This is a genomic window from Pseudomonas alcaligenes, assembly GCF_041729615.1.
Classification (GTDB): domain Bacteria; phylum Pseudomonadota; class Gammaproteobacteria; order Pseudomonadales; family Pseudomonadaceae; genus Aquipseudomonas; species Aquipseudomonas alcaligenes_B.
Genome location: NZ_CP154874.1, coordinates 3,986,475 through 4,091,487, shown reverse-complemented (window position 1 = coordinate 4,091,487; position 105,013 = coordinate 3,986,475). Strand labels below are relative to the sequence as shown.

Annotated in this window: 93 protein-coding genes, 8 tRNA genes and 1 pseudogene (1 of these 102 running past the window's edge); 36 read left to right on the top strand and 66 right to left on the bottom strand. The window is 65.4% G+C overall.

The genetic code is table 11. From position 1 onward, the window contains the following. Window positions 1–37 precede the first annotated feature (37 nt). Entirely contained in the window at window positions 38–1,438 is a 1,401-nt protein-coding gene (lpdA, locus tag AAG092_RS19835; protein ID WP_373388007.1) for a dihydrolipoyl dehydrogenase, read from the bottom strand. Between the two features lie 18 nt (window positions 1,439–1,456). After that, entirely contained in the window at window positions 1,457–2,659 is a 1,203-nt protein-coding gene (locus tag AAG092_RS19830) for an MFS transporter (protein ID WP_373388006.1), read from the bottom strand. A 112-nt stretch (window positions 2,660–2,771) separates the two neighbouring features. On the opposite strand from AAG092_RS19830, the gene AAG092_RS19825 reads away from it, so the two are divergent. From AAG092_RS19825 to AAG092_RS19815, 3 genes are all read left to right on the top strand, one after another. Beyond that, window positions 2,772–3,311 carry a PaaI family thioesterase gene (locus AAG092_RS19825; protein WP_373388005.1) on the top strand — a complete coding sequence of 180 codons (540 nt, stop codon included), beginning with the start codon at window positions 2,772–2,774 and terminating at the stop codon, window positions 3,309–3,311. 170 nt (window positions 3,312–3,481) lie between these two features. After that, window positions 3,482–4,612, top strand: a complete 1,131-nt coding sequence (locus AAG092_RS19820) for an acetyl-CoA C-acyltransferase (RefSeq protein WP_373388004.1) — start codon at window positions 3,482–3,484, stop codon at window positions 4,610–4,612. Window positions 4,613–4,782: 170 nt separating this feature from the next. Further along, window positions 4,783–5,343: a TetR/AcrR family transcriptional regulator gene (locus AAG092_RS19815; protein WP_110684050.1), complete on the top strand. Its 561-nt coding sequence runs from the start codon at window positions 4,783–4,785 to the stop codon at window positions 5,341–5,343. 72 nt (window positions 5,344–5,415) lie between these two features. Here the strand turns inward: AAG092_RS19815 and AAG092_RS19810 are convergent, their stop codons facing one another. Both AAG092_RS19810 and AAG092_RS19805 read right to left on the bottom strand, forming a co-directional pair. Beyond that, window positions 5,416–6,204, bottom strand: coding sequence for an SDR family NAD(P)-dependent oxidoreductase (locus AAG092_RS19810; RefSeq protein WP_373388003.1), 789 nt, complete (start codon window positions 6,202–6,204; stop codon window positions 5,416–5,418). A gap of 190 nt (window positions 6,205–6,394) precedes the next feature. Next, complete coding sequence (locus tag AAG092_RS19805) at window positions 6,395–7,636, bottom strand: MFS transporter (protein ID WP_373388002.1); 1,242 nt, start codon at window positions 7,634–7,636, stop codon at window positions 6,395–6,397. Window positions 7,637–7,798: 162 nt separating this feature from the next. Between AAG092_RS19805 and hsdR the strand changes: the two genes are divergently transcribed. The 7 genes from hsdR to AAG092_RS19770 all read left to right on the top strand — a co-directional run bounded on the left by hsdR (window position 7,799) and on the right by AAG092_RS19770 (window position 18,662). Further along, window positions 7,799–11,275 (top strand): type I restriction-modification system endonuclease, encoded by a 3,477-nt coding sequence (gene hsdR / locus AAG092_RS19800; RefSeq protein ID WP_373388001.1) that lies wholly within the window; start codon window positions 7,799–7,801, stop codon window positions 11,273–11,275. Window positions 11,276–11,362: 87 nt separating this feature from the next. Continuing rightward, on the top strand, window positions 11,363–12,517 hold the full coding sequence (locus AAG092_RS19795; protein ID WP_373388000.1) for a Fic family protein: 1,155 nt from the start codon (window positions 11,363–11,365) through the stop codon (window positions 12,515–12,517). A 3-nt stretch (window positions 12,518–12,520) separates the two neighbouring features. Next, the gene (locus tag AAG092_RS19790; protein WP_373387999.1) at window positions 12,521–14,068 is read left to right on the top strand and encodes an N-6 DNA methylase; all 1,548 of its coding nucleotides are present in this window, start codon (window positions 12,521–12,523) and stop codon (window positions 14,066–14,068) included. Next, the gene (locus tag AAG092_RS19785; RefSeq protein ID WP_373387998.1) at window positions 14,061–15,443 is read left to right on the top strand and encodes a restriction endonuclease subunit S; all 1,383 of its coding nucleotides are present in this window, start codon (window positions 14,061–14,063) and stop codon (window positions 15,441–15,443) included. Before AAG092_RS19790 ends, AAG092_RS19785 begins: the two co-directional genes overlap by 8 nt. 669 nt (window positions 15,444–16,112) lie before the next feature. Next, entirely contained in the window at window positions 16,113–16,850 is a 738-nt protein-coding gene (locus AAG092_RS19780) for a hypothetical protein (RefSeq protein ID WP_373387997.1), read from the top strand. Between the two features lie 87 nt (window positions 16,851–16,937). Beyond that, window positions 16,938–17,711: an NERD domain-containing protein gene (locus tag AAG092_RS19775; protein ID WP_373387996.1), complete on the top strand. Its 774-nt coding sequence runs from the start codon at window positions 16,938–16,940 to the stop codon at window positions 17,709–17,711. 27 nt (window positions 17,712–17,738) lie between these two features. Continuing rightward, window positions 17,739–18,662 carry a restriction endonuclease gene (locus AAG092_RS19770; RefSeq protein WP_373387995.1) on the top strand — a complete coding sequence of 308 codons (924 nt, stop codon included), beginning with the start codon at window positions 17,739–17,741 and terminating at the stop codon, window positions 18,660–18,662. An 84-nt stretch (window positions 18,663–18,746) separates the two neighbouring features. Here the strand turns inward: AAG092_RS19770 and AAG092_RS19765 are convergent. The 10 genes from AAG092_RS19765 to AAG092_RS19720 form a co-directional block, all read right to left on the bottom strand. Continuing rightward, window positions 18,747–18,823 (bottom strand) — tRNA-Pro (locus AAG092_RS19765). A gap of 82 nt (window positions 18,824–18,905) precedes the next feature. Continuing rightward, entirely contained in the window at window positions 18,906–19,262 is a 357-nt protein-coding gene (locus AAG092_RS19760) for a MerR family transcriptional regulator (RefSeq protein WP_043310659.1), read from the bottom strand. Beyond that, on the bottom strand, window positions 19,243–19,545 hold the full coding sequence (gene ihfA, locus AAG092_RS19755; RefSeq protein ID WP_002553164.1) for an integration host factor subunit alpha: 303 nt from the start codon (window positions 19,543–19,545) through the stop codon (window positions 19,243–19,245). The genes AAG092_RS19760 and ihfA overlap by 20 nt, the downstream gene beginning before the upstream one ends. A 3-nt stretch (window positions 19,546–19,548) precedes the next feature. Then, window positions 19,549–21,927 carry a phenylalanine--tRNA ligase subunit beta gene (pheT, locus tag AAG092_RS19750; RefSeq protein WP_373387994.1) on the bottom strand — a complete coding sequence of 793 codons (2,379 nt, stop codon included), beginning with the start codon at window positions 21,925–21,927 and terminating at the stop codon, window positions 19,549–19,551. Window positions 21,928–21,970: 43 nt separating this feature from the next. Beyond that, the gene (gene pheS / locus AAG092_RS19745) at window positions 21,971–22,987 is read right to left on the bottom strand and encodes a phenylalanine--tRNA ligase subunit alpha (RefSeq protein ID WP_110681987.1); all 1,017 of its coding nucleotides are present in this window, start codon (window positions 22,985–22,987) and stop codon (window positions 21,971–21,973) included. 95 nt (window positions 22,988–23,082) lie between these two features. After that, on the bottom strand, window positions 23,083–23,439 hold the full coding sequence (rplT, locus tag AAG092_RS19740; RefSeq protein WP_068826439.1) for a 50S ribosomal protein L20: 357 nt from the start codon (window positions 23,437–23,439) through the stop codon (window positions 23,083–23,085). A 29-nt stretch (window positions 23,440–23,468) separates the two neighbouring features. Next, window positions 23,469–23,663, bottom strand: coding sequence for a 50S ribosomal protein L35 (gene rpmI / locus AAG092_RS19735; protein ID WP_021701550.1), 195 nt, complete (start codon window positions 23,661–23,663; stop codon window positions 23,469–23,471). Between the two features lie 60 nt (window positions 23,664–23,723). Then, window positions 23,724–24,275 (bottom strand): translation initiation factor IF-3, encoded by a 552-nt coding sequence (infC, locus tag AAG092_RS19730; RefSeq protein WP_181418765.1) that lies wholly within the window; start codon window positions 24,273–24,275, stop codon window positions 23,724–23,726. Next, complete coding sequence (gene thrS, locus AAG092_RS19725) at window positions 24,275–26,197, bottom strand: threonine--tRNA ligase (RefSeq protein ID WP_373387993.1); 1,923 nt, start codon at window positions 26,195–26,197, stop codon at window positions 24,275–24,277. Before thrS ends, infC begins: the two co-directional genes overlap by 1 nt. A gap of 227 nt (window positions 26,198–26,424) precedes the next feature. Further along, window positions 26,425–26,501 (bottom strand) — tRNA-Val (locus AAG092_RS19720). Window positions 26,502–26,686: 185 nt separating this feature from the next. On the opposite strand from AAG092_RS19720, the gene AAG092_RS19715 reads away from it, so the two are divergent. Further along, a complete protein-coding gene (locus AAG092_RS19715; RefSeq protein WP_373387992.1) occupies window positions 26,687–27,970 on the top strand; it encodes an NAD(P)/FAD-dependent oxidoreductase in 1,284 nt (427 codons plus the stop codon). Between the two features lie 58 nt (window positions 27,971–28,028). On the opposite strand, the gene AAG092_RS19710 is transcribed toward AAG092_RS19715, so the two are convergent. Then, window positions 28,029–28,334 (bottom strand): DUF2388 domain-containing protein, encoded by a 306-nt coding sequence (locus AAG092_RS19710; protein WP_110681991.1) that lies wholly within the window; start codon window positions 28,332–28,334, stop codon window positions 28,029–28,031. A 110-nt stretch (window positions 28,335–28,444) separates the two neighbouring features. Between AAG092_RS19710 and dusA the strand changes: the two genes are divergently transcribed. Further along, entirely contained in the window at window positions 28,445–29,437 is a 993-nt protein-coding gene (dusA, locus tag AAG092_RS19705; RefSeq protein ID WP_373387991.1) for a tRNA dihydrouridine(20/20a) synthase DusA, read from the top strand. A gap of 135 nt (window positions 29,438–29,572) precedes the next feature. Next, window positions 29,573–30,496: a transaldolase gene (gene tal / locus AAG092_RS19700; protein ID WP_373387990.1), complete on the top strand. Its 924-nt coding sequence runs from the start codon at window positions 29,573–29,575 to the stop codon at window positions 30,494–30,496. 66 nt (window positions 30,497–30,562) lie between these two features. Here the strand turns inward: tal and rssC are convergent, their stop codons facing one another. After that, complete coding sequence (gene rssC / locus AAG092_RS19695; RefSeq protein ID WP_110681994.1) at window positions 30,563–31,057, bottom strand: anti-sigma factor antagonist RssC; 495 nt, start codon at window positions 31,055–31,057, stop codon at window positions 30,563–30,565. After that, the gene (rssB, locus tag AAG092_RS19690) at window positions 31,054–32,238 is read right to left on the bottom strand and encodes a two-component system response regulator RssB (protein WP_373387989.1); all 1,185 of its coding nucleotides are present in this window, start codon (window positions 32,236–32,238) and stop codon (window positions 31,054–31,056) included. Before rssB ends, rssC begins: the two co-directional genes overlap by 4 nt. A gap of 214 nt (window positions 32,239–32,452) precedes the next feature. On the opposite strand from rssB, the gene AAG092_RS19685 reads away from it, so the two are divergent. Beyond that, on the top strand, window positions 32,453–32,752 hold the full coding sequence (locus AAG092_RS19685; RefSeq protein WP_110681996.1) for a PilZ domain-containing protein: 300 nt from the start codon (window positions 32,453–32,455) through the stop codon (window positions 32,750–32,752). A 50-nt stretch (window positions 32,753–32,802) separates the two neighbouring features. Here the strand turns inward: AAG092_RS19685 and AAG092_RS19680 are convergent, their stop codons facing one another. Beyond that, the gene (locus AAG092_RS19680; protein ID WP_110681997.1) at window positions 32,803–33,492 is read right to left on the bottom strand and encodes a VacJ family lipoprotein; all 690 of its coding nucleotides are present in this window, start codon (window positions 33,490–33,492) and stop codon (window positions 32,803–32,805) included. A 116-nt stretch (window positions 33,493–33,608) separates the two neighbouring features. Here AAG092_RS19680 and AAG092_RS19675 point away from each other — a divergent pair, with 116 nt between their 5' ends. The 3 genes from AAG092_RS19675 (at window position 33,609) to AAG092_RS19665 (ending at window position 35,139) form a co-directional block, all read left to right on the top strand. Continuing rightward, window positions 33,609–34,016 carry an acyl-CoA thioesterase gene (locus AAG092_RS19675; protein ID WP_373387988.1) on the top strand — a complete coding sequence of 136 codons (408 nt, stop codon included), beginning with the start codon at window positions 33,609–33,611 and terminating at the stop codon, window positions 34,014–34,016. 64 nt (window positions 34,017–34,080) lie between these two features. After that, on the top strand, window positions 34,081–34,743 hold the full coding sequence (locus AAG092_RS19670; RefSeq protein WP_373387987.1) for an HAD family phosphatase: 663 nt from the start codon (window positions 34,081–34,083) through the stop codon (window positions 34,741–34,743). Window positions 34,744–34,875: 132 nt separating this feature from the next. Beyond that, window positions 34,876–35,139 carry a DUF4404 family protein gene (locus AAG092_RS19665; protein ID WP_110682000.1) on the top strand — a complete coding sequence of 88 codons (264 nt, stop codon included), beginning with the start codon at window positions 34,876–34,878 and terminating at the stop codon, window positions 35,137–35,139. Window positions 35,140–35,181: 42 nt separating this feature from the next. On the opposite strand, the gene queF is transcribed toward AAG092_RS19665, so the two are convergent. The 4 genes from queF to AAG092_RS19645 all read right to left on the bottom strand — a co-directional run bounded on the left by queF (window position 35,182) and on the right by AAG092_RS19645 (window position 39,140). Further along, window positions 35,182–36,009, bottom strand: coding sequence for an NADPH-dependent 7-cyano-7-deazaguanine reductase QueF (gene queF / locus AAG092_RS19660; protein WP_373387986.1), 828 nt, complete (start codon window positions 36,007–36,009; stop codon window positions 35,182–35,184). A gap of 197 nt (window positions 36,010–36,206) precedes the next feature. Next, window positions 36,207–36,911: a copper resistance protein B gene (locus tag AAG092_RS19655; RefSeq protein ID WP_373387985.1), complete on the bottom strand. Its 705-nt coding sequence runs from the start codon at window positions 36,909–36,911 to the stop codon at window positions 36,207–36,209. Continuing rightward, window positions 36,898–38,613 (bottom strand): copper resistance system multicopper oxidase, encoded by a 1,716-nt coding sequence (locus tag AAG092_RS19650; protein ID WP_373387984.1) that lies wholly within the window; start codon window positions 38,611–38,613, stop codon window positions 36,898–36,900. Before AAG092_RS19650 ends, AAG092_RS19655 begins: the two co-directional genes overlap by 14 nt. Then, entirely contained in the window at window positions 38,610–39,140 is a 531-nt protein-coding gene (locus tag AAG092_RS19645) for a plastocyanin/azurin family copper-binding protein (RefSeq protein ID WP_373387983.1), read from the bottom strand. The genes AAG092_RS19650 and AAG092_RS19645 overlap by 4 nt, the downstream gene beginning before the upstream one ends. A gap of 160 nt (window positions 39,141–39,300) precedes the next feature. Between AAG092_RS19645 and AAG092_RS19640 the strand changes: the two genes are divergently transcribed. Continuing rightward, window positions 39,301–39,978 (top strand): heavy metal response regulator transcription factor, encoded by a 678-nt coding sequence (locus tag AAG092_RS19640; RefSeq protein ID WP_373387982.1) that lies wholly within the window; start codon window positions 39,301–39,303, stop codon window positions 39,976–39,978. Beyond that, complete coding sequence (locus AAG092_RS19635; RefSeq protein ID WP_373387981.1) at window positions 39,978–41,309, top strand: heavy metal sensor histidine kinase; 1,332 nt, start codon at window positions 39,978–39,980, stop codon at window positions 41,307–41,309. Before AAG092_RS19640 ends, AAG092_RS19635 begins: the two co-directional genes overlap by 1 nt. Before the next feature lie 14 nt (window positions 41,310–41,323). Here AAG092_RS19635 and AAG092_RS19630 read toward each other — a convergent pair whose 3' ends face one another. From AAG092_RS19630 to AAG092_RS19610, 5 genes are all read right to left on the bottom strand, one after another. After that, window positions 41,324–42,238 (bottom strand): hypothetical protein, encoded by a 915-nt coding sequence (locus AAG092_RS19630; protein ID WP_373387980.1) that lies wholly within the window; start codon window positions 42,236–42,238, stop codon window positions 41,324–41,326. Window positions 42,239–42,323: 85 nt separating this feature from the next. After that, window positions 42,324–45,392: an efflux RND transporter permease subunit gene (locus AAG092_RS19625; RefSeq protein ID WP_373387979.1), complete on the bottom strand. Its 3,069-nt coding sequence runs from the start codon at window positions 45,390–45,392 to the stop codon at window positions 42,324–42,326. After that, complete coding sequence (locus tag AAG092_RS19620) at window positions 45,389–46,417, bottom strand: efflux RND transporter periplasmic adaptor subunit (protein WP_373387978.1); 1,029 nt, start codon at window positions 46,415–46,417, stop codon at window positions 45,389–45,391. The genes AAG092_RS19625 and AAG092_RS19620 overlap by 4 nt, the downstream gene beginning before the upstream one ends. Window positions 46,418–46,498: 81 nt before the next feature. After that, window positions 46,499–47,278, bottom strand: coding sequence for an ABC transporter permease (locus AAG092_RS19615; RefSeq protein ID WP_021701599.1), 780 nt, complete (start codon window positions 47,276–47,278; stop codon window positions 46,499–46,501). Then, window positions 47,275–48,207 carry an ABC transporter ATP-binding protein gene (locus AAG092_RS19610; protein ID WP_373387977.1) on the bottom strand — a complete coding sequence of 311 codons (933 nt, stop codon included), beginning with the start codon at window positions 48,205–48,207 and terminating at the stop codon, window positions 47,275–47,277. The genes AAG092_RS19615 and AAG092_RS19610 overlap by 4 nt, the downstream gene beginning before the upstream one ends. 211 nt (window positions 48,208–48,418) lie before the next feature. Between AAG092_RS19610 and AAG092_RS19605 the strand changes: the two genes are divergently transcribed. After that, window positions 48,419–48,829 carry a PA2817 family protein gene (locus tag AAG092_RS19605; protein ID WP_373387976.1) on the top strand — a complete coding sequence of 137 codons (411 nt, stop codon included), beginning with the start codon at window positions 48,419–48,421 and terminating at the stop codon, window positions 48,827–48,829. Between the two features lie 88 nt (window positions 48,830–48,917). Here AAG092_RS19605 and AAG092_RS19600 read toward each other — a convergent pair. From AAG092_RS19600 to AAG092_RS19585, 4 genes are all read right to left on the bottom strand, one after another. Beyond that, window positions 48,918–48,993 (bottom strand) — tRNA-Gly (locus tag AAG092_RS19600). 1 nt (window position 48,994) lies between these two features. Further along, window positions 48,995–49,070 (bottom strand) — tRNA-Glu (locus AAG092_RS19595). A 104-nt stretch (window positions 49,071–49,174) separates the two neighbouring features. Next, window positions 49,175–49,250 (bottom strand) — tRNA-Gly (locus tag AAG092_RS19590). Window position 49,251: 1 nt separating this feature from the next. Beyond that, window positions 49,252–49,327, bottom strand: a tRNA-Glu gene (locus AAG092_RS19585). A gap of 220 nt (window positions 49,328–49,547) precedes the next feature. Between AAG092_RS19585 and AAG092_RS19580 the strand changes: the two genes are divergently transcribed. Both AAG092_RS19580 and AAG092_RS19575 read left to right on the top strand, forming a co-directional pair. Next, window positions 49,548–50,315, top strand: coding sequence for a hypothetical protein (locus AAG092_RS19580; protein WP_110682012.1), 768 nt, complete (start codon window positions 49,548–49,550; stop codon window positions 50,313–50,315). A gap of 21 nt (window positions 50,316–50,336) precedes the next feature. Further along, on the top strand, window positions 50,337–50,999 hold the full coding sequence (locus tag AAG092_RS19575; protein WP_373387975.1) for a glutathione S-transferase family protein: 663 nt from the start codon (window positions 50,337–50,339) through the stop codon (window positions 50,997–50,999). Window positions 51,000–51,098: 99 nt separating this feature from the next. Here the strand turns inward: AAG092_RS19575 and AAG092_RS19570 are convergent, their stop codons facing one another. Next, on the bottom strand, window positions 51,099–51,296 hold the full coding sequence (locus AAG092_RS19570; protein WP_373387974.1) for an SPOR domain-containing protein: 198 nt from the start codon (window positions 51,294–51,296) through the stop codon (window positions 51,099–51,101). A 349-nt stretch (window positions 51,297–51,645) separates the two neighbouring features. On the opposite strand from AAG092_RS19570, the gene AAG092_RS19565 reads away from it, so the two are divergent. Together AAG092_RS19565 and AAG092_RS19560 are read left to right on the top strand one after the other, a co-directional pair. Then, window positions 51,646–51,813, top strand: coding sequence for a DUF2897 family protein (locus AAG092_RS19565; RefSeq protein WP_110682014.1), 168 nt, complete (start codon window positions 51,646–51,648; stop codon window positions 51,811–51,813). Between the two features lie 21 nt (window positions 51,814–51,834). Continuing rightward, window positions 51,835–52,596: a CPBP family intramembrane glutamic endopeptidase gene (locus AAG092_RS19560; RefSeq protein WP_110682015.1), complete on the top strand. Its 762-nt coding sequence runs from the start codon at window positions 51,835–51,837 to the stop codon at window positions 52,594–52,596. Here AAG092_RS19560 and AAG092_RS19555 read toward each other — a convergent pair. The 3 genes from AAG092_RS19555 to AAG092_RS19545 form a co-directional block, all read right to left on the bottom strand. Beyond that, complete coding sequence (locus AAG092_RS19555; RefSeq protein ID WP_110682016.1) at window positions 52,547–53,368, bottom strand: transporter substrate-binding domain-containing protein; 822 nt, start codon at window positions 53,366–53,368, stop codon at window positions 52,547–52,549. The two genes, AAG092_RS19560 and AAG092_RS19555, sit on opposite strands and share 50 nt — an antisense overlap. Window positions 53,369–53,443: 75 nt before the next feature. Further along, the gene (locus tag AAG092_RS19550; protein WP_110682355.1) at window positions 53,444–54,238 is read right to left on the bottom strand and encodes a transporter substrate-binding domain-containing protein; all 795 of its coding nucleotides are present in this window, start codon (window positions 54,236–54,238) and stop codon (window positions 53,444–53,446) included. Between the two features lie 103 nt (window positions 54,239–54,341). Continuing rightward, window positions 54,342–54,965 carry a TetR/AcrR family transcriptional regulator gene (locus tag AAG092_RS19545; protein WP_373389627.1) on the bottom strand — a complete coding sequence of 208 codons (624 nt, stop codon included), beginning with the start codon at window positions 54,963–54,965 and terminating at the stop codon, window positions 54,342–54,344. Window positions 54,966–55,129: 164 nt separating this feature from the next. Here AAG092_RS19545 and AAG092_RS19540 point away from each other — a divergent pair, with 164 nt between their 5' ends. The 7 genes from AAG092_RS19540 to AAG092_RS19510 all read left to right on the top strand — a co-directional run bounded on the left by AAG092_RS19540 (window position 55,130) and on the right by AAG092_RS19510 (window position 64,467). Beyond that, a complete protein-coding gene (locus AAG092_RS19540) occupies window positions 55,130–56,917 on the top strand; it encodes an acyclic terpene utilization AtuA family protein (RefSeq protein ID WP_373387973.1) in 1,788 nt (595 codons plus the stop codon). A gap of 14 nt (window positions 56,918–56,931) precedes the next feature. Beyond that, the gene (locus tag AAG092_RS19535; protein WP_373387972.1) at window positions 56,932–57,801 is read left to right on the top strand and encodes an SDR family oxidoreductase; all 870 of its coding nucleotides are present in this window, start codon (window positions 56,932–56,934) and stop codon (window positions 57,799–57,801) included. Between the two features lie 4 nt (window positions 57,802–57,805). Continuing rightward, window positions 57,806–59,422 (top strand): geranyl-CoA carboxylase subunit beta, encoded by a 1,617-nt coding sequence (atuC, locus tag AAG092_RS19530; RefSeq protein ID WP_373387971.1) that lies wholly within the window; start codon window positions 57,806–57,808, stop codon window positions 59,420–59,422. A 20-nt stretch (window positions 59,423–59,442) separates the two neighbouring features. Next, window positions 59,443–60,600, top strand: a complete 1,158-nt coding sequence (gene atuD / locus AAG092_RS19525; RefSeq protein WP_373387970.1) for a citronellyl-CoA dehydrogenase — start codon at window positions 59,443–59,445, stop codon at window positions 60,598–60,600. Window positions 60,601–60,610: 10 nt separating this feature from the next. Continuing rightward, the gene (locus AAG092_RS19520; protein ID WP_373387969.1) at window positions 60,611–61,408 is read left to right on the top strand and encodes an enoyl-CoA hydratase/isomerase family protein; all 798 of its coding nucleotides are present in this window, start codon (window positions 60,611–60,613) and stop codon (window positions 61,406–61,408) included. A 110-nt stretch (window positions 61,409–61,518) separates the two neighbouring features. Beyond that, window positions 61,519–63,504: an acetyl-CoA carboxylase biotin carboxylase subunit gene (locus AAG092_RS19515; protein WP_373387968.1), complete on the top strand. Its 1,986-nt coding sequence runs from the start codon at window positions 61,519–61,521 to the stop codon at window positions 63,502–63,504. A 144-nt stretch (window positions 63,505–63,648) separates the two neighbouring features. Continuing rightward, window positions 63,649–64,467: an SDR family oxidoreductase gene (locus AAG092_RS19510; RefSeq protein WP_373387967.1), complete on the top strand. Its 819-nt coding sequence runs from the start codon at window positions 63,649–63,651 to the stop codon at window positions 64,465–64,467. An 88-nt stretch (window positions 64,468–64,555) separates the two neighbouring features. On the opposite strand, the gene AAG092_RS19505 is transcribed toward AAG092_RS19510, so the two are convergent. The 9 genes from AAG092_RS19505 to AAG092_RS19465 all read right to left on the bottom strand — a co-directional run bounded on the left by AAG092_RS19505 (window position 64,556) and on the right by AAG092_RS19465 (window position 74,526). Beyond that, complete coding sequence (locus AAG092_RS19505) at window positions 64,556–65,056, bottom strand: hypothetical protein (protein ID WP_373387966.1); 501 nt, start codon at window positions 65,054–65,056, stop codon at window positions 64,556–64,558. A 69-nt stretch (window positions 65,057–65,125) separates the two neighbouring features. Beyond that, a complete protein-coding gene (locus AAG092_RS19500) occupies window positions 65,126–67,588 on the bottom strand; it encodes a hypothetical protein (RefSeq protein ID WP_373387965.1) in 2,463 nt (820 codons plus the stop codon). A 52-nt stretch (window positions 67,589–67,640) separates the two neighbouring features. Further along, a complete protein-coding gene (locus AAG092_RS19495; RefSeq protein ID WP_373387964.1) occupies window positions 67,641–68,525 on the bottom strand; it encodes a hypothetical protein in 885 nt (294 codons plus the stop codon). Beyond that, a complete protein-coding gene (locus AAG092_RS19490; protein WP_061904014.1) occupies window positions 68,522–69,106 on the bottom strand; it encodes an RNA polymerase sigma factor in 585 nt (194 codons plus the stop codon). Before AAG092_RS19490 ends, AAG092_RS19495 begins: the two co-directional genes overlap by 4 nt. After that, window positions 69,107–70,837, bottom strand: a complete 1,731-nt coding sequence (locus tag AAG092_RS19485) for a von Willebrand factor type A domain-containing protein (RefSeq protein ID WP_373387963.1) — start codon at window positions 70,835–70,837, stop codon at window positions 69,107–69,109. Between the two features lie 64 nt (window positions 70,838–70,901). After that, window positions 70,902–72,332: a PLP-dependent aminotransferase family protein gene (locus AAG092_RS19480; RefSeq protein ID WP_373387962.1), complete on the bottom strand. Its 1,431-nt coding sequence runs from the start codon at window positions 72,330–72,332 to the stop codon at window positions 70,902–70,904. Between the two features lie 198 nt (window positions 72,333–72,530). Beyond that, window positions 72,531–73,337, bottom strand: coding sequence for an OmpA family protein (locus AAG092_RS19475; protein ID WP_373387961.1), 807 nt, complete (start codon window positions 73,335–73,337; stop codon window positions 72,531–72,533). After that, a complete protein-coding gene (locus tag AAG092_RS19470) occupies window positions 73,337–73,687 on the bottom strand; it encodes a DUF4398 domain-containing protein (RefSeq protein ID WP_110682031.1) in 351 nt (116 codons plus the stop codon). The genes AAG092_RS19475 and AAG092_RS19470 overlap by 1 nt, the downstream gene beginning before the upstream one ends. Then, window positions 73,684–74,526 carry a substrate-binding periplasmic protein gene (locus AAG092_RS19465; protein ID WP_373387960.1) on the bottom strand — a complete coding sequence of 281 codons (843 nt, stop codon included), beginning with the start codon at window positions 74,524–74,526 and terminating at the stop codon, window positions 73,684–73,686. The genes AAG092_RS19470 and AAG092_RS19465 overlap by 4 nt, the downstream gene beginning before the upstream one ends. A gap of 115 nt (window positions 74,527–74,641) precedes the next feature. On the opposite strand from AAG092_RS19465, the gene AAG092_RS19460 reads away from it, so the two are divergent. Beyond that, the gene (locus AAG092_RS19460; RefSeq protein WP_373387959.1) at window positions 74,642–75,565 is read left to right on the top strand and encodes an alpha/beta fold hydrolase; all 924 of its coding nucleotides are present in this window, start codon (window positions 74,642–74,644) and stop codon (window positions 75,563–75,565) included. A gap of 64 nt (window positions 75,566–75,629) precedes the next feature. Here the strand turns inward: AAG092_RS19460 and AAG092_RS19455 are convergent, their stop codons facing one another. Together AAG092_RS19455 and AAG092_RS19450 are read right to left on the bottom strand one after the other, a co-directional pair. Beyond that, window positions 75,630–76,559, bottom strand: a complete 930-nt coding sequence (locus AAG092_RS19455; RefSeq protein WP_021699683.1) for an electron transfer flavoprotein subunit alpha/FixB family protein — start codon at window positions 76,557–76,559, stop codon at window positions 75,630–75,632. Beyond that, window positions 76,560–77,309: an electron transfer flavoprotein subunit beta/FixA family protein gene (locus AAG092_RS19450; RefSeq protein ID WP_021699684.1), complete on the bottom strand. Its 750-nt coding sequence runs from the start codon at window positions 77,307–77,309 to the stop codon at window positions 76,560–76,562. A gap of 306 nt (window positions 77,310–77,615) precedes the next feature. Between AAG092_RS19450 and AAG092_RS19445 the strand changes: the two genes are divergently transcribed. Beyond that, the gene (locus AAG092_RS19445) at window positions 77,616–79,289 is read left to right on the top strand and encodes an electron transfer flavoprotein-ubiquinone oxidoreductase (protein ID WP_110682034.1); all 1,674 of its coding nucleotides are present in this window, start codon (window positions 77,616–77,618) and stop codon (window positions 79,287–79,289) included. 39 nt (window positions 79,290–79,328) lie between these two features. Here AAG092_RS19445 and AAG092_RS19440 read toward each other — a convergent pair. From AAG092_RS19440 to AAG092_RS19390, 11 genes and pseudogenes are all read right to left on the bottom strand, one after another. Beyond that, a pseudogene (locus tag AAG092_RS19440) lies at window positions 79,329–79,688 on the bottom strand (VOC family protein); the annotation flags it as partial. 60 nt (window positions 79,689–79,748) lie between these two features. Beyond that, window positions 79,749–82,136, bottom strand: a complete 2,388-nt coding sequence (locus AAG092_RS19435; RefSeq protein WP_181418754.1) for an RND family transporter — start codon at window positions 82,134–82,136, stop codon at window positions 79,749–79,751. A gap of 18 nt (window positions 82,137–82,154) precedes the next feature. Next, on the bottom strand, window positions 82,155–83,234 hold the full coding sequence (locus AAG092_RS19430; RefSeq protein ID WP_373387958.1) for a WD40/YVTN/BNR-like repeat-containing protein: 1,080 nt from the start codon (window positions 83,232–83,234) through the stop codon (window positions 82,155–82,157). 187 nt (window positions 83,235–83,421) lie between these two features. After that, window positions 83,422–84,792: a DUF1329 domain-containing protein gene (locus tag AAG092_RS19425; protein ID WP_373387957.1), complete on the bottom strand. Its 1,371-nt coding sequence runs from the start codon at window positions 84,790–84,792 to the stop codon at window positions 83,422–83,424. Window positions 84,793–84,850: 58 nt separating this feature from the next. Continuing rightward, on the bottom strand, window positions 84,851–86,785 hold the full coding sequence (locus AAG092_RS19420) for a DUF1302 domain-containing protein (RefSeq protein WP_373387956.1): 1,935 nt from the start codon (window positions 86,783–86,785) through the stop codon (window positions 84,851–84,853). Between the two features lie 340 nt (window positions 86,786–87,125). Next, complete coding sequence (gene pepN, locus AAG092_RS19415) at window positions 87,126–89,783, bottom strand: aminopeptidase N (protein ID WP_373387955.1); 2,658 nt, start codon at window positions 89,781–89,783, stop codon at window positions 87,126–87,128. Between the two features lie 13 nt (window positions 89,784–89,796). Next, window positions 89,797–90,627, bottom strand: a complete 831-nt coding sequence (locus AAG092_RS19410) for a DUF2797 domain-containing protein (protein WP_373389626.1) — start codon at window positions 90,625–90,627, stop codon at window positions 89,797–89,799. Between the two features lie 8 nt (window positions 90,628–90,635). Then, window positions 90,636–90,899, bottom strand: coding sequence for a YeaC family protein (locus AAG092_RS19405; protein WP_373387954.1), 264 nt, complete (start codon window positions 90,897–90,899; stop codon window positions 90,636–90,638). A gap of 39 nt (window positions 90,900–90,938) precedes the next feature. Continuing rightward, window positions 90,939–91,799, bottom strand: a complete 861-nt coding sequence (locus tag AAG092_RS19400) for a rhomboid family intramembrane serine protease (RefSeq protein WP_373387953.1) — start codon at window positions 91,797–91,799, stop codon at window positions 90,939–90,941. Further along, window positions 91,796–92,767 carry a metallophosphoesterase gene (locus AAG092_RS19395; RefSeq protein ID WP_373389625.1) on the bottom strand — a complete coding sequence of 324 codons (972 nt, stop codon included), beginning with the start codon at window positions 92,765–92,767 and terminating at the stop codon, window positions 91,796–91,798. Before AAG092_RS19395 ends, AAG092_RS19400 begins: the two co-directional genes overlap by 4 nt. A 4-nt stretch (window positions 92,768–92,771) precedes the next feature. Next, window positions 92,772–93,659 carry an NAD(+) kinase gene (locus tag AAG092_RS19390; RefSeq protein WP_110682043.1) on the bottom strand — a complete coding sequence of 296 codons (888 nt, stop codon included), beginning with the start codon at window positions 93,657–93,659 and terminating at the stop codon, window positions 92,772–92,774. Window positions 93,660–93,743: 84 nt separating this feature from the next. Between AAG092_RS19390 and AAG092_RS19385 the strand changes: the two genes are divergently transcribed. Beyond that, on the top strand, window positions 93,744–94,694 hold the full coding sequence (locus AAG092_RS19385; protein ID WP_373387952.1) for a DUF1853 family protein: 951 nt from the start codon (window positions 93,744–93,746) through the stop codon (window positions 94,692–94,694). On the opposite strand, the gene AAG092_RS19380 is transcribed toward AAG092_RS19385, so the two are convergent. From AAG092_RS19380 to AAG092_RS19360, 5 genes are all read right to left on the bottom strand, one after another. Beyond that, window positions 94,691–95,800, bottom strand: a complete 1,110-nt coding sequence (locus tag AAG092_RS19380) for a cyclic nucleotide-binding domain-containing protein (protein WP_110682045.1) — start codon at window positions 95,798–95,800, stop codon at window positions 94,691–94,693. The genes AAG092_RS19385 and AAG092_RS19380 overlap by 4 nt on opposite strands. Before the next feature lie 38 nt (window positions 95,801–95,838). After that, window positions 95,839–96,783, bottom strand: a complete 945-nt coding sequence (locus AAG092_RS19375; protein ID WP_373387951.1) for a 1-aminocyclopropane-1-carboxylate deaminase/D-cysteine desulfhydrase — start codon at window positions 96,781–96,783, stop codon at window positions 95,839–95,841. After that, window positions 96,783–98,147, bottom strand: a complete 1,365-nt coding sequence (locus AAG092_RS19370) for a chromosome partitioning protein ParA (protein WP_373387950.1) — start codon at window positions 98,145–98,147, stop codon at window positions 96,783–96,785. The genes AAG092_RS19375 and AAG092_RS19370 overlap by 1 nt, the downstream gene beginning before the upstream one ends. Window positions 98,148–98,355: 208 nt before the next feature. Further along, window positions 98,356–98,787, bottom strand: a complete 432-nt coding sequence (locus AAG092_RS19365) for a nuclear transport factor 2 family protein (RefSeq protein ID WP_373387949.1) — start codon at window positions 98,785–98,787, stop codon at window positions 98,356–98,358. Between the two features lie 64 nt (window positions 98,788–98,851). Further along, entirely contained in the window at window positions 98,852–100,885 is a 2,034-nt protein-coding gene (locus AAG092_RS19360; RefSeq protein WP_373387948.1) for an FAD-dependent oxidoreductase, read from the bottom strand. A 202-nt stretch (window positions 100,886–101,087) separates the two neighbouring features. On the opposite strand from AAG092_RS19360, the gene AAG092_RS19355 reads away from it, so the two are divergent. Together AAG092_RS19355 and AAG092_RS19350 are read left to right on the top strand one after the other, a co-directional pair. After that, window positions 101,088–102,152 carry a carbon-nitrogen hydrolase family protein gene (locus AAG092_RS19355; RefSeq protein ID WP_373387947.1) on the top strand — a complete coding sequence of 355 codons (1,065 nt, stop codon included), beginning with the start codon at window positions 101,088–101,090 and terminating at the stop codon, window positions 102,150–102,152. Window position 102,153: 1 nt separating this feature from the next. Beyond that, window positions 102,154–103,194, top strand: coding sequence for an AraC family transcriptional regulator (locus AAG092_RS19350; RefSeq protein ID WP_373387946.1), 1,041 nt, complete (start codon window positions 102,154–102,156; stop codon window positions 103,192–103,194). A gap of 242 nt (window positions 103,195–103,436) precedes the next feature. Here the strand turns inward: AAG092_RS19350 and AAG092_RS19345 are convergent. The 4 genes from AAG092_RS19345 to gspL form a co-directional block, all read right to left on the bottom strand. After that, a tRNA-Asp gene (locus tag AAG092_RS19345) sits at window positions 103,437–103,513 on the bottom strand. 19 nt (window positions 103,514–103,532) lie between these two features. Beyond that, a tRNA-Val gene (locus AAG092_RS19340) sits at window positions 103,533–103,608 on the bottom strand. Window positions 103,609–103,741: 133 nt separating this feature from the next. Further along, a complete protein-coding gene (locus AAG092_RS19335) occupies window positions 103,742–104,239 on the bottom strand; it encodes a type II secretion system protein M (protein ID WP_373387945.1) in 498 nt (165 codons plus the stop codon). An 11-nt stretch (window positions 104,240–104,250) separates the two neighbouring features. Then, window positions 104,251–105,013: the 3' portion of a type II secretion system protein GspL gene (gene gspL / locus AAG092_RS19330; protein ID WP_373387944.1), read on the bottom strand. Its footprint extends 383 nt past the window's final position; 763 of the gene's 1,146 nt are visible here — the last part of the coding sequence; its start codon lies off the right edge, out of view — the gene reads right to left on this strand; it ends in the stop codon at window positions 104,251–104,253.

Sequence of the window (105,013 nt, the reverse complement as noted above, 5' to 3'; positions counted from 1 at the left end):
CTGAAATCTCCGTCTCCTACCTATATAGACGACAGCCTCAGGCCTGCATGATCCAGCCTTCGACTCCCATGGCCGCCTGGCGCAGCGCCTCGGAGCGGGTCGGGTGCGGATGACAGATCAGCGCCACGTCCTCGGAGGATGCGGCGAACTCCATAGCCACACAGTACTCGCCGATCATCTCGCTCACGCTCGGCCCCACCATGTGCACACCGAGAATCTCGTCGGTGCGCTCATCCGCCAGCACCTTCACGAAGCCCTCGGTCTCGTGGTTGATCTTGGCGCGGCTGTTGGCGGTAAAGGGAAACTTGCCGACCCGGTAGGCCCGCCCCTCCGCCTTGAGCTGCTCCTCGGTCCTGCCGACGCAGGCCACTTCGGGCCTGGTGTAGATGACATTGGGGATGACCCCATAGTTCACCTCGGCGGCCTTGCCGGCGATCTTCTCGACACAGGCGATCGCCTCGTCTTCCGCCTTGTGCGCTAGCATCAGTCCGGAGGTGACATCGCCTATCACCCAGATGCCCGGCACCGAGGTCTTGTGATGTTCGTTGGCCAACATGCCGCGCTTGTCGGTGGCGAGACCGACGCTCTCCAGCCCCAGACCCTGGGTGTAGGGGCGGCGGCCGATGGCCACCAGCACATAGTCGGCCTCAAGCACCTGGGCTGCACCACCGGCGGCCGGCTCGACGCTCAGCTCTACGCTCTCACCCTTGACCACCGCACCGGCCACCTTGCTGCCGAGCCGGAAGCTCATGCCTTGCTTGCTCAGCGCGCGCTGCAGGGTCTTGGCCGTCTCCTCATCCAGGCCGGGGCAGATACGATCCAGGTACTCGACCACCGTCACCTCACTGCCCAGGCGGCGCCAGACCGAGCCCAGCTCCAGCCCGATAACACCCGCACCGATCACCACCAGGTGCCTGGGGACCTCGGGCAACGACAGCGCCCCGGTGGAATCGAGGATGCGCCGGTTGTCGATGGTCACGCTCGGCAGCGGTGTCGGCTCGGAGCCGGTAGCGATCACTATGTCCTTGGCCTGCAGCTCGCTCAGGCTGCCATCGGCCATGGTGACCTGCACCCGCCCTGCCCCGGCCAGCTTGCCCCAGCCCTTGATCCAGTCGACCTTGTTCTTGCGGAAGAGGAACTCGATGCCCTTGGTCAGCGCGGCGACGCTCTCCTCCTTCTGCTTCATCATCTGCGCCAGGTTGAGCACGGGCTTGACCTCGATGCCGAGGCTGGCGAATTCCTTGCCGGCCGCCGCCTCATACAGCTCCGAAGCGTGCAGCAATGCCTTGGACGGCATGCAGCCGACATTCAGACAGGTGCCGCCGAGCGTCTCGCGCCCCTCCACACAGGCGACCTTGAGCCCCAGCTGCCCGGCGCGTATGGCGGCGTTGTAACCGCCGGGGCCGCCGCCGATTACCACCACATCGTATGCACTCATGAAGTACTCCTCTTCGAGTCAGCTATTGGCCGGCACGGGGGCTGCACCCGCCGCGCGGCTCAACAGGTGGAAGGCCGCGAAAGCCGCCGTGGCGAACAGGCCATGAAGAAGAACCATAGGCCAGGACGTACCGTCCTGCAGCTGGCCGAGCAGGACGCCAGCCAGGGTGGCGCCCGCCATCTGCGCGAAGCCCATGAAGCCTGCCGCTAGCCCGGCGCGGTGGGCGTTGGGGATGACCGCCCCGGCCACCGAAGCCGGCAGCACCATGCCGCCGCCCACGGTGACCAGCACCTGCGGTAGCGACAGGCCCAGTACCGAGAGGCCGAACAGGCCGTGTACCAGCAGCGTCAGCGCCGCGCCGCCGGCCACCAGGGCGACGCCGATGGCAACGATGCGCTGCGGGCCGAGCTGGAGAATCTTTCTCTGGGTGAACAGGGCGCCGGCGATCAGGCCGGAGACGATGGCGCCGAAGGTCAGGCCGTACTCCGCCGCGCTCATGCCGAGCAGCTTTATATAGGCGCTAGACGAGCCGGCGATCACACAGAACATCGCGCCATAGGTAAACGCCAGCGTCAGGGCGAAGGTGCGGACCGAGCGCCCGCGCAGCAGGTCCCGGTAATCACCGGCCAGCTTCAGCAGGCGCCCGGCCTGCGGGTCTGGATGCGCATTGCTCTCTCTATAGAGGAAGAGCACGGCCAGCAGGACCACCGCGCCGACGGACATGGCCGCCAGCACCGGCGCCTGCCAACCCCAGGCCAGGGTCAGCAGGCCGCCGAGCATGGGGGCGAGGGCGATGGAGGTGAGCATGCCGATCACGGTCAGCGCCAGGGCCGGACCGGCCTGGGCCTGCCACACGTCCCGGACCACCGCCCGCGCCAGCACCAGTGCCGAGCACGCGCCCAGCCCCTGCAGCGCGCGGGCGGCGATGAACTCGGCAAGATCACTGGCCAGCAGCATCCAGCCGGTCGCCAGCAGGTAGCCCAACAAGCCGGCGATCAACACCGGGCGGCGGCCGAGGCGGTCCGACAGCGGCCCCACCACCAGCTGCCCCAGACCGAAGGCGGCGACGAAGATCGACAGCGCGGCCAGGCTCGCTCCCGGCTTGCTTGCGAAGCCCTGCTCCAGCTCACCGAGTGCGGGAATCAACAGCTGGGTGGATATCTCGCCCAGTGCGGTCAGCGTCATGAGCATCAGCAGCAGCGTCTTGGACGGTTTCGGCATGGTCGTTCTCCGAGCTCGCGGCGCTTTCGAAGCGAAACCGCCATTTATATTTCGACCATAATATGAAATATTGAATTATGTCCATCATCAAAAGACGAGAGGAGCCCCTACCATGCAAGCCCAGACCCGCGAACAGACCCTGGCCATCAGGCAGGAGGCCGAGCGCGCCGCCCGCGCCCGGCTCGGCGAACCCGGCACCCTGTCGCTGAAGCAGGTCAGCGAACTGAGCGCCCAGGAATTCTTCGACCGCATCGGCAGCGGCGAGCTGCCTTGCCCGCCCTTCGGCCACCTGGTCGACTTCATCCCCCTGGAGTGGGAACCGGGTCGCTTCCTGTTCCAGGGCACGCCGGACGCCCGCCACTACAACCCGCTGGGCAGCGTGCACGGCGGCTACGCGGCGACCCTGCTCGACTCCTGCATGGGCTGCGCCGTGCACACCCGGCTGCAGCCGGGCCAGGGCTACACCACCATGGACCTGCGCATCAGCTATGTGCGGGCGATCACCAACAAGGTCGGCCCGCTCCGCGCCGAAGGCCGTATCGTCCACCTCGGCCGCTCCACCGCGCTGGCGGAGGGCCGCCTCTATGACGTGGACGACCGCCTGTATGCGGTCGGCTCCACCACCTGCATGATCCTCGACCTGCAAGGCTGACCGATGCGCGAGCCCGATGGCTTGCCAGCGGACTCGCTGCACCGCTCATCGCCGAACTGCCCCACAACCAATTAGATGACAACCAACATCTATACGATCGTTTGAATTACATCTATCATTTTTTGAAGGGCGGCGAATCCCGCCGCCCCAACCGATACAGGACCACAGCCATGACCTCCATCGTGATCGCCGGCTACGCCCGCTCCCCCTTCCACTTCGCCAAGAAAGGCGGCCTGATCAACCTGCGCCCTGACGACCTGGCGGCACAGGTATTGAAAGGGCTGGTCAACAAACTCGATCTCGACCCTGGCCAACTGGAGGACGTGATAATGGGCTGCGCCTACCCCGAGGCCGAACAGGGCATGAACATCGCCCGCATCGCCAGTTTCCGCGCCGGCTTCCCCGAGACCCTGGGCGGCGCCACGGTCAATCGCTTCTGTGGTTCGTCCATGACCTCGGTGCACTTCGCCGCCGGGCAGATCATGCTCGGCGCCGGCGAGGCCTTCCTCTGCGCTGGCGTGGAGTCCATGACCCGCGTCCCCATGGGCGGCTTCAACATCTCCCCCAACCCCAGCCTGATGAGCAGCTTCCCGCAGGTGTACATGGCCATGGGACATACCGCCGAGGAAGTGGCCAAGCGCTACGCCATCGGCCGCGAGGAGCAGGAAGCCATGGCCGTCGAGTCCCACGCCAAGGCCGTGCGCGCCCGCGAACTCGGCTACTTCAAGGATGAGATCCTCGCCGTGGAGACCCCGGACGGCGTGGTCAGCGAAGACGGCTGCATCCGCCCCGGCACCAACCTCGAGGCGCTGGCCCAGCTCAAGCCGGCCTTCGGCGGCAGCGTCACCGCAGCCACCTCCTCGCCACTCACCGACGGCAGCGCCGCCGTGCTGGTGTGTAGCGAAGAATTCGCCCATCGCCACCAGCTGGAGATCCTCGCCCGCATCAAGGCCGTCGCCGTCGGTGGCTGCGCCCCCGAGATCATGGGCATGGGCCCGGTGGTGGCGACCCGCAAGGTGTTGGAACGCGCCGGTCTGAGCATCGCCGATATCGATCTGGTAGAGATCAACGAGGCCTTCGCCAGCCAGTCCATCGCCTGCGTGCGCGAGCTGGGTCTGGACATGGAGCGGGTCAACCTGGACGGCGGCGCCCTCGCCCTCGGCCACCCGCTGGGCGCCACCGGCGCGCGCATCACCGGCAAGGCCGCCGCGCTGCTCAAGCGCACCGGCGGCCGCTACGCCATCGCCACCCAGTGCATCGCCGGCGGCCAGGGCGTGGCCACACTGCTCGAAGCCGTATAAGGCGCAGAGGGCGATCCGGGACGCCACGTCCCGGGTCGCTCTTTCATACGGCCACCCGCACCCGATTCGCTCCACAGCCCGACAGGCGCGCTGACATGCCACGCCCGTGCTGCGCGATCCCGATGTAAGATGAAGGTCAGCATTTCAATTCCTGCCTGGAACTGACCACCATGCGCTATTCCGAAGACCACAAAGCCAAGACCCACCAGCGCATCGTCGACGAGGCCGCCCTGCGCTTTCGCCGCGACGGCGTGCTGGCCACCGGACTGCAGCCGCTGATGAAGGCCCTGGGCCTGACCCACGGCGGCTTCTATGCCCACTTCAAGTCCAAGGACGACCTGGTCGAGCAGGCCCTGCAGCAGAGCGCCAACCAGCTCTCCGAAGGCCTCAAGGAGCTTGAGCAGGACCCGCAGCCACTGCAGGGGCTGATCAAGCGCTACCTCTCCGCCGCCCACTGCAAGTCGCCCGGCGCCGGCTGCCCGCTGCCGACCATGTCCGCCGAGCTGGGCCAACGCGGCCAGCCCAGCCCGGTCACCGACCAGATCGTACGCGACCGCCTGGCGCTGATCGCCAGCCATCTCTCTGGCGACGACGCGCAGAAGCAGAGCGCACTGATCCTCTCGGCCATGGTCGGCGCCCTGGTACTGTCGCGCAGCGTCACCGACCCCGAGCTGGCGGAACTGCTGCGCGCCGGTACCCGTGACCTGCTGCTGGAGCAGACGGCGGGCTGAGCCCGACAGCGGAGCGGTTGTACCGACGCATAAAAAAGCCCCCGAGTTCTCGGGGGCTTATTCTTTCCGGCCTCAGCGCTTGTAGCGCGGCGCCGCGTGATTGCGCGACAGGTTCGGGCCCAGCGCGCCGCGGGCGGCGACGAAAGCCTTCCAATCGGCGGCATCCGGCAGCGACGGGATAGTGACCAGCTCGCCCTGGTCGAAGCCGGCCAGCGCCGCATCGACCATCTCGCCCACCTCCATGATCATCTCCGGCGGCAACTTGCTGCCGTCCATGCCGCTGCGCTCCCAGATCTCGGTGCGGGTCACGCCTGGCAGCACGGCCTGCACCTGTACCCCCTTGCCGGCCAGTTCGCTGCCGAGGGTCTGGGTCAGGCTCAGTACGTAAGCCTTGGACGCGCTGTACACGGCGTTGAACATCTCAGGCGCCAGTGCAACCACCGAGGCGATATTGATGATGGCGCCGCGACCACGGGCGGTGAATTGGGCGGCAGCCACCGAGGCCAGACGGGTCAGCGCCACCACATTGAGCTGGATCAGACTCTCCGCCAGATCCAGATCCGCCTCGGCCAGGGTGCCATGGGTGGCGATACCGGCATTGTTCACCAGCAGGCTGATCTCGGCATCGGCGCGCAGCCTGTCCTCGACGGCCAGCACGTCGGCCTTTTGCGTCAAGTCGGCCTTGAGCACCTCGACCTTGACCCCATGCTGCTGGGCCAGACGCCCGGCCATCTCCTCCAGGCGCGCCAGATCACGTGCCACCAGCAGCAGGTCATGGCCACGCCGAGCCAGACGCTCGGCATAGGTGGCGCCGATACCCGCGGATGCGCCGGTAATCAGCGCCTTGCCTTGTTTGCTCATGGTGATTCTCCCGAAACGAGTTGGATGACGACCGACATATTATATGACACCCACAATCAAACAACCCCCTTCCTCTCTATGGCATCCATAGAGAGATGAACAAAGGGAGAGTCAATGCAGGTATAGCCGGATTCCGGCGCGCGCCAGCAACGAAAGGACCCAAGCCCGCCCAGGCTTGGGCTGAATCGATCTATGCCGCCGCGCGCTCCGCGGCCGCATCCTCGAAGCGATCGACCCGACGCAGGCTGCGGAAACCCGCCATCCAGGCGCCCACTACACCCAGCGTGCACAGGCTGCCCAGCAGCGCCGCCGGCACCGCACCGAACCAGGCGGCGCTGCTGCCGGCACGAAATTCGCCAAGCTCGTTGGAGGAGCCGATGAACAGCATGTTCACCGCGTTGACCCGGCCGCGCATGGCGTCCGGGGTAGAGAACTGGATCAGCGAGGAGCGAATGTACATGCTCACCATGTCCGCGCCGCCCGCCACCAGCAATGCGGCAAACGACAGCCAGAACAGGCTGGACAGCGAGAACACCAGGTTGGCCACGCCGAACACCGCCACCGCAACGAACATGCTCAGCCCCACATGCCGGTTGAACGGCCGCAGGCTGAGGTAGAAGCCCACCAGCACCTCGCCGATGGCCATGGCGCTACGCAGGATGCCCAGTCCGGTGGGCCCCACCTGCAGCACCTCATGGGCATAGATCGGCAACAGCGCCACCACCCCGCCGAGCAGCACGGCGAACAGATCCAGCGAAATGGTGCCGAGGATGATCGGCCGCGAACGGATAAAGCGGATGCCCGCGGTGAAGCGCTGCCAGGCCGTAGTCTCCAGCGGCCGACTGTCCTCGCGGTAGCGCACCTGCACGGCTGTCAGCATCAGCACGCCGGCGGCGAAGCACAACAGGCACACCGCATAGGTCAGCTCGCCCCCACCCAGCGCATAGAGACCGCCGCCCAGCACCGGCCCGGAAATGGTCGAGGCGCGCACTATCATACTGTTGGCCGCGATGGCTGCCGCCAGCCGCTCGCGCGGCACGATCTGCGGCAACAGACTGGACAGCGCAGGCCCGGTGAAGGCCCGCGCACAACCATAGAACACCAAGACCATATAGAAAGCACCGACCGGCCCCTGCTTCGCCGAAAGCCCGAGCAGCGCCGCCGCGCACAGCGCCTCCACGCCCCAGCTCAGCCCCAGAATCCACTTGCGGTCGAAGCGATCGATCAGATCACCGGCCGGCAACAGCAGAAACAGCATCGGCAGGAACTGCGCCAACCCCACATAAGCCAGCGACATCGGATCGCGCGTCAGCTCGTAAACCTGCCACGCCACCACCACCGCCATGATTTGCACGGCGAACATCGCCAGCACCCGCGCGGTGAGAAAAGGCAGGAAGCCCGGCTGACGATAAACAGAAAGTTCGGCGGACACGGCGCAAGTCCCGAAGCGGATAACGAGGGGCGCACTCTAGCGGAGGCAAAGCTGGCCGGGCAAACAGCTTTGCTTTCCGGCAAACTGCCAGCGATCACCTGGCCACGCTCGCCAGGCAACAGGTAGAGTTCACCTCACGACCAGGCTGTTCAGGGACGACCAATGACCGCCAGCAGTAACTTCAGCTTCCTCAAGGAACACGATCCCCTGTTCCTGCAGCTCGCCAGCACCGCCGAGCAGGTCTTCGCCGCCGACCCCAACACCACCCTGATCAAACTGCGCCAGCTTGGCGAAGCCCTGGCCCAGGATCTGGCCAGTCGCGCTGGCATCGAGTTCGACCAGCAGACCTCCCAGGCCGACCTGCTCTACAAGCTCGGTCGTGAAATCCAGCTGGACCGCAGCATCAGCAGCCTGTTCCACACCCTGCGCATCGAAGGCAACAAGGCCACCCACCAGTTCCGCACCCAGCACCGCGAAGCCCTCGACGGCCTCAAGGTCGCCCGTGCCCTCTGCGTCTGGTATCACCAGGCTCTCGGCAAGGCCGGCAGCAACTTCAAGCCCGGCCCCTTCGTGATGCCCAGCGACCCCAGCGCGCCGCTGCGCGAGCTGCAGGGCGAGATCGAACAGCTCAAGGCACAGCTGCACGAGTCCAGCCAGCAGGTGGAAAGCAATCAGCAGCTTACGGCGCTGCTCAAACGCGAGGCCGAGGAATACGCCGTGCTCGCCGAGCAAATGGATGCCGAGTCGCGCCGTTACAAAGAACAGGCCGCCGCCCATGAAGCCGCGCTCGCCCAGTTGCGCGCCGAACACGAGCGCAGCCTCAAAGCCCTGCAACAGGAGCTGGAGGCCAAACCCCAGGCCACTCAGCAGGTACTGCATAAGACGCAGCAGGCCAGCAGCCATTTCGACCTGTCGGAAGACCTCACCCGCATCATCATCGACCAGCAGCTGCTCGAAGCCGGCTGGGAGGCCGACTCCCTCGACCTCACCCACGCCAAGGGCGCGCGCCCGGAAAAGGACAAGAACAAAGCCATCGCCGAATGGCCCACCAGCAGCCCCAAGGCCTGTGCTGACTATGTACTGTTCGCCGGCCTCACGCCAATCGCCATCGTCGAAGCCAAGCGCAAGCGCATCAACATCAGCGCCTGCATCCCCCAGGCCCAGCGCTATGCCCGCGACTACCCGCTGAGCGGCGAACAGCAGCCCGCCTGGCAACTGGCCGGGCTCAGCCTGCCCTGGGCCGATGGCCAGGGCGGCCACTTCCGCGTGCCCTTCGCCTTCGCCTGCAACGGCCGCCCCTTTATCAAGCAGCTGGCCGAACAGTCCGGCACCTGGTTCCGCGACCTGCGCAGCCCGGCCAACACCGGCCGCCCGCTGCCCAGCTTCCACACCCCGGACGGCCTGCTCGACCTGCTCAAGCGCAGCCGCGAAGACGCCGAAGCCAAACTCAAAAGCGAAGGCTTCGCCTACCTCAAGCTGCGCCCCTATCAGGAAAAGGCCATTCAGGCCGTCGAACAGGCCCTGGCCAACAACCAGCGCGACTGCCTGCTGGCCATGGCCACCGGCACCGGCAAGACCCGCACCATCATCGGCCTTCTCTACCGCTTCCTGAAGGCCGAGCGCTTCAAGCGCATTCTCTTCCTGGTCGACCGCAGCGCCCTCGGCCAGCAGGCCGTGGAAGCCTTCCACGACATGACGCTGGAACAGAACCAGACCCTGGCGCAGATCTACGACATCAAGGAGCTCGGCGACATGGCCGCCGAGGCCGCCACCCGCGTGCAGGTGGCCACCGTGCAGTCCATGGTTCGCCGCGTGTTCCAGTCCGATAACCCACTGCCCATCGACGAGTTCGACTGCATCATCGTCGACGAAGCGCACCGCGGTTACACCCTCGACCAGGACATGAGCGAAGGCGAACTGGCCCTGCGCGACACCGCCCAGTACCTCTCGCAATACCGCCGCGTGCTGGACTACTTCGACGCCTGCAAGATCGGCCTCACCGCCACCCCCGCGCGGCACACCAGCGAAATCTTCGGCAAGCCGGTATTCACCTACAGCTACCGCGAGGCCGTGGCCGACGACTGGCTGATCGACCACGAACCGCCGATCCGCTACGTCACCCGCCTGGCCGCCGAGGGCATCCACTTCGCCAAGGGCGAGACGGTCAGCGTGCTCGACACCCAGACCGGCGAAGTGGAAAGCGCCGAGCTGGAAGACGAACTCGACTTCAACATCGAATCGTTCAACCGCAGCGTGATCACCGAGGCCTTCGACCAGGTGATCTGCAACGAGCTGGCCAAGGAGCTCGACCCCTTCGGCGAAGAGAAGACCATGATCTTCTGCGTCAACCAGAAGCACGCCGAACGCATCAAGCGCCTGCTCGACGACGCCTTCGCCGCCCACTACGAAGAGCAGTACAACGAAGCCGCCGTGCGCATCATCACCGGGCAGAGCGACAAGGTCGATCAGCTCATCCGCCTGTACAAGAACGAGCGCTTCCCCAACATCGCCATCACCGTCGACCTGCTCACCACCGGCATCGACGTGCCACGCATCTGCAACCTGGTATTCATGCGCCGGGTACGCTCGCGCATCCTCTACGAACAGATGAAGGGCCGCGCCACCCGCCGCTGCGACGACATCGGCAAGACCGTGTTCCGCATCTACGACCCCGTCGATCTCTATGCCGCGCTGGAAGCGGTCGACACCATGCAGCCGCTGGTGAAGAATCCCAATGTGCCGCTGGAGCAGCTGCTCAGCGAACTGGCCAACCCCGCCAGCCTGGAAGCACCCGGCAGCCGCGAGGGTGCCAGCCACGCCGACGACGTGCTCGACCAGCTCGGCCAGCGCGTCATGCGTATCCTGCGCAAGGCCCAGCACAAGGCCGAGAGCAAGCCCACGCTCAAGCAGAAACTCGACGAACTGCAGGACGCCTGGGGCGTGCCGCCGGCCGAACTGCACAAGCATCTGCACGAGCTCGGCCCGCAACAGGCCGCACACTTCGTCCGCAGCCACAGCCGCCTGCTGCAGCAGCTCGACAGCGTCAAAGCCCTGCTCGCCTCGGAAAACTACCCGGTGATCGCCACCCACAGCGACGAACTCAAGGTGCGCGAGCAGAACTACGGGCAGAACCAGAAGCCCGCCGACTACCTGGAAAGCTTCCACGACTTCATCCACAACCAGCTCAACCAGTCCGCCGCACTGGCCGTGGTGGTCAACCGCCCGCGCGACCTCACCCGCGAACAGCTGCGCGAAGTGCGCCTGCTGCTGGACAACGCCGGCTTCAGCGAAGCCAGCCTGAAAAGCGCCTGGCGCAACGCCACCAACCAGGAAATCGCCGCCAGCATCATCGGTTACATCCGCCAGGCCGCCATCGGCGAAGCGCTATTGCCCTTCGAGCAGCGCGTACAGCAGGCCATGCAGCATATCTACGGCCTGCACGGCTGGACGCCACAACAGCGCAAATGGCTCGACCGCCTGGCCAAGCAACTGGTGCACGAGGTGGTGCTCGACAGCACCCAGCTCAACAATGCCTTCCGCGAGCACGGCGGCCTGCGGCTGCTCGACAAACATCTGGATGGCAACCTCGCCAGCGTGCTGCAGGCGCTGAACGACAACCTCTGGCCACAAGTCAGCTAGCCGGTGAGCCGAATAACCCGCATAATCGGCTCACTCAATGAGCCGAATACATTCTCTATTCGGCTCACACCCCGCTGAGAACGCCCCATGCACGACACCCGCTGGATCTGGCAGCACCCTGACTGGCCGCACTTCACCTGGCAGGCCGACGCCCTCGCCGCGCCACTGCGGGCCTGCGCCCAGGCACAGGGCAAGCTGCTCGGCATGGCCGGCGCGGTCGGCGCCGAGGCCGAGGCGCAGAACAGCCTGGACGCCCTGCTGCAGAACATCCTTACCTCCTCGGCCATCGAGGGTGAGCAGCTCAACGTCGGCTCGGTACGCTCGTCCCTGGCGCGCCGCCTGGGCCTGGCCGCCGAAGGCAAACCCAGCGCCCGCAGCGAAGGACTGGCCGAACTGCTGCTCGACGCCACCGGCAACCACCAGCAGCCCCTCACCCGCGAGCGCCTGCTCTGCTGGCACCGCTGGCTGTTCCCGGCCGACGACTTCCCGCTGGCCAGCCGCATCCGTGTCGGCGCGCTGCGCGGCGAGGAACCCATGCAGGTGGTCTCCGGCCGGCTGGACAACCCCACCGTGCACTTCGAGGCTCCGCCCCGCGCGGCGCTGGAGCCGCAGCTGGACGCCTTCCTCGCCTGGTTCGAGCACAGCCGCGCGGACGCCAGCCTCGACCCGCTGCTGCGCGCCGGCATCGCCCATTTCTGGTTCGTCACCCTGCACCCCTTCGACGATGGCAACGGCCGCCTCACTCGCGCCCTCACCGACCTTGCCCTGGCGCAGAGCGAGCGCCAGGCCATCCGCTTCTACGCCATGTCGGCGAGCATCCTCGACGACCGCGCCGGCTACTACCGCATCCTCGAAACCAGCCAGCGCGGCACGCCGGACCTCACCGCCTGGCTGCAGTGGTTCCTCGCCACCCTGCTGCGCAGCCTGGAGCAGGCGCTGTCCCGTATCGACCGCCTGCTGGCCAAGGCGCGCTTCTGGCAGCAGTACCGCGCGGCGCCGCTGTCCGCCGAGCAGGTCAAGGTGCTCAACCGCCTGCTCGATGGCGGCGACAAGGGCTTCGAGGCCGGCATCAGCGCCGCCCAGTACCAGGCCGTGGCCCAGGTCTCCAAGGCCACCGCCACCCGCCACCTGAGCGATCTGCTGGAAAAAGGCTGCCTCACCCGCCTGCCCGGCGGCGGCCGCAGCACCCGTTACCAGATCAACCGGCCCGGCAGCGCCCTGCCTGGCCCCACCACCGAGTAAGCCATGACCAACACCGATATCGTCCAGAAACTCTGGAGCCTCTGCGACGTCCTGCGCGACGACGGCATCAACTACAGCGACTACGTCACCGAGCTGGTCCTGCTGCTGTTTATCAAGATGGAATACGAGCAGGTGCAGAACGGCAGCGGCTTCGAGCACAAGCTGCCCGCAGGCGCGCGCTGGCCGGACCTCACCGGCAAGTCCGGCCTCACCCTGCTCAACCACTACCGGCAGATGCTGCTGGACCTGGGCAAGAGCAGCGACCCGCTGATCGCCGCCATCTACGCCGACGCCCAGACCCGCCTCAAGGAGCCGCGCCACCTCGACCAGCTGATCCAGAGCCTGGACGGCATCGACTGGTTCAGCGCCCGCCAGGACGGCCTTGGCGACCTCTACGAAGGCCTGCTGGAAAAGAACGCCAGCGAAACCAAGTCCGGCGCCGGCCAGTACTTCACCCCGCGACCGCTGATCGACAGCATCATCCGCGTCATCCAGCCGCAACCCGGCGAAGTGATCCAGGACCCGGCCGCCGGCACCGCCGGCTTCCTCATTGCCGCCGATGCCTACATCAAGCAGCACAGCGACGATCACTACGACCTCAACGACCGCGAGCGCGCCTTCCAGCGCAACCAGGCCTTCGTCGGCATCGAGCTGGTGCCAGGCACCCGCCGCCTGGCCCTGATGAACTGCCTGCTGCACGGCATGGAAGGCGACGCCGAGGGCGTGGTGCACCTGGGCAATGCCCTCGGCCAGGCCGGCATGAACCTGCCCAAGGCCGACGTCATCCTCTCCAACCCGCCCTTCGGCACCGCCAAGGGCGGCGGCGGCCCCACCCGCGACGACCTCACCTACAAGACCAGCAACAAGCAGCTGGCCTTCCTCCAGCACATCTACCGTGGCCTCAAGCCTGGCGGCCGCGCGGCGGTCGTATTGCCGGACAACGTCCTGTTCGAGGCCGGCGTCGGCACCGACGTGCGCTGCGATCTGATGGACAAGTGCAACCTGCACACCATCCTGCGCCTGCCCACCGGCATCTTCTACGCCCAGGGCGTGAAGACCAACGTGCTGTTCTTCCAGAAAGGCTCGCCCGACGACGCCTACCAGAGCGAAGGCTGCACCCGCAGCGTGTGGATCTATGACCTGCGCACCAACATGCCCAGCTTCGGCAAGCGCACCCCCTTCGGCGCCCAGCACCTCAAAGCCTTCGAGGACGCCTACGGCACCGATGCCAACGGCACCAGCCCGCGCGCCGAGAATGTCGAAGGCATCGGCGAGCAGAGCCGCTTCCGCGTCTTTACCCGCGAACAGATCCGCGAGCGTGGCGACTCGCTGGATATCAGCTGGCTCAAGGATGCCGACAGCCTGGATGTCAGCGAGCTGCCGGCGCCCGAAGTGCTGGCCGGTGAGGCCATGGCCGAGCTGACCGAAGCGCTGCGTGAGCTGGATCAGCTGATGCAGGCGCTGGGGGCTGGGGATGAGGCGGAGCAGCAGAAAAGGATGCTGGCGGAGGTGATGGGGCTTTCGGTGGTTCAGGAGGCTGGGGATGAGTGAGCTGCCGGCTGGGTGGGCTCGCAGGCCTATAACCGATACGGCCGCGCTAATTCGCGGCGTGACTTACAACAAAACACAGAGCAGCGATACGCCACTTCCCGGCTATGTGCCGATATTAAGAGCCAACAATATCCAGGCAGGAAAATTAAATACTTCTGATCTGGTGTATGTGCCTGAGGATTGCGTAACCCCGCAGCAAATAGTTAGGTCAGGGGACATTGTTGTCGCCATGTCCAGTGGCAGCAAGAGTGTTGTAGGCAAGGCGGCAAGATCTGACTCTGACTGGACGGGAGCCTTTGGGGCCTTCTGTGGTGTCCTGCGCCCAAGCACAGAAATCGACGCGCGATATTTGCATTTCTTCACCCAAGGTGCCGAGTACAGGACGCGCGTGTCTGAGCTATCCGCCGGGGTCAACATTAACAACCTGAAGCCGGCACACTTTGAGGTAATTGATATCCCGGTTGCGCCGCTCGCCGAACAAACCCGCATCGCCCAAAAACTCGATGAGCTACTGGCCCAGGTCGACACTATCAAAGCCCGCATCGACGCCATCCCCGCCCTGCTCAAACGCTTCCGCCAATCCGTCCTCGCCGCCGCCGTTTCCGGGCGGTTGACGGAGGAGTGGCGGACCGCCAATGCATCGGCTGATAATGGCTGGGGCATGATTCGTATAGATCAAGCCACTAAAGAAGAAAGATACTCGCTAGCAATAGGCCCCTTTGGTAGCAACCTGAAAGTTTCAGACTACCGAGATGAGGGAAAGCCACTCGTCTTTGTTCGAGAAATACGTGCCGAGCGCTTTGGTGATGAAAAAACAAAATTCATCACACCGGAGAAGTTCGCAGAGCTGAGTGCACATCAAATCTCCGCCGGAGACATTCTAATAACGAAAATGGGAGACCCACCCGGCGACGTTGCTATTTACCCAGAAAGTGCGCCAGACGCTGTCATTACAGCAGACTGCATAAAGCTAAGGATCAATGAATCAATAATTTCTCGGAAATTTGCCTATTTTCAGATGAAATCAGAACTATTCAGGCAAAAGATCCAAGAGATTTCTGCCGGCGTAGCTCAGCAAAAAGTCAGCCTTGGTAATTTTAGAGAGCTAGACCTACTCGTACCTTCTCTGCAAGAGCAGGCAGAAATCGTCCGCCGCGTCGAACAACTCTTCGCCTTCGCCGATCAACTGGAAGCCAAGGTCGCCACGGCCCAGGCCCGCATCGACCGCCTGACCCAAAGCATCCTGGCCAAGGCCTTCCGTGGCGAACTGGTACCCCAAGACCCGAACGACGAGCCCGCCAGCCTGCTGCTCGAACGCATTCAGGCCCAACGCGCCGCCGCGCCGAAAGCCAAACGCGGCAGGAAAAGTGCCTGATGCTGCTGCGTGTCGACCGCCTGACTCAGCACCGTGCAGCCAAGGCCTTTGCTCGCCCCTTCCCTGGGGCTCGGCCTTCGGCCCAGCCTACGGCTGTCCAAAATCGCTCCCGGCGATTTTGTCGAGGCGAACGGATGCCCCAAGACCCGAACGACGAACCCGCCAGCCTGCTGCTCGAACGCATCCAGGCCCAACGCGCCGCAGCGCCGAAAGCCAAGCGCGGCAGAAAGACCTCCGCGTGAACCTGCCAGCCAGCAGCATGCCTCAGCCCAGGTTCCGCCCTGCTGGGCGGGTTCCTTTTGGCATTGCCCCAAAAGGAACCAAAAGGTCTAGCCCCGTCATCCGGTCCGCCTGCGGCGGGATTCCCTCGCTACATCGTTGCTCCAGGGGCCGGCTTACGAGGGGCATCCATGCCCCTTTAAGCCTCTCGCCGCATCCATGCGGCTCGCCCCCCCTCCACAACGACTCCGCTTGGCCGGACGAAAGGGGCGTTCTGCGCTGCCTGCAAGTCAGTACCCACCGCCCCAAAGGCCTTGAGCGCGCACGAAACATTGATAATTCCCACGCTCCGCGTGGGAATGCAGCCCCAGGCTGCTCCGCGCCGGGCTTAAAGAGCACCACCCATAACGAAAACACAACGCCAACCACTGGAAGCAAGAAGAAGTAACGATGGAAGCCACTATCCAAAATACCCCCGCAAAACTCCTGGCCTGGCTGACAGGTGCCCTGTCCACCCTGATCGGCCTGTGCTGGGCCGTCATCACCTATGTATTCCCCGACCCAACGGTGTTCGGCCTGGGCGTGGTGAATTGGAAGACGGTCCTGACGATCTTCGCCACCTTTATCTTCATGTCAGCCCTGATGGTTTCCATCATGACCTGGCGCCTGCCTACCGTACTGCGTCGCCTCGTCAACCTGGTATTGGCCGTCGGCCTCTGCACAGGGTTCTTCGTAATCGGCATGGAGTACGCCAAGCCCTCCTTCGAGTTCGCCCAGGAACAAGACCGCATCATCGAGAATGAAAGCCCCACCTTGCTCGGCAAGCGCATGGAGATGGTCGATAACGTACGAATCAACCTGAACGGCTGCAACTTCGTCGCACAAACCCCTTCATGCGTGTTCGAGTTCACCAGTACCAACAAGGACCGCGAGATCAACGTGCGGAGTGTGAGTGCGGTATTCGAGCAGGACGGCAACAACCTGCGCCTGGAAAAGACCCTGGTGGGTAATACGGAGCTGAAGTACGGCTCCATCGAGCTGGTGCGCAACCTCACCACCAAAGTCACCCTGATCTTCCAGCAGACCCGCAACGACCTGAGCACCATTCCCTCCGTCAAGCTTGTGCTCAACGGCTTCGGCAACTATGAACAGGTGGTTAAGTTCAACGAAGTAGCCACGGCACGATAATCAGCCCTAAACCCTGATAGCCACTGGATGGGGGGCTGCGTAGGTGGAGCGCAGCGATACCCATCACCGACTCAGCAAAGGACTGCCATGAACTATCTCGCTATCCTCCAGCCGCTGCTCGACACTCTGAAATGGCTGATCCCGGCCATGCTGCTGATCAGCCTGCTGAAAACACCCTGGTTCAAGGGCTGGTTCGGCGAGCGGCTGGTGCGGGTGCTGGCCCACTATCGGCTGGATCGCCAGGTCTACCGGCGCCTGCATGACGTGACGCTGCCCACGCCGGACGGCACCACACAGATCGACCATGTGTTCCTCTCGCCCTTCGGCATCTTCGTGCTGGAGACCAAGAACATGCGCGGCTGGATCTTCGGCAGCGAGCAGCAGGCACAGTGGACGCAGCAGATCTACAAGCAGCGCTTCAAGTTCCAGAACCCGCTGCGGCAGAACTACAAGCACCTCAAGGCACTGGAGTCGGCCTTGGGCGTGGCGCCGGAGCATCTGCATTCGGTGATCGCCTTCGTCGGCGGCGCCACCCTGAAAACGCCGATGCCGGCCAACGTCACCCAGGGCGGCGGCTTTATCCGCTACATCAAGTCATTCGACCAACCGGTATTCAGCGAGGAGCAGATCGAAGCCATGCAGGCAGCCCTGCAAAGCGGCCGCCTCGCCCCGACCCTGGCCACCCAACGCGAGCATGTGCAGCGCCTCAAGCAACGCAGCGACCCAAACGCCGAGCGCCAATGCCCTAGGTGCGGTAGCGCCCTGCTGGTACGCACCGTCAAGAGCGGCCCCAAGGCCGGCCAACGCTTCTGGGGCTGCAGCGCCTTCCCTAAATGCCGCACCATGCAACCCTTGGCCTGATTTCCACACTTACAGCAGGTAGCACGGATGTCCCTACCCACCTACGACCAGTTCATCGAACCCATCCTGCGTTTTCTCGCCAGCCGCCCGGACGGCGCTCCAGCCCGCGAGGCACATGAGGCCGCTGCCCATGCACTGCAGCTGAGCCACACCCAGCGCCAGGAAACCATTGCCAGCGGCCAGGCCACTTACAAGAACCGCGCCGGTTGGGCCCACGACCGCCTCAAGCGCTCAGGGCTCTCCAGCAGCGCCAAGCGCGGCATCTGGAAGCTCACCGAAGCAGGCCTGGCATTTGCCCAAGCGCATCCCGCCCCGCTCTCACCCGATCAGGTCGAGCATCTGGCCATAGACTTCATGGATGTGAAATTGAAAACAGCCAGCGACGCGGTAGCTTTGGACGCGGAACCAGACGCTCCGCTCGCCACCAGCGCCGCTACCGCCAGTCCCGAAGAGCGCCTGGAGCAAGCTCTGAAGGAACTGCGCGCCAGCGTCGCCGGCGACCTGCTCGACAGCCTGCTGCAGGTCAGCCCGGCGCGCTTCGAGGTCATAGTGCTGGATGTGCTGCACCGCCTCGGTTACGGCGCCAACCGCGAAGACCTGCAACAGGTCGGCGGCAGCGGCGACGGCGGTATCGATGGAGTCATTTCACTGGACGCGCTGGGCCTGGAGAAGGTCTATGTGCAAGCCAAGCGCTGGCAGAACACCGTCGGCCGCCCGGAGCTGCAAGCCTTCTACGGCGCCCTCGCCGGCCAGAAGGCCAAGCGCGGCGTGTTCATCACTACCTCCGGCTTCTCCGCCCAGGCCGTCGACTTCTCCCGCTCGGTAGAGGGCATGGTGTTGGTCGACGGCCAACGCCTGGTCAATCTGATGATGGACCACGAAGTCGGCGTGACCTCGCGCCTGCTCAAACTGCCACGCCTCGATAGTGACTACTTCGACGAAGAGCTTTGATTCAAAACGCACTTGCATGGGGTGCAAGTGCGACACAAACAAAAAGGCCAGTCATTGCTGACTGGCCTTTTTGTTAGGGTTATTTGGTCGGGACGGAGTGATTCGAACACTCGACCCCTTGCACCCCATGCAAGTGCGCTACCGGGCTGCGCTACGCCCCGACGATGCTTCCGTGTTACCGGAAGCGGGGTGGACTTTACATTAAGCTGCTGAATTGTGGAAGTTTTTTTTACTGCTACAGGCTTATTTGCGCAGTACCAGTAGAACATCCTCAAGCTCGGCAATCATCTGCCGAATCAGCTGCTTGTACTGGGTGGTGTCGTCCTTGGCCTCGTCGCCGGAGAGACGCTGGCGCGCCCCGCCGATGGTGAAACCCTGGTCGTACAGAAGGGCTCGGATCTGGCGGATCATCAGCACGTCCTGGCGCTGATAGTAGCGGCGGTTGCCCCGCCGTTTCACCGGATTGAGCTGGGGAAACTCCTGCTCCCAGTAACGCAAAACATGCGGCTTGACGGCGCAGAGGTCGCTGACTTCGCCAATGGTGAAGTAGCGTTTGCCAGGGATAGGCGGCAGCTCGTCGTTATGACTTGGTTCCAGCATATGCCTCTACTCTGGCCTTCAATTTCTGGCCCGGACGAAAGGTGACGACACGGCGAGCCGTGATCGGGATTTCTTCGCCTGTCTTGGGATTACGACCTGGGCGCTGACGCTTATCGCGCAGGTCAAAATTGCCGAAACCGGACAATTTGACCTGCTCGTTGTCTTCCAGCGCGTGGCGGATTTCCTCAAAAAACAGCTCCACCAACTCCTTGGCTTCCCGCTTATTCAGGCCAAGCTCTTCATACAGACGTTCCGCCATTTCAGCTTTCGTCAGAGCCCCCATACGCTACTTCCTTAACGTGGCGTTGAACCTTTCTTCCAGCGAGGTGATGATGTTTTGCGTAGTTGTACTCACCTCATCGTCGTTAAGAGTGCGCGATGGATGTTGCCAGGTCAAGCCGACTGCCAGGCTTTTTCTATGTGGATCAATACCTTTACCGTGATAGACGTCAAATAGCTTGAGGTCAGTCAGCCATTCGCCTGCGGCCTCGCGAATGGTGGCGAGCACGGCTTCGGCCGGCTGCTCGCGATCCACCAGCAGCGCCAGGTCACGGCGCACCTCGGGGAAGCGCGACAACTCGCTGAACGCCGGCATGCGCCCGGTGGCGACTTCGGCCAGTACCAGCTCGAAGAGGAACACCGGCTGATCCAGGCCTAGGGTCTTGGCCAGCTCCGGGTGCAGCGCCCCCATGAAGCCGACCAGGCGCCCTTCCCGCTCGATACGCGCGGTCTGGCCCGGATGCAGAGCCGGGTGCTCGCCAGGTACAAAGCTGAAGGCATCGGCGGCACCGGCATAGCCCAGCAGCGCCTCGACGTCGGCCTTGAGGTCGTAGAAGTCCACGCTCTCTCGGCCGTTGGCCCAGCCTTCCGGCAGGCGGCTGCCGCTGATCACACCCGCCAGCATGGCTTCCTGCTGCAGACCTTCGAGCTGGCCGACGAAACGCAGGCCGCTCTCGAACAGGCGCACGCGCGACTGCTGGCGATTGAGGTTGTGCTCCAGCGCCTTGACCAGGCCTGGCCACAGCGAGGAACGCATGGCGGCCATGTCGGCGGAGATCGGGTTGGCCAGCTGCAGCGGCGCCACGCCCGGGCTGAACAGCTCGAACAGCTTGGGATCGATGAAGCTGTAGGTGATGGCTTCCTGATAGCCGCGAGCAACCAGCAGGCGGCGCAGGGCCGGCAGCTCGGCACGGGCTTCAGCCTTGGCCTGCGGCGCCAGACGAGCCTGCGGGTAACGCACCGGCAGGCGGTTGTAGCCGTACAGGCGGCCCAGCTCTTCGATCAGGTCCACTTCCAGGCTGATATCGAAGCGGTGGCTCGGCACGCTGACCAGCCACTGGCCAGCGCCCTGAGCGGTCACGCCCAGGCCCAGCGCGGTGAGCAGGCGCTCGACCTCGGCACCGTCCATGTCCATGCTCAGCATCTGGCTGATGCGCTCGGCACGCAGGGTGATCGGTGCGACGTTCGGCAGGTCGGCGGCGCTGGCCACTTCGATGATCGGGCCGGCTTCGCCGCCGACTATCTCCAACAGCAGCTCGGTGGCGCGCTCCATGGCGTTGCGCGCCAGCTGCGAGTCCACACCACGCTCGAAGCGGTGCGAGGAGTCGGTATGCAGGCCATAGGAGCGAGCCTTGCCGGCCACCGAGATGGTGTCGAAGAAGGCGCTCTCGAGGAACAGGTCGCGGGTCTTGCCGCTGACACCGCTGTGCTCGCCCCCCATCACGCCGGCGATGGCCAGGGCGCGGTTGTGGTCGGCGATCACCAGGGTGTCGGCGCGCAGGCTGACTTCCTGGCCGTCCAGCAGGACCAGCTTCTCGCCCTCTTCCGCCATGCGTACGCGGATGCCGCCGTTGATCTCGGCGAGGTCGAAGGCGTGCATCGGCTGGCCGAGCTCGAGCATCACGTAGTTGGTGATGTCGACGGCGGCGTCGATACTGCGGATATCGGAACGGCGCAGGCGCTCGACCATCCACAGCGGAGTCGGCTTGGACAGGTCGACGTTGCGGATGACCCGGCCCAGGTAGCGCGGGCAGGCCTTGGGCGCCAGCACTTCGACCGGACGCACTTCGTCATGGGCGGCGGCGACCGGCGCGATGGACACCGCCGTGACCGGCGCGCCGTAGATGGCACCGACTTCGCGCGCCAGGCCGGCCAGCGACAGGCAGTCGCCGCGGTTGGGGGTCAGGCCGATCTCGATGCTGGCATCGTCCAGGCCCAGATAGGCGCGGATGTCCTGGCCCACCGGAGCGTCTGCCGCCAGCTCCATCAGGCCGCTGTTGTCGTCGCTGATCTGCAGCTCAGAGGCCGAGCAGAGCATGCCCTGGGACTCCACGCCGCGCAGCTTGGCCTGCTTGATCTTGAAGTCGCCCGGCAGCTCAGCGCCGATCATGGCGAAGGGGATCTTGATGCCGGCACGGGCGTTGGGCGCACCGCAGACCACTTGGAAGGTGGCACTGCCGTTGCTGACCTGGCACACGCGCAGCTTGTCGGCGTCCGGGTGCTGTTCGGCACTGAGGATCTCGCCCACCACCACGCCGCTGAACTGGCCGGCGACCGGGATCACGGCGTCCACTTCCAGGCCGACCATGGACAGGCGGGCCACCAGTTCGTCGCGCGAAACGGCCGGATTTACCCAGCTGCGCAGCCACTGTTCACTGAATTTCATGCTGTCTGTTCTCCATTAAGCGAATTCGATACGGGTCATGCGGCTAGCGGAATTGCGCCAGGAACCGCAGGTCGTTATCGAAGAACAGGCGCAAGTCGTTGACGCCGTAACGCAGCATGGCCAGGCGCTCGACGCCCATGCCGAAGGCGAAGCCCTGGTACTTCTCCGGATCGATGCCGGACATGCGCAGCACGTTCGGATGCACCATGCCGCAACCCATCACTTCCAGCCAGCCGGTCTGCTTGCACACGCGGCAACCCTTGCCGGAGCACATCACGCACTGCATGTCGACTTCAGCCGACGGCTCGGTGAAGGGGAAGAAGGACGGACGGAAACGCACGCCCAGCGGCTTCTCGAAGAACACCCGGAGGAATTCTTCAATGGTGCCCTTGAGGTCGGCGAAACTGATGCCCTCGTCGACCAGCAGACCTTCGACCTGGTGGAACATCGGCGAGTGGGTGATATCGGAGTCGCAGCGATAGACGCGGCCGGGGCAGACGATGCGGATCGGCGGCTGCTGCGATTCCATGGTGCGCACCTGCACCGGCGAGGTATGGGTGCGCAGCAGCATATTCGCGTTGAAATAGAAGGTGTCATGCATCGCCCGCGCCGGGTGGTGGCCGGGAATGTTAAGGGCTTCGAAGTTGTGGTAGTCGTCTTCGACTTCCGGCCCCTCGGCCACGCTGTAGCCGATGTGGGTGAAGAACTGTTCGACGCGTTCCAGGGTACGGGTGACCGGATGCAGGCCACCGGAGGCCTGGCCGCGGCCCGGCAGGGTCACGTCGATGCGCTCGGACGCCAGCTTCTCGGCGAGCAGAGCCTGCTCCAGCACGGATTTGCGGGCGTTCAGGGCGTCCTGAACCTGGTTCTTGGCGGCATTGATCAGGGCGCCGGCCTGCGGACGCTCTTCGGCGGAGAGTTTGCCGAGGGTCTGCATCAGGGCGGTGAGCTCACCCTTCTTGCCGAGATACTGCACCCGGAGCTGCTCCAGGGTGTTGACGTCTGCGGTGTTTTGCACGGCCTCAAGCGCTTGCGAGACCAATGCATCCAGGTTTTCCATGTACGGACTCCAGATACGAAATAGGGGAAGAGCTCGAAGGCTCTTCCCCTATCTTTGACGTTGCCACCGGGCAAGCCCGGTGATTGTCGGGGGACTTAAGCCAGAACGGCCTTAGCTTTCTCGACAATCGCAGCAAACGCCGCTTTTTCGTTCACTGCCAGATCGGCCAGAACCTTACGATCGATCTCGATGGTCGCTTTCTTCAGACCAGCGATCAGACGGCTGTAGGACAGACCGTTCTGACGAGCACCGGCGTTGATACGAGCGATCCACAGAGCGCGGAACTGACGCTTGCGCTGACGGCGGTCACGGTAGGCGTACTGGCCTGCCTTGATCACAGCCTGCTTGGCAACGCGGAACACGCGCGAACGCGCGCCGTAGTAGCCTTTGGCGAGTTTCAGGATTTTTTTGTGACGAGCACGAGCGATAACGCCACGCTTAACACGAGCCATGAGTATTTACCTCTAAGTATCTTGACCGATTAACGAACGCGCAGCATGCGCTCGACTTTTGCCTTGTCCGACGGATGCATCAGCTCGCTACCGCGCAGTTGACGCTTACGCTTGGTGGACATTTTGGTCAGGATGTGGCTCTTGAAAGCGTGCTTGTGCTTGTAGCCGGCCGCGGTTTTCAGGAAACGCTTGGCCGCGCCGCTTTTGGTTTTCATCTTTGGCATGTTTTGTACTCCGCATTCATTAACAACTGATAACCATCAGGCCTGCCAGTGCCCGGGAGGTTATTTACGCTTCTTGGGAGCGATGACCATCATCAGCTGGCGTCCTTCCAGCTTAGGATGCTGTTCGACGGTACCGATTTCGGCGAGGTCGTTTTCGACCCGCTTCAGCAGTTCCATCCCCAGCTCCTGGTGGGCCATCTCACGACCACGGAATCGCAAGGATACCTTGGCCTTGTCCCCTTCATTAAGGAAACGTACCAGGTTGCGTAGTTTTACCTGGTAATCCCCTTCTTCCGTCCCTGGACGAAACTTGATTTCTTTGATCTGTTGCTGGTGCTGGTTCTTCTTCGCAGCAGCAGCCTGCTTCTTCTTCTCGAACAGGTGCTTGCCGTAGTCCATGATGCGGCAAACCGGCGGAACTGCGTCAGCCGAGATCTCTACCAGATCCAGCTTGGCCTCTTCGGCCACGCGCAGTGCTTCATCGATCGAAACAATACCGATCTGCTCGCCATCCGCACCAATCAGGCGGACCTCACGAGCGGTAATGTTCTCGTTGATAGGCGCCTTGGGGGCGGCCCGCTTATCCTGTCTCATTTCACGCTTAATAATGATTACTCCGAATCTTGGCGACCACGCCGGGAAACCGCTTGCTTGAGCTGATCGGCGAATTGTTCCAGAGGCATGGAGCCCAGGTCGACACCTTCGCGGGTACGCACAGCAACGGATCGTGTCTCAACTTCCCTGTCGCCAATAACCAGGAGATAGGGAACCTTGAGCAAAGTATGCTCGCGGATTTTAAAGCCGATTTTTTCGTTTCTCAAGTCGGACTTGGCACGAAATCCGCTTTGGTTGAGGGTTTTCTCGACTTCCAGGGCAAAATCGGCCTGCTTGTCGGTGATATTCATCACCACCGCCTGGGCCGGCGCTAGCCAGGCCGGGAACTGCCCGGCGTAATGCTCGATGAGCATGCCGATGAAACGCTCGAAGGAACCCAGGATGGCGCGATGCAGCATCACCGGACGCTTGCGCCCGTTATCTTCGGCGATATAGCTGGCATCCAGGCGCTCCGGCAGGTTCGGATCGTACTGCAGGGTACCGCACTGCCAGTTGCGACCAAGGCAGTCCTTGAGTGTGAACTCGATCTTCGGACCATAGAAAGCCCCCTCGCCCGGCTGGTATTCCCAGGCCAGGCCGGATTCGTTCAGCGCATCGGCCAGGGCGGTTTCGGCGCGATCCCACAGCTCGTCGGAACCCACGCGCTTGGCCGGACGAGTGGACAGCTTCATGGTGATGTCGGAGAAGCCGAAGTCTGCGTAGACCTGCAGGGTCAGCTTGATGAAATCGGCCGCCTCCTTCTTCACCTGATCCTCGGTGCAGAAGATGTGCGCATCATCCTGGGTGAAGCCGCGCACACGCATGATGCCGTGCAGCGCTCCGGACGGCTCGTTGCGGTGACAGGCACCGAACTCGGCCAGTCGCAGCGGCAGGTCGCGGTAGGACTTCAGGCCCTGATTGAAGATCTGCACATGACACGGGCAGTTCATCGGCTTCACCGCGTAGTCGCGGTTTTCCGAGTTGGTGGTGAACATGTTCTCGGCATAGTTCGACCAGTGCCCCGAGCGCTCCCAGAGGATGCGATCGACCACCTGCGGCGTGCGCACCTCGACATAGCCGTGCTCGCGCTGCACCTGGCGCATGTACTGCTCCAGCACCTGATAGACGGTCCAGCCGTTCGGATGCCAGAACACCATGCCCGGCGCCTCTTCCTGCAGGTGGAACAGGTCCAGCTGCTTGCCGATGCGGCGATGGTCGCGCTTCTCGGCCTCCTCGATACGCTGGATATAGGCCGCCAGCTGCTTCTTGTCCGCCCAGGCGGTGCCGTAGATGCGCTGCAGCTGCTCGTTCTTCGAGTCGCCGCGCCAGTAGGCGCCGGAGATCTTGGTCAGCTTGAAGGACTTGAGGAAGCGGGTATTGGGCACGTGCGGGCCACGACACATATCCACGTACTCTTCATGGAAGTACAACCCCATGGCCTGCTCGTCCGGCATGTCGTCGATCAGGCGCAGCTTGTATTCCTCGCCACGCGCCTTGAACAGCTCGATGACCTCGGCACGCGGCGTCATCTTCTTGATGACGTCGTAGTCCTTGTCGATCAGCTCGGCCATGCGCTTCTCGATGGCCGCCATGTCTTCCGGCGTAAAAGGGCGATCGATGGCAATGTCGTAATAGAAGCCTTCTTCGATCACCGGACCGATGACCATCTTGGCGTTCGGATAGAGCTGCTTGACCGCATGACCCACCAGATGCGCACAGGAGTGGCGAATGATCTCCAGCCCTTCCTCGTCCTTCGGCGTGATGATCTGCAGGGTCGCATCGGTCTCGATCAGGTCGCAGGCATCCACCTGCTTGCCATTGACCTTGCCAGCCAGAGTGGCCTTGGCCAGACCAGCACCGATGGACTGAGCCACCTCGAGCACGGATACCGGATGATCGAACGAACGCTGACTGCCGTCGGGAAGAGTAATGGTGGGCATGGCGCCTCCTCTCCTAGTGGTGACCCCTACCAAAGGTCACATGGGTTGGGATGAGCCAGGAAGCGATCCGGCGGTATACCTGCCTGACGATGGCAGGAGCCTTGCGGGCCAACCAGAACCGAACCAGAGTCACTGGAGGTAAACAGAATCGCGGATGCTTCCAGAAAGCCTATTCTCTGGCAAGCAGCCAATAAAAAAGGGGTCGTATCAACGACCCCTTTCGGATTTGGTAGGCACAATTGGACTCGAACCAACGACCCCCACCATGTCAAGGTGGTGCTCTAACCAACTGAGCTATGTGCCTGCAATGGAGGCGCATTTTAGGGAGATTCGCCGGAGTGTCAACACCTTTTTTCGCTAAGCCTCTGAAAAAGTGGATTTTTTGCCGCACAGCGCCACGTTGAAAATTTTGCACAGAGGCTAGCCGGCGCATTTTGACTCGGGTAGCATCCGCTAATTCCGTAAAAAATAAAGAACATAGGTTCAAATATGGCGCACACCTCCTACCCCCAGTCCTACTACGCCGCTTCGGCCAATCCGGTTCCGCAGCGCCCGGCGCTGCAGGGCGAGACCGAGACCGATGTCTGCATCATCGGCGCTGGCTACACCGGCCTGTCGACCGCCCTGTTCCTGCTGGAGAACGGCTTCAAGGTCAGCATCGTCGAGGCGGCCAAGGTCGGCTTCGGCGCCTCCGGCCGCAACGGCGGCCAGATCGTCAACAGCTACAGCCGCGACATCGACGTGATCGAACGCACCGTCGGCCCCAAGCAGGCCCAACTGATGGGCCAGATGGCCTTCGAAGGCGGCCGCATCATCCGCGAGCGCATCGCCAAGTACGACATCAAGTGCGACCTGAAGGACGGTGGCGTGTTTGCCGCCTTCACGCCCAAGCAGATGAAGCACCTGGAAGCACAGAAGAAGCTGTGGGAGCGCTTCGGCCATACCCAGCTGGAGATCATGGACGCCCAGCGCATCCGCGAAGTGGTCAAGACCGAGAACTACATCGGCGGCATGCTCGACATGAGCGGTGGCCACATCCACCCACTGAACCTGGCGCTCGGTGAGGCCGCCGCCGTGGAAAGCCTGGGCGGCGTCATCTACGAACAGAGCCCGGCAGTGCGCATCGAGCGCGGCGCCAACCCGGTGGTGCATACTCCCGAAGGCCGCGTGAAGGCCAAGTTCATCGTGGTCGCCGGCAACGCCTACCTGGGCAACCTGGTGCCGGAACTGGCCGCCAAGACCATGCCCTGCGGCAGTCAGGTGATCGCCACCGAGCCGCTGAGCGAGGAAATGGCCAAGAGCCTGCTGCCGCAGGACTACTGCGTGGAAGACTGCAACTACCTGCTCGACTACTTCCGCCTGACCGGCGACCGTCGCCTGATCTACGGCGGCGGCGTGGTCTACGGCGCCAAGGACCCGGCCAACATCGAGGCGATGATCCGCCCGATGATGCTCAAGACCTTCCCGCAGCTGAAGGGCGTGAAGATCGACTACGCCTGGACCGGCAACTTCCTGCTGACCCTGTCGCGCCTGCCGCAGGTCGGTCGCATCGGCGACAACATCTACTACTCGCAGGGCTGCAGCGGCCACGGCGTGACCTACACCCACCTGGCCGGCAAGATCCTCGCCGAAGCCCTGCGTGGCCAGGCCGAGCGTTTCGACGCCTTCGGCAGCCTGCCGCACTACCCCTTCCCGGGTGGTCGTCTGTTCCGCGTGCCCTTCACCGCCATTGGCGCCTGGTACTACAGCCTGCGCGACAAGCTGGGCCTGTAACACCGACCGCAAACGAAAACGGCGCCCAAGGGCGCCGTTTTTCATTTCACCGCGCCAATCACAAGGCCAGGATGGCCTGCGCCAGCTGCATGTCATCCAGCTGCAGCTCCGGCAGCTTGCCACGGATGTGCTGGAAGGCCGCCTCCAGATGCGCACCACGGATATCACCGCGACTGGCGACGAAGCTCGCCGCGTCGTCCTTGGCCTCGCGCACCACCTTGTCGTCACCGAAGGTGGACGAGGTGACATCGGTGGTGGCATCCACCGTATTGACCATGCCGTCGGTGGTCACCACGAAGCTCGTCGCGCCCACCTGCAGGCTGCATCCCAGGGCCAGCGCCGCCAGCCAGTATCTGCTTTGCATGTTGTCATCTCCCTACGCATGAAACCTGCCAGCAGCTTAGCAGCCGAGCCATCGGCCTGTCGCCAAGTACGCTAGAATGCCCGCCGTTTTTTCCGCAGCGCACACCGATCATGCCGAACTCCATACAGCGACCAGAGCCTTCCCGCCGCTTCTCCGTGGCGCCGATGATGGATTGGACCGACCGCCACTGCCGCTTCTTTCTGCGCCAGCTGTCCAGCCGCGCCCTGCTCTACACCGAGATGGTCACCACCGGCGCACTGCTGCATGGCGATGCCCAGCGCTTCCTGCGCTATCACGACTGCGAGCACCCACTGGCCCTGCAGCTGGGCGGCAGCAATCCTGCTGATCTGGCGGCCTGCGCACGGATGGCCGAAGAGCATGGTTATGACGAGGTCAATCTCAACGTCGGCTGTCCCAGCGACCGGGTGCAGAACAACATGATCGGCGCCTGCCTGATGGGGCATCCGCAGCTGGTGGCCGACTGCGTCAGGGCCATGCGCGACGCGGTGGACATCCCGGTCACGGTCAAGCACCGCATCGGCATCAACGGCCGCGACAGTTACGCCGAGCTGTGCGACTTCGTCGGCACGGTGCGCGAGGCCGGCTGCACCAGCTTCACCGTGCATGCGCGCATCGCCATTCTCGAAGGCCTGTCGCCCAAGGAGAACCGCGAAATCCCGCCGCTGTGCTACGACGTCGCTGCGCAGCTCAAGCGCGACTTTCCCGATCTGGAAATCATCCTCAACGGCGGCATCAAGACCCTGGAAGAGTGCCAGCAGCACCTGCAGACCTTCGACGGCGTGATGCTGGGCCGCGAGGCCTACCATAATCCCTACCTGCTGGCGCAGGTCGACCAGCAGCTGTTCGGCCTGGACCGCCCGGTGATCAGCCGCGCCGAGGCGCTAACGCGCATGCGCCCCTACATCGAACGGCACCTCGCCGAGGGCGGCGCCATGCACCACGTCACCCGCCATGTGCTGGGCCTGGCCCAAGGCTTTCCAGGTGCGCGGCGCTTCCGCCAACTGCTCTCGGTGGACGTGCACAAGACCCAGGACCCGCTGGCCCTGCTCAACCAGGCCATCGAACTGCTCGCCGGCCACTGAGACGATCATTCCAGCGCGCGCGGCAGCGCTTCTCTCCCCCAGCCCGACGCCAGCAGCGGAAAAGCCCGCGCCAGACATTGAAGCGCTCCGCACGGCTCGGGTAAGGTCGGAGGCATGTAACGACAGGGCCTCGTCATGACCTCCAAGCTGGACCAACTCAAGCAGTACACCACCGTAGTCGCCGACACCGGCGACCTCGACGCCATCAGCCGGCTCAAGCCGGTGGACGCCACCACCAACCCCTCACTGCTGCTCAAGGCCGCAGCCCTGCCCCGCTATGCCGAGCTGCTGGGCAAGGCCGTGCAGGGCTGCGCCGGCGATCTGGGCCTGGCCTGCGACCGCTTCGGCGTCGCCGTCGGCCAGGAAATCCTCAAGGTGATCCCGGGGCGCATCTCCACCGAGGTGGACGCCCGCCTGTCCTTCGATACCCAGGCTACCCTGCGCCGCGCCGAGCGCCTCATCGGCCTGTACGAGCAGGCCGGCATCGGCCGCGAGCGGGTGCTGATCAAGATCGCCTCGACCTGGGAAGGCATCCGCGCCGCCGAGCAGCTGGAGAAGGCCGGCATCCAGACCAACCTGACCCTGCTGTTCTCCTTCGCCCAGGCCGTGGCCTGCGCGGACGCCGGCGTATTCCTCATCTCGCCCTTCGTCGGGCGCATCTACGACTGGTACAAGAAGGCCGAGGGCCGCGACTTCGTCGGCGCCGAGGACCCGGGCGTGAAATCCGTGTCGCGCATCTACCAGTACTACAAGGCCAACGGCTACGACACCGTGGTGATGGGCGCGAGCTTCCGCAACCTGGGCCAGATCGAGCAGCTAGCGGGCTGCGACCGCCTGACCATCAGCCCCGAGCTGCTGCAACAGCTGGCCGACGACCAGGGCCAGTTGCCGCGCCTGCTGAGCGCGGGCGCCGGTGAGCCACGCCAGGCGCTGGATGAAAGTGCCTTCCGCTGGTCGCTGAACGAGGACGCCATGGCCACCGAGAAGCTGGCCGAGGGCATCCGCCTGTTCGCCCGCGACCAGGAGAAGCTGGAGGCCCTGCTGGCCGCCCGCCACTAACCCAGGCGCAAACGAAAAGGGCGATATCCGCGGGGATATCGCCCTTTTTCATGCCCGTTTACACGGTCAGCTGCGTTCCAGGGCGCTCACCAGGTCATGGAAGGCTTCGCGGTTGGACTCGTTGAGCCCCATGAGGATGCGATGGGCTTCCAGCACCTTGGCCTTAACCACCTCTTCCGACTGATCCTGCGACGGCAGGTCGCTCAGGCACTCTGGACAGGGAATCGGCCGGTCGACGATGTTGAACACCTGATCGAAGCCCATCGATTGCAGCAGGCGGGTGATGTCCTCGTGGGTGGTGACCACGGTGGGCAACAGGCCGATCTTCTGCCGCGAGAGGATGGAGAGCTTGGCCAGCAGACCGAGAGTGGTGCTGTCGATGCTGCGGGTTTCTGTCAGATCAATGACGATCGCCGAAAAATTCAGCGCCGAGAAGATTTTTTCGATCGTTGCATCCAGCGCCGAACACAAGGTCAGGCGGATTTCACCGACGAACTTCAGGACGAAGGTACCGTCCTGCTCGGCGAACTGGATCCTACCGGGGCTATTCCCAGGATTCATGCAAGGTTCCTGCTCAACACCAGCAAGGCAATATCATCCGGCATATCGCGCAGATTGGCCAGCCCGAACACCTGGCGCAGACCATCCAGCGTGCCTCCGGCCTGGCTGACCAGTCGTGGCAGCGCGGCCTCCTTCTCTTTGAGCGTGTCGCCGGGCAAAAGGTCCAGGATGCCGTCGGACATCAGGCTCAGGCTGAAGGACTGCGGCAGCTGCATGACCTGATCCTTGTAGCTGGCTTCATCGAATAGCCCCACCGGCAGGCCGCGCCCGTCCAGATAGCGGGCCTCGCCCTCGCTGAACAGCACCGGAAGCGGCAGATGGCCGCCGATGCTGTAGGTCAGGGTGCCGTTCTGCTGGTCGATCACCCCGCCGAGCATGGTCACGTGCTTGCCCAGCTTGCAGTTGATCAAACCACGATTGATATGGCCGAGCACATCGGAGGGCTTGAACTCCGGCAACACGCCGTTGCGCTTCCACTCGTAGAGCAGGCGCGTGGTCATGAACTTGAGCAGCACGGTGACGAAGGCCGACGAGGCGCCATGGCCGGAGACATCGGCCAGGTAGAAGGCCACGCGGTGCTCGTCCACGCGGAAGTAGTCGACGAAATCGCCCGACAGGTACAGCGAGGGGATGATCTGGTGGGCGAACTGCAGGTCATCGGCCTGCCAGGGCGTGACCGGCAGCATGTTCATCTGCACCTGGCGCCCGGCGTTCTGGTCCTCCTGCAGCAGGTGCAGGCTGGCCTGCAACTCGCGATTGGCGGTCTCCAGCTTCTCGCGGTAGCGCTGGTTCTCCAGGCGCAGCTGGAAGCGATCCAGCGCGCGGCGCACCGAGTGCTCCAGCACGGCCAGATCTTCCAGGGGCTTGATCAGGTAGTCGGCGGCGCCCAGGCGCAGGGCCTCGACCGCATCGCTCATCACCCCGGCCCCGGAAACGACTATGACCGGGATCTCGCTGTTGAGCGCACTGATCCGGCGGATCAGCTCGAGGCCGTCGATCTGTGGCATGCGCAGATCGCAGATGATCAGGTCGGGTTGTTCGCGTTCGAACACTTCCAGTCCCTGCAGCCCGTTTCCGGCCTGCAGGACCTGGAAACCACTGTCCTCTAGATAGGCGGCGAGGCTCGCTCGCACCACCTCGTCATCATCGATTATCAGCAGCTTGGCGCTGGGTTTGTGCATGGGCCATCCAGGCAAACGACGCCGGAGAGAGATTGGATTTGCCGACCGGCGGGGACAGCAACACCTGCGCTCGGACGATTCACGGCGCAGACGGTACTCCCATCCGCCAGGCGATTCAAGCCGCTGCCGATTGTCGCCCGGCGCCTTTACACCTCAAATCGGCGGGGGTTATAAGACCGTCGGGGAGCACCCGAAAAACAAGAGGACAGGGTCCATGAGCCAGAACGATCGTGCCTACAGCGAGAAACGTGACTTCATCCGCATGCGACTGGAAGCACCGGTCATCCTTCACCACGCCGGCAAGGAATTCCAGGCCCAGTGCCTCGACCTGTCCAGCACCGGCATGCAGGTGGAGGCCGACTGTCAGGTCGCCATGGGTGACCGGGTGAAAGTGCACATCCCCTCCGACCACAGCGAACTCAAGGGGCTCGATGCCCAGGCGGAAGTGGTGCGGGTGACGCCACTGGACGATGGCCGAACCTCCATAGGCCTGGCCATCCTGTCGATGAGCTGAAAACGAGAAAGGCGGCCCAGGCCGCCTTTCTGCTTTCTTGTCCGGACCAATCAGAAGTCGTCCACCACCTCGCCGTCCTTCACGCGGAACTCGCGGTTCTGCAGGTAGGCGTTGCGGATGAAGATGTACTTGTCGCCGCTGACCATCTTCTCCGCCGACAGCAGGCTGGCGCGGGTGTCGACCACGTTGACCGCGCGGGTGACATTGCGCGTCGGCACATGGTCGATGTAGGGATAGGGCGTCAGATAGCTGTCCGGAATCTTGGCCGGAGCATCGCGCAGGCTGCTCGGACCGAGGAACGGGATCACCAGGTAGGGACCGCTGCCGACTCCCCAGGCCCCGAGGGTCTGGCCGAAGTCCTCGTCGTTGCGCTGCAGGCCCATCTCGCTGGCCACATCGAAGAAGCCCAGCAGGCCGAAAGTGGTATTGAAGATCAGTCGGCCGGTGTCGACGCCGGCATCGTGCAGCTTGCCCTGCAGCAGATCGTTGGCCAGGTTGCCGACATCGCCGATGTTACGGAACACGTTGTGCACGCCATCCTCGAGGAACTGCGGCGTCACCGCCTGGTAACCCTTGGCCACGGGCTTCAGGGCATAGGTATCGAGGGTGTCGTTGAAGCGGAAGACGGGACGGTTGAAGGACTCCCAGGGGTCCTCTTCGGCCGAGGCCGCCAGCGGCAGCAGCACCAGCGCACCGATCGCGCACAGGCGGGTGATCCAGCTCGCACCGATCATGGGCATTTGCAGTCTCTCCTTGGCATCAGTAGTGTGGCGGCCCGCGGCCGCCCGGGAATCTGTAAGGCCGCGCAGTATAACCACCGCCGCCCCCATATGGCAGCAGCATAGCGGACTCCAGCATGTCGGATAAACGCCTCCTCCATACCGCCCATATCCCGGTTCGCTGGGGCGACATGGACAACTACGGCCACGTCAACAACACCGTCTACCTGGAATATGTCCAGGAAGCCCGGGTGGACTGGTTCGCCCGCGTCGGCATCGATATCGACCACGCGCCGCAGGGCCCGGTGGTGCTGCAGACCCTGCACACCTACCTGAAGCCGGTGGTGCACCCGGCCACCGTGGTCATCGAGCTGTACGCCGGCGCCGTGGGCCGCAGCAGCCTGGTGGTCGAACACCGCCTGACCACCCTGGAGGACCCGCACAGTTGCTATGGCGAGGGGCACTGCAAGCTGGTGTGGGTCGACCACGCCAGCAACGCCTCGGTTGCGGTGCCGCAGAGCGTGCGCCAGGTCATGGGCGCCTAGCCGTCACGGGTTCGTCATACGGCCTGGTTACCCTGCCCCACACCCTTGGGGAAGCGAGTCAGCCATGCCTGCGCCAATGTTCAATGCCCTGCTGTTCGGCCTGACCGGCTGCCTGGTCGACCACGGTGCCCGCACCTTGCCGGTGGCCCTGCAGCACAGTGGCCTGGAGCGACTGCCCGACGACCCGCACGCCCCCGAGTTGCTGCCCGCGCTGCTGGCCAGCGCGGCCGAATGCGCGGAGGCGCTGCCGGGCGTGCCGGAGCTGCTCCACGATCTGAGCCGCCAGCAACTGCCGCATGCCTGGCTGGATGAACTGCCGGAAACGGCCTGTCGCCTGCTGGCCGAAGTGCTGCCGCCGAGCATCCGCGCCAGCCGCCCGAACTGCGCCCGCCCCTGGCCGGCCCCGGACGCGATCTGGCAGGCACTGGCCGAGCTGCAAGTGGACAGCCTGGACGGCTGCGTGCTGATCGCTAGCGAACCGCGCCTGCTGCAGGCTGGCCTCAACGCCGGGCTATGGTGTATCGGCCTGGCCAGCTGCGGTGCCCCCTGCGGCCTGGCCCTGGGCGACTGGCAGGCGCTGGCTGCCGGTGAGCGCGATAAGCTGCGAGCGCAGACCACCCTCGACCTCTATCGCCTCGGCGCCCACTCGGTGATCGATCATCCCGGTGAGCTGCCGGCCTGCCTGCAGGACCTGGCCGTGCGCCGCCAGAAAGGCGAAAAACCCTGAAATCCAAATCTCGCCGCGACCTGCTCTGGATCAGGCAGGAGCGTGCCGCGTGGATTAACCTTCAGCTATGTGGCGGCGAACCCCGGGCGAGACCAGGGGTCCACCGTGCATCATCCGGAGAAGGAGACGACCATGCCCGCACGCCTGCAGCAACACCTCCAGCAACTGCGCGAGGAACTCGCCAGCGACACGCCGCTGGATACCGAAGACCGCGCCGCCCTGCTCGAACTGATGCAGCAGATCGACCTGAAGCTGGCCAAGGAGCTGGCCAGCGACCCGGATGCCACCCTGGTCGACGGCGTCAACCTGGCGGTGGAGCGTTTCGAGAGCCAGCACCCGACCCTCACCGGCACCCTGCGCAATATCCTGCAGAGCCTGGCCAATATGGGCATCTAGCCCGAGCGCCCAACAAAAAGCCCGCATCCGCGGGCTTTTTCGTTACTGGCGCACCAGGCGGCGGTTGTCCGGCGCGATCGCCTCGGTGCTGCGGTAGGGGTTGATGTCCAGCCCGCCACGGCGCACATAGCGTGCATACACCGTCAGCCGCTCGGGCTGCAGCAGGCGCTGCAGGTCGAGGAATACCCGCTCCACGCACTGCTCATGGAAGTCCTGGTGCTGGCGGAAGCTCACCACATAGGCCAGCAGGCTCGCCGCATCCAGGCGCGGGCCGCGGTAGTCGACCACCAGGGTGCCCCAGTCCGGCTGGCCGGTGACCGGGCAGTTGGACTTCAGCAGGTGGCTGTAGAGCACCTCCTCCGCCACCTCGTCAGCGCAGCGCAGCAGCTCCGGCCGCGGATGGGCGTAGTCGCTGACGGCGATTTCCAGAGCATCGATGCAGCGCCCCGGCAGTGCGGCCACGCCCTCGGCAGCCACCTCGTCGAGGCTGCGTACACGCACGCGCACCGGCGCACCGGCGCAGGCGGACAGGTCGCGGGCCAGCACCGCCTCGACATCCGCCGCGCTGACGTATGCGCCCTGGTTCAGCGAGTTGAGGTAGAGCTTGAACGACTTGGACTCGATGATGTTCGGCGAGTCGGCCGGGATGGCGAACTCGCCGATGGCCACCACCGGCTTGCCGGAGGGCGTCAGCCAGGACAGCTCGTAGCAGTTCCAGTAGTCCACGCCCTGGTACGGCAGCTTGCCGGCCTCCAGCCCCAGTTCGGCCCACTTGGTGGTGCGGGAGATGGGAAACAGCAGTTCGGGGGCGTACTGGGAAACGTACTCGCTGGATTTGCCCAGCGGCGAGTGTTCGGCGGGATGCTGCATGGCGATGGCCTGGAAAACGAAAAACGGCGGGCATTGTACCCCATGCCCACCGCCCTCTCGTCACCCGTAACCCGGATGCAATCCGGGGGCGGAGTAGCCTGCTTCCCGGATTGCATCCGGGCTACAGGCTATGCGTAGGGCGGGAGAAACCCGCGCATTGCGGCTCGCGGGTTTCACCCGCCCTACGGCCCCGGGGCTCAGAGCCAGAACTTCAACCCCACCACCCAGGCCCCCTCCTCGTCATGCTCGCCCTCCTCGCGCAGCCAGTCACCCGTGCGGCCGTAGCTCTTCTCCCAGACATAGCCGACATAGGGCGAGAACTGCGGGCTGACCCGGTAGTTCAGGCGCAGGCCCGCCTCCAGGGTACTGCCACCGGCGCCGACGCCCAGGTCGCGGTCGTCGGCCAGCGCCAGGTCGTACTCCAGCTTGGGCTCCAGCACCCAGCGCTGGGTCAGCAGCAGCTCGTACTCGGCCTCGACGCGCAGCGAGGGGTCGCCGCGCTCGCTGACGAACAGGTTGGCGTCCAGCTCGATCCACTGCGGCGCCAGGCCCTTGAGGCCGAACACTGCATAGGCGCGCGAAGGCCCCGGCTGGTCGTCGTGGCGCAGGCCAGCCTGCCAGTCGAAGAACTCGCTGGCCATGCGCCGGTACAACAGCTGGGTCTCGCTGGACTCGGTAGGCCCGCCGTCGGCGCGCTCACCACTGCTCTTCAGCACCGCCTTGTGCAGGTCGTTGCCATAGGTCGCCTCCAGCTCCCAGGCCAGGGCCTGCTCGTCACCGTCGAAGCGCTGCTCCAGATGATCGACGGCCAATTTGGCCACCGGCATGGCGTCCATATGTTGTTCCATGGCCAGCGCCGGGGTGGCCAGCAGCAGGGCCGGCAACAGATTAATGGTGCGCATGTTCGCTCTCCTTGGCCGCCGGTTGCTCGCTGTAGAACGGCTGGGTACTGCCATCGGCCGCCTCCACCACGATCTTGCGGAACATGCCGCTGCCCATGTGGTAGATCAGGTGGCAGTGGAAGGCCCACTCGCCCATGGCGTCGACCGGCACGTCCACTTCCAGGGTCTGCCCCGGCGCCACGTTGACCACGTGCTTGAGCGGGTTGAATTGGCCGTTGCCCTTGTCCAGCTGCATCCACATTCCGTGCAGGTGCATGGGGTGGTTCATCATGGTCTGGTTGACGAAGCGGAAGCGCACCCGCTCGCCGAACTTGAGGCGGATCGGCTCGGCCTCGGAGTACTTCACGCCGTTGAACGACCAGAAGTAGCGTTCCATGTTGCCGGTCAGCTGCAGTTCGATGGTACGGTCCGGCGCTCGGTAGCCGGCGGCCGGGCGCATGGCCTTGAGGTCGCCGTAGACCAGCACCCGTCCACCCTCCACCGGCTCGGGGGCGATACCGCTGCCGGCGGCGTAGTCCGGATTGTTCGCCTGGGCCATGGCCGCGTGGTTCATCGTGCCATGGTCCATGCCGGCCATCTGCGAATGGTCCATCCCAGCCATCTGGGAATGATCCATACCCGCCATGCCCGAGTGATCCATGCCACCGTGGTCCATCCCGGCATGGGCCATGCCCATGTCGGCCATGGTCAGCAGGCGCGGCTCGCGCAGCGCCGGCACTTCGCCCTGCATTCCGGGACGCGGCGCCAGGGTGGCGCGGGCATAGCCACGCCGGTCCATGGACTCGGCGAACAGGGTGTAGGCCTTGTCCTCACGCGGCTGGACGATCACGTCGTAGGTCTCGGCCACGGCAATGCGCAGCTGATCCACCACCACCGGCTGCACGTCGTTGCCGTCGGCCTGCACCACGGTCATGGCCAGGCCGGGGATGCGCAGGTCGAAGTAGCTCATGCCCGAGCCGTTGATGATGCGCAGGCGCACACGCTCGCCAGGCTTGAACAGCGCAGTCCAGTTCTGCTCGCTGTCGCGGCCGTTGACCAGGAAGCGGAAGCCGCTGACATCGGCGATGTCGGTCTTGGCCATGCGCATGTTGCCCCAGTCCCAGCGGTCCTTGAGCGCCGCGCCCCAACCATCGCGTTTGGCGTCACGGAACAGATCGCCGAGGGTCGGCTGCTGGTCGTTGTAGTAGTCGGCCTGCTTCTTCAGGTTGGCCAGGGTGCGCTCCGGCTTCTCGTCCTGCCAGTCGAACAGCAGCACGGTGTACTCGCGGTCGTAACGATACGGCTCGCGCTTCTTCGGCTCGACGATCAGCGGGCCGTAGATACCCTCCTGCTCCTGGAAGTCGGCATGGGCGTGGTACCAGTAGGTGCCGGACTGGTTGAGGGTGAAGCGGTAGGTGAAGGTCTCGCCGGGCTGGATGCCGGGGAAGCTGATGCCCGGCACGCCGTCCTGGGTGTAGGGCAGGATGATGCCGTGCCAGTGCAGCGCGGTCATGCGGTCGAGCTTGTTGGTGACGGCGATTTCGACTTCCTCGCCTTCCTGGAAGCGCAGCTCCGGGGCCGGGCTCTGGCCGTTGACGGTCAGCGCCGGACGCGCGCCGTCGGAAAAGCGCACCTGGCCCTCGTCGATCACCAGTTCGTAACGGCCGGCCTGGGCGGCCAGGCTCAGGCCCAGCAGGCCGGTGGCAAGGAGCAGGCGTTTCACGGCTGCACCTCGACACTGCCGACCATGCCCGCCTGGTAGTGCCCGGGGATGTTGCAGGCGAACTCCAGGCCGGTAGCCTGGGCGAATGTCCAGGTCAGCTCGGCGCTCTGCCCGGGCTCGAGCATCACCGTGTTGGGGTCGTCGTGGGTCATCTTGCCGTGCTGCATGCCGCTCATGTCATGCTGGCTGTGATCCATCTTGCTCATGTCGTGCTGCATGGAGGTCGGCGTCAGCATGCCCATCTGCTGCATCGCCAGCATGTGCTTCTGGTGCTCGGCATGCATGGCGGCGTCGCCCAGGCTGAACTCGTGCAGCAGCGCGCCCTCGTTCTTCAGCACGAAGCGCACGGTCTCGCCGGCCTTGACCTGCACCGAGGCCGGTTCGTAGTACATGTCGCCCAAGGTGATCTCGACGGTGCGATCGGCATCGGCCGCCTTGGCCGGCTTGCCGAAAGCGTGATGGCCTTTGTCTGCCAGCGCCGGCAGGCTGAGGGCACAGAGCAGCGGCAGGAGAAAACGTGCGGACATGGGGTGGTGCTCCATCATTGGAAGAGTTGCCACTCTAGGCCGGGACAACTGGCGCGAAGCTGACGCAAAGATTACAACTTTGTCAGCTTGGTTCATTCAGGCCGGCGCCTCGCGTATAAAGCCGGCAACGTCCCTGTCGAGCCCAGACTGTGAGTCCCAGATGAAACTGCTGATCGTCGAAGACGAACCCAAGACCGGCCATTACCTGCGCCAGGGCCTGGCCGAGGCAGGCTTCGCCGTGGAGCTGGCCGGCGATGGCATGAGCGGCGAGCAGCTGGCACTGTCCGGCGAGCATGACCTGCTGATCCTCGACGTGATGCTGCCCGGTCGCGACGGCTGGCAGATCCTGCGCAGCGTGCGCGCGGCCGGGCTGGACGTGCCGGTGCTGTTTCTCACCGCCCGCGATGCGGTGGAAGACCGCGTACGCGGCCTGGAGGCCGGCGCCGACGACTACCTGGTCAAGCCCTTCGCCTTCACCGAGCTGCTGGCGCGGGTGCGCACCCTGCTGCGCCGCGGCCATGGCATCCCGCAGGAGCACCAACTGCAACTGGCCGACCTGTCCCTGGACCTGCTGCGCCGCCGCGCCGAGCGTGGCGGCCAGCGCATCGAGCTGACCGCCAAGGAGTTCGCCCTGCTGGAACTGCTGCTGCGTCGCCAGGGCGAGGTGCTGCCCAAGTCGCTGATCGCCTCGCAGGTGTGGGACATGAATTTCGACAGCGACACCAACGTCATCGAGGTGGCCATCCGCCGCCTGCGCGCCAAGGTCGACGACGGCTTCACCCAGCCGCTGATCCACACCGTGCGCGGCATGGGCTATGTCCTCGAGGCGCGCGCCTGATGTCCCTGGCCAATCGCCTGGCCCTGCTGTTCGCCGCCTGCACCGCCGCCGTGGCGCTGCTGGCCGGCGTCCTGTTCAGCCGCGCCAGCGAGATGCACTTCATCGAGCTGGACCAGCAGCAACTGCAGGGCAAACTGGCGGTGTTCACCGAGCTGCTGCAGGGCGTGACCAGCACCATGGCGCTGGCCGCGCGGCGCCCGGCACTGGAGCAGGAGCTGCAGCGCCACCCGGAACTGGCGCTGCGCATCGAGGGGCCGGACGGCCAGGTCTGGTTCAGCAGCCGCTCGCTGCCGGACAGCCTGCCGCACACCCAGCACTGGAATCACCAGGACACGGCCTACCGGGTGATGAACGCGAAGCAGGGCGACCTGCGCCTGACCCTGCTGCTGGACATCACCCACCACCAGCATTTCCTCGAGCAGATGCAGCGGCTGATCTGGCTGTGCGTCGGCCTCTCGGCCCTGGCCACCGCCCTGCTCGGCGCCTGGGTCGCGCGCCGCGGCCTGCGTCCGCTGCGCCAGATGACCCGGGTGACCCAGCAGGTCTCCGCCAGCTCGCTGACCGCGCGCCTGCCGGCGGAAGCCCTGCCGGCCGAGCTGGGCGAGCTGGCCGAATCCTTCAACGCCATGCTGGCGCGCCTGGAAGACGCCTTCGCCCGCCTCTCGGCCTTCTCCGCCGACATCGCCCACGAGTTGCGCACGCCGCTGTCCAACCTGCTCACCCAGACCCAGGTCATCCTCAGCCAGCCGCGCGCCCTGGAGGACTACCAGGAAGCCCTGCACTCCAACCTGGAGGAGCTGCAGCACCTGGCGCAGATGGTCGGCGACATGCTGCTGCTGGCCAAGGCCGACAACGGCCTGCTGCAGACCCGCCGCGAGACGCTCGCCCTGGAACGCGAACTGGCGGCGCTGGCCGAGTACTTCGCGCCCCTGGCCGAGGAGGCCGGGGTGCGGCTGCAGGTCGATGGCCAGGCCGGGCTCAGCGCCGACCGTGGCCTGCTGCACCGCGCCCTGAGCAACCTGATCGACAACGCCCTGCGCTTCACCCCGCGTGGCGGCGAGCTGCGCCTGAGCGCCGCACAACAGGGCGCCGGGGTGCGCATCGAGGTGGCCAACCAGGGCCCGGAAATTCCCGCCGCACAGCGCGAGCGCCTGTTCGACCGCTTCTACCGCGCCGACCCGGCGCGCCGCGAAGGCGGCGCCGAGCATGCCGGGCTGGGCCTGGCCATCGCCCGCTCTATCGTCCAGGCCCATGGTGGCGCTATTCGCTGCGAGTCGGCGAATGGCTGGACACGCTTCATCCTGGAACTGCCGGTGACGGCACAGGGCTGAGCCAGCGCCGCAGACTAGGGCGGTGTGCAACCCAGGGTCAGCTCCAGCGGTGCGCTGGGGTAACTGCCACTGCTGAAAATGGCGCTGCACTGCACGGGCGGCAAGGTGCGCAGAAAGTCCGCATCCGGCTGGGCCTGCAGCTCGCCTTGCGGCAGCAGGCCGAGCTCGCGCACCTCTCTCGGGGCCAGGCGCAGGGGCGTGCCATCGATACTGCCGACCACGACAAAAGGATTGGGGTTGCGCACCGTCAGCACCCGCAAGCGCGGCGAGGCGCCGGGGAACAGCGTCTCCAGGCGGGTGCCCGGCCAGCTGGCACGCCCCCGGCACTCGTAGGCATTGGCCGCCGTGCGTACCAGCTCGGGATCGACCACCTCGACCCGCGCGTTCAGGTCGATGCGCCCCAGCCAGTCCGGGTGCCCGGCGCGATTGCCCTCGGGATCCGCCACTTCGCTGAGAAAGGCGATATCGGTGGTTTCCTGCACCACGAAGGTCCGCTCGCCGCGATGCTCGACAATGTCTTCGGCCGCCGCCAGCGGCGGAGTCGGCTCCGGGGTGATACGGATACGGGCATTGAAGTCGGGCTGGCAACCGCGATTGCTCGGTGCTGCGCATTCGCTGCGGCGCTCCTGCTCGTCGGCGATGGCCGAACACAGGTTGCAGTAGCCGTCCAGGCAGATGCTGCCGCCGACCGTGCAGTCCAGGCTGGAGCTGCAGCTCTGCAACTCGGGCAGGTTACCGTTGGGGAAGCGACAGAAGCTCGACTGGCGCGGACGCTGGGTGTCCCAGGCGATGGTCACGGTATCGCCCGGGCAGGCCAGGGCCGGCGTGGCGGTGAATTCGCCACCGGGCATGGCGGCCAGCCCCGCGCGATTAAGAGTGCAACCGGAGAGCGACAGAGCGATGAACAGAACCAACAGAAGCGGCTTCATGACGGGGCCTCCCTGCGAACGATGCCTGGATAAGGCATAGTCGCCAGGCCCCGTCACGCCAACCGGCACTGACCAGCGGCGCGAATCAGGCAGTCTGCGGTTCGTCCTGGTGCACGGCGATCGGCCGCCAGCGGCGCAGCAGCATGTACAGGGTCGGCACCACGAACAGGGTGAAGAAGGTGCCCACCAGCAGGCCACCGACGATGACCATGCCGATCTGCTGGCGGCTCTCGGCGCCGGCGCCGCTGGCGATGGCCAGCGGCACCGCGCCGAGAACCATGGCGCCGGTGGTCATCAGGATCGGCCGCAGGCGCTGCAGCGCCGCCTCCAGCACCGCTTCGCCCAGCTCGCGGCCCTCGCGCAGCAGGTAGTTGGCGAACTCGACGATGAGAATGCCGTGCTTGGTGATCAGCCCGATCAGGGTCACCAGGCCGACTTGCGAGTAGATGTTCAGGGTGCCGCCGAACAGGGTCAGCGCCAGCAGCGCGCCGGCCATCGACAGCGGCACGCTGAACAGGATGATCAGCGGGTCGAGGAAGCTCTCGAACTGCGCCGCCAGCACCAGGAAGATGAACACCAGGGCCAGCACGAAGATCAGCGCCACCCCGCTCTCTGACTCCTTGAAGTCGCGCGAGGTGCCGGTGTAGTCGAACTGGGTGTCGGGAGGGAAGATCGCCCGCGCCCGTTCCTCCAGGTGATCCAGCGCCTGACCCAGGGTGTAGCCGGAGCCGACGTTGGCGGTGACCGTCACCGCGCGCAGCTGGTTGAAGTGGTTGAGCTCGCGCGGCGCCACCGTCTCGCGCACCTCGATCAGGTTGGACAGCTGCACCATGCTGCCGTCGCGGCCGCGCACGTAGACGCGGTTGAGGTCGTCGGGGTTGCTGCGGTCGACGTCCTGCAGCTGCACCAGCACGTCGTACTGCTCGCCGTTCTGCTTGAAGCGGGTCACCTGGCGGCTGCCGAACAGGCTCTCCAGGCTGCGGCCGATGGTGGCCACGTCGGTACCCACGGCTACCGCCTGCTCACGGTTGACCGTGACCTTGAGCTGCGGTGTGTTGAGCTTGAGGTCGCTGTCCAGGCTCTCCAGCCCCGGGTAGTCGCGCACCTCGGCCAGCAGCTGTTCGACGTAGGGCTGCAGCTCGGCGTATTCCAGCGAGGAGCGGATCACGAAGTTGACCGGCTGGTTGCGCGCGCTCTGCCCCAGCGGCGGCCGGTTGATCGGGAAGGCGCGCACACCAGGGATGTCCTGCAGCTTGGGCAGCAGCTCGTCGCGGATCTCGAACTGGCTGCGCTCACGCTCGTCCCAGTCCTCCAGCTTCATGAACGACAGGCCCTGGGCCACCGTGGGGAAGCCGACGATGACCATGTAGCGGTTGGTCTCGGGGATGGCGGCATAGGCCTCCTCCAGCTGCTTGGCGTAGCGGCTGGTGTAGCCGAGGGTGGCGCCGTCCGGCCCGTTGATCGAGCCGACGATGGTGCCGGTGTCCTCGGTCGGCGCCAGTTCGCTGCGCAGGCCGAGGAACAGCCAGGCGCACAGGGCGAGCATCGCCGCCAGCACCACCAGCACCAGCCACCAGGCGCGCAGTACCCGCTGCAGCAGGTGCCCATAGCCCTGGTTCAGCCGCTCCAGGCCGTGCTCAATGAGGTTGTACAGGCGGCTGTGGTGCTGCTGCGGCGAGTGCGCCTTGAGCAGGTAGGCGCACATCATCGGCGACAGGGTCAGGGCGACGAAGCCGGACACCAGCACGGCGCCGGCCAGGGTCCAGGCGAATTCGGTAAAGAGCTTTCCCGTCGTGCCCTGCATGAAGCCGATCGGCGCGTACACCGCGGCCAGGGTTAGGGTCATGGCGATCACCGGGAAGGCGATCTCGCGGCTGCCGACAAAGGCCGCCTGCAGTGGGCGCATGCCCTGCTCGATGTGCCGGTGGATGTTCTCCAGCACGACGATGGCGTCGTCCACCACCAGGCCGATGGCCAGCACCATGGCCAGCAGGGTCAGGGTGTTGATGGAGAAGCCCATCAGCGCCATCAGCGCGCAGGCGCCGATCAGCGACACCGGGATGGTCACCAGCGGGATCAGGGTGGCTCGCAGCGAGCGGAGGAACAGGAAGATGATCAGGATGACCAGCAGCACCGCTTCCCAGATGGTGGTGTAGACGTTATCGATCGACTCGCGGATGAACTGCGAGTTGTCGTTCGACACCTGCATCTGCATGCCCTCGGGCAGCAGCTTGCGGATGCTCGGCAGCGCCTGCTCCAGGCCATCGGAGATGTCCAGCGGGTTAGCCGTGGCCTGCTTGATCATCCCCACGGCCACCGCCGAGCGGCCGTTGAAGCGCGCCAGGGTGCGCTCGTCGGCGGCGCCGATCTCGGCGTGGCCGACGTCGGCCAGGCGCAGCAGGTAGCCGCGCGAGTCGTCGAGGATCAGCTGGTTGAATTCCTCGGGGGTCTGCAGGTCGGTCTCGGCCAGCACGGAAAACTCGCGCTGCACCGACTCGATGCGCCCGGCGGGAATCTCCACGTTCTGCCGGCGCAGGGCGTCCTCCACGTCCTGCACCGTGAGGTCATGCGCGGCCAGCTTCTCCGGATCGAGCCAGATGCGCATGGCATAGGTGCGCGCCCCGCGAATCAGCACTTCGGACACGCCGGGAATGGTCTGCAGGCGATCCTGCACCACCCGCTCGATCACGTCGGTGATCTCCATGGCGGAGAAGCGCTCGCTGTAGAAGGCCAGCCAGATCACCGGCTGGGCGTCGGCCTCGACCTTCTGCACCATGGGCTCGTCGATCTCGTCCGGCAGCAGGCTGCGCACCCGACCCAGGCGGTCGCGCACGTCGTTGGCCGCCTCGTCGGAGTCGGTGCCGAGGCGGAACTGCGCGGTGATCTGGGTGTTCTCCGAGCGGCTGATGGAGCTGACGAAGTCCAGGCCCTCGATGCCCGAGAGCACGTCCTCGACCGGCTGGGCGACCTGCGATTCCATGATCTCCGGGCTGGCGCCGGGGTACATGACGTTGACCGTGACGATCGGCACGTCGATGTTGGGGTATTCGCGCACCGCCAGGCGCTGGTAGGCCAGCAGGCCGAGCAGCACGATGATCAGCGACAGCACGGTGGCGAACACCGGCCGGCGGATGCAGACATCGGACAGGCTCATTGCACCTCACCCCGCGGCGTGCTGCGCACCTCGCGGCCCGGCGCGACCTTCTGCCAGCCGGCGCTGATCAGCGTCTCGCTGCCGTCCAGGCCCTCGACCACCTCGGCCTTGCCGCGCTGGCGCTGGCCCAGGCGGATCTGCCGGCGCTCGACCTTGCCGTCCACCACCAGGTTGACGAACAGCAGCTGGCCCAGCGGCATCACCGCCTCTTCCGGAATCAGCAGGGCCTGCGGGCGCTCGGCGAGGATCACCGAGACCTTGACGAACTGCCCGGGCTTGAGGCGCTGGTCGGCATTGGCCACCTGCGCGCGCAGCGCCTGGCTGCGGCCGACTTCGTCCAGACGCGGGTTGAGGGCGATGATCTCGCCACGGAAGCGCTCGCCGGGATAGGCGTCCAGGCTCAGCTCGATGGCCTGGCCCAGGCGCACCTGGCTGACCGCCTTCTGCGGGATGCGGAAGTCGACCTTGAGCGGGTCGAGCACTTCCAGGTTGACGATATTGTCGCCGGCGCTGAGGTAGTCGCCGGCGCTGACCAGGCGCAGGCCGAGCACGCCGTCATAGGGCGCGCGGATCTGCGTCTTGTCCAGGCGCGCCTGGGCCAGGGCCAGGCTGGCGCGCGCCGCCTGCAGCTGCGACTGCGCCTCGTCAAGGGTCTGCGCATTGCTGGCGCCGCGCTTGAACAGCATCTGCGTGCGCTCGAAGCTCTTCTCGGCCAGGTCCAGGTTGGCGCGGGCCTGGGCCAGCTCGGCGCGGGCGATGGCGTCATCCAGGCTGACCAGCAGATCGCCGGCCTTGACCGCCTGGCCCTCGCGGAACTGCAGGCTGGCGACGCGGCCGTCGACTTCCGGGCGGATCATGGTCGACTCGTCCGAACGCAGCGAGCCGAAAGTCACCAGCTCGTCACGCACCAGCGCCCGCTCGGGCTGCACCACTTCCACCAGTGGAGGTCGCTCAGCCAGGGCCGCAGGCGCGGCGATGGCGAGCAGGGAAGCGATGAACAGGGCGTGACGGCGGCGGGTAGTCATCGAGCGACCTCTTGTTGTCCAAGAGGTCGAGTCTAACGATGCCGACCGGGCTTGCCGACCGCCGAAAATGTTACGCGATGCTTACTGGCGCATACCGCGGCCGCTCTTCAGCAGGCGAATGCAGACGACGTAGAGCACCGTGCTGGCCAGCAGCATCATGCCGATGGCGATGCCGATGTTGATGTCGGACACACCAAGGATGCCGTAGCGGAAGGCGTTGACCATGTGCAGGATGGGGTTGGCCAGCGACACCGTCTGCCAGAACTCGGGCAGCAGGCTGATCGAGTAGAACACCCCGCCCAGGTAGGTCAGCGGCGTCAGCACGAAAGTCGGGATGATCGAGATATCGTCGAAGTTGCGCGCATACACCGCGTTGATGAAGCCACCCAGGGAGAAGGTGATGGCGGTGAGCAGGATCACCAGCACGGTCACGCCCAGGTGGTGTACCTGCAGCTGGGTGAAGAACAGCGACAGCAGGGTGACGATGAAGGCTACCGCCAGGCCGCGCAGGGCGCCGCCGATGGTGTAGCCGATGAGGATGGTGTGCGGCGATACCGGCGATACCAGCAGCTCCTCGACGTTGCGCTGGAACTTGCTGGAGAAGAAGCTCGACACCACGTTGCTGTAGGAGTTGGTGATCACCGACATCATGATCAGGCCGGGCACGATGAACTCCATGTAGGAGTACTGCCCCACCCCGCCGACCTGGCTGCCGATCAGGCGGCCGAAGATCACGAAGTACAGGGCCATGGTGATGGCCGGCGGCAGCAGGGTCTGCGCCCAGATGCGCATGAAGCGCCGCACTTCGCGGCGCACTATGGTCTGCAGGGCGACCCAGTTGGAGGCGAGTTCCGGGCTCATTTGGCCACCTTTTCCAGGTTCTTCTCGACCAGGGAGACGAACAGCTCCTCCAGGCGGTTGCTCTTGTTGCGCAGGCTCAGCACCTCGACCTTCTGCGCCGCCAGCTGGCGGAACAGGTCGTTGATACCCTGACTCTTCTCCACCTGCACTTCCAGGGTGTGGTCGTCGACCAGCTGCGCCGGGTAGCCGGTGAGCTGCGGCATGACCAGGGTCGCCTCCTTGAGGTCGAGCAGGAAGGTTTCCACGTGCAGCGTCTTCAGCAGGTCCTTCATGCTGGAGCGCTCGACGATGCGGCCGTGGTCGATGATGCCGATGTTGCGGCAGAGCTGCTCGGCCTCCTCCAGGTAGTGGGTGGTGAGGATGATGGTGATGCCCTGCTGGTTCAGCTCGGTGAGGAAGCTCCACATCGAGCGGCGCAGCTCGATGTCGACGCCGGCGGTGGGCTCGTCGAGGATCAGCAGGCGCGGCTGGTGGATCAGCGCGCGGGCGATCATCAGGCGGCGCTTCATGCCGCCGGACAGCTCGCGCGAGGCGTTGTTGCGCTTGTCCCACAGGCCGAGCTGGGTCAGGTACTGCTCGGCGCGCTCCCTGGCCAGCTTGAGCGGAATGCCGTAGTAGCCGGCCTGGGTGGTGAGGATGTCGAAACACTTCTCGAACTGGTTGAAGTTGAACTCCTGCGGCACCACGCCCAGGCAGCGCTTGAGCCCGGAAGGATCGCGGTCAAGGTCATGGCCGAACACCTCGACCGTGCCGCCGCTCTTGTTCACCAGGGTGGAGAGGATGCCGATGGTGGTGGACTTGCCGGCGCCGTTGGGGCCCAGCAGGGCGAAGAAGTCGCCCTCTTCCACCTCCAGGTCGATGCCCTTGAGGGCCTGGAAGCCATTGGCGTAGGTCTTGGTCAGCTGCCGGATGGACAGTGCGGAGGTCATGTAAGTGCGCTTACTCGGCAAGGGGATGGCTTAGATAAGGTCATGAGGCGGCATTTGCAACCTTTGGTTACAGGCTAGCCTGCCCGCAATCGGCGCGGGATGAAAGCCACGACGGCCGATGATGACTATCGACAGCACGCATGGACGGCGGGACAGGGCGCAGCGCTCGCTCTATACTCCGCGCCCGTTTTCCCGACTCAGGACCCTTGCCATGGCCTCGACCTACCTCGACCACCACCTCGCCCTGCTCGCCCACCTGCGTGGCATCCTGGTCGCCCTGGGTGAAGCCGAGCAGGTGGAGGACGATGCCCACGCCCTGTTCCTCGAACGCTTCGATGAACTGCTCGCGCAGCTGCCGAACGATACGGAAGGCAGCCTGTACCTGGGCCAGGACCTGATCAGCCAGGTATTCCACCGCTACCCGCAGATCGCCCACCTGGTGCCGCGCGACCTGCTGTGGTTCTTCGGCGGCGACTGCCTGCACTTCATGCCGGACGAGGAGATCGCGCTGTTCCAGCGCCTGGACGAGCGGCGCTTCGAGGCCGAGGAGAACGGCGAGCCGTTCGACTGGAACCAGGAAAAGCAGCTGCTCGCCCTGCCCGCCGAGAGCGCCAAGCACTGACAACGAAAAGCCCCGCATCAGCGGGGCTTTTTCATGGCCTTGAAGCACAAACGAAAACGCCGCTCGATTGAGCGGCGTTTCGTGAAACTGGAGCGGGAAACGAGACTCGAACTCGCGACCCCGACCTTGGCAAGGTCGTGCTCTACCAACTGAGCTATTCCCGCATGGCGTCCCCTAGGGGACTCGAACCCCTGTTACCGCCGTGAAAGGGCGGTGTCCTAGGCCACTAGACGAAGGGGACGTGGCCCGGAGCTTACAACAGCTTCCCGGTGTTGCCGGTCGGTGTTACCACCCACCGTCTAACTCTAATCAAAACGCCGCTACAGGAGCGGCGCCTCGTGAAACTGGAGCGGGAAACGAGACTCGAACTCGCGACCCCGACCTTGGCAAGGTCGTGCTCTACCAACTGAGCTATTCCCGCATGGCGTCCCCTAGGGGACTCGAACCCCTGTTACCGCCGTGAAAGGGCGGTGTCCTAGGCCACTAGACGAAGGGGACGTGGCCAGGAGCTTATAACAGCTTCCCGACTTTCCGCAGCTCGGCTTTCGCCAACACGCTGAAAGTGGCGCGCATTCTATGGAGCCTTTCGGAGAGCGTCAACCCTCAATCAAAACTTTTTCTAAATCAAAGACTTCGGATCATAAATTGATACAGCGCTATGAGCAGCGCGGCCAAGGCACTACACTCGGGGAAAAAGAAGCGTACGGGAGGTTCCAGGGTGTCCCCACTCGTCATCACCGCCTTGATAGTCGCCGGCATAGTGGTGCTGTTCGCCATTGGCTACATCAATCACATGGTGGAGAACAGCAAGCTGGAGAAGGCTCGCCTCAGGGCCGACCTCAACGACCGGGTACGCCGCAGCCGCGATGTTTCCGAGAACATGCCGGGGCAGCTGATGAGCCCCGCCCTCAAGCATCTGCTCAGTCGCTTCGAACTCTATTACGGCGAGCGCCTGCAACCGCTGGACAAGCAGAACGCCAACCTGCGCAACCGCATCGCCGAGCTGCGCGAGCTGGTGGCCAAGAACGACGCCATTCCGGTGCGCAACCCGCCGCAACAGATCATGACCGAGGCCAAGGCCAAGGACATCCGCTTCCTCCTCGAGAACCTGCACGGCCAGATCAATCGCGCCACCCAGGACAAGCTGCTGTCGGCCAACGAGGCCAAGCGCTGGCTGGGCGAGATCCGCCACATGCTGGTGCAACTGCACTTCGAGTTCTTCAGCAACCTCGGCCAGCAGTCCCTGCAGCAAAACCATCCCGGCCAGGCCCGCCTGGCCTTCGAGCGTGGCGTGCAGTACCTGCGCAAGCAGCCCGACCCCGCCCGCTACCAGGCCCAGCTGCAACAGCTGGAGCAGCAGCTGGCACGCGCCAACGCCGTGGTACTGGAGAAGGCACAGCCCAACCCCGATGAATCCAGCGAGCTGACCGAGGGACTCAAGTCCATCGAGGAAGACGACTGGAAGAAAAAGAACATCTACGACTGACCTCTCCCCCGGGAACATCCAATGAGCCTGATCGTCTACGGCGCACCCTTGTCGCCATTCGTGCGCAAGCTGCGCCTGTGCCTGCTGGAGAAGGGGCTGGATTACCAGCTGGAGATCGTCACGCCCTATGGCCAGCCGGACTGGTATCGGGAACTCAATCCGCTGGGACGTATCCCGGCCTTTCGCGACGGCGAGCTGACCCTGGCCGACTCCAGCGTGATCTGCCAGTACATCGAGGAACGTTATCCGCAGCACCTGCCGCTGTTCGGCAGGGACCCGGCCGAAGCCGCCAAGGTGCGCTGGCTGGAGAAATACGGCGACTACGAGCTGGCCCCGCTATGCACCTTCGGCGTGTTCCGCAATCGCCTGCTCAAGCCCATGCTCGGCCAGGCCTGCGACGAACAGGCGGTGCAGGGTGTGCTGCATGAAAAGCTGCCGCAACATTTCGACTACCTGGAGCGGACGCTGGGCCAGGGCGAATTCTTCCTCGGCGAGCAGTTCAGCCAGGCCGACCTGGCCATCTTCACCCAGCTGCTCAACATGGAGCACGGCGGCGAGGCACTGGATGCCGCACGCTGGCCGGCACTGGCCAGCCACTACCAGCGCATCAAGGCGCGCCCGTCGGTGCAGAACGTGCTGCCGGGCGAGCTCAAGGTGATCGCCAAGATCGCCGGACAGCGCTGAGCGGGCAAAAAAACGCCGCGTTTCCGCGGCGGCAAGTTCGAGTAGCACGTCACCTGAGCTAGCGCCAGGCATGTCTGCCTGGGCGGTTGCAGCAGTCTGTCAGGGACGATCTTGCGTCTCCTGCATGACAGTTTGATGACCCTGCGCCCCGGGCAACCCATGCGGCGCCGCCAGTCGCGTCCTGAGCTGCTCGACCAACTGGTCGGCCGCTTCCCGAGTGGAAAAGGGCACGCTGCACTGCCCCACCCTGACGATCCAGCCGCGATCCGCGACCTCGCTCATGCCGATATCCATCATCTAAGGAATCGAGCCCTGCGCGCAGCCGTCCGAGACCAGCCGACAGCCTGTCGCCCCGCTCGCGCTCGCCGGCTTCGCGCGGCGGATCGACTTGGAAAGGTAACGGAAGATGCACCACCATCACCGCCTGCAGCCCGGGGTGCCAGCCAGCAGAATGCGCATGGCCTTCAGCTGTAGTTCGCCCGCCAGGGCAGGCAAGACGCCCCTGCAACTACTCCCGGAAGTGCGAATGGCTGGCATTCAAACAGCCACAGGTTGCCGGTATCTGACAGCGGCCATGCCCGCTCGCCTCGATTGCCTGAGCGACGTCCGGCGGCTAAGGTGGGCCATTGCCTCGAAGGAGAACGCCATGCCCTGGTACGCCTGGCTGATCATCGTCCTCGCCCTCGGCTCCATCCTCGGCAGCCTGTTGCTGCTGCGTGACAGCGCACGCCGCCTGCCGCTGACCGAGGAGCAGCTCAAGCGCATCCGCCAGCGCAATGCCGAGCAGGATGCCAAGGACGCCGAAGAGCGCTGACACCCCGCACAAGGACGTCGCATGCCACCGCTGCACCTGCGCCTGCTGTTGCCCGCGCTGCCCCTCGGCCTGGGCCTGGCCCTGGGCTTCATCCAGCCCCTGGGGCTGCTATGGATCGCCCTGTTCGCCAGCTGGATCCTCCTGGCGGAAGGCCGCCTGCCGGGCTGGCTGTGGTGGAGTGGCGGCCTGGTCGGCGGCATCGCCCTGGCCGCGCACCTGCTTCCCGGCTTTCAGGCCACACCACTGTGGCCAGCGCGCCAGCTCAGCGCCGACGCCCCGCCCTACGCCCTGCGCCTGGCGTGGGACAAGCTGCTGCTGGGCCTGAGCCTGCTGGCCTGGTGGCTGGGGCGTGAGCCCGACCCGCGCGGCTCTCTGCGGCGGACAGCCCTGGTCGCTCTCGCAACCCTGCTGCTGGTGCCGCTGACCGCTCTGGGGCTGGGAATGGTTGGCTGGCAGCCGAAATGGCCTCAGGAGCTGTGGCTGTGGCTGATGGTCAATCTGGGAGTGGCGGTACTGGCCGAGGAACTGTTGTTCCGCGGCTGGCTGCAGGGGGCTCTGGTAGCACGTCTGGGCGCCGCTGCCGGAATTGGCATCAGCGCCCTGTTGTTCGGCGCTGCCCACATCCCCTTCAGTCCCCTATTCGCCCTGGTAGCGGGGCTGGCCGGGCTGGGCTACGGACTGGCCCTGCACTGCAGCGGGCGCCTGTGGCCGGCGCTGGTGCTGCACGGCGCGGTCAATTTGCTACATCTGTTGCTGCTGAGCTACCCGCTACGTATGGCCTGACCTCGATGCCGTAGGGCGCGAAGATGCGCTCCAGCTCGCCATTCTCGCGCAGCAGCTGCAGGGCCTGGCGGAAGTCTTCGGCACTGATCGGCGCCTGCGGATGAAGAATGGCGTAATGCCGGTAGCGCTGGTCCTCCCACTCCGAGATCAACAGCTGTGCCTTGAGCTGGGGTTGCTCGCGCAGGCGCGCACCGAGCCAGGAACGGGTGATGGGGGCGATATCGGCGCGCCCGCGCAGCACCAGCTTGAGGTTGCTCTCGTGGGAGTAGGTGAGTACTGCGTTGAAGTGCTGCTCCAGCCATTTTGGATCGTTATTGAAACCGGCGAAGCCATAGTGGTAGCCATTGAACAAGGCCATGCGCTTGCCCATCAGCTTGTCGAAGTAATGCTGATCGCGCCCCTGCTCGGCACGGGCGATCAGCACCTCGGCATCTTCCAGACCCATGTCGACTCGAATTCCGGCGATGCCCTGCCAGTTCCAGTCCGGATTCTCGAAGATGGCGATATGGAAGCGCCCCTGACGAAAATCGTCGAAACGCCGAGGCAGGGAGGTGGCACGCAGGGCAAAACGATGCTGCCCCTGCACCTGGTTGAGGGCCATCACCAGCTCGCCAAGCAGACCGCTATTGAGGTTTTCCTCAGGCTTGATCACGTAGGGCGGGAAATGCACCGCAGCGATCAGTACCTCGTCCGCAGCGCTGGCCGCCTGACAGAACAGTGTCGTCAACGCCAGCACCGCAGCGCGCAGCAATCCCTGTCGACACCAATCCATGCTGACCTCGCATCTCTTCCCGTTGCGCAGAGACTAGCCCAGCCTCCGGCTCAGGTAAATGCAACAGAATCTGCGTCAATGCGGCATAGGGTCGGCCAGTTCGACATCAGCCTGTGCCGTCGGCAGCTGGTAGCGCACCAACAGTTCAGGCAATTTGCCACTGGCACGCAGCCCGGAGAGTAGCTCGCCAAGGCTCAGACCATCGATGGGGCCCTCGGGGCGCAGCAGGGCATGGTGGCGGTAAACCTGATCGGTACGCTCGGACACCAGCAGCTGTCGCCCCTCCTCGGGGTTCTGCCGCTGGTACAGGCGCAGGTAGGAGCGCGTCACCACACTGATATCGACGCGATCGTGCAGCAACATCAGCAAGTTGCTGTCATGGGAATAGGTCAGCACCGCGTTGAAATTGCGGATGAGGAAATCCTGGTTGGCGTTGAAGCCGGCAAAGCCATAGTGATAGCCGCTGTACAGGGCCATGCGCTTGCCCCGCAGGCTATCGAAATAGCGCTGATCGCGATCGGGAGCGGCCCGCGTGACGTAGACCTCGGCATCGGCGATCTGCAGGTCCAGCTTGTCCAGGGCTATGTCCTGCCAGCCCCAGTCGGGCGACTCGAAGAAGATCAGATCGTAGCGCGCCTGGGTGAAGTCTCGATAGCGCCGGGTCACCGAGGTCGGCACCAGGCTGAAGTGGTAGTCGTCCTGGGCCTCGTTGAGCGCAACCAGCATCTCTGGTAGCAACCCGCCAGGACTCTGGCTCTCGGGCTTGGTCACATAGGGCGGGAAGTGGTAGGCACCGACCCGCACCAACTGCTCAGCTTGCACGGCAGGCGCGCACAGTGCCAGGGCGAGGGGTAACAGCCAACGGAACATGCGCAACGTTTTCACCTCGGAACGAAGAACAAGCCGCACCTGGCACATCCCTGTCGCCGAGGCCGATCTGAGCCGGCAGTGCTTGCAGCTTAGCCTATCGGCGTCAGCCTTCCTTGATCACCAGGGCCAGAGCCTGCTCGGCCAGCTCGTCGAGGCTCATCTTGCCGCCCGGGCGGAACCAGGTGGTGGTCCAGCTCAACGCGCCGGTGAGGAAGCGCCGCAGGACGAAGGGGTCGGACTGGCAGAGCCCGGCCGTCTTCGCCTCGCCCAGTACCTCGAGCCAGATCAGCTCATAGCTGTCACGCAGGCTGAGGATGTAGGCCTGACTTTCCTCGGACAGCGAGCGCCATTCGTAGACCAGCACTCCCATGGCCTCGCCGGTGCCCCCCATGATCGACTGCAGCTCGCAGCGAATCAGCGCCAGCACCCGCTCACGCGGGCCCTGCGCCTCGGCCAGGGCGGCACGCATCAGCGCGGTGTTGTAGAGGATGGTTTCCTCCATCACCGCCTTGAGGATTTCGTCCTTGCTCTTGAAGTGGTGGAAGATGCTGCCGGACTGGATACCCACGGCGCTGGCCAGGTCGCGGACCGTGGTGCGCTCGTAGCCCTTGCTGCGGAACAGGTGGGCGGCGGTCTGCAGCAGCTTGCCACGCGGGCTTTCCGGATCGGTCAGCTCGCCACGCGCCACCAGCGCCTGCATCACCTTCCGGGCTTTCTGTTCGTCCAGGCTCATCACTACCCCACATGAATACTCGTTGCGCCGTGGATGTTAGGGGGCTGCCGGGCAGCCGAGCAAGCGCTTGGGGTAGAAAGTCGCCACAAAGACTTTTCAACCAAGCGCTTGCTTGGTAGTGTTCGCTTCACCCTATTCATGTGTTGCGGACAACTCCAATGACCCAAACCGTACGCATCGGCTGCGCTTCCGCCTTCTGGGGCGATACCTCCACTGCCGCCGCCCAGCTGGTTCGCGGCGCCGAACTGGACTACCTGGTGTTCGACTACCTCGCCGAAGTGACCATGTCGATCATGGCCGGCGCGCGCATGAAGAAGCCGGACGAGGGCTATGCCACCGACTTCGTCGAGGTGCTGGCCCCGCTGCTGGGCGAGATCGCGCAAAAGAAGATCCGCGTGATCAGCAACGCCGGCGGCGTCAACCCCACCTCCTGCGCCAAGGCCCTGGCTGCGGCCTGCGAGAAGGCCGGGGTCAACCTGAAGATCGCCGTGCTGCATGGCGACAACCTGCAGCCCAAGCTGGGCGAGCTGGCCAAGGCCGGCACCAGCGAAATGTTCACCGGCGCCCCGCTGCCGCCGATGTGCGTGTCGGTCAATGCCTACCTCGGCGCGCCGGGCATAGTCGCCGCGCTGGAGGCCGGCGCCGATATCGTCATCACTGGCCGCGTGGTCGACAGCGCGGTGGTCAGCGCCGCGCTGGTACATGAATTCGACTGGGCCTGGAGCGACTACGACAAGCTGGCCCAGGCCGCTCTGGCGGGTCACATCATCGAATGCGGCGCGCAGTGCACCGGCGGCAACTTCACCGACTGGCGCGACGTGCCGGACTACGAACATATTGGCTTCCCCATCGTCGAGGTGCAGGCCGACGGCAGCTTCGTGGTTGCCAAACCCGAAGGCACCGGCGGGCTGATCTCCACCCTCTCGGTAGGCGAGCAGATGCTCTACGAGATCGGCGACCCGCGTGCCTACTACCTGCCCGATGTGGTCTGCGACTTCACCCAGGTGCAACTGACCCAGGTCGGCGCCAACCGCGTCGAGCTGAAAGGCGCCCGCGGCCTTGCGCCGACCGCCCAGTACAAGGTCAGCGCCACCCACCCGGACGGCTTCCGCTGCACCGCCAGCTGCCTGCTGGCCGGCATCGATGCCGTGGCCAAGGCCGAGCGCGTCAGCCAGGCCATCATCAACAAGACCGAAGAGATGTTCGCCGAGCGCGGCTGGGGTCCGTACAAGGAAGTGTGCATCGAGCTGCTGGGCACCGAGGCCACTTATGGACCTCACGCCCAGAGGAAGGACACCCGCGAAGTGGTGGTCAAGCTCGGCGTGCGTCACGCCAAGAAGGAAGCACTGATCCTGTTCTCCCGCGAGATCGCCCAGGCGGCCACCGGCATGGCGCCGGGCCTGACCGGCATCGTCGGCGGGCGCCCCACCGTCTACCCGGTGATCCGCCTGTTCAGCTTCCTGGTCGACAAGAGCGCCTGTGCGCTGGAAGTGGAGATCGACGGTGAGCGCCAGCCAGTCGCCCTGCCGGAAGTCGCCGTGTTCGACGCCGGCCAGGTCGCCGACGCAGCCGCCCTGCCCACCCCGGCCGGCAACGCCGATGCGACCGTGCCGCTGATCAAGCTGGCCGTCGCCCGCTCCGGCGACAAGGGCAACCACAGCAACATCGGCGTGATGGCCAGAAAACCCGAGTATCTGGCGTGGATCGCGGCTGCGCTCTCCGAAGGCGCCGTGGCGCAATGGATGGCGCATGTTCTCGACGGCCAGACCGGCAAGGTCAGCCGCTGGCACCTGCCGGGCAGCCACAGCCTGAACTTCCTGCTGGAGAACGCCCTGGGCGGTGGCGGTGTCGCCAGCCTGCGCATCGACCCGCAGGGCAAGGCCTTCGCCCAGCAGCTGCTGGAATTCCCGGTTCCGGTGCCGCGTGCACTGGCTGACAGCCTGTAAGGACAACACACACGATGAGTTACGACTCCGTATTCAAGCCCGGCCTGTTCAGCGGCCAGACCATCCTGGTCACCGGCGGCGGCAGCGGCATCGGCCGCTGCGTGGCCCACGAACTGGCTCACCTGGGCGCCCGGGTGGTGCTGGTCGGGCGCAAGCTGGAAAAGCTGGAAAAGACCTGCGGCGAAATCCTCGAGGACGGCGGCAAGGCCAGCTTCCAGGTGTGCGACATCCGTGACGAGGAAGCGGTCAAGGCCATGGTCAAGGCGGTCATCGCCGAGCAGGGCCACATCCATCACCTGGTCAACAACGCCGGCGGCCAGTTCCCGGCACCGCTGATCGGCATCAACCAGAAAGGCTTCGAGACGGTGGTGCGCACCAACCTGGTCGGCGGCTTCCTGGTGGCCAAGGAAGTCTACTTGCAGAGCATGAGCAAGACCGGCGGCAGCATCGTCAACATGCTCGCCGACATGTGGGGCGGCATGCCCGGCATGGGCCACTCCGGAGCCGCACGCGCCGGCATGGAGAACTTCACCAAAACCGCCGCCTACGAATGGGGCCATTCGGGCGTGCGGGTCAATGCCGTGGCGCCGGGCTGGATTGCCTCCAGCGGCATGGATACCTACCCGGAGTCCATGAAGAACATGATCCGCAACCTCAAGGATCACGTGCCGCTGCAGCGCATCGGCACCGAGTCGGAGGTGGCTTCGGCCATCGTCTTCCTGCTCACCCCGGGCGCCAACTTCATCAGTGGCAACACCATCCGCATCGATGGCGCCGCCAGCCAGGGTACCCGTGCCTGGACCCTGGGCAAGGCGAAATCCAGCGAGTCCTACAACGGCTTCCACCGGGCCTATCTGCCCGAAGTATTCAAGGATCAGGAGTAACCCCATGCCTGTCATCCAGTCGGAAATCGACGTTCACGGCGAAGGCTTCGCGCAGAACCGCGAGGCCATGCTGGCCGCCATCGCCAGCTTCCGCGACGTGGAGCAGAAGGTGCTGGACAAGGCCAATGAGGCCAAGGCCAAGTTCGAGCGCCGCGGCCAGCTGCTGCCGCGCGAGCGCCTGAACCTGCTGCTCGACCCGGGCGCGCCCTTCCTCGAGCTGTCCTCGCTGGCCGGCTACAAGCTGCACGACGACAAGGACGGCAGCATGGCCGGCGGCGGCATCATCGCCGGTATCGGCTACATCGCCGGTGTGCGCAGCCTGGTGATCGCCAACAACAGCGCGATCAAGGGCGGCACCATCTCCCCCACCGGGCTGAAGAAATCCCTGCGCCTGCAGCAGATCGCCTTCGAGAACAAACTACCGGTGGTGACCCTGGCCGAAAGCGGCGGCGCCAACCTCAACTACGCCGCCGACATCTTCGTCGAAGGCGCGCGCGGCTTCGCCAACCAGGCGCGCATGTCGGCCATGGGCCTGCCGCAGATCACCGTGGTGCACGGTTCCAGCACCGCCGGCGGCGCCTACCAGCCGGGCCTGTCCGACTACGTGGTGGTGGTGCGCGGCAAGGCCAAGATGTTCCTCGCCGGCCCGCCCCTGCTCAAGGCCGCCACCGGTGAAGTGGCCACCGACGAACAGCTGGGCGGCGCCGAGATGCATGCCCAGGTCGCCGGCACCGCCGAATACCTGGCCGAGAACGACGCCGATGGCGTGCGCCTGGCCCGCGAGATCGTCGGCATGCTGCCGTGGAACCAACAACTGCCGGCTCGTGAGAAACGTACCTGGCGCGAGCCGCTGTACCCGGCCGAGGAGCTGCTGGGCATAGTCCCGGCCGATGCCAAGAAGCCCTATGACGTGCGCGAGATCATCGCGCGCATCGCCGACGGCTCGGAGTTCCTCGACTTCAAGAACGAGTTCGACAGCCAGACCGTCTGCGGTCACCTGGCCATCGAAGGCCACAGCTGCGGCATCATCGGCAACAACGGCCCGATCACCCCGCGTGGCGCGGCCAAGGCTGCCCAGTTCATCCAGCTGTGCGAGCAGAGCAATACGCCGATCCTGTTCTTCCACAACACCACCGGCTTCATGGTGGGGACGGAGTCCGAGCAGAACGGCGTGATCAAGCACGGCTCGAAGATGATCCAGGCCGTGGCCAACGCCACCGTGCCCAAGCTGACCATAGTCGTCGGCGGCTCCTACGGCGCAGGCAACTACGCCATGTGCGGTAGAGGGCTGGATCCGCGCTTTATCTTCGCCTGGCCCAACAGCAAGACCGCCGTGATGGGCGGCGCGCAGGCCGGCAAGGTGCTGCGCATCGTTACCGAGGAGAAGCACCTCAAGGAAGGCAAGGAAGCCGATCCGAAAATGCTCGACATGCTCGAGCAGATGACTGCGCAGAAACTCGACAGCCAATCCACCGCGCTCTACGGCACTGCCAGCCTGTGGGACGACGGCCTGATCGACCCGCGCGATACCCGCAAGCTGCTGGGCTTTCTGCTCGACATCTGCGCGGAGGCCGCGGTACGGCCGCTCAAATCGTCCACCTTTGGCGTCGCCCGCCTGTAACCCCATTAGGAGCCTGCATCATGATCTTTACCCAGGAACACGAAGAACTGCGCCGCACGGTCAGGAATTTCGTCGAGAAGGAAATCAACCCGCACGTCGACGAATGGGAAAAGGACGGTCGCTTCCCGATCCACGAGATCTTCAAGAAGGCCGGTGATCTGGGCCTGCTGGGCATCTCCAAGCCGGAAAAGTTCGGCGGCATGGGCCTGGACTACAGCTACTCCATCGTCGCCGCCGAAGAGTTCGGCACCATCCGCTGCGGCGGCATCCCGATGTCCATCGGCGTGCAGACCGACATGTGCACCCCGGCCCTGGCCCGCTTCGGCTCCGATGAACTGCGCGAGCAGTTCCTCGCTCCGGCGATTGCCGGCGACATGGTCGGCTGCATCGGCGTCTCCGAAGTGGGTGCTGGTTCCGACGTGGCCGGCCTGAAGACCACCGCCCGCAAGGACGGCGACGACTACGTGATCAACGGCAGCAAGATGTGGATCACCAACTCCCCGTCGGCCGACTTCATCTGCCTCCTGGCCAACACCAGCGACGACAAGCCGCACGTGAACAAGTCGCTGATCGTGGTGCCGATGAAGACCCCGGGCATCACCGTCAGCCCGCATCTGGACAAGCTCGGCATGCGCAGCTCGGAAACCGCTCAGGTGTTCTTCGACAACGTGCGCGTACCGCAGCGCTACCGCATCGGCCACGAAGGCGCAGGCTTCATGATGCAGATGCTGCAGTTCCAGGAAGAGCGCCTGTTTGGCGCGGCCAACATGATCAAGGGCCTGGAGCACTGCGTGGACAGCACCATCGAGTACTGCAAGCAGCGCCACACCTTCGGCAACCCGCTGATCGACAACCAGGTGATCCACTTCCGCCTGGCCGAACTGCAGACCGAGATCGAATGCCTGCGCGCCCTGGTGTACCAGGCCACCGAGCAGTACGTGAAAGGCCGCGACGTCACCAAGCTGGCCTCCATGGCCAAGCTCAAGGCCGGTCGCCTCGGCCGCGAAGTCTCCGACGCCTGCCTGCAGTACTGGGGCGGCATGGGCTTCATGTGGGACAACCCGGTTTCCCGCGCCTACCGCGATGTGCGCCTGGTCAGCATCGGCGGTGGTGCCGACGAAATCATGCTGGGCATCATCTGCAAGCTGATGGGCATTCTGCCTGGCAAAAAGAAGTAAGGAGCACGTCATGGCCGAGCTGCCGAACTGCGACACCCTGCTGCTCAACCTTGAAGGTGGCGTGCTGCACGTCACCCTCAACCGCCCGGACAGCCGCAACGCCATGAGCCTGGCCATGGTCGAGGAACTGCGCGCTGTGTTGCGTGCCGTGCGCCATGACCAGAGCGTGCGTGCCCTGGTGCTGCGCGGCGCCGGCGGCCATTTCTGCTCCGGTGGCGACATCAAGGACATGGCCTCTGCCCGAGCGAAGGGAGGCGACGCCTACCGCGAGCTGAACCGGGCTTTCGGCAGCCTGCTGGAGGAAGCCCAGTGCGCGCCGCAGGTGCTGGTCGCCGTGCTGGAGGGCGCGGTACTCGGTGGTGGTTTCGGCCTGGCCTGCGTCTCGGATATCGCCATCGCCCACGCCCAGGCCAAGTTCGGCTTGCCGGAAACCAGTTTGGGGATTCTGCCGGCGCAGATCGCGCCCTTCGTGGTGCGGCGCATCGGCCTGACCCAGGCCCGCCGCCTGGCCCTGACCGCCGCCCGCTTCGACGGCGCCGAGGCCCTGCGCCTGGGCCTGGTGCACTTCAGCGAAACCGACGACCAGGCCCTGGTCGACCGCCTCGCCGAGAGCCTGCAGCAGATTCGCCAGTGCGCCCCCGGCGCCAACGCCGCGACCAAGGCGTTGCTGCTGGCCACCGAGACCGAGCACCTCGGCAGCCTGCTCGACCACGCAGCCGGCCAGTTCGCCGAAGCGGTGCTGAGCAGCGAAGGCATGGAGGGCACCATGGCCTTCGTGCAGAAGCGCAAGCCGAAGTGGGTGGAGTGACTCTCCCCTCTCCCATTCATGGGCGAGGGAACAAATCGAAGTAGCCCGGATGCAATCCGGGAACCGACACCCCGGATTGCATCCGGGCTACGACTAGCAGGAGCACGACGATGCCCGCCTTCAACAAGATCCTGATCGCCAACCGCGGTGAAATCGCCTGCCGCGTCATGCGCACCGCCAAGGAACTCGGCTACCGCACCGTGGCGGTGTACTCCGAGGCCGACGCCGGCGCCCGCCACGTACAGGTGGCCGACGAGGCCGTGTGCATCGGCCCGGCGCAGGTCAACCAGTCCTACCTGGTGATCGACAACATCATCAAAGCGGCGCAGAAGACCGGCGCCGACGCCATCCACCCGGGCTACGGCTTCCTCTCCGAGAACGCCGACTTTGCCCGCGCCTGTGAGGCTGCCGGCATCGTCTTCATCGGCCCGACCGTGGAAGCCATCCACCTGATGGGCAGCAAGCGCCTGTCGAAGATCGCCATGCTCGAAGCCGGCGTGCCGTGCATTCCCGGCTACGAAGGCGCGGCTCAGGACGACGACACCCTGGTGCGTGAGGCCGAGCGCATCGGCTATCCGCTGATGATCAAGGCCAGCGCCGGCGGCGGTGGTCGCGGCATGCGCCTGGTGCATCAGGCCAGCGAGCTGCAGGAGCAGATCCGCACTGCCCGCTCGGAAGCGCAGAACGCCTTCGGTTCCGGCGAGCTGATTCTGGAGCGTGCGGTGATCCGTCCGCGCCACGTCGAGATCCAGGTGTTCGGCGACCAGCACGGCCACATCGTCTATCTGGGCGAGCGCGACTGCTCGGTGCAGCGCCGCCACCAGAAGGTGGTCGAGGAAGCGCCCTGCCCGGTGATGACCCCGGAACTGCGCCGCGCCATGGGCGAGGCAGCAGTCAAGGCCGCCGCACGGGTCAACTATGTCGGCGCCGGCACCGTGGAATTCCTGCTGGATGCCAGCGGCGAGTTCTTCTTCCTGGAAATGAACACCCGCCTGCAGGTGGAGCACCCGGTCACCGAACTGATCACCGGGCAGGACCTGGTGGCCTGGCAGATCCGCGTGGCCGAAGGCCAGGCGCTGCCGCTTGCGCAGGACGAGATCAGCCTCACCGGCCATGCCATGGAAGTGCGCCTGTACGCCGAGGATTCGGCGCACAACTTCCTGCCGCAAACCGGCCGTGTGCTGCGCTGGGAACCGGAATTGCTGGAAGGCATCCGCATCGACCATGGCCTGGTGGAAGGTCAGGAAGTCACGCCCTTCTACGACCCGATGCTGGCCAAGGTCATCGCCTACGGCGCGACCCGTGAGGACGCCCGGCGCAAGCTGGTGCGCGCCCTGGAGAACTGCGTGCTGCTGGGGGTCAACGGCAACCAGCGCTTCCTCGCCAACCTGCTGGCCAACCCTGAGTTCGCCGCCGGCAACGCCACCACGGCCTTTATCGCCGAGCACTTTGCCAGCGACGAAAGCCTGGCCCCGCAGGCGCCGGCCGCCAGCGAGCTGGCCATTGCTGCCGCCCTGCTCTATCAGGAATCGGCCAACAGCCGCAGCCACCAGTCGGGTCTGGCCGGCTGGCGCAGTGCCGGCAGCGCGCCGTGGCGCTTCATCCTCAAACAGGGCGAACACAAGCACGAGATCGAGCTGGACGTGCTCGGCGATGGCGCCCAGCCGCAGCTGCGCGCCCGCGTGGGCGACAGCCAGATTGAACTGCGCCTGCTGGCCAGCGATGGCCGCTGGCTGACCCTGGAGCAGGACGGCATCCGCCGCCGCCAGGCCTACCACCACGACGGCGACCACCTGTGGCTGTTCGGTCACTTCGGCAACCTGGAACTCACCGACGTGACCCACGAACCGGCCGGCGGGCAGAACGCCGCCAGCTCAGGCGCGGTGAAGGCGCCGATGGACGGCGCCATCGTCGAGGTACTGGTCGAGGAAGGCGCGCGCGTCAGCAAGGGCCAGCTCCTGGTGGTGCTGGAAGCCATGAAGATGGAACACCCGCTCAAGGCCGGCGCCAACGGCGTGGTGCGCCGGGTCGGCGTGAGCCAGGGCGACCAGGTCAAGAACCGTCAGCTGCTGGTGGAAATCGAGGCCGACGCCTGATGCGGCCGTAGCCCGGATGAAATCCGGGAGCCAATCCAACCCGGATTGCATCCGGGCCAAATAAAAACCGCCCCCTCTCCCTCCGGGAGAGGGCTGGGGTGAGGGACCAACGAGCCCCACCCAACCGACCACAAGAGACCGAGCATGTCCCTTTCCGGCAAGACCCTGTTCATCACCGGTGCCAGCCGCGGCATCGGCCGCGAAATCGCCCTCAAGGCCGCCGCCGACGGCGCCAATATCGTGGTCGCGGCCAAGAGCGCCGAGGCCCACGCGAAACTGCCGGGCACCATCTACTCGGTGGCCGAGGAAATCGTCGCCGCCGGCGGCAAGGCCCTGCCCCTGCAGCTGGACGTGCGTGACGAAGAAGCCGTGAAAGCGGCCACGGCCCAGGCTGCCGAGCACTTCGGCGGCATCGATGCGCTGATCAACAACGCCGGCGCCATCCGCCTCAAGGGCGTCGAGCACCTGGAGCCCAAACGCTACGACCTGATGTTCCAGATCAACACTCGCGCCGTGATGGTCTGCAGCCAGGCGGCGCTGCCCTACCTGAAGAAGACCCAGGGCCATATCCTCAGCCTGTCGCCGCCGCTCAACCTCGATCCCAAGTGGTTCGCCAGCTACGGCCCCTACACCACCACCAAGTACGGCATGAGCATGCTGACCCTGGGGATGCACGAGGAATTCAGGAAGTACGGCATCAGCGTCAACGCGCTGTGGCCGAAGACGGTGATCGCCACCGCCGCCATCGAATTCGAGGCCGGCGGCCCCGCCGTGATGAAGGCCGCGCGCTGGCCTGCGATCATGGCCGATGCCGCCTGCGCCATCCTCAGCAGCAGCGAACGCAGCATCAGCGGCCGTCTGCTGATCGACGAGGAGATCCTGCGCGAACAGGGCCAGACGGACTTCGAGCAGTACCGCTACGACCCGGCCGGCAAGCTGATGACCGACCTGTTCGTCGACTGAGGCTCGACTCGGCAGGCACCAGCCACCACTCCGGGCTGGTGCCTGCCGGCGCCGCTCTCGGCGACGCAAGAGCTGGCGCCACGACGCACTAGTTGCGGAACTCGATCTGCAGCTCCGCCCCTTCCACCGAATCCCAGTAGTCATCCACCCGGTCATTGGTGATCAGTCGGCCGTTGAGCTGATAGGGACCGGGCTCGGCCGGTTTCTCCACGAACAACGGCGGCAACAGCGGCTCGCGCTCGGACTGTTCCAGCGGAGCCCCCAGCTCCAGGCGCTGTACCAGTTCATCCGGCAGGCGCAGATCAAGCTTGTCGGCTGGCAAGGGCTCGACCTTGGGTGCGGGCTCCTGTGCGGCCTTGGGCAGTACGCGAGCCGCCTCTGGCGCCTTGTCCGGTGGTGCGGGCGGTTGCTCCGGCTTGGCCTCGACGGTGCGCTCCACCTCGACTGGCTGAGCGGGCACCTTGGGTTGCTCCACGGCAGGAGCGGTAGGTTCTGGCGCCGGGGTCGGCTCGGGAGGCGCCGGCGCCTGGTCACAGGCCGCCAGCAAGGTGACGACCAGGCCCAGGGCTATCGGACGAATAAGTTTCATGATCAGCAGGTTTGCCTGAAGAATGCCTTCATGCTCGCCCCAGACCCGCGATCTGGCAAGCCGCAGGCTTTACCTCATGTTGCACCAGGCCTGCAGATGCCGGCGATCCAGACCTTGCCACTGTTCGGCACGCGCCAGTTCCGCGGCCGGCAGCCAGAGCTCGCCACAGGGCTGCAGCGCGACTGCGGACAGCGCCAGCAGCGCCTCCAGCGGCTGTCGGCAAGCCTGCCATTCGGAGGCGGAATCTTCATGTTCCCAGTCGGTGGGCAGGACCCGCCACTCGAGGCCATGGGCGTCGAAACGCTGGAAATGCGGCATGCAGCCGAGGTGTTGCTCGCCCTGGCGCAAGGTGCGTGCCTGCATATCGAGCAGCAGCAGGTACCAGAGGTCGGTGTCGGCCCGCTCGCTAGCCTGCATACGAGGCACATGGCGGGTCAGCGCCAGATAGCGGCCATCGGCCGACCAGATCAGCGCGGGGCCGACATCGGCCAGGCCCATCCCAGAGGCGGTGAGCAGACAGCCATCGCCGCGCGGGTGGCGCTCACGCGGGTAGCCGTCGCGATACTCGCTCTGCGCCCCGAACAGCCAGGCGGCATCCCGCCCACCGGGCGCCGGCAGGATGAAGTCACCGTCGGCATTGGCCACCTGCGGACGCTCCACCAGGCGCCAGCCCGGCAGCGCCTGCAGACCGCCCGCAGCGACGCGCAGCGCGTGGCGGCGCTGATACAGCCGCGAGTGCTCGTCTCGCTCGACGAAGCCTGCCGCCTGCTCGGCCGCCGGTGCTGCCTGGTGGTAACGATGCAGGGCCGTATCCCGCTCGTCGCGCCCCAGCCGACCGACGATGCAGGCCAGACTCAGCACGCCCGCACGGAAGTCCAGCAGTCCAGCAACCAGCGGACGCTGCGCGAACTCCAGCAGGACACGCCGCTGCAGGTCCGCGACGCAGAGCCTGTGCGGCACCGCCGGCGCCTCGGCAAACGCGATCAAGGCCAGGTAGCGACCACAGTCGGACACCCTATGATCGAGCAGCCACTCGCCCTCCAGCTGCCAGTCGCCGATTCGACAGGCATAGGCGCCCAGGCGACCATCGCGGCTGTCGCGCCGCCACTCGAAGCGCGGCGACTCGCCGCCCGTCATCGCCTCGCCGAGCACAGCGCCCTCGCCACGCACGCCCTTGGCCTCCAGCGGCAGGACGCGGGTCAACCCGGCGCCCTGCTGGTCACCGAGCAGCAGGCGTCCTTCTGGGTCATGACCAATGACGATTTCTACTTCACCGTAGTAATGCTGCAGCTGGTAACCGAAGCCCAGATGGTCGAGCTGCGCCGTCGCCAGGCGCCCCTGCAGATGCAGCTCCGTCTGGCTCAGCGCGCAGGGCTCGTCCCAGAGCAGCCCCGGTTCCGCCTCGGCGGCCATCCAGGGCTCGGGCAACTCGCGCCAGCCCTGCCCGGCCTGCCAGAGCCAGAGTGTCTTCGGCCAGGCGCGGCCGATACGGCAGACCAGGGCCTGGCCGTCGTCGCGCCACAGCGGCAGCTCGTCAGCCGCCAGCAGGAGGTCGCTGGGTTCGCCATCGATCTCCAGACGCAGTGCCGGGTAGCGCAGCGGCTGCAGCGGGTCCTCCAGCTCGCGCAGGGTTTCCGGCAGGTACGGCACGCCACGCAGGCGATGCGCCGCGGCCGGCGCAGGGAAATCGCGCCCGCCCAGCTCCACCGACCAGCCCGGCTCCAGCCACAGGTCACGCATCGCCACCAGGTCGACACCCTCGCTCTGCGCCAGCAGCTCGGCCAGCGGCATGCGATAACCCTGGTTGCCCACCAGCGGGCTGTGCCGACCGCCGATGGCCTCGTCGCTGAACTCGTCGATCTCCCAGAATTCGCCGATCTCGGCATTGCGGTACACGCGCCGCTGCTGGCGGTCGAGAATCAACAGGCCCCAGCGTTCGCGGCTTGGCAGCGGCGCGGCGAAGTAGCGGCCACTGGCGGAAAAGCGTACCGAGGCACCGAGGCCCTCCAGCAGTACGCCATCGGGGAACAGGTAGCTGCCGTAGGTCGGCCCGCCCATGGCGATCTCGCCCCAGGCGAAGGTGCGGATGGTCTCGCCTTCCGGCGTCTGCAGATCACCTCCACCCCAGGCGCTGGAGCCGCTCGACGTGGCGATTTCGGCTATTTGTGGCTTGGCCTTGGCCAGGCCGAGACGCTTCTCGTAGCTGGCCACCAGCGCCAGGCCGAACAACAGCAGCAGCGCGCAAAGCGGCAGTGCCCACCAGGCCGACAGCCAGGCGAACAGAGAGAAGCTCAGACCGATCACCGCAGCGGTCAGCAGCCAGCTCAGGACCGCAGCCACGCGGCGCCAGCCCAGCCGGGCGCACAGCCCGGTGAGCAGCGCGAAGGTTGCCACCAGCGCCAGCGCCGCCCAGGGCGCGAGAATGGCCACGGCGACAATGGGCAGCACCAGCTTGGCCAGCTCCCAGAGCAGCTTGATCACGAGCTTGCCCAGCGACTCTGCAGTCTCTTCCGGGGTTTCCATATTGGCCATGGCGCGGCTCCCTGCGCGGTTGAGGGCGGCATTCTACCGCCCAGCAGCATGCCTAGCGGGAACTGGCCGGCTTTTCTGCCTCGCGTTGCAGGCGCTTGAGCTCCGACTCCAGGTCACGCTGCGGGAACTCCTGTTTCAGCGCGGCCAGCAGCCTGTCCGCCTCGGCCTGTTTACCCTCGCGGCGCAGCTGCAGCAGAGTGCGCAAACGCAGCTCCAGTGGCGGCGCCTCAGGCACGGCGGAATGCCCCAGGGTTTCGGCCAACTGATCCTCATTAAGCGTCTCTTGCAGCACCTTGGGCGATGCCCCTGCCTGGAGCTTTTCTGGAGCCTCATTGCTTCTGGCTGCGGCCTGGGCCTTCTGCTTGAGCATGGCAGTCGGCTGAGCCTGATCACGGGCCACATCGGCCTCGACCGACCCTGCAGAATCAGCCAGCGCTCCAGCCGGCGCTGCGGCCTGCGGCGTGGGCGGCGCCATTGGCCTTGGCGCGGCGTTGGCCGCCGGCGAGACGGCGAAGGAAGCGCCCGAGCCGGTACTTGAGCGCTGCGCCTGTTCGGCCTTCTTGTACTCGGGTTCGGCGCTCTGCTTGCGCGCTTCCATGACCGGCGCCATTTCCTGCAGTGCCGGGGCAGAGGCTGGAGCCGGCGCATCGTAGGTTTGCGGCAACTGATCGCGGGTATGCAGCGCCAGGTTGAGGCCGATACCAACGACGGCCAGACCGGCCACGGCCACCGACCAGTGGGTGCGGCTGCCGGCGCCGAACAGCCAGGCATGCAGGCGCTGGACAGGATTCGGCCGGGGCGCCGGCGGGCTCACGGCCTGGCGCGCGGCATCGAGGATCAGCGCATCCACGGCGGCGGAAGGCTCGCCCTGGCTGTGCTGGCGGAAATGCTCCAGCAGCTCGCGCTCCTGCTGCAGATCGTGGGGTTGTTGGCTCATGCGGATACCTCCTCGGCCGAAGCCGGATCGGCCAGCAGCCGACGCAACTTGTTCAACGCATAACGCAGGCGGCTCTTCACAGTTTCCGCCGGGGTTCGGGTCAGTTCGGCGATCTCAGCCAGCTCCAGGTCGCCATGGGCGCGCAGCAGGAACACCTCGCGCTGCTCCTCGGGCAGGTCGGCCAGTGCCGCCTGCAGGCGCTCCTGGTCGCGGCTGAGCAGCAGCTGCTGCTCGGGACCAGGGCCCGGGTCTGCGCTGGCGTGCTGCGCCTCATCGTACTCAGCGAGCTTTCCCTGGTGGCGACCACTCTTGCGCCAGTGGTCGATCAGGCGATTGCGTGCGATCTGGTACAGCCAGGTCTTGAACAGCACCGCTTCGCGCTGCTCGCTGGCGCTGCGGATCAGGCTCATCCAGGTGTCCTGGAACACCTCCTCTGCCAGCGCATGGTCGCCGCACAGGCCAAGGAGGAAACGGAACAGGCCAAGGCGGTGACGCTCGTAAAGCTGGGTGAACGCGGCCGCCTCGCCGTTGCGATAACGCCGCAGCAGCGCGGCGTCATCGTCTCTCATGGGTTGGTTCAATTAGTCGGCCCTGACTTGAACGTTTTGCGGAGTTTGCAGGCTCTGCGCCAGTTCGACCAGCTGCACGAACTCGCCGCGCAGGCCGAACGGGTCCTCGCCCTTGGCGCCGCGTGCCAGCCTGGCGCTGTCGGCCAGGGAAAAGTCGCCGGTGTACTTGGCATCCCCGAGCTGCTGGGCGAAGGCGGCCACCGCGGCGGCGAAGCGCAGGTCTTCGCTGGCCTGGTTGATCGGCGTCGCCTGGCCCTTGCTGATCGGGCGCTCGACCAGCTGGCTGGCGCCACCCTCCGGCGCCTTGTAGCGCAGGCGCAGCCAGGCGATCTCGCCGGCTTTGCCCGGCTTTTCATTGGCCTGGGTATAGCGCAGCGGCTCCAGCCAGCCCTTGGCGCCCACCGGCACCACTTCGTACAGGGCCGTGACGGTATGCCCGGCGCCAATCTCGCCGGCGTCGACCTTGTCGTTGCTGAAGTCCTCGCGCTTCAGCGCGCGGTTCTCGTAGCCCAGCAGGCGGTATTCGCTGACCTCGGCCGGGTTGAACTCGACCTGGATCTTCACGTCCTTGGCCACCACGGCCAGGGTCGAACTGAGCTGGTCGACCAGCACCTTGCGCGCCTCGCGCAGGTTGTCGATGTAGGCGTAGTTGCCGTCACCGGCATCGGCCAGCTGCTCCATCAGCTGCTCGTTGTAGTTGTCGGTGCCGAAGCCAAGGGTGGTCAGCGAGACACCGGTCTTGCGCTTGTCGGCGGCCAGCTGCTTGAGCGTCTCGAAGTCGCTGATGCCGACGTTGAAGTCGCCGTCGGTGGCCAGCAGGATGCGGTTGATGCCGCCCTTGAGCATGCTCTTCTGCGCTTCCTGGTAGGCCAGCTGGATACCCGACTCGCCGGCGGTGGAGCCGCCCGCACTGAGCTGGTCGATGGCCGCGCGGATCTTGGCCTTGTCGCTACCGGCGGTGGATTCCAGCACCACGCTGGCATTGCCGGCATAGGTGACCAGGGCCACGCGGTCCTGCGGGCGCAGCTGATCGACCAGCAGCTTGAGCGTGCTCTGCACCATCGGCAGGCCCTCGCGACGGTCCATGGAGCCGGACACGTCGACCAGGAACACCAGGTTGGCCGGCGGCAGCTCGGCGGCACTCAGATCGGCAGCCTTGATCGCCACGCGCAGCAAGCGGGTCTCGGGGTTCCACGGCGTGGTCGCCAGCTCGGTGGCGACGCTGAACGGCACGTCGCCCTCGGGCTTGGGATAGGCGTAGGGGAAGTAGTTGACCAGCTCCTCCAGGCGCACTGCATCCTTGGGCGGCAGGCTGCCATCGTTGAGGAAGCGCCGCACGTTGGCGTAGGCGCCAGTATCGACGTCGATGCTGAAAGTCGATACCGGCTGCTGGGCCACGGCCTGCACCGGGCTGCTCTCGATCTTCTGGTACTGCTCGCGGTAGACGTCCTGGTAGCCGAAGGCAGCGCTGTCGGCCAGCGGCGCCGCCGGGGCGATCATCGGCATAAGCTGTGGCACAGCCTTGCGGGCTTCCATCGATCCCGCCGCGACCGAGGGCTGAGCATAGGAGGCGTTGGCATCCACCTCCTCGCGCAGCACTTCCTGCTTGGCCTCGGGCTCGGCCAGCTGTGGCGGCGCAGCACGGCTGGCCGAGTCATCGTGGGAGGCGCTGCAGGCGGCCAGGGCCAGCGCCAAGGTGGCGCCGAAGCCGGCGAGCAGGGGTTGGGGGGCGATGCTGGACATGGCGGGGTCTCCTCGGGCGAAAAGTCCATTCGCCCGGGTAGACGGAGCCGCCAGCCGTTTCGGGTTAAGCGTTTTCCTGGCAGAGCTGCTTGGCCAGGGCACCGAGAGTCATGATCGCCCGCTCGGACTCACGATTCCACGGCACGCCGCAGGTCAGCCGCAAGCAGTGGTTGAACTGCTCGGTGTTACTGAAGATCAGCCCCGGGGCGATGCTGATGCCCTGCTGCAGCGCACGCACATGCAGCTCCTGGGCGCTGACCTTGCCCGGCAGGCTGACCCAGAGGATGAAGCCACCATTGGGCCGGGTCATCTGCGTGCCTTCCGGGAAGTGCTGCTGCACCGCCAGCTGGTAGGCGGTCATGTTCTTGCGGTACTCCTGGCGGATGTGCCGCAGGTGGCGGTCGTAGCCGCCGTTCTCCAGGTAGGCAGCCACGCCCATCTGGGTCACGCTGCAGGCCGAATGGGTGCTGAAGGTCTGCAGCCGCTCCACCTCCTCCTGATAGCGCCCGGCGATGATCCAGCCGATGCGCACGCCCGGCGACAGGGTTTTGGAGAAGCTCGAGCAATACACCACCTGGTCGTCGCGATCGAAAGCCTTGAGCGCCTTGCTGCGGCCCGGCTCGAACAGCAGCTCGCCGTAGATGTCGTCCTCGATCACCCGGATGCCGTGGTCGGCAGTCAGGCGCAGCAGCTGCTTCTGGCGCTCCTCGGGGATGCTGCCACCGAGCGGGTTGGACAGCCGCGCGGTCAGCACCAGGGCCTTGATCGGCCACTGGTTGGCGGCCAGCTGCAGGGCCTCAAGGCTGAGCCCGGTGGTCGGGTCGCTGGGGATCTCGATGACTTTCAGACCCAGCACTTCGGCCAGTTGCAGCAGGCCGTAGTAGGTCGGCGACTCGGCGGCGATCAGGTCACCTGGCTGGGTCACGACCCGCAGGGCCATGTGGATGGCGTCCACGCAGCCGTGGGTGATCACCACCTCGGAAGGGTCGACCACCACGCCGGCGTCGCGCATGCGGATCGCCACCTGGCGCCGCAGCGGCTCGTAGCCGGGGCTGAACATGTAGCTGAAGGCGCGCGGGCTCTGGAAGCGGGTGACCTTGGCCAGTTGCTGGTGCAGCGAGCGCACCGGCAGGTAGTCCACGTGCGGAACGGCGGCGCCGAGGGGGAACACCCCTTCCTGGCGCGACTCGGTGAGCACCTGGCTGATGATGCTGCTGCGGGTGACCATGGACGGCCGCTCGACCCGCGCGATGTCCGGGGTCGGCGCGGTCAGGCCGGCGGTCTGGTGCACATAGAAGCCGGACTGCGGGCGGGCACGGATCAGGCCCATGTCCTCGAGATTGGCGTAGGCCTGCAGCACGGTGGCGTGGCTGACGCTGAGCTGCGAACTCATCTTGCGCACCGAAGGCACGCGCTCGCCCGGTTGGTAGACGCCACGACGGATATCCTCGGCCAGCTGCTGGGCGATACGCTGGTAAAGCAACAAACTGGTCATGAGGAAACTCCATTCGCGACTGAACCATAACAGTAGCGAAATACAGTTCAGTCTTGGCGATACAGTCAGGAAATATGCTAGCGGTACAGTTTCATCTGTTCCAGCTCAGAGTGAAATTTGCACCACTCACATCAGACTGTGACCCAACAAAAAACCCCGGGCCTGGGCTCCGGGGTTTTCGCTGCAGCGACGGCTGTGTCAGCGCTGGGCGCCGAGCTTGCCGGCCTCATCGGAGATCAGGATCTCCACCCGGCGATTTTGCGCACGCCCTTTGGCCGAGGCGTTCTCGGCCAATGGATGAGCCTCACCGTACCCCACCACCTCCAGGCGCCGCCCTTCGATGCCGAGGTCGGTCAGCAGATCGGCCACCGCCTGCGCGCGTGCGCGAGAGAGCTCGAGATTTTCCCGGGCATCGCCACGATTGTCGGTATAGCCCTCGATGCGCACCGTGCGCCGCGGGTTAATCTGCAGGAACTGCACCAGCTTGAGGATGGTGCGGTTGGCCGAAGCCTTGAGCTCGGTACGGCCGGCATCGAACAGCACGTCACCGAGGGTCATCACCAGGCCACGGTCGGTTTCGCTGGCGGCCAGGCTGACCACCTGCTCCTCCAGCCACTGGCCCTGCTGCTGGGCACTGAGCAGCTTGGCTTCGCGCAGCGCCAGCTGCAGGCGCTCGCGCTCGAGCTCGAGCTTGGCCAGACGCTCCTGGTTGAGGTTCAACTCGGCATGCTGCCGAGCAATCTGGCTGTAGCGCTGACTGAGGAAGGCGAAATGCTCGACATCCTGGCCGCTGCCCCAATAGCTGGACAGGCGCTCGGCACGGGCCAGCGTCTCACCGGCGCGGATCACGTCCTTGGGCGCGCTGCGCAGCACGTCGGTATCTTCCTTGACCGACAGGAAGCTCGCTTCGGCATCCGCTACAGCCTGGCGCCCCTGCTGGCTGGCGCATCCACCCAGCAGGGCGAGGGACAGCAGCATGGCGCCGCCCAGAGTGACCTTGACCATCACGGCATCTCCCCCAGTTGCTTGCGCAGGCGGGTGATCCGCGCATTCAGTTCGTCCAGCTGCTTCTGGCTCTTCAGGTTGAGTACCTTGGCCTCGGCCAGGCGGGCATCCAGTTCGGCCTGCTCGGCGAACATGCGGGCGCGCTTGTAGTCGGCCTCGCCCATGTTCTTCTCGGCACGCGCCAGTTTCTTCTCGGCCAGCTGCATTTCCTCGATCTGCTGGTCGGCACCGACGGCGCGGGCCTGCTGCACGGCCTGGGTAGTCAAGCGCATCTGCTCGTGCGGAGCCGGGTCGTTGGCACAGCCGGCCAGGGCCAGCAGCGCCAGGGCGAGAATAAGGGGTCGGTTCACTGAGGCACTTCCTGCTCTTGCGGGGGAACGTCGGCGGCTTGCAGCTGCTGGGCCTTCCAGCGCTCCAGGTTGCGCTGCAGAAGAGTTTCCGGCAGGCCGGCGGCGACCAATTCTGTCATCTTTTTCGCCAGCTGTCCGCGCAGCCAGGGATCGTTGCAGGCCGAGCTATGCGACAGGGTCAGGTACAGCCCTTCACTTGAGATCGGCGGCTCCAGGGTCTCCAGGCTGTCCAGCATGCCCTGGGTATTGGCCAGCGCCACGCCCGGGTAGCGTTCGTACAGCACGTAGTCGGTGCGTCCGAGCAACAGCTTCTGGAAGGCCTGGATCAGGCTAGGCACCTCCTCCAGGTTCAGATTGGCCTTGGCGAAGGCGTCAAACTGCTGGCCGAAGCTGTTATTCACCAGAGTGCCGCCGGTGCGTCCGCGCAGATCCTCCCAGCCGCTGTAGGGGAAGCCCTGTTCCTTGCGCACCCAGACCACGCTGGGCGTGACGAAGAAGGCCGGGTGTACGTAGTCCATGTGCTCCAGGCGTGGCAGGGTAAGGAAGGCGCCGGCCAGCAGGTCGACCCGGCCGGTGCGTACCTCGTCCTGGGCGCGCGACCAGGGCCCGGTGTGCAGGATCTCGATTTTCACGCCGAGCTGCTCGCCGATCAGGTTCAGCAGGTCGGCGTTGGCACCGATCAGGTGCTGCGGGCTCTGCGGATCTCGCCACAGGTAAGGTGGGTATTCCGGATTGCCGGTGGCCACCAGGCGCTCGCACTTGCCGACGGCGGCGGACAAGCCGGGCAACAGCAGCAGGGCCAGCAGTGGCAGGGCCTTCAACAGCAGCGTTTCTCGCATCTCATGCACCGCTCGAATGATCATGGCGACAGGTTCGCAACTCGCTCACGGAGCCGAACCGCTTCATGCTAGCGTAACCCGCACACCTAATAATAATTAGCGATAAGGAATCGCCATGAAAAAGTTCTTGCTCGGCCTCATCCTGCTGCTGGCCGCTACTGCGGGAGTGCTCTACCTCTCCCCCGGCGCACTGCTGGCCAGCGTGCAATTCGTCGAGCGGCAACTGGCGGGTCTCGAACCCCGCACGGTGCAGGTCGAGGGTCTGACCATACATTACTATGAAGGCGGCCCGGCAGAGGGCGAACCCCTGCTGATGCTGCATGGCTTCGGCGCCAACCGTGACAACTGGTTACGCTTCGCCCGCCACTTCAAGGACTACCGAGTGATCGCGCCGGACCTGCCGGGGTTCGGCGAAAGCAGCAAACCGGACATCAACTACGACGTCGCCAGCCAGACCGAGCGCCTGCATGCCTTTGCCAAGACACTGGGCCTCACCCGCCTGCACCTGATCGGCAACTCGATGGGCGGCCACATCGCCGCGCTCTATGCCGCCCGCCATCCCGAACAGATCCTGAGCGTCGCCTTGCTGGACAACGCCGGCGTCACCTCGCCATGCAAGAGCGAGATGTTCGAAATGATCGAGCGCGGCCAGCCCAATCCGCTGGTGGTACGCCAGGCCGAGGACTTCGATGCGCTGATGCGTTTCGTCTTCGTCAACCCGCCGCCCCTGCCGGAGTCGCTCAAGCGCCACTTCGCCGAGCAGTCCATGGCCAACCAGGTGCACTACGACAAGATCTTCGCCCAGTTGCGCGAGCGCTATGTACCCCTGGAACCTGAGCTACCGAAGATTCAGGTACCGACGCTGCTGCTGTGGGGCGAGCAGGACCGCGTGCTGGATGTTTCCAGCATCGAGGTGATGAAGCCGCTGCTGAAGCAACCGAGCGTGGTGATCATGCCAGACTGCGGCCATGCACCGATGATCGAGCGCCCCGAGGAGACGGCCCGGCACTACCAGGCGTTCCTCGAAAGCCTGAAATAGCTGCCCCCGGAAAGCAAAAAACCCGCTCATCGAGCGGGTTTTTTTGTTGGGTCGGGAAACCGGATCAGACCAGTTTCTCGAGCTCCGGTACGGCTTCGAACAGGTCAGCCACCAGGCCGTAGTCAGCCACCTGGAAGATCGGGGCTTCTTCGTCCTTGTTGATGGCGACGATGACCTTGGAGTCCTTCATACCGGCCAGGTGCTGGATGGCACCGGAGATGCCGACCGCGATGTACAGCTGCGGCGCGACGATCTTGCCGGTCTGGCCGACCTGCATGTCGTTCGGCACGAAGCCGGCGTCGACGGCGGCACGCGAGGCGCCAACGGCAGCGCCCAGCTTGTCGGCCAGGGCGTACAGGTGCTTGAAGTTGTCACCGTTGCCCATGCCACGGCCGCCGGATACGACGATCTTGGCAGCGGTCAGTTCCGGACGGTCGGACTTGGCCAGCTCTTCGCCGACGAAGGACGACTTGCCGGCGTCGCCGCCAGCAGCCACGGCTTCGATGGCAGCGGAACCGCCTTCGGCAGCAGCGGCGTCGAAGCCGGTGCCACGCACTGTGATCACTTTCACGGCAGCCGAGGACTGCACGGTAGCGATGGCGTTACCGGCATAGATCGGGCGCTTGAAGGTGTCGGCGCTTTCAACGGCGATGATCTCGGAGATCTGGTCGACATCCAGGGCAGCGGCGACGCGCGGCAGGATGTTCTTGCCGTTGCTGGTGGCGGCAGCAAGGATGTGGCTGTAGCCCTTGCCCAGTTCGGCGACCAGCGGAGCGACGTTTTCCGGCAGCTGGTTGGCGAAGGCAGCGTTGTCGGCGACCAGTACCTTGCTCACGCCAGCGATTTTGGCAGCGGCTTCGGCAGCGGCACCGGCGTTGGCGCCAGCGACCAGAACGTGAATGTCACCACCGATTTTCTGAGCGGCGGCCACGGTGTTCAGGGTGGCAGCGGCCAGAGCGGCGTTAGTGTGTTCAGCAACAACCAAGATAGTCATTTAGATTACCTTCGCCTCGTTCTTCAGTTTCTCGACCAGTTCAGCCACGGACTTGACCTTGATGCCGGCGCTGCGGGCAGCCGGAGCTTCGACTTTCAGGGTCTTTACGGTGGAGGTGGTGGAAACGCCCAGGGCGTCCGGAGTCACCACGTCCAGCGGCTTCTTCTTGGCTTTCATGATGTTCGGCAGCGACGCGTAGCGCGGCTCGTTCAGGCGCAGGTCGGTGGTGACGATCGCCGGCAGGGCCAGGGCGACGGTCTGCAGGCCGCCGTCGATTTCGCGGGTCACGTTGACCTTGTCGCCAGCCACTTCAACCTTGGAGGCGAAGGTACCCTGGGCGAAGCCGGTCAGGGCGCCCAGCATCTGGCCGGTCTGGTTGTTGTCGCTGTCGATGGCTTGCTTGCCCATAATGACCAGTTGCGGCTGCTCCTTGTCGACCACGGCTTTCAGCAGCTTGGCCACGGCCAGGGAGTTCAGCTCTTCGTTGGTCTCGACCAGGATGGAACGGTCAGCACCCAGGGCCAGGGCGGTGCGCAGTTGTTCCTGAGCGGCGTTCGGGCCGATGGTGACGACGACGATCTCACTAGCGACGCCCTTCTCTTTCAGGCGAACGGCCTCTTCGACGGCGATTTCGCAGAAGGGGTTCATCGACATCTTGACGTTGGCGAGGTCGACGCCGGAGTTGTCCGCTTTGACGCGAACCTTGACGTTGTAGTCGACCACTCGTTTGACAGCTACAAGAACCTTCATGGATTCCTCGTTACTCTCCGGTGAATAAGAATGTCGCCAAGGCGAGCCTGGCCGGTGATGCTAGTCGGCCGGAACCGACGGTCAGCCCATACGGCGAACGCAAAACCGACCGTATCTTGACCGGAACGCCTTTTTCGGTCAACACGAAAAACCGCCCTTTTATCTGGCGCCAGCCCTTGCGCTATCAGGCTTTGAGAAAATTCAAACAAACGTTTGTATTGGACGCCGAAGGGCCTGTATATATAATGCCCAGCGCGCAGGCCAGAGAAAGCCTAGCCAAGCCAGATCAACAACACCGAAGAAGCCTTGAGTAGGAGATTCTCTGTGGAACGCGAATTTATGGAATTCGACGTCGTCATCGTCGGCGCCGGCCCCTCCGGCCTGTCCGCCGCCTGCCGACTGAAGCAGAAGGCCGCTGAAGCCGGCAAAGAAATCAGCGTCTGCGTGGTCGAGAAGGGTTCCGAAGTCGGCGCTCACATCCTCTCCGGTGCGGTCTTCGAGCCGCGCGCCCTGAACGAACTGTTCCCCAACTGGAAGGAACTGGGCGCCCCGCTGAACACCGAAGTCAAGCGCGACGACATCTACCTGCTGAAGAGCGCCGACAAGGCTGCCAAGGTACCGAACTTCTTTGTGCCCAAGACCATGCACAACGAAGGCAACTACATCATCTCCCTGGGCAACCTGTGCCGCTGGCTGGCCCAGCAGGCCGAAGCCCTGGGCGTCGAGATCTACCCGGGCTTCGCCGCCCAGGAAGCCCTGATCGACGAGAACGGCGTGGTGCGCGGCATCATCACCGGCGACCTCGGTGTGGACCGCGAAGGCCACCCGAAGGAAGGTTACTACACCCCGGGCATGGAACTGCGCGGCAAGTACACCCTGTTCGCCGAAGGCTGCCGTGGCCACATCGGCAAGCAGCTGATCAAGAAGTTCAACCTCGACTCCGAAGCCGACGCCCAGCACTACGGCATCGGCATCAAGGAAATCTGGGACATCGACCCGGCCAAGCACGAGCAGGGCCTGGTGGTGCACACCGCCGGCTGGCCGCTGTCCGACGAGAACCCGGGCGGCTCCTTCCTCTATCACCTGGAAAACAACCAGGTGGTGGTCGGCCTGATTGTCGACCTGTCCTACTCCAACCCCTTCCTGTCGCCGTTCGACGAGTTCCAGCGCTACAAGCATCACCCGGTGATCGCCAAGTACCTGGAAGGCGGCAAGCGTGTGGCCTACGGTGCTCGCGCCATCTGCAAGGGCGGCCTGAACTCGCTGCCGAAGATGGTCTTCCCGGGCGGCGCCCTGATCGGCTGCGACCTCGGCACCCTGAACTTCGCCAAGATCAAGGGCAGCCACACCGCCATGAAGTCCGGCATGCTGGCCGCCGAGGCCGTGGCCGACGTGCTGCTGGCCGACGGCCAGGGCGGCGACCTGCTCAATGGCTATGTCGACGACTTCAAGGCCAGCTGGCTGTACGACGAGCTGTTCCGCAGCCGCAACTTCGGTGCAGCCATCCACAAGTTCGGCGCCATCGCCGGCGGTGCGTTCAACTTCATCGACCAGAACATCTTCGGCGGTAAGATTCCGGTCACCCTGCACGACAACAAGCCGGACTACGCCTGCCTCAAGCCGGCGGCCGAGTGCCAGCGCATCGAATACCCGAAACCGGACGGCAAGCTGAGCTTCGACAAACTCTCCTCGGTGTTCCTCTCCAACACCAACCACGAGGAAGAGCAGCCCTGCCACCTGAAGCTGACCGACGCCAGCATCCCGCTGTCCGTCAACCTGCCGAAGTTCGACGAGCCGGCACAGCGCTACTGCCCGGCCGGCGTGTACGAAGTGGTGACTCAGGAAGACGGCGAGAAGCGCTTCCAGATCAACGCGCAGAACTGCGTACACTGCAAGACCTGCGATATCAAGGACCCGTCCCAGAACATCACCTGGGTGGCTCCGGAAGGCACCGGCGGCCCGAACTACCCCAACATGTAATTCGAGCCCCATTGAAAAAGCCGCCGCAAGGCGGCTTTTTCATGCCTGCGATTCGCCGACGAAGGCCCGCTGCAAGGCGGCGATATCCAGCTTCTTCATCTGCAGCATGGCTTGGGTCGCCCGCTGCACCGCTGCCTGATCCTCGGCCAGCAGCATCTCCAGCAGCACTTCGGGCACCACCTGCCAGGACAGCCATAGCGATCCTTCAACCAGCCACACTGCTGCGCCTGCGGCGCCCCGCCTTCACCCAGCCGGCCCCAGTAGTGATCGACCCTCGGCCTGATCGCCACACAGCACCTGCAGGGAGACGGCCTCGTTGAAGCGGAATGCCGGCCCGCTATTGAGCACCGTGAAGGGCTGACCATGCAGCTCGAAGGCCCCCTCCTCCCTACCCGAGAATAGACGGCAGGCAATGAAAAAGGGCTCCCGAGGGAGCCCTTGCACCAGCCGCGATAGCGATCAGTGGGCGAACAGCGAACCACCCTGCTTGCCGGCCAGCTTCTCCGGCTTGATCAGGAAGCGCGCCAGAGCCGGCAGCAGCCACAGCGCACCAAACATGTTCCACAGCAGCATGAAGGTCAGCATCAGCCCCATGTCAGCCTGGAACTTGATCGCCGAGAATATCCAGGTGACCACGCCGATGGCCAGGCACAGACCGGTGAACAGTACGGCCTTACCGGTGGAGCGCAGGGTCTGGTAGTAGGCCTCCTGCAGCGGTAGGCCGGCGCGCAGGAAGCTTTCCATGCGGCTGTAGATGTAGATGCCGTAGTCCACGCCGATGCCCACGCCGAGCGCGATCACCGGCAGGGTCGCCACCTTCACGCCGATCCCCAGCCAGGCCATCAGGGCGTTGCCGAGGATGGAGGTGAGGATCAGCGGCAGGATGATGCACAGCATCGCACCGAAGGAGCGGAAGGTGATCAGGCACATCAGCGCCACGCAGATGTACACCAGCACCAGGATCTTCAGCTCGGAAGTGGCGATCACCTCGTTGGTGGCCGCTTCGATGCCGGCGTTACCGGCCGCCAGGATGAACTCCAGGCCTTCCTTGTTGTTCTCCGCGGCGAACTCCTGCACCACCGCGACGGCACGCTTCAGGGTCGCGGCCTTGTGGTCGTTGAGGAACACCAGTACCGGCGCCAGCGAGCAGTCGGCGTTGTACAGGCCGTCGGCACGGGCGATGGAGTTGTTGAGGATGTCCGGGTTGCGCGACAGGGTCTCCCACTTGAGGCTGCCCTCGTTCATCCCCTTGATCACCTGCTTGGACACGCTGACCATGGAAATGGCCGATTGCACGCCCTCGGTGTTCTCCAGGCGCCACATCAGCTGATCCATCGGCGCCAGGGTCTCGTAGGTCGAGCAACCCTCGTTCGGCGTCTTGACCATCACCACCAGCACGTCAGAACTGGTCGAGTAGTTGCTGATGATGAAATCGTTGTCCTTGTTGTAGCGCGAGTCCGGACGCAGTTCCGGCGCGCCCTGGTCGAGGTCGCCGATCTGCAGGTGCTCCTTCTGGTACCAGAAGGCCGCCACGCCGGCCGACAGGGCAATGACCACGGAGATCGGTGCCACCACCGGGTGGGCGAAGTTGGACAGCAGGCGCCAGAACGGCTGCTCGCGACCGGCCTCGCGCTTGCTGCGCTCGACGGCCTTCTTGCTGATGCCGATATAGGAAATCGCCACCGGTAGCAGGATCAGGTTGGTGAACACGATCACCGCCACACCAATGGAGGCGCCGATGGCCAGCTCGCGGATCACGCCGATGTCGATCACCAGCAGGGTGATGAAGCCGACCGCGTCCACCAGGATGGCGATCATGCCCGGCAGGAACAGCTGGCGGAAGGTCCGCCGGGCCGCGGTCAGGGCATTGTCGGCGTCGCTCGACTGCAGGGCGATACCGTTGATCTTCTGCACCCCGTGGGAGATGCCGATGGCGAAGATCAGGAACGGCACCAGCATCGAGTAGGGATCGAGACCGAAGCCGGCCAGGTTCATCAGGCCCAGCTGCCAGACCACCGCGATCAGGGTGGTGGAGACCACCGAGATGGTCGAGCGGATGCACCAGCTGAACCAGTACAGCAGCACCAGGGTAATGGCCAGGGCGATACCGAAGAAGGCCACCACCATGATCAGGCCGTCGATCAGGTCACCGACCTTCTTGGCGAAACCGACGATGTGCACCTGCACATTGGGGTTCTGCGCCTGGTACTTCTCGCGGATTTTCTCTTCCAGCTCATGGGAGAACTGGCGATAGTCCAGCTTGAGCAGCTTGCTCTGATCGTTCGGGTCCGGGTACTGCTCGAGCAGGGGCACATCGACGATGCTCGACTTGAAGTTGTTGGCCACCAGGCGACCGACCTGGCCGGACTTGAGGACGTTGCTGCGCAGCTCCTGCAGGCTCTGCTCGGAGCCATCGTAGGTCTGCGGGATCACCTCGCCACCGTCGAAACCTTCCTCGGTCACTTCGGTCCAGCGCACGGCCGGGCTCCACAGCGACTTCAGGCCGGAACGGTCGACACCGGCGATGTAGAACACCTCGTCATGGATCTGGCGCAGGGTCTCCATGTATTCCTTGGAGAAGATGTCGCCATCCTTCGCCTCCACGGAGATACGCACGGTGTTGCCCAGGTTGGCCAGGTCGTTGCGGTGCTCGAGCATCTTCTGGATGAAGGGATGCTCCAGCGGAATCATCTTCTCGAAACTGGTCGAGGGACGAATATGCGAGGCCTGCCACAGCAGCAGCAGGGTGATCAGCGCGCAGAGGGCGATGACGATCGGCCGGTTGTTGAAAATCAGGCGCTCGAGGAAAGTCGCCTTGTCCTGGTGATGGCTGCTCATGGAACTCATATGCTCATACGCCCCGGCTTATTGTTTTTGGCCTGGCTCGGCGCCAGTCGGAGTAGCGATCTGTACGCCGCCCTGCCCCACCAGGACCAGGTTGCCGGCTGCATCGGCAGCAGCCGAGGCCAGCGAGGCGCGATCGGCCCGGTTGATCACGGTGAAGGTGCGGCCGGAATCCTTGCTGGTCAGCACGCTGCCGCCGTGGCCGACGATGACCACGTCGCCATTCTTCAGCAGGCTGCCGCCGGCCAGGCCGAACTCCAGCGGACCACTCTCGGAGAGCAGCTGAACCTGTTGCCAGGTGGCGCCGAAATCGGTGGAGCGATAGAGATTGCCGCGCAGACCGAAAGCCAGCAGGGTGTTGCTGCTGGCAGTGCCGAGGGCACCGAACAGGGTACCCTCATAGGGGCCCTGGACCCTCTCCCAGGTCTGTCCCCAATCGGCGGAGCGGAACATGCTGCCCGCCTCGCCGACGACGAACAGGCCGGCATCCTTGACCTCGGCGATGCCGTTGAGGTGATAGCCGTCCTCGTTGTCCAGGCGGTCGCTGACGTCGGTCCAGGTCTTGCCACCGTCGCTGGTTTCCAACAGCGCGCCATAGGCACCTACGGCATAGCCGGTGCTGGTATCGCGGAACCAGATGTCGAGCAGGGGAGCTTCGCGTTCGAGGTCCTCGAACTGCAGCTTCCAGTTGGCGCCGCCGTCTTCGCTGACAAGAATCTGCGAATCATGGCCGACGGCCCAGCCGTGCTTGTCATCGACGAAGTACAGGGCAGTCAGCAGCTGGCGGGTCGGCACGCGGGCCTGAACCCAGTTCTTGCCGGCATCTTCCGAGAACAGGATGTGACCGCGATCACCCACGGCGACCAGACGCTTGCCGGCATGAGCGACATCCAGCAACAGGCTGGACACGGCCTTGGGCGACTCGATGGAAAGGACATTGGCGGATTCCGCAGCCTGTACAGGCATGGGTGCGGCAAAAGCCAGAATGGAACAGACGCCGAGCAGGGACAGCGCCTTCGCCAGCGGCGAGTATTGACGGGCCGGGGCCTGCATGGAATTCAGGCAACCGGAGCGGGTGCGCCGCATGACGGGCTCACGCATAAACTTCCCCCTTTATTCTTATAAGTGGGTACATGCCTTATGGCAGGCGGCTCATGCTATACGGCTTTGGAAAAAACTGACAATCGGCGTGACGTTATGTTTTGTTAAGCGTCGGTTACCCAGACTTTCGTCTCCGCAGAATGCACAAGGCCGCCTCTGGCAGCGGCCTTGTGTCCTGGCGTGACGCTCAGCGGGTACCGCGGCGGCGCAGGGCGGACGGCGTGAAGTAGCTGTCCTCCGGAATCGCCTTGGTAAAGTTCACCGTGGCCGGTTCCTCGCTGTCCAGGTTCTGCACGTGGTAGCGGCGACTCTGCAGGTCATGGAAAGCCTCCATGGCCGACCAGGTGGTGGGCAGGTCGTAGTAGTTCTTCAGGTAGGCGACGGACACCCGCCACAGCTCGCCGCGGGTGTCGTACTGGTCCACCACGGCAGCCTGCCAGCTGTCCTCGTCGAGAAACAGGGTGCGCTTGCCATATATGTGACGCGCCCCCGGCTTGAGCGTGCCCTCCACCACCCAGACGCGGTGCAGTTCGTTGCGGGTCAGCGCCGGGTTGACGTGGCCAACCTGCAGCACATCCTCGTACTTCACCCCGGCTGCGGCGATACGGTAGTTGTTGTAGGGGATATACAGCTCCTTCTTACCCAGCAGCTTCCACTCGTAGCGGTCGGGCGCACCGTTGAACATGTCGGTATCGTCGGCGGTACGCAAACCTTCGGAAGCGGCGATCGGCGTGTCGTAGGCCAGGTTCGGCGCACGCCGCACGCGACGTTGCCCGGCCGCATAGGCCCAGGCCTGGCGCGGCTCCTTCACCTGATCCAGAGTCTCGTGTACCAGTGCCGCACCACCAGCCAGACGCGCCGGGCTCTTGGTGAAGTTCAGGTAGTAGAACAGGATGTTGTTGAGGTCGGCATAGCTGCCAGCGGGGTCGTAGTAACGAAACAGCGCCTCGGCCTCGGAAATTACCGGCGAGAAAGCGCCATTGCGCTGCACCGCCACCTCGGCGGAGCGGCGGGTGATATAGGTACCGCGGTAGCGCACGATGTGGTTCCACAGTGCCTCCACGCCGCTCTGCGGAATCGGGAACGGAATGCCACCGTAGGCGTCGGCGAAGCCATTGCCGCCCTCGACCAGCTTGGCGCTGGTGGCGTTCCTGATGCTGTTGTCATACACCCACTGCGGTGCCGAGCCGGAGCGACGGCTCTGATAGACCGGCATCTGGAAGCTGTCCGGGTAGGCGTTGAACAGGGCGATCTGCCCTGCGCTCAGCTTGTCCTTGTACTGTTCCAGGTTGGCCTTGGTGATGGTGAACAGCGGCTTCTCGTCCGGGAAGGGATCGACATGGTGCTGGCCGCCACCCTTGAATCCAGCCGGTGCCTGGGTGATGCCACCGCTCCAGGCCGGGATGCTGCCATCGGCATTGCCGGCCTTCTCCGCGCCGAATGGGGTCAGCGTGGCGCCCAACTTGGCCGCCTCCTGCGGCGAGACAGCGGCCAGCGCGCTGCCGGCGGAAAGCGCGAGGGCGACTGCGGCGCCCATCAGCGAGTGTTTCATCAGCATGGTGATTCTCCGTACTAGCGAGCCGGGCGGCCTGGCCGCCCGGCCCTGGGATTCGTGTTCAGAAGGAGTACTTGAGGTTGACGCCGAGGTTGTCGCGATCGCGGCCGCTGTTGTTCTGGCCCGCCCCGTAGTACTCGGTGTACTGCACCTCGGTCTCCAGATTGTTCAGGTAGCTGGCGCGCAGGCCGATCGAATAGGCCATGGCGCCCTCGACGAAGTTGCCGGTCTGGTGCGAGTTGCCCTGGAAGTTGTGCTTGAACACGGCGAAGGGCGACAGGTTGACCCCGGCATAGACGTCGTTCCAGGTGCCGGACAGGGCCAGGGTGTAGCCGTAGGAGTCGCGGTCTATCTGGTCTTCGTCGTCGTAGCCGGACACATAGGCGCCATTGGGACGACCGGCGAAGCCTCGTTCGCTGCCGTCGAAGGCGGTGTAGCTCAGGTCACTGCCGCGCAGATGCTCGGATGCCAGCTCGGCCACGCCGAACAGCGAATCGAAACTGGCCACCGGACCGAAGTTGTAGATGGTGCCGATGGAGAAGTTGAACGATTCCACCCGCTCGTAGTTGTGGAAGATCGAGGCACGGCACAGCTGCTTGCCGGAGATGTCGGCGCAGGCCTGGTCACCGGGCACGCCGGCATCGTAGATGTCGGTGAGACCGAAGAAGCCCTGCCCCAGGAGGTCGCCGAGCAGATCGTTGGTGGCACTGATACCCACCGGCAGGTTGGGACGATAGGCCAGCTCGCCGAACACCGAAGCCTCGCCGATCGTGGTGTTGAAGCTGACCCCGAACACGCGGATATCCTCCACATACTCGCGGCGGCCAATGGCATTGCCAGCGGCATCCAGGGTGGCCAAACCGGGCTCGGCGGCATCGGGGACAGCTGCCCAGAGCGGGTCGGTGAAGTCCACCCCCTGGTAGTCGCCCATGTCCACCGCGATCTGCGGCTCCTTGGCGTGGTAGTTGATGTAGTAGAAGCCGAACTCGGTGAGATTCAGCTCCTCGGCGACATAACGCAGGGCGAAGCCGTACTGGCCATCGTTCTTGGCATTGATGTCGCGGCCGACGTTAGCCACCTTGAACACATTCTGCTGCGGGTCGAGGTAGGCGTTGGGGCCATATGGGCCGTTGCCGACCAGGCCGAAGCTGGCGGCCAGCGGATAGGCAGCCAGCAACTGGCTGACCAGCGGATCGTCGAAACGGGTATAGGCGGTGTTGCCGCCATCGGCGAACAGGTCGGTCTCGGAGAAGAAGGTGCCGGCCGGGTCGATGGCCGTCTCCTTCCAGTTCCACTGGTAGAAACCCTCCAGCGACAGGTTGTCGGTCAGGCCGACGTTGAAGTTGAAGGCCTCCACCGGCACCAGCACTTCCTTGAGCTCGGCCCCTGGCAGGCGGAACTTGGCGGCATCGAGCGGGTTGGTGGTGTTGATGCCGCCGCGATAGAAGATGCCCTCGCCCCAGTTGAACACCTGGCGACCAACCTTCACGGTCAGCGGCATGCTGCCGACATCCCAGTTGCCATAGACATAGGCGTCGAGAATCTCGGCGTTACGCCCGGCGCTGTCACGGGTCTCATCGGTGAAGTAGCTGTTGTTCGGGTAGCTCTGGCTTGGCCGGAAGTCATCGTTGTCGTTGCGCTTGTCCATGATCTGGGTGTCATAGAAGGCGGTGCCGCGCACGAACATCCCATAGTTCTGGTAGTTGGCCTCCAGATCGGAGGTGACCTTGAACACCTCGGAGACCAGACCGGTATCGAAGTTGCGGTTACCGTCGTTGCCGTTGGTGTCGTCATTGGTCTTGTCCCGCCCCTGCACCCGGTACAGCTGGCCATAGGACAGGGTGGTATCCAGCGAGCCAGTCACCTCGCCCCCGACGAAGCTGAACTCGACGGCTCCAGCAGGTGCGACCGACAGCAACGGCAGAAGCCCGGCAAGGGCAAAACCCGCCTTGGCGGGGGCGAGACACAGGGGCGACTTGCGCAAGGGGATGGCCATCGACGACTCCATGGATCGATTGTTCTTGTTATGTCCGACTCGCCGGTTGCATCCGGCTCACGGCCGGGCGGGTCTATTCAAGATCGATACCAAGAAGGCGGAATGTTCCGAGGATTTGCCGATATAGGTACGACAGTCCCAAAAATGGCCAATGTCGCCTGAAGATGTCCCAATTTGTCTGCCTGCTGGCGCGCTTCAGCCTTGTGAAAACGGCCTGCAAAATAAGGCCAAAGCCTCTGCCACGGGGCTTTGGCCGCCAGCGAAAAACTGATCAGGCAGAAAGGAAACAGGGAGTAACAGCAGGCGTTACCGAGCGCTTGCTTGGTAACGCCTGCCGGGTTCAGGCCAGACTCTTGCTGACCACCTCGAACACGTCGCTGGACAGCTCGCCGCTGGCCAGGATGCGTTCCAGCTCGCCGCGCATCAGCGCCTGGCGTGAAGCGTCGTACTTGCGCCAGCGGGTCAGCGGGCCGAGCTGGCGCGAAGCAATCTGCGGGTTGGTGGCGTTGAGGCTGATCACCTGGTCGGCCAGGAAGCGATAGCCACTGCCGTCGGCCGCATGGAAGTTGACCAGGTTCTGCCCGGCGAAGGCGCCGATCAGTGCGCGCACCTTGTTCGGGTTCTTCATCGTGAAGGCCGGGTGCTGCATCAGCGCCTGCACGCGGGCCAGACCGCCCGGCAGGGTGCAGGCGGCCTGCACGCTGAACCACTGATCCATGACCAGCGCATTGTCCTTGAAGTGCTCGGCGAAGGCCTTGAGCGCCTCGGCCTTCTCCGTCTCGAAGGGCGAGTTGACCAGCACGGCCAGCGCGGCCAGACGCTCGGTCATGTTATCGCACACCTCGTACTGCTCCAGGGTGGCGGCGAGCACCTCCGGCTTGCCGGTGAGCATCAGGTAGGACAGCGCGATGTTCTGCAGGCTGCGGCGGGCGAAGTGGGCCGACTCGGCCACATAGGGCGTATTGCGCGACAGCTCGCGGTTGGCCTGGTAGCGCGCCCACAGCGGCTCGAACAGCGCCTCGGCCAGCTGCTGGCGGGCGAACTCGCGGGCGGCGTGGATGGCGTCGACATCGGCCACATCACTGATCTCGGTCAGGTAGCCCTCGCCCGGCAGCGACAGCATCTCGGCGACCATGGCCTGATCCAGGCTGTCGTTCTCCAGCACACTGCGCAGGGCGGTGACCAGGCGTTGATCGAGGACCAGCGGCTCGCCGCGCTGATGCTGGCCGATCAGCTCCTGCAGCACCTGCACGGCCAGCTGCTGGCCGGCCTCCCAGCGATTAAACCCATCACTATCGTGCTGCATAAGGAACATCAGCTGGTCGCGGCTGTAGGGGAAGCTCAGCTTGACCGGCGCGCTGAAGCCGCGCAGCAGCGAGGGCAGCGGCTTCTCGGCGATGTTGACGAAGGTGAAGGCCTGCTCGGCCTGGGTCACCTGCAGCACGCGGGAGCGACCGACCGGCTTGTCCTCGCCGACCAGCTGCAGCGGCAGTTCGCGGCCCTGGGCGTCGAGCAGGGCCAGTTCCAGCGGGATGACGAAGGGCAGCTTCTCGGCCTGGCCCGGGGTGGCCGGGCAGCTCTGGCGCAGCTGCAGGCGGTAGGTGTTGGCCGCCGCGTCGTAGCTCTCGCTGACCTCCAGGCGCGGCGTGCCGGCCTGGCTGTACCAGCGCTTGAACTGGGTCAGGTCGATGCCGCTGGCATCTTCCATGGCCTTGATGAAGTCATCGCAGGTCACGGCCTGGCCGTCGTGGCGGGCGAAGTACAGGTCCGAGCCCTTGCGGAACAGCTGCGGCCCGAGCAGGGTGTGGATCATGCGCAGCACTTCCGAGCCCTTCTCGTAGACGGTCAGGGTGTAGAAGTTGGAGATCTCCATGAAGCTGTCCGGGCGCACCGGGTGGGCCATGGGGCCGGCATCCTCGGCGAACTGGTGGGCACGCAGGTAGGCCACGTCCTCGATGCGCTTGACCGTGCGCGAATTCATGTCGGCACTGAACTCGGCGTCGCGGAACACGGTGAAGCCTTCTTTCAGCGACAGCTGGAACCAGTCGCGGCAGGTCACCCGGTTGCCCGACCAGTTGTGGAAGTACTCGTGGGCCACCACCGCCTCGACGCGCTGGTGCGCGGCGTCGGTGGCGGTCTCGGCCTTGGCCAGCACGCAGCTGGAGTTGAAGATGTTGAGGCCCTTGTTCTCCATGGCGCCCATGTTGAAGTCGTTGACCGCGACGATCATGAAGATGTCCAGGTCGTACTCGCGCCCGTACACCTCCTCGTCCCACTTCATCGACTTCTTCAGGCTGTCCATAGCGTGCTGCACCTTGTCGATGTTCTCCGGCTCGACGTAGATGCGCAGGGTGACTTCGCGCTCGCTCATGGTGGTGAAGCGGTCTTCCACGCACCAGAGGTCGCCGGCGACCAGGGCGAACAGGTAGGCCGGTTTCTTGAACGGGTCCTCCCAGGTCGCCCAATGGCGACCACCCTCCTCGCTGCCGCTGGCAACCGGGTTGCCGTTGGACAGCAGCACCGGATAGCGATGCTGCTCGGCGCTGAGTGTGGTGGTGAAGGTGCTCATCACGTCCGGGCGGTCGAGGTAGTAGGTGATCTTGCGGAAGCCCTCGGCCTCGCACTGGGTGCAGAACATGCCGCTGGACTTGTACAGGCCTTCCAGCGCGGTGTTGCTTTCCGGGTGGATGCGCACGCTGCTGTCGATGACGAACCGTTCCTGCGTCGGCTGCAGGGTCAGGTGACTGTCGGTCAGCTGGTAGTCGGCAGCACCGAGCACGCGGTCGTCCAGCTTCAGCTCCAGCAGCTCCAGCTGCTGGCCGTCCAGCACCAGCGCCGGAAGGCCGGCGCCGGCCTCGGGGTTACGGCGCATCACCAGCTGGGCGTGCACCAGGGTGTGGTCCTCGAACAGCTCGAAGGTCAGGTGGGTCTCGTCGATCAGATAGTCGGGAACCTGGTAGTCCTTGAGGTAGATCATCTTCGGCTGTTCGGTACGCATGGCTTGTGGCCTCTTATTCGGTGAGTACGGCGACCTGGTAGGCCGTGTATTTGCGCAGGTTGATCACGCCGGTGTCGAGGATCAGGTACTGGCCCTTGATGCCCCGGAGGATGCCCTCCACCACCGGCGTCTTCTCGAGGTCGTGGCTGGCCACCTTGGTCGGGTAGGCCTGCACCGGGTAACGGATTTCCAGCACTTCGGCATCGCCGACCGGCTGGATCGCCTGCAGGCCGAAGCGCTGCTGCAACGCAGCAATGCCCTCGGCGCAGCTTTCCAGCAGCTGGTCGCGGATGGCCGGCAAATCGAGCGGTACGGCATCGCCCTTGAGCAGCGCACGCCAGTTGGTCTTGTCCGCCACCTGGGTGCGCAGCAGGTCTTCGACGAAGCCGGACTGCTGGCGGGTGGCGACACGGAAGATCGGCAGTGCCTGGCTGGCGCCCTGGTCCAGCCAGCGGGTGGGAATCTGGCTGGCGCGAGTGATGCCGACCTTGATTCCCGAGGAGTTGGCCAGGTACACCACATGATCGGTCATGCAGAACTGCTCGCCCCACTCCGGCTCGCGGCAGGTGCCGGCGTCGTAGTGGCAGCGCTCCGGGCTCATGATGCAGCTGTCGCATTGCGCCAGCTTGGTGAAGCAGGGGTAGCAGTAGCCCTGGGCGAAGCTCTTCTTGGTCTTGCGCCCGCAGTGGCTGCAGTGGATGGCGCCGAGGAACTCCAGGCGCACACGCTTGCCCAGCAGCGGATTGACCGGCACTTCGGTCTCGTCCAGGCGAAAGGCGTATTGCGCCGTCTCACCCAGGCGCACGGCCATCTTGCTCAGGCTACCGCGGCCGAGCTCGTTCATCGCGCTCATCAGTGCAGGGTGTCGTTGGACTTGAACAGGATGTTGGGAATCGGCTCGGCATGGGACTGGCACTCCTGCGGGCCCATGTAGCCGGTGCGCTCTTCCTCGGGCAGGTTCTGGACTTCCCAGGCGATCATGGCCTGCAGCGACAGCTCCTTCTGCTCCTGGGTGAGCTTGCGGCCGTCCGGCCACTTGCCGATTTCCACCGCCAGCTTGAGGCTCTGGTAGATCTCGGGGGTGATGTTCTCGATCATTTCGGCAAAGGACGACATCGCGGGCTCCGACACGGAAAGCTAAACAGGGCGCCAAGTTTACCGACGCAGGCGCGCCAGCGCACCGCCGACGAGACCCGCGGCGCAGCCGGCAAGCAGGCCGCCGACATGGGCGGCGTTGGCGATGGAGCCGAAGCCCAGGGTATCGATCACCCCGGTCAGGCACACCAGCAGCCAGATCAGCATCATCGCCAGTACGCCGCGCGGCAATACATAGGCCGGGGTCGGCGCCAGCAGCTGGAAGATCCAGCAGTAGCCGAGCAGGCCGTAGAGCACGCCGGACAAGCCGCCGAACAGCGAGGGGCCGCCGAACCAGAACTGGGCGAAATTGGACAGCAGGCCGAACAGCAGGGTCAGCCCGAGCAGGGCGAAGCCGCCCTGGCGAAACTCGATGCGCCGCCCCAGCTCCCAGTACCACAGCGCATTCATGGCCAGGTGCAGGATGCCGAAATGGATCAGCATGGGCGACACCAGGCGCCACCACTGCCCCGCCTCCAGGCTGGCCAGCCAGGGCTGGAAGTAGAGGTACTGGCCTTCGATGCGAAAGTCCTGAAAGGTCAGCCAGCGCAGGGTGGTGAAATTGTCACCGAGCAGGGTCACGCCGGCCACGACCAGGGTCAGCAGCAGGACCAGGGTGGTCATCCAGCTGGCGCGTAGCTGCGCGGCCAAGCCCGGTCGCGACGGCTGCGCCGGCGTCGGCACCTCTTCCTCGGCGGCCCCCTGCGGATAGCGCAGGTACAGCGCACGCACCTGCTCGGCCAGGGCCTCGGCCGGCACCCAGAGCACCTGGGCACCGCGCTCCTCGCTGACCCGGTGCGGCACCTGCAGGCGCCGCAGCAGGGCGACGAAGCCGCTGAGGTCCTCCTGCAACGGGCGGCGCAGCGCTTCCACCGGGCTCATTGCGGCGCCTCCGGACGCTCCACCTCGACCCAGACGAACTTGTCCGGGTCGATCTGCGTTTCGTCGTCCAGGCGGTAGGCCACCAGCTTGCCGTACATCACCGCGCTGTAGTCCAGGCAGGCCAGGTTGGGGCGGATCGGCGCCGGACGGCCACGGCGCCAGTAATGGCCGACGAACAGCATGGGCTCGTCGGCACCATACTGCAGCAGGCGGCTCTTCTCGCTCGGCCCCAGCGGCAGGCTGGCCACGCTCTCGGGCAGGGCGTCGGGCTGGAACACTACGTCACCGTAGGTCTGCGGGTCGTCTTCCCAGAACTTGGTGCGGAAGTAGCTGCGGGTGAAGCCCTCCTCGCTGGTCAGGGTCAGGCCCTGCGGCAGGCGCAGGTCGGTGCCGCGCAGCAGGCGCTCGAACACCCGGTTGGCGAAGCTGCCGGGCACCGCCGAGGCGGTGACGAAGTCGCGGTCGACCCGACCATCGGCGAAGCGCTGGCGCAGCTGGCCGATCAGCTCGCCATCCCAGCAGGCATGCACCAGGCGGAAGCGCCCGGCGTCGACGAACAGCGGCAGCTGCTGGAACCAGTCGAGGAAGTCGTGCCAGTCCGCCGGATGCTCCTCGAACTGGCGGAAGGTCTGCTGCAGCAGGCGCTCGTGGCGTGGCGTGTGCTCGCGCACATGGCGCCGCTCGCTGTTGGGCGGCGCCTCGGTGTACCAGCCGAGGGCGTTGTACTCGTGGTTGCCCATGATGCACAGGGCCTGGCCGGCCTCGACCATGTCGTGCACCAGGTGCAGGGCCTCGCGGATGCGCGGGCCGCGGTCGATGATGTCGCCGAGGAACAGCGCCATGCGCTGCGGATGGCGCCATACCCCGGCGTGGCGGCTGTAGCCCATCTGCTCGAGCAGACGCTCCAGGCTGCGCCCGCAGCCATGCACGTCGCCGATCAGGTCATAGCTACGCCCGCTGTCCAGCAGCATGTCAGTCGTGGCTCCACTGGCGGCCGCCCCAGCCGAGCTTGGTGCGGCAGGCCTCGTAGTAGTTATGGTCGAGCGGATGGATCAGGCGCAGCTTCTGCGGCTTCTTGGCCACCGTGATGGTGTCGCCGGGCGCACAGGTGAAGTGGTTCTGGCCGTCGCAGGACACCAGCGGGTAGATCGGCAGGTCGTCGGCCACCACGATCTTCAGCTCGCTGTTGCCGTCGACCACTATGGGCCGGCTGGACAGGGTGTGCGGGTACATCGGCACTATGACCATGGCATCCAGCTTGGGGTGCATGATCGGCCCGCCGGCGGACAGCGAGTAGGCGGTGGAGCCGGTGGGCGTGGCGATGATCAGGCCGTCGGCCTTCTGGCTGCAGACGAAGTGGCCATCGATGAACAGCTCGAACTCGATCATCTTGGTCGACTTGCCCGGGTGCAGCACCACGTCGTTGAGTGCATCGCCCTGGCCGATGGCCTCACCATGGCGGCGCACCTCGGCCTCCAGCAGGAAGCGGCTTTCCTCGAGGAAGCGCCCCTCCAGCACTTCGGCGACCTTGACCTCCAGCTCGTCCGGCTTGATGTCGGTGAGAAAGCCTAGGCTGCCACGGTTGATGCCCAGCACCGGGATCTTGTGGCGGGCCAGGGCACGGGCGGCGCCGAGCATGCTGCCGTCGCCGCCGACCACTATGACCAGGTCGCAGACCTCGCCGAGGATCTTGCGCGAACAGGTCTGTAGGCCGTGGCCGGGCAGCACTTCGGCAATAGTGTCTTCGAGAATCACATGCAGGTGGCGCTCGAGCAGGAAGTTCTTCAGGCGGCGGATGGTATCGAGCACCTGGGCGCTACCCAGGCGGCCGATGATGCCGATATTGCGAAATTGCTCCATGGGGCGCTCTGCAACGGGGAGAATTGCCCGGATTATGGGCGAAAGCCGGAGGCCGCAGCAAACCGCCTGGGCTATGCTCGGCCGATGCGCGCGCTACTCGATGCCCTGCTCGACCAATTGCGCCAGCCCCAGGTCCGCGACCTGGCCTGGACGCTGCTGGCTCCGCCGCTGCTCGATGGCAGCGGGCTACCCCTGCGCCATCCGCTGACCGCCAGCATCTGGCGGCATGAGCCGCAGTGCCTGGCCGACTGGTTGCTGCAGCAGGAACAGGCGCCGGCGGCGCTGCTGGCGTTTCTCGCCGCCGGCTCCAGCCGCCTGGGCCGGCATTACGAGCGGCTCTGGCAGTTCGCCCTGCAGGCGGCGCCGGACGTGCAACTGCTGGCAGCCAACCTGCCGGTGCGCCAGGGTGGCCATACCCTGGGCGAACTAGACCTGCTGCTGCGCGACGCCGAGGGCGTGCACCATCTGGAACTGGCGATCAAGCTGTACCTGGGGCCCGAGCGGGAGGCCGGCGAGGATGCCGAGCACTGGCTGGGCCCCGCCAGCGAGGACCGCCTCGGACTCAAGCTGCGGCATCTGGCGCAGCACCAGCTACCGCTGTCCGCCCACGCAGCGGCGCGCGCAGCCCTGTTCGACCTGAGCGCTGCATCGCCCCAGGCCGCCACCTGGCTGGGCGGCTATCTGTTCTATCCCTGGCCCGAGGGCTGCGCCTCCCCTCGCGGCAGCCACCCGGACCACCTGCGCGGGCATTGGCTGCACCGCCACGCCTGGTCTGCCTGGCGCGAGCAGGCCGGCCCGGGGCGCTGGCAGCCACTGCCCAGGCGCGCCTGGCTGGCGCCGGCACGCGCCGAAGCGGAAAGCGTCTGGAGCCACGAGCAGCTGGATGAGTGGCTGCAGCAACAGGCCGAGGATGCCCCCGCGCAGCTGCTGGTACGACTGGAGCCGGATACCGGGGGCGTCTGGCGGGAAAGCGAGCGGCTTTTCCTGGTCGGCAACCAGTGGCCCCTGCCCTCCGTGCGGGCCAGCGAAGGCTAGTGACTGCGCTCGGTACGCCCGCCGGAGCGAGCCAGGTAGCCCGGACCGCTCTCGCACAGCAGGGCGGCACGATGCACCGCCGGTAGCGCATCCAGGCCATCGCGCAGGGCATAGGCGGAAAAGCCCAGTTGCGACAGCAGGAAGACCGCACTGGCGCTGCGCTTGCCGCTGTCGCAGTAGCACAGGTAGGTCCTGTCCCTGTCCAGCAGACGTACCTTCAGGCGCAGCAGGTGCAACGGCATGTTCAGCGCCTGCTGGGCATGGCCCTGCTCGTATTCGGCCTGCAGACGCACGTCCAGCCACTGGGCGCCGCTCGACAGCAGGCGCGCCGCCTCGCCGAAGGACACCTCGTCGACCACCGGCGCCTTGAGCAAGGCGAAGAAGTCCTGGCGATCCAGGCGCAGCACCACGCCGGGCTCGATCAGGGTGACGGTGGCGTTGCGCGGCTGGTCGGACAGCAGCGCCTCCTCACCGAAGCAGGCGCCCACTTCCAGTTCGGCCAGCACCTGGCGACCGCCGTCGCCTCCCCGAAATACCTCAGCGCGACCACTCTTGAGGAAGTAACAGCAATCACCGCTCTCGCCTTCGACCAGTACCCGGCTGCCGGCCGGCAGATCGATCGGATGCAGACGATCGAGCATGGCGCGCACATTGGCCGGCGGCACCTTGCTGAACAGCGGATTTTCCAGCAAACGTTCCAGCCACTCGACATCCTCGCCGCTGCTACTGAGGTCGAGCAGCAGATCCTGATAAGCCAGGCGCCAGTTGAGCAGGCGCCCGAGCGTGGCGGAATCCAGCGCCAGCACACTGACATCGCTCAGCGCACGCGCCTCGTGCAGGCGCGGCAGGCTCGGCGACAGTGGATGACAGCTGGCTTCGCTGCCGGCCTGCAGGTGCTGCTCACGGCCCTCGGCATCGCGCAGCAGCAGCTCGCCGGACAGCAGATAGTAGGTAGTCCGAGCCTGATCGCCCTGGCGGAACAGCAACTGGCCGGCCAGCAGCGGCTGCGGCACCAGTTGGGGACGCAGCTCGCGCCACTGCTGCTCGGAGAGCACGTTGAGCGGGGTGAAGCTGCGCAGCTGTTCGGGGTTCAGCGGCTCGGTCATGAAAACCAGTCCTTCATTGTTCTTCTCGGCGGCACGGCTCAGTCCGCGACCAGTGTCCGCAGGCGCAGGGCCATGGCCCTGAGCCCCTGCAGACCACCGCTGTGGAGGAATAGCAGGCGCGTACCCGCAGCAAAGTAACCGGCCTCCACCTCGGCGCGCAATGCCAGCAACGCCTTGGCGGTGTAGAGCGGTTCCAGCGGCAACCCCATGGCCTCTTCGCCGGCCAGGGTGAAGCGGGCCAGTTCGGCATCCAGGCGGGCGAAACCGCCGCGGCTGGCGTCCAGCAGACGATAGCCGCCGTCCGCCACCCCCGCCTCGCGGAGCATGGCCGGCAGCTGGCTCTCTACCCCGTGCCCCGGCGGTACCGCCATGGCGATATGCACCGGATGAACGCCCCGCTCGCCGAGCACCAGGCCGGCCGCCGTGGTGCCGGTCCCGGCAGCCAGCCACCAGGCGTGGTAGTCGACCCAGCCGATGCTCACCAGCTGCGCCCGCGCCATCTCGACCAGGGCCGCACAGGAACGCGCCGCCGCCAGGCCGCCGCCCCCCTCGTTGACCGGCCATAGCTGCGGATAGCGCGCGCGCCAGGATTGCCAGAACCCTGGCTCGTGGCGCCTCCGATACTCCCCATAGCCCAGCCAGTGCAGGCGCATGCCGAAAGCCTCGAGGTCACGCACCGTCGGCGTGTCCTGCGGCTCGCCACGCACCAGGCCGACCGTGGCGAAGCCAAAGCGGCGGCCGGCCGCGGCCAGGGCATGCAGATGATTGGAATGGGCGCCGCCCAGGCTGATCAGCCCCTCGGCACCGGCCTCGGCGGCAGCCTCGAGGTGCGGCCTGAGCTTGAACCACTTGTTGCCGGACAGCAGGGGATCGAGCAGATCGAGACGCAGCACGGCCAGTTCGACGCCGGCACGCGTCAGCCAGTCGCAGGAAAGCACGTGCAGGGGCGCCGTCGGCGCCCAGTCGGGCAGGCGCAGCGGCACTAGCCGACGGTACGCAGGCGGGCTCCGGCCTTGTGCCGGGCGCAGCAATTGGACTCGCCGACGATGAAGCGGCTGGGCGTTTCCACCCGGTCGATGGGCATGGCACAGCGCTCGCCGGAGGGCAGGCTGGCCTCGCAGGTAGGCTGCTGGTAGTGGGCCAGCCACTGGCGGTACTGCTCCTCGGAGACGAAGCACTTGGCCGCGGCGTAGCTCATGGGATTGAGCTGGTAGCGGGCGATATCCTGCAACGGGATGGTCAGGTGGCCGGCGCCGGGATGGTAGACCACGAACACCACGCCAAGCTTGGCCAGGCGCTCGAGGATCTGCTCGCCGCCCTGACCGGCCAACTCGTCACGCTCGCACCTGAGGCGCTCGAGTTCCTGCTGCAGCTGGGTCTCCTGCTCGGCACGGTAGGCCAGCTCGACGTCGCGAAGCGCCACTTGCTCCCTGAACTCCGCCACGGCAGCGGCAACCCGGGCCTGCAGTTCGGAGTCGAATTGCGCACGCAGGATGTCGGTTTCGGTACGACCGTGCTTCTCCAGGTCCCGCAACTGCCTGGCCAGCTCCTCGCGGGTCTGCTGCATGCTGTCGGCCTGGGCCCCCAGCTGCGCCTTGAGGCTGTTGTTCAACTCTTCCTGTTGACGCAGGGCCTGGTGCAGGTTGTGGATCTCGGTCTGCAAGGCGCGCTGGCGCTCTTCGGCCGCCAGCTTGAGGCGCGCCAGCTCTTCTTCATGCTGCTTGCCCAGAGTGCTGATGCGCAGGCGCTGCTGCTTGATCAGCTGGGCGGTCTTCAGGCGGTGCTCCTGCTCCTTCTGCTCGGCCTGCTTGCCGGCCTCCTCGCGGGCGGGGTCGGGTGCCTGCCACTTGTCCTCGGCGGCGACCTGCAGGCGCTCGGCCAGCACCACCGGCGCATCCTCCTCCACCAGCAGGCCGAGGGAGTTGCGCTTGACCGCATCGCGGATCAGTACCAGGTCGTTCTTGCCGGGGGCCAGGCTGGGGTCCCACAGGTGCATCTGGTGCCAGGACACCGGGCACTGGCTGCGGCAGGCCAGGCGGATCGGCCCGGCGCCGAGGTCGGGGCCGCGCCCGGCGTTGTCGGCCAGGTGGCGCAGCGGCAGGTTCCAGCCCTTGTCGGCCGCGCCACGCTCATCGAAATCCAGGTAGAAGAACACCACGGCGCGCACCAGCAGGCGCGGGTTGATCAGCACGTAGGCCAGGCGCATCTGCTGGTCGGCCAGTTCGGGCAGGTTGACCACGTTGTCGAGCAGGGCCTCGAACTCGGGAAACAGCATCTCCTTGCAGACGCCGCGCTCATTGAAGAACAGCACGGCCTCGACCATCTGCGCTTTGTTCTGCATGCTCATGGATTTCCCTCAGGCCATCAGGATCACGTTCGGCTCGCTGCGGGTTTGCCCCGGGCGGGCGCATAACCTGCGAGGCAGGCGCAATCCCTTGTTTCAGGCAAGTCTAGGGGAAAAAGCAACGCGGGCAATGTGATTGGGTTGGCAGCCACCCTGCCGAAACGGCCTGCCGGACCGGCGGCGGGGTGAAACTGTGATGCGGTTGGGTGAATCAGGCCTTGGCCGCCGCCAGATAGGGCGCCAGACGCCGTCCCATCTCCTCGCCGAGCGCCTGCAGAGCGCTCATCGGCCGCACCATCACCTCGAACTCGACGATCTTGCCGGCCTCGTCGAAGCGGATCATGTCGATACCCTTGAGCTCGCGCTCGCCGACCTTCGCGGAAAACTCCAGCACCACGTTCAGGCCATCGGCGCTGGCCAGTTCACGGTGATAGACGAAGTCCTGGAACACCTGCAGCACGGTATTGAGGATCAGGTTGACCGCCGGCGCGCCCGGATACGGCGTGTGCGCCATGGGCGAGCGGAACACCGCCTGTGGATGCAGCAGTTCGGGCAGCGGGCGCAGGTCCTTGGCGGCGACGAACTGGTGCCAGCGCTGCAGGCTGGCAGCCGCGGCCGGTTGCAATTGAAGATCGGTGGACATCGGCTTCTCCTTATTGTTGTGAGCCTTAAAGCAGACGCCCCGCACTGGGCGGGGCGTCTGTCGATCAGAGTTCGGCGGCGAGGCGCGAGCCCTGGTTGATCGCACGCTTGGCGTCCAGCTCGGCGGCCACGTCGGCGCCGCCGATCAGATGCACGTTCTGCCCGGCGGCGACCAGGTCGTCGTGCAGCTCGCGCAGCGGGTCCTGCCCGGCGCAGACGATCACGGTGTCCACCGGCAGCAGCTGCGGCTCGCCCTCGGCGATGCGGATGTGCAGGCCGGCATCGTCCACCTTGAGGTACTCGACCGAGTTGAGCATCTGCACGTTCTTGTTCTTCAGGCCTGTGCGGTGGATCCAGCCGGTGGTCTTGCCCAGGCCGTCGCCGACCTTGGACTTCTTGCGCTGCAGCAGGAACACCTGGCGTGCCGCCGGATGCACTTCGGCCTTGATCCCGGCGATGCCGCCACGGGCTTCCAGCGCGGTATCGATGCCCCACTCCTTCCAGAAGGCCTCGCGGTTCAGGCTGGTAGCCTCGCCCTGGTGGGTGATGAACTCGGAGACGTCGAAGCCGATACCGCCGGCGCCGATCACCGCGACCTTCTGGCCGACCGGCTTGCGCTGCAGGATGGCGTCCAGGTAGCTGATCACCTTGGCGTGCTCGATGCCCGGGATGGCCGGGGTGCGCGGCACGATGCCGGTGGCCAGGATGATCTCGTCGTAGCCGCCCTTGACCAGGTCGTCGGCCGACACGCGGGTATTCAGGCGCAGGTCGACGCCGGTGGTCTCCAGCTTCTTCTTGAAGTAGCGCAGGGTCTCGTAGAACTCTTCCTTGCCCGGCACGCGCTTGGCCACATTGAACTGACCGCCGATCTCGCCGGCCGCGTCGAACAGGGTCACCTGGTGGCCGCGCTCGGCTGCGACGGTGGCGGCGGACAGGCCGGCCGGGCCGGCACCGACCACGGCGATCTTCTTCACCGTGGTGGTCGGGATGTAGTTCAGCTCGGTCTCGTGGCAGGCGCGCGGGTTGACCAGGCAGCTGGTCAGTTTGCCGCCGAAGGTGTGGTCCAGGCAGGCTTGGTTACAGCCGATGCAGGTGTTGATCTCGTCGGCGCGGCCGGCGGCGGCCTTGTTGACGAACTCGGGGTCGGCGAGGAACGGACGGGCCATGGACACCATGTCGGCATCACCCTCGGCCAGCACCTGCTCGGCCACTTCCGGGGTGTTGATGCGGTTGGTGGTGCACAGCGGGATGCTCACCTCGCCGCGCAGCTTGGCGGTGACCTTGGTGAAGGCGGCGCGCGGCACCTTGGTGGCGATGGTCGGGATGCGCGCCTCGTGCCAGCCGATGCCGGTGTTGATGATGGTGGCGCCGGCCTTCTCGATGGCCTTGGCCAGCATCACGATCTCGTCCCAGGTGCTGCCGCCCTCGACCAGGTCGAGCATGGACAGGCGATAGATGATGATGAAGTTCGGCCCCACGGCCTCGCGCACGCGACGGACGATCTCCACCGGCAGGCGCATGCGGTTCTCGTAGCTGCCGCCCCAGCGGTCGGTACGGTGGTTGGTGTGGGCGACCAGGAACTGGTTGATGAAGTAGCCTTCCGAACCCATGATCTCGACGCCGTCGTACTCGGCCTGCTGGGCCAGCAGCGAGCAGGTGACAAAGTCCTGGATCTGCTTCTCGATGCCCGCCTCGTCCAGCTCCTGGGGCTTGAACGGGTTGATCGGCGCCTGGATGGCGCTCGGCGCCACCGATTTGGGGCTGTAGGCATAGCGGCCGGCATGGAGGATCTGCATGCAGATCTTGCCGTCCGCCTCATGCACCGCACGGGTGACGATCTTGTGCTTCTCGGCTTCTTCCGGGGTGGTCAGTTTGGCTGCGCCGGAATAGACACCGCCCTCCTCGTTCGGGCCGATGCCGCCGGTGACCATCAGGCCGACGCCACCGCGGGCGCGCTCGGCGAAGTAGGCCGCCATGCGCTCGAAACCGCCCGGCTTCTCCTCCAGGCCGGTGTGCATGGAGCCCATCAGGGTACGGTTCTTCAGGGTGGTGAAACCGAGGTCCAGCGGAGCCAGCAGGTTCGGGTAGGCGTTGCTCATGGTCATCTCCACAGCGTCGGGCTTGTCACGGGGCGCCGCGCACTGCTCCGTGCACGGTCGTTGTGCGGCAGACGATAAAGAGCGACCGCCGACCACTCAATGATCGAAATGCACAACTTATTGATCATAAATGACAGCGCGACTAGGCAAGCGCGGCGCCTTGGCCTAGTCTGGCGACCTCACCGGATTCACAGGCCTTCCCATGCTCACCCTGCTCCGCCGCGCCCTCTGGCTGCTCCTGCCACTTGCCCTGCTCGCCTACGTCGCCTGGGCCCAGTGGCGCCCGGATAGCTACATCCTCAGCGACCTGCGTAGCTCGCTGGCCTTCGACCAGGGCCAGGACCGCGGCCGCGGCAACCTGCTGGGCATCCAGCCCGACCTGCAGGGCGCCGATTACCGCAGCCTGCTGCACCTGCACCGCAAACTGTCTGCTCATCTGGATCAGGCCCGCGCGCTGGGCCTGCTCAACCCGAAGACGGTGGTGATACTGCCCGAGCACATCGGCACCTGGCTGGTGGCCGCAGGGGAAAAGCGCGAGGCCTTCGCCGCCCGCGACCTGGCCGAGGCGCGCATCTGGCTGGGTCTCAGCCACCCCCTGGAGCTGGCCCGCGCCACCCTGTTCAGCCAGGGCAAGGCACCACTCAGCGACGCCCTGCTGCGCATGAAGGCCGCGCAGATGGCCGCGGACTACCAGAGCCTGTTCGGCGGCCTGGCCGAGAGCTATGGCGTCACCCTGGTCGCCGGCTCCATCGTGCTGCCCGAGCCCAGTGTGGTGGAGGGCGTGCTGCAGGTCGGCAGCGGCCCGCTGTACAACGTCAGCCTGGTGTTCGGCAGCGACGGCCTGCCACTCGGCCAGCCCCAGCGCAAGGTCCTGCCGCATCGCGACGAAGATGCCTTCACCGCAGTCGCCCCCAGCCAGGCGCTGCAGGTGATCGCCACGCCGGCCGGGCGCCTGGGCACCCTGCTTGGCAGCGACGGCGAGCAGGCGCAGCACTATGCGCACCTCGCCGCGCAACAGGTGGAACTGCTCGCCGTGCCCGCCTTCCTGCCAGGCAACGCCGCGCCTGCGGGCGCAGCCGAGAGCCGCCTGCAGCAGGCGCTGTCCGCCCACCTGACAGAAACGCAGGCACGCGCCGGCATGCTGGTCTTCCTGCGCGGCCAGCTGTGGGACCTGGGCAGCCAGGGACGCAGCATGGCGGTCAGCCCCGGCACCCAGCGCCTGGCCGAGGACGGCCCCGGCGCCCGCCTGCTCAACCTGTGGCTGTGACATGAAGGCCGCGCGCGTCCGCCTGGGCGACCTGTCCGTCGCCTTCGTCCACGGCCTGGCGGCCGCCCTGGCGGACAAGGGGGTGGCCGCCGACGAGCTGCTGCGCCAGTTCCGCCTGGATGCCGCGCGCCTGGCCCTGCCACGCGAGCGCCTGTCGATCCCGCGCTACATGCGCCTGGGCCACAGCGCCATCGCCCTGTGCGGCGACCCGGCGCTGGGCCTGGAGATGGGGCGCCACAGCCGCATCGGCCAGGCCGGCCTGGCAGGCGTCACCGCCGCCCAGGCGCCGACCCTGCGCGAGGCGGCGCGCACGCTGATCCGCCTCGAACCGCTGTACGCACACAACTACCGCGGCCATTCGAGCTTCATTGAAGATGCCGGCGGCGCCTGGCTGAGCTTCTATTCGATCAGTCCGTACAACGACTTCAACCGCTTCGTGGTGGACTCGGTGCTGTCCAGCTGGCACCACCAGCTCGGCGCCCTGCTGGGCGATACGCTGGCGGTGGAGCGGGTGGAGATCGAGTTCCCCGCCCCCGCCTATGCCGAACGTTACGAAGCCTGTTTCGGCTGCCCGGTGGAATTCGCCGCCGGCCACAACCGCCTGCGCCTGGCCAACAACGCCCTGGACCAGCCCCTGTTACAGCACTGCCCGAGCACCTGGCAGCAGCTGCTGGAACTGGCCGAGCGGGAACTGGAACAGCTGACCCGCACCCGCAGCCTGCGCGAGCGCATCATCCACCTGCTGGGACCGATGCTGCACGGTCGCGAGCCGGAGCTGGAGGAAGTGGCGAAAAAACTGCAGCTGCCGAGCTGGACGCTGCGGCGCAAACTGGCGGAGGAAGGCACGCAGTTCCGTACCCTGCTCAACGAAACGCGGCGCGATCTGGCGATGGCCTATATCCGCGACACCGAGCTGGCCTTCGGCGAGATCGCCTACCTGCTCGGCTTCGCCTCCGCGGAGGCCTTCCAGCGCGCCTTCAAGCGCTGGAGCGGGCAGACGCCCGGGGAATTCCGGCGCAGCCAGCGCCTGCAGGCCGGCTAGCCGCGAGCCTCAGAGTTCGGTGGCGTCCTCGGCCGGCTCCAGCGGGTCCTGCTCGATGGCACGGGATTCGAGAAGCTCTTCGACGTAGTCATCCATAGGGTTATCTCCTGTCGTGACGTCATGATTCAAACAAAGACCATGCCAACAGCCTGAAGATTCCCGATGACAGGGTGGTGACAGCGAGTTTTTCCGCCACATGCGAAAAGCCCCCAGCTCTTGCGAGCTGAGGGCTTCTCTTTATATGGCGCAGCGGACGGGACTCGAACCCGCGACCCCCGGCGTGACAGGCCGGTATTCTAACCGACTGAACTACCGCTGCGCGTCGGTCTCGCAAAGATTGGTGGCTGATGACGGGATCGAACCGCCGACCCCCTGCGTGTGATGCAGGTGCTCTCCCAGCTGAGCTAATCAGCCGTTAGCCTTGCGAGGCGCGCAATTTACGCAGAGGTCATAGCTAAGTCAACACCCTGCTTGAATTTTTTCTTCGCGGACGGGTTTTCCAGATGCTCCGCGCGAGTGCCGACGCACTCGCCTGGTGCAGCCGGGCTCAACCGGCACGCAGCAGCAGGCGGCTGCTCACCAGCCCCTTGTCGGCACGTTCCAGACCGGCCTCTTCGACGCGCACGCCCTGCTCCTGCAGGCTCACCAGCCACTGCAGCAGACGGGCGAACTCGACCGGCTGCAGGCTCACCTGCAGGCCACCATCACCCTGGTTGTCCAGACGCTCGACATTCAGCCCCTGGCTGGCGGCACTGGCGGTCACCAACCCCTGCAGCGCGGCAGGCTCGATACTGGCCTGCGGTGCGACCTGCCGTGCCCGCACCTGCGGTGCATGCTCCTGCAGGTAGGCGTGCAGCGTACGCTGCTGCTGCAGGAAGCCGCGTGCCCGCTCCAGGTTCTGGCTGACCGGCCGCCACAGCAGCAGGTACAGCAGCACCAGCAACAGGAAGGCAGCGAGCAGGCCCAGGGCCAGCCGGTCGCGCGGCGGCAGGCCCTGCCAACGCAGCATCAAAGGGTTCTGCGCCAGGCGCGCTTGCCATTGCATGAGCAGGCCGTTCATCCGTTACCCCCGATCACCAGGCGCGCACTGACGCCGTTGTCCTCGCGGCTCGCCGAGCCCATGTCCACCGCCAGGCCGGCCTCCTGCAGGCGCGCCCGCAGGCTTTCCAGCGCGGCGAAGTCGCTGGCACGCAGGTTGAAGGCCAGGTCGCCACGCTGGGCGTTGAAGTCGAGCTGATCCACCTGCACCTGTGCCCCCCCTTCGCCGATGGCCGCGGCGGCCTGATCGAGCAGGGCCAGCAACTGGCTCTGGCCGCTCCCCGCCGCCTCGGCCAGGTGCTGGTCGAACTGCGCGCGCAGGTTGATCACCTTGCGATCCTCGGGAAACAGCTCGCGATACAGCGCCTCGTTGGCCACGGCATAGCGCTCGCCCTCGCGCTGCAGCTGCCAGCCCTGGGCCAGGTTGAAGCCCCACTGCAGCACCAGCCAGAGACCGAGCAGCCCCGCCAGCGGCCGCCAGCGCTGCCACTGGCCAGAAGGCTCGCGACAGGCGAAAGGCCCCTGGGCCAGGTTGCAGCCGGCCTTCTGCGCGGCCAGCCAGAGCCACGGCTGCTCCAGCGTCTGGCAGGCCTCGACGCCCGGCGGCGCCGCCTGCCCGGGCGGCACATAGGCTTGCCGGGGCGGCGGACAGAGCGCCGCCAGCTGCGGCCAGTCCTCGCCACGCAGGGCCAGGCGCGCCTCGCCCGCCCCGCCGAGCAACCAGCGCTCGCCCAGGCAGAGCAGCTGGCTACCCTCCTCCGGCAACAGGTCGGCGTCCACC

What these genes read in the sequence shown, in the direction of transcription:
- AAG092_RS19455 (WP_021699683.1), bottom strand. Translation starts at nt 76,559, where the DNA reads ATGACTATCTTGGTTGTTGCTGAACACACTAACGCCGCTCTGGCCGCT.
- AAG092_RS19360 (WP_373387948.1), bottom strand. Translation starts at nt 100,885, where the DNA reads ATGAGCAACGCCTACCCGAACCTGCTGGCTCCGCTGGACCTCGGTTTC.
- AAG092_RS19495 (WP_373387964.1), bottom strand. Translation starts at nt 68,525, where the DNA reads ATGAGCCAACAACCCCACGATCTGCAGCAGGAGCGCGAGCTGCTGGAG.
- queF (WP_373387986.1), bottom strand. Translation starts at nt 36,009, where the DNA reads ATGCAGCATCCCGCCGAACACTCGCCGCTGGGCAAATCCAGCGAGTAC.
- rpmI (WP_021701550.1), bottom strand. Translation starts at nt 23,663, where the DNA reads ATGCCAAAGATGAAAACCAAAAGCGGCGCGGCCAAGCGTTTCCTGAAA.
- AAG092_RS19460 (WP_373387959.1), top strand. Translation starts at nt 74,642, where the DNA reads ATGAAAAAGTTCTTGCTCGGCCTCATCCTGCTGCTGGCCGCTACTGCG.
- AAG092_RS19550 (WP_110682355.1), bottom strand. Translation starts at nt 54,238, where the DNA reads ATGTTCCGTTGGCTGTTACCCCTCGCCCTGGCACTGTGCGCGCCTGCC.
- AAG092_RS19535 (WP_373387972.1), top strand. Translation starts at nt 56,932, where the DNA reads ATGAGTTACGACTCCGTATTCAAGCCCGGCCTGTTCAGCGGCCAGACC.
- AAG092_RS19565 (WP_110682014.1), top strand. Translation starts at nt 51,646, where the DNA reads ATGCCCTGGTACGCCTGGCTGATCATCGTCCTCGCCCTCGGCTCCATC.
- AAG092_RS19680 (WP_110681997.1), bottom strand. Translation starts at nt 33,492, where the DNA reads ATGCCCATGATCGGTGCGAGCTGGATCACCCGCCTGTGCGCGATCGGT.
- AAG092_RS19420 (WP_373387956.1), bottom strand. Translation starts at nt 86,785, where the DNA reads ATGGCCATCCCCTTGCGCAAGTCGCCCCTGTGTCTCGCCCCCGCCAAG.
- AAG092_RS19815 (WP_110684050.1), top strand. Translation starts at nt 4,783, where the DNA reads ATGCGCTATTCCGAAGACCACAAAGCCAAGACCCACCAGCGCATCGTC.
- AAG092_RS19675 (WP_373387988.1), top strand. Translation starts at nt 33,609, where the DNA reads ATGTCGGATAAACGCCTCCTCCATACCGCCCATATCCCGGTTCGCTGG.
- AAG092_RS19785 (WP_373387998.1), top strand. Translation starts at nt 14,061, where the DNA reads ATGAGTGAGCTGCCGGCTGGGTGGGCTCGCAGGCCTATAACCGATACG.
- AAG092_RS19515 (WP_373387968.1), top strand. Translation starts at nt 61,519, where the DNA reads ATGCCCGCCTTCAACAAGATCCTGATCGCCAACCGCGGTGAAATCGCC.
- AAG092_RS19790 (WP_373387999.1), top strand. Translation starts at nt 12,521, where the DNA reads ATGACCAACACCGATATCGTCCAGAAACTCTGGAGCCTCTGCGACGTC.
- rplT (WP_068826439.1), bottom strand. Translation starts at nt 23,439, where the DNA reads ATGGCTCGTGTTAAGCGTGGCGTTATCGCTCGTGCTCGTCACAAAAAA.
- pheS (WP_110681987.1), bottom strand. Translation starts at nt 22,987, where the DNA reads ATGGAAAACCTGGATGCATTGGTCTCGCAAGCGCTTGAGGCCGTGCAA.
- AAG092_RS19810 (WP_373388003.1), bottom strand. Translation starts at nt 6,204, where the DNA reads ATGAGCAAACAAGGCAAGGCGCTGATTACCGGCGCATCCGCGGGTATC.
- AAG092_RS19410 (WP_373389626.1), bottom strand. Translation starts at nt 90,627, where the DNA reads ATGAACGAGCTCGGCCGCGGTAGCCTGAGCAAGATGGCCGTGCGCCTG.
- pepN (WP_373387955.1), bottom strand. Translation starts at nt 89,783, where the DNA reads ATGCGTACCGAACAGCCGAAGATGATCTACCTCAAGGACTACCAGGTT.
- AAG092_RS19605 (WP_373387976.1), top strand. Translation starts at nt 48,419, where the DNA reads ATGGCCTCGACCTACCTCGACCACCACCTCGCCCTGCTCGCCCACCTG.
- AAG092_RS19350 (WP_373387946.1), top strand. Translation starts at nt 102,154, where the DNA reads ATGAAGGCCGCGCGCGTCCGCCTGGGCGACCTGTCCGTCGCCTTCGTC.
- AAG092_RS19335 (WP_373387945.1), bottom strand. Translation starts at nt 104,239, where the DNA reads ATGCAATGGCAAGCGCGCCTGGCGCAGAACCCTTTGATGCTGCGTTGG.
- AAG092_RS19390 (WP_110682043.1), bottom strand. Translation starts at nt 93,659, where the DNA reads ATGGAGCAATTTCGCAATATCGGCATCATCGGCCGCCTGGGTAGCGCC.
- rssC (WP_110681994.1), bottom strand. Translation starts at nt 31,057, where the DNA reads ATGAATCCTGGGAATAGCCCCGGTAGGATCCAGTTCGCCGAGCAGGAC.
- AAG092_RS19630 (WP_373387980.1), bottom strand. Translation starts at nt 42,238, where the DNA reads ATGAAGCCGCTTCTGTTGGTTCTGTTCATCGCTCTGTCGCTCTCCGGT.
- rssB (WP_373387989.1), bottom strand. Translation starts at nt 32,238, where the DNA reads ATGCACAAACCCAGCGCCAAGCTGCTGATAATCGATGATGACGAGGTG.
- AAG092_RS19715 (WP_373387992.1), top strand. Translation starts at nt 26,687, where the DNA reads ATGGCGCACACCTCCTACCCCCAGTCCTACTACGCCGCTTCGGCCAAT.
- AAG092_RS19795 (WP_373388000.1), top strand. Translation starts at nt 11,363, where the DNA reads ATGCACGACACCCGCTGGATCTGGCAGCACCCTGACTGGCCGCACTTC.
- AAG092_RS19355 (WP_373387947.1), top strand. Translation starts at nt 101,088, where the DNA reads ATGCTCACCCTGCTCCGCCGCGCCCTCTGGCTGCTCCTGCCACTTGCC.
- AAG092_RS19620 (WP_373387978.1), bottom strand. Translation starts at nt 46,417, where the DNA reads ATGACTACCCGCCGCCGTCACGCCCTGTTCATCGCTTCCCTGCTCGCC.
- thrS (WP_373387993.1), bottom strand. Translation starts at nt 26,197, where the DNA reads ATGCCCACCATTACTCTTCCCGACGGCAGTCAGCGTTCGTTCGATCAT.
- AAG092_RS19635 (WP_373387981.1), top strand. Translation starts at nt 39,978, where the DNA reads ATGTCCCTGGCCAATCGCCTGGCCCTGCTGTTCGCCGCCTGCACCGCC.
- AAG092_RS19685 (WP_110681996.1), top strand. Translation starts at nt 32,453, where the DNA reads ATGAGCCAGAACGATCGTGCCTACAGCGAGAAACGTGACTTCATCCGC.
- AAG092_RS19540 (WP_373387973.1), top strand. Translation starts at nt 55,130, where the DNA reads ATGACCCAAACCGTACGCATCGGCTGCGCTTCCGCCTTCTGGGGCGAT.
- AAG092_RS19405 (WP_373387954.1), bottom strand. Translation starts at nt 90,899, where the DNA reads ATGTCGTCCTTTGCCGAAATGATCGAGAACATCACCCCCGAGATCTAC.
- AAG092_RS19655 (WP_373387985.1), bottom strand. Translation starts at nt 36,911, where the DNA reads ATGCGCACCATTAATCTGTTGCCGGCCCTGCTGCTGGCCACCCCGGCG.
- AAG092_RS19480 (WP_373387962.1), bottom strand. Translation starts at nt 72,332, where the DNA reads ATGACCAGTTTGTTGCTTTACCAGCGTATCGCCCAGCAGCTGGCCGAG.
- AAG092_RS19820 (WP_373388004.1), top strand. Translation starts at nt 3,482, where the DNA reads ATGACCTCCATCGTGATCGCCGGCTACGCCCGCTCCCCCTTCCACTTC.
- AAG092_RS19560 (WP_110682015.1), top strand. Translation starts at nt 51,835, where the DNA reads ATGCCACCGCTGCACCTGCGCCTGCTGTTGCCCGCGCTGCCCCTCGGC.
- lpdA (WP_373388007.1), bottom strand. Translation starts at nt 1,438, where the DNA reads ATGAGTGCATACGATGTGGTGGTAATCGGCGGCGGCCCCGGCGGTTAC.
- AAG092_RS19380 (WP_110682045.1), bottom strand. Translation starts at nt 95,800, where the DNA reads ATGACCGAGCCGCTGAACCCCGAACAGCTGCGCAGCTTCACCCCGCTC.
- atuC (WP_373387971.1), top strand. Translation starts at nt 57,806, where the DNA reads ATGCCTGTCATCCAGTCGGAAATCGACGTTCACGGCGAAGGCTTCGCG.
- AAG092_RS19435 (WP_181418754.1), bottom strand. Translation starts at nt 82,136, where the DNA reads ATGAGTTCCATGAGCAGCCATCACCAGGACAAGGCGACTTTCCTCGAG.
- AAG092_RS19510 (WP_373387967.1), top strand. Translation starts at nt 63,649, where the DNA reads ATGTCCCTTTCCGGCAAGACCCTGTTCATCACCGGTGCCAGCCGCGGC.
- AAG092_RS19400 (WP_373387953.1), bottom strand. Translation starts at nt 91,799, where the DNA reads ATGAGCCCGGTGGAAGCGCTGCGCCGCCCGTTGCAGGAGGACCTCAGC.
- AAG092_RS19710 (WP_110681991.1), bottom strand. Translation starts at nt 28,334, where the DNA reads ATGCAAAGCAGATACTGGCTGGCGGCGCTGGCCCTGGGATGCAGCCTG.
- AAG092_RS19645 (WP_373387983.1), bottom strand. Translation starts at nt 39,140, where the DNA reads ATGTCCGCACGTTTTCTCCTGCCGCTGCTCTGTGCCCTCAGCCTGCCG.
- AAG092_RS19625 (WP_373387979.1), bottom strand. Translation starts at nt 45,392, where the DNA reads ATGAGCCTGTCCGATGTCTGCATCCGCCGGCCGGTGTTCGCCACCGTG.
- AAG092_RS19450 (WP_021699684.1), bottom strand. Translation starts at nt 77,309, where the DNA reads ATGAAGGTTCTTGTAGCTGTCAAACGAGTGGTCGACTACAACGTCAAG.
- AAG092_RS19505 (WP_373387966.1), bottom strand. Translation starts at nt 65,056, where the DNA reads ATGAAACTTATTCGTCCGATAGCCCTGGGCCTGGTCGTCACCTTGCTG.
- AAG092_RS19780 (WP_373387997.1), top strand. Translation starts at nt 16,113, where the DNA reads ATGGAAGCCACTATCCAAAATACCCCCGCAAAACTCCTGGCCTGGCTG.
- AAG092_RS19830 (WP_373388006.1), bottom strand. Translation starts at nt 2,659, where the DNA reads ATGCCGAAACCGTCCAAGACGCTGCTGCTGATGCTCATGACGCTGACC.
- AAG092_RS19430 (WP_373387958.1), bottom strand. Translation starts at nt 83,234, where the DNA reads ATGCGTGAGCCCGTCATGCGGCGCACCCGCTCCGGTTGCCTGAATTCC.
- tal (WP_373387990.1), top strand. Translation starts at nt 29,573, where the DNA reads ATGACCTCCAAGCTGGACCAACTCAAGCAGTACACCACCGTAGTCGCC.
- AAG092_RS19520 (WP_373387969.1), top strand. Translation starts at nt 60,611, where the DNA reads ATGGCCGAGCTGCCGAACTGCGACACCCTGCTGCTCAACCTTGAAGGT.
- AAG092_RS19500 (WP_373387965.1), bottom strand. Translation starts at nt 67,588, where the DNA reads ATGGCCAATATGGAAACCCCGGAAGAGACTGCAGAGTCGCTGGGCAAG.
- AAG092_RS19370 (WP_373387950.1), bottom strand. Translation starts at nt 98,147, where the DNA reads ATGAGCATGCAGAACAAAGCGCAGATGGTCGAGGCCGTGCTGTTCTTC.
- AAG092_RS19640 (WP_373387982.1), top strand. Translation starts at nt 39,301, where the DNA reads ATGAAACTGCTGATCGTCGAAGACGAACCCAAGACCGGCCATTACCTG.
- AAG092_RS19615 (WP_021701599.1), bottom strand. Translation starts at nt 47,278, where the DNA reads ATGAGCCCGGAACTCGCCTCCAACTGGGTCGCCCTGCAGACCATAGTG.
- AAG092_RS19665 (WP_110682000.1), top strand. Translation starts at nt 34,876, where the DNA reads ATGCCCGCACGCCTGCAGCAACACCTCCAGCAACTGCGCGAGGAACTC.
- AAG092_RS19610 (WP_373387977.1), bottom strand. Translation starts at nt 48,207, where the DNA reads ATGACCTCCGCACTGTCCATCCGGCAGCTGACCAAGACCTACGCCAAT.
- pheT (WP_373387994.1), bottom strand. Translation starts at nt 21,927, where the DNA reads ATGAAATTCAGTGAACAGTGGCTGCGCAGCTGGGTAAATCCGGCCGTT.
- AAG092_RS19770 (WP_373387995.1), top strand. Translation starts at nt 17,739, where the DNA reads ATGTCCCTACCCACCTACGACCAGTTCATCGAACCCATCCTGCGTTTT.
- AAG092_RS19570 (WP_373387974.1), bottom strand. Translation starts at nt 51,296, where the DNA reads ATGATGGATATCGGCATGAGCGAGGTCGCGGATCGCGGCTGGATCGTC.
- AAG092_RS19670 (WP_373387987.1), top strand. Translation starts at nt 34,081, where the DNA reads ATGCCTGCGCCAATGTTCAATGCCCTGCTGTTCGGCCTGACCGGCTGC.
- AAG092_RS19465 (WP_373387960.1), bottom strand. Translation starts at nt 74,526, where the DNA reads ATGCGAGAAACGCTGCTGTTGAAGGCCCTGCCACTGCTGGCCCTGCTG.
- AAG092_RS19365 (WP_373387949.1), bottom strand. Translation starts at nt 98,787, where the DNA reads ATGTCCACCGATCTTCAATTGCAACCGGCCGCGGCTGCCAGCCTGCAG.
- AAG092_RS19775 (WP_373387996.1), top strand. Translation starts at nt 16,938, where the DNA reads ATGAACTATCTCGCTATCCTCCAGCCGCTGCTCGACACTCTGAAATGG.
- AAG092_RS19425 (WP_373387957.1), bottom strand. Translation starts at nt 84,792, where the DNA reads ATGCTGATGAAACACTCGCTGATGGGCGCCGCAGTCGCCCTCGCGCTT.
- AAG092_RS19825 (WP_373388005.1), top strand. Translation starts at nt 2,772, where the DNA reads ATGCAAGCCCAGACCCGCGAACAGACCCTGGCCATCAGGCAGGAGGCC.
- AAG092_RS19475 (WP_373387961.1), bottom strand. Translation starts at nt 73,337, where the DNA reads ATGGTCAAGGTCACTCTGGGCGGCGCCATGCTGCTGTCCCTCGCCCTG.
- AAG092_RS19555 (WP_110682016.1), bottom strand. Translation starts at nt 53,368, where the DNA reads ATGGATTGGTGTCGACAGGGATTGCTGCGCGCTGCGGTGCTGGCGTTG.
- AAG092_RS19385 (WP_373387952.1), top strand. Translation starts at nt 93,744, where the DNA reads ATGCGCGCGCTACTCGATGCCCTGCTCGACCAATTGCGCCAGCCCCAG.
- dusA (WP_373387991.1), top strand. Translation starts at nt 28,445, where the DNA reads ATGCCGAACTCCATACAGCGACCAGAGCCTTCCCGCCGCTTCTCCGTG.
- AAG092_RS19575 (WP_373387975.1), top strand. Translation starts at nt 50,337, where the DNA reads ATGAGCCTGATCGTCTACGGCGCACCCTTGTCGCCATTCGTGCGCAAG.
- AAG092_RS19760 (WP_043310659.1), bottom strand. Translation starts at nt 19,262, where the DNA reads ATGCTGGAACCAAGTCATAACGACGAGCTGCCGCCTATCCCTGGCAAA.
- ihfA (WP_002553164.1), bottom strand. Translation starts at nt 19,545, where the DNA reads ATGGGGGCTCTGACGAAAGCTGAAATGGCGGAACGTCTGTATGAAGAG.
- AAG092_RS19485 (WP_373387963.1), bottom strand. Translation starts at nt 70,837, where the DNA reads ATGTCCAGCATCGCCCCCCAACCCCTGCTCGCCGGCTTCGGCGCCACC.
- atuD (WP_373387970.1), top strand. Translation starts at nt 59,443, where the DNA reads ATGATCTTTACCCAGGAACACGAAGAACTGCGCCGCACGGTCAGGAAT.
- hsdR (WP_373388001.1), top strand. Translation starts at nt 7,799, where the DNA reads ATGACCGCCAGCAGTAACTTCAGCTTCCTCAAGGAACACGATCCCCTG.